The sequence below is a fragment of the Salinimicrobium sediminilitoris genome (genome assembly GCF_020866905.1).
Taxonomy (GTDB): domain Bacteria; phylum Bacteroidota; class Bacteroidia; order Flavobacteriales; family Flavobacteriaceae; genus Salinimicrobium; species Salinimicrobium sediminilitoris.
Genome location: NZ_JAIVCC010000005.1, coordinates 286,983 through 402,325 on the forward strand (window position 1 = coordinate 286,983; position 115,343 = coordinate 402,325).

Genomic DNA, 115,343 nt, shown 5'->3' on the forward strand with positions numbered 1-115,343 from the left:
GCTGCCAAAGAAGATTTTTATCTTTTCCTGGAACACGATGCACATAACAAAGTAATACAGGTAAAGGAAACAGAAAAAGGAGTGAGATTAAACGAAGTTTATAAATTTAATGAAATTTTTTAATAAAAAAATTATGAAGATCCCTATTTACAAGCCCATGTTGGTAGCCGGAATGGCTGCTGTATTGGCATCCTGCGGAAGTTCGGCTCCCGCGATTGTCTCTACACCAATTGAAAATATTGATGAGGCACCCCTAAAAGTAAGTGAACTTACCGAAGTACAGCTTAAAGGCTGGGGAGGCGCCGACCTTGTTTCAGATACAATTCCTGGAATGAGTGTTCAAAAAGCTTACAACCAGATCATCAAGAATAATAAAGGAAAAAAAGTTATCGTAGCCGTTATCGACAGCGGTGTTGACATTGAGCACGAAGATCTTGATGGCGTGATATGGACCAACAGGGATGAAAAGCCCAACAATAACCGTGATGATGACAATAATGGTTATGTTGATGACATGCACGGCTGGAATTTCTTAGGAGATGCAGTTGAAGAAAATCTTGAATACACCAGGATCTACAAAAAACTAAAACCAAAATACAGCAGCATACCTGCCGGTGCGGTAAAACCCGAAAACCGTGAAGAATTTGAACTCTATCAACGTGCAAAGGCGGAGTATGACAAAGAGTATAACGAGGTTCTGGGTATGAAAAATCAATATGAAGGTATTGTACAGCAGTTAAACGTTGCACATAATGCGGTTTCCACAGAACTTGGGAAGGAAGATTATACCCTTGAGGAATTAAAGGATATGTCTGCAAGCACAGAGGAAATGCAACAGTACAAAGGTTTCCTTAGCCAGGTGATGACCAATGTTGAAGGCACTATTCCAGAGGCTATGGTAAAGTTGCAGGAAGCAATAGAATATTTTGACGGTCGTCTTTCCTCACATTTCAATCTTGACCTTGATGGCAGGGCAGTAGTGGGCGATGATGTGGATGACATAACAGATACCGACTATGGAAATGCGAATGTTATGGGTCCAACTCCAGATAAGGAAGACATCAAACATGGTACCCATGTTGCAGGTATTATTGCTGCAGAAAGAGGAAACAATACCGGTATTGACGGAGTTGCCAACAATGTTGAGATCATGGTACTTAGAGCAGTGCCCGATGGTGATGAGTACGACAAGGATATCGCACTTGCCATTCGTTATGCAGTAGATAATGGAGCAAGCATTATTAATACCAGTTTTGGTAAATATTTCTCCACTCATCCTGAATGGGTAAGAGATGCGATTAAATATGCAGATAAAAATGACGTTTTGATCGTTAACGCAGCTGGTAACGAAGGTCTTAATCTGGATACCACTGCCGTTTATCCAAATGATCAGGATCCTGAGAACACAGGTGAGATCTCAGACAACTTCCTAACGGTAGGAGCTCTTAATTACCAATATGGTTCCGGGTTGGTAGCAGGTTTCTCCAACTATGGAAAAACAAATGTTGATGTGTTTGCACCTGGAACCAAGATCTGGTCTACTACTCCAAACAACGAATACGAATACCTGCAAGGTACATCTATGGCAGCACCGGCTGTTGCAGGAGTTGCAGCTATGATACGTTCGTACTTCCCTAATCTTTCAGATGACCAGGTAAAACAGGTGATCATGAATAGTGGACTTACCAGCAGTGCAACTGTTATTATTGGAGGGGATCCTTCAAATACAAGAAAATTCAGTGAATTATCAACTTCAGGAAAAATGGTAAACCTATACAACGCTATGATCCTGGCCGATAAAATGTCTAAATAAAAAAATATGAAGAAAGGAATAATAGCACTGGCATTTTTTACATGCCTGGCAGTAACTGCCCAGAACAATACCTCGTATTGGCAACAGGAAGCCAATTACAAAATGAATGTTGACATGAATGTTGAAAATTTCCAGTACACTGGAGACCAGGAACTGGAATATACCAACAATTCCCCCGACACTTTAAAAAGGGTTTTTTATCATCTTTTTTATAACGCTTTTCAACCGGGAAGTGAAATGGATGTTAGATCCCGCACAATTGCCGATGCAGATCCAAGAGTAGGGGATAGAATTTCTAAACTTACCCCTGCACAACAGGGTTACCTGCGGGTAAACACCCTAACAAAAAATGGGAAATCTCTTGAATTTGAAGAAGTGGGAACTGTCCTTGAAGTAGAGCTGGATGAACCAATCCTGCCGGGAGAAACTGTTAATTTCTCTATGAAGTTTGCCGGACAGGTACCGGAACAAATTCGTCGTGCAGGAAGGAACAGCAGTGAAGGTGTAGCCCTGTCAATGACACAATGGTTTCCAAAGATGGCCGAATATGATTTTGAAGGATGGCATGCAGATCCTTACATAGGCCGGGAATGGCACGGCGTATGGGGTGATTATGATGTAAAACTTACCATAGATAAAGATTACATTTTAGGAGCATCAGGATTACTTCAAAATGCCAATGACATTGGGTATGGTTATGAAGACGAAGGCGTTAAAGTAAACAGAAAGAAAGGGAAAAAGCTCACCTGGCATTTTATTGCTGAAGACGTGCACGACTTCGCCTGGGCGGCAGATCCCGAATACATTCACGACAAAAGAACTGCGCCTGACGGGACAGTGCTTCACTTTCTTTACAAGAACAATCCGGAAATAAAAGAAAACTGGAAAAACCTTCAGCCTAAGACCGAAGATTTACTCCTGTACTTCAATGAACATATTGGGCCTTATCCATGGCCACAATATTCTGTGATCCAGGGCGGTGATGGAGGTATGGAATACGCTATGCTCACCCTAATTACCGGCGAGAGAAACTTTGGAAGCCTTGTAGGAGTAACTGCACATGAATTGGCTCACGCCTGGTTCCAGCACTTAATGGCTACAAATGAGAGCAAGCACGAGTGGATGGATGAAGGTTTTACCAGCTACATTTCAGATCTTGCCATGAATGAAGTAATGGATCTGGGTCAGGAAAACCCATTTACAGGTTCTTACAGAAGCTATGACAGGCTCGCAAAGTCTGGTGTTGAACAGCCTCAGTCCACCCATGCCGACAGGTATACATATAATGCAGCCTATGGTGCTTCTGCCTATTCTAAAGGCTCTGTATTCCTTTCTCAACTGGGATACATCATTGGGGAAGAAAACCTTCAGGAAACGCTTAAGAGATACTATGACGAGTGGAAGTTCAAGCATCCTACTCCAAATGATTTCATTCGAGTAGCCGAAAAAGTATCGGGAGCAGAACTTGACTGGTATTTGACCGATTGGACTCAAACCACAAATACCATAGATTACGGAATCCAGACTGTGGAAGAGACAGGAAATGAAACTCGTGTGATCCTTGAAAGAAATGGTGTTATGCCAATGCCGATAGAACTGAAGGTCACTTATAAGGATGGAACTTCAGAAGAAGTTTATATTCCGTTACAGATGATGCGTTGGGAAAAACCAGGTTTTGAAGAGGACCAAATTAAAGAAGATTGGGCATGGGCTTACCCTACCTATTCTTTTACTCTTAACAAACCCAAATCCCAGGTTTCTTCTATCGAGATCGATCCAGGTAAAATGATGGCCGATATAAATATGGATAACAATGTTTATCCTAAGGAATCACAGGAATAAATATTAAAAAATGACATTTGTGAGCCCCTTCTTTTGGAGGGGCTTTTTTATTTGCTTCAGAATTGATCCACTTGCACTAAATAATTACCAATCCTTATTTATAAATGATAATTTTACCGCATGGATGAAAGCTTCGGAAAGAAAGAAAAGCTCAAGAGCAAGATCATTATCGACAGCCTATTTGCTGAAGGTAATTCTGTGAAGAAATATCCTTTAAGGCTCGTTTACCTTCCGCTGGAAAATTCTTCAGATAATGTGAATAAAGTAGCGGTTTCAGTTCCTAAGAGAAGCTTTAAGCGCGCTGTGGACAGGATCAAATTAAAACGGCTCATGCGGGAGGCTTATAGAAAAAATAAGTATCTTGTTACCAATAATTTAGACAAAAATTATGCGTTGATGTTCATCTATACCGGAAGGGATATCTGGAATTATGCCGAACTTTTCCGCAGCAGCGAAGAACTTCTAAAAAGATTTGTGGAGCAAGAAAAAATGAAGGACCATGAAAAAAACATTCTCTAAAATAGCAATTTTGGCAGCTATTCCCGTGCTGTTCTTTACCACGGTTAGTTATAAGGCAGATTTCTTTGAGATCGCCAAGCAGCTGGAGATCTTCACCACACTTTTCAAGGAACTCAACATGAATTACGTTGATGAAACCAATCCTGCAGGGCTTATGGACACAGCCATTAATGCCATGCTCGAAGATCTCGATCCATACACGCATTACTGGAATGAACAGGAGGTGCAGGCAGCAAGGATAGATAATGCAGGGGAGTACACAGGCATAGGTGCAACCGTTGGAATAATGGCCGATAAAATTGTCATTATAGAACCCTACAAAGATTATCCCGCAGATAAAGCCGGTTTAAAAGCCGGAGATGAAATTATAAAGATCGGGAACATTGCTGTGGCCGATTTTACCGAAGGTGCCGGTGAATTGCTGAAAGGTGCTCCAAATACCAATGTAGAACTTGTTTTTAAGCGGCGTGGTGAGACAAAGACCACAACACTTACCCGTGGGGCCGTGGAGATCAAGGCAGTACCTTATTCCAGGCTGCTTGAAGACAAAACAGGATATATTGTGCTATCCCAGTTTAACCGAAATGCATCGGCCGAAACTGTAAAAGCCTTAAAGGAACTAAAAGAACAAGGCGCTGAAAAGATCATTCTAGACCTTCGCGGAAATCCGGGAGGATTACTTTCTGAAGCTATTAATGTCACTAACATTTTTGTGTCTGAAGGAGAATTGATCACCAGCACAAAATCGGCAGTTGAAAAGTATAATCAGAAGTTTTTAACAACGAGAAAGCCTATAGACACAGAGATCCCATTGACGGTGTTAATAAATGGCCGGAGTGCATCGGCCAGTGAAATTGTTGCAGGATCCCTTCAGGATCTCGACAGGGCAGTGGTCATTGGCGCCCGCAGCTTTGGAAAAGGTCTTGTACAAAGACCTAAAGACCTTACTTACGGCACTCAGCTGAAGGTTACAATTTCCAGGTATTACACTCCCAGTGGACGCTGCATACAGGCACTGGATTACCGCCACCGGGACGAAGAAGGTAACGCTGTGAGGTTTAGCTCAAAGGACTACAATGAATTTAAAACCCGTAACGGCCGAAAGGTTTACGACGGGGGCGGCATCTCTCCCGATGTGAAACTGGAAACTTCAGAATTTAGTGATATCACAAATGCACTGCTTCAGGAAAATGCCATTTTTGACTACGCTACAAATTACTATTACACACATGAATTAGGTTCCCCGGAAGAATTTAGTTTCACAGAAAAAGATTATTCAGATTTTAAGAATTTCCTTGAAACCAGCGGCTTCGATTATAAAACAGCGACAGAAAAAGAACTGGAAGATGTAGTTGCAGCTGCTCAAAAAGAAGGTTATCAACAGGATCTTTCTAAGGATCTCAACGATATACAACAAGTGATTTCAAGTTCCAAAGACAAAGCTCTTACCTCTAAAAAAGCAGAAATTATGAGCCTCCTGTCTGAGGAGATCATTAAGAGATATTTCTACAAGGAAGGACTCTATGATTATTACGTAAAGAATAATCCCGAAATAATTGAGGCCAGGCAGATCTTGAATGATCAGGCGCGTTACCGCAATATCCTGAAAGGCTAATCTTTTACCATACCAATGTGTGGTATGCCATCTTCAAGGTATCCTTCTCCAACTTGTTTAAAGCCATGGCTTTCATAAAATTTCGTGAGATAGGTTTGTGCAGATAATTTGATCTTTTTGGTATCAAATTTCTCTTCTACAGCTTGTATGGACGCTTTTAATATTTCATGTCCGTAACTTTTCTTCCTGTGTCCTTCCTTAACCACAACCCGACCAATAGCTGCCTGACTAAAGTAGATTCCCGGTGGAAAAATACGCGTATAAGCCACTAATTCCTCACCTTCAAAACCGAGTATGTGCAGCGCTTTTTCGTCTTTACCATCTATGTCCTGGTAAACACAATCCTGTTCTACCACAAAGACTTCAGCCCTAAGCTGCAAAACTTTGTATAATTCATGAAGACTTAACTCTTCAAAAGTGAGAATTTTTATCTCCATTTATTTACAGGAAATTTTTTCCACACGGCGATTGTGACGACCACCGGCAAATTCGGTATCAAGAAAAACCTCTACCATTTCTACAGCCTGTTCCTTAGAAGTAAAGCGGGCAGGAATACTTAATATATTAGCATCATTGTGCTCTCTTGCCAGCGAAGCAATCTCTTTGTTCCAGCAAAGTGCAGAACGTATAGCCTGATGCTTATTTGCAGTCATGTTAGCGCCATTACCGCTACCGCAAATAATTATTCCAAGATCGGCTTTTTTGTCTTCCACATCCTGTGCAACGGGATGAACAAAATCTGGATAATCCACACTGTCTTCACTGTCGGTTCCATGATTGACAACTTCGATATTCCTGGATTTCAGATAATCAATAACCGCAAATTTGTATGAGGTTCCTGCGTGATCATTTCCAATAGATATTTTCATGAGATAGGGTTTAATGGGCTACAAAGGTAGAAATTTAGGTTATCAACTTCTATTTTGGCGTTTGTTAATTAAATGTTACAATACCTTTAAAATAAAGGCTTTATAAAAGTTCATAATTTGTTAATAATTGAAAGTGAAAAAAGCAAAAGGAAATTTGGTAATGTGCCGGGAAAACCGAATATGAAAGAATCTGCGACAATAAGAAATTTTAAACCCACAATTTTCCGGTAAGTTTTCAGCACCAATTTTTCAGTTCTACACATTAAATAATCATTAAGTTATTAAAACCCGCTATTCACATTTCATTATGAACAGTTGTTAAGAAAAACTAAACTTACAATAGAAATCAGGAGCTTAGGATCATCTGCTGCTGTTCATAAGTTGTTACCTCAATACTTCTATCCAGTTTTCCAAAAAAGTTTCAGAAAAGTTATTGTACATATCAACAGACTATAATACACCAACATTTTAATTTTTTAAAAAAGAAAGAAAAAGGAATATATAATATAACTGTTGACAACTAAACGATCTTTAAGGGAGCTGGGTTGTCATTAAAACTGTCGAGGATTTCCTGTGCCTTACTTAGATCCAGGTGGTGGACTTTTAGATGTATCCCGCCCAGGGCATTCGAATAAAAGGGAAAGACCCCTACCATTGTTTCATTCTGAAAAAAACACTGAATTCCTTCCCGTTCCAGGATGAGCTTTAAGACCTGGTATTCATGAGGATAAGTAAAAACGGCAAGGGTTATAAATTTTTCCATAGCAAAAGAATTGCTACTAAATATACGACATTCTAATCTTGAAAAGAAGATGTATCGGCCGGGAGTAAGATAGAATGTGAATGGTTAAGAGAGTAATTGATAGAGGCTACAAAACTTAGAACCCCAATGACAAAAATTAGAATATAAAAGATTATTATAATATATAATTTTCTCATTTCAAGAAGGTTATAGAAAACTAAGGGGAACAGTCAAATTTAATACTTTTTTAAGAATTTTGCTCTTTTATGTTAATATTTCATATTAATTAAAGATCATCTTTTAACTAAGAGAAGGTAAAATCCGGAAATTCCTGTAATTTCAGGTAGATGTAAATTATAAGACTTAATTTTATAGCTTAATTTTAGAAATGAGTAAAAAGAATAAAAATAACAAATCAACCAATTCCGAAAGTTTTACACAGAATATCCTTGGTATTATGCGCAAGGAATCGGGAAAGGATTTTAATTATAAACAAATTGCTGCAAAAATGGGAGTGGATGATCCCAGCAGCAGAAACAAGATCATTCGGACTTTATCCCAACTTGCTGCCAAAAAGAAGATTGAAGAGGTTGACAGAGGCAGGTTTCGTCTAAACTCCGGAGTAGATTATTACCACGGAATTTTAGATATGACCGCTAAGGGTAGTGGTTATGTGGTAGTAGAAGAGTTAAATGAAGATGTTTTTATCCCTTCCAATAATATCAACAAAGCCTTTGACGGGGACGAAGTTGAAATTTACGTTTACAAACGGCGTCGCAACAAAAAATCTGAAGGTGAGATCACCAAGATCTTAAACCGAAAGAAAACTCAGTTTGTTGGAGTTTTACAACTTCAGGAGAACTTTGGTTTTGTTGCCATCCAGGATGGAAAAATGTACACCGATATTTTTGTACAGAAGAATAAAATCGGGGAAGCTAAAGATGGCGATAAGGTCATTGTGGAAATGGAAGAATGGCCAGAAAAGGCAGATTCACCTTTTGGCCAAATTATTCAGGTTCTTGGGAAACCCGGAGAACATGATACCGAGATCCATTCCATTTTAGCCCAATACGGGTTGCCGCATGAATTTCCGCAGGAAGTAGAGGATTTTGCCCAGGGAATTGATACCAGCATTCAGGAGGAAGAAATCAAGAACAGGAGAGATATGCGTGATGTATTGACCTTCACGATTGATCCTAAAGATGCCAAGGATTTCGATGATGCTTTAAGTTTTAGGGAACTGGAAAACGGGAATTTCGAAATTGGAATTCACATTGCAGATGTTTCCCATTATGTGAAGCCGGGAACTATTCTTGACGAGGAAGCTTTTAACCGCGCAACTTCGGTTTATCTTGTGGACCGGGTCGTTCCAATGTTACCTGAAATTCTCTCTAACAACGCATGTTCCCTTCGTCCCAACGAAGAGAAATTTACTTTTTCAGCAGTTTTTGAAATGACTTCAAAGGGAATTGTTAAAGATCAATGGTTTGGAAGAACTGTCACCTATTCCGATTCACGTTTTGCTTATGAAGAAGCTCAATACATCATTGAAACTACAGGTGGTGATATTCCTGAAGATATTTCTATTACAGGTGAAAGCTACAGAACAGATGATGCAATTGTCACTGCCATTCTCAAGATGAATGAGATCGCTGAAACAATGCGGAAAAAGAGAATGAAGGAAGGAGCAATTTCCTTTGACAAGGTAGAGGTGAAGTTTGAGCTTGATGAGAAAAATGAACCAATTGGTGTTTTCTTTAAAACCTCGAAGGAAGCCAACAAACTTATTGAAGAATTCATGTTACTGGCTAATAAAAAAGTAGCCGAATTCATTGGAAAACAAAAACCTAAAAAAACATTTGTTTACCGTTGCCACGATGAACCCGATACCGAAAAGCTGAATGCTTTACAGTCTCTTGTGAGCAAATTTGGACATAAGTTGAACCTTAAAGATCAAAAGCAAATCTCTCAATCCCTCAATAGTTTATTGAGTGATGTTCAGGGAAAAAAGGAACAAAATCTTATTGACACCCTTACCATTAGAACAATGAGTAAGGCCTATTACAGCACAGAAAATATTGGTCATTACGGGCTTGCATTTGGTTACTATTCTCATTTTACCTCCCCAATTAGGAGGTATCCCGATGTTATGGTGCACAGGTTACTTCAACACTATCTCGATCAGGGGAAATCTGCTCAGGAGGAAGAATATGAATCTAAATGTCAGCATAGCAGTAACATGGAAGGCCTGGCAACCAGTGCCGAGCGGGATTCCATCAAGTACATGCAAATTAAATTTATGCAGGAGCACAATGATGAACAATTCCTTGGCGTAATTTCTGGTGTTACCGAATGGGGGATCTATGTCGAGATCATTGAAAATAAGTGTGAAGGCATGGTTAGATTGCGTGATATAAGGGAAGATCATTTTGATTTTGACCCCGATCAATACGCGATTATTGGCCGCAAGACCAAGAAGGTCTACCAGTTAGGGGATGAAGTTTATGTCAAAGTTAAAAATGCCGATCTTGTAAAAAGGCATTTGGACTTTAAATTAATTGGAAGCAAAAATGAAGTTGAAAATCAAAATTAGTACAGCTATTTTTTCATGTCTATTGTTCTTTTTTGCCATTTCTGCCACCGCGCAGGATGTAAAGGAGAATCTTGGAAGTTTTTCTGAAGTAAAAACTTTTAATGCTGTTGAAGTTGAAATAATTCCTGCTGAAGAAAACCGGATTGTTATCACAGGGCACAGTAAAAACGATGTTAAGTATGAGATTGTGGGAGACCGCCTTGAAATAAGGCTTTCTCTGGACAATATTTGGTCAAAGAACAATACCCGGATCACCCTTTATACCAGTGATCTCAAAACGATTGATGCTAATGAGGGATCATTAGTTGAGGTTTCAGACGAATTGAGAGGGGAAGAATTGACTTTTAGGGTTCAGGAAGGTGCAGTGATAGAAGGTAAGGTGAAAGGCCGTAAGATCAATTCTAAATCAATTTCTGGCGGAAGAATTACCCTCAAAGGTGAAGCTGAAGAGCAAGAGGTAGAAACCAATACGGGTGGTCAATACCTGGGAAAAAATCTTCGTACGCAAAGAACCGATGTTACTGCCGGTACCGCTGGTAGGGCAGAGATCCATGCAAAAGATTATGTAAAAGCCACTGCCAAACTAGGTGGGACCGTAGAGATCTTTGGAAGACCGGGAGAAGTAGATAAAAAAACCACCCTGGGCGGAAAAATCTTATAAGTAAAGTAAAATCCTATATTTGTGAAACTAAATGAGCTGAATGTTTCAGGATATACTGGCTGCAATACCTTTAGGATTTTTTCTTGCATTTTTACTGGGACCGGTATTCTTCGTGCTCCTGGAAACTGCTGCTATAAAAGGGTTTAGAGCTGCAATTTCCTTCGATCTCGGGGTCATTTTTGCCGACATTATTTTCCTGTTAATTGCTTATTTAAGTACCACAAAACTATTGAACCGGATCAAGGATGATCCGGCTCTTTTTGTTTTTGGAGGAGGCATACTTATGACCTATGGGATCATTCAGTTTGTTCAAAACCGAAAAGTTCTGGAACATGAAGAAGTGCCAGAAATACAAAAATTGAATAAGAGGGACTATCTGGGCCTTGCTGCCAAAGGATTTCTATTAAACTTTATCAACATTGGAGTTTTAGGTTTCTGGTTAGGCCTTATTATCATTTTCGGACCAAAAATGGAAATGGAAACCGACCGTATGACGGTATTTTTTGGTACCATCCTGGGAACTTATTTACTAGTGGACATTTTTAAGATCCTTGCCGCAAAAAAGCTGAATCGTAAATTGACTCCCACCCGAATCTACAATGTCAAAAAGATAATCAGTATTATCCTCGTAATATTTGGAGTCTTTTTAGTCGCCCAGGGCCTTGTTCCCCAGGAATTGAACCAGATCCAGGACCAAATCGATAACATTTCTCCCGAAGCGTCTGCCTATCTTAAGTAATCCATCTAAAAAAGAAGTGTCAAAAAGGGCATTTTTGAAAGGTAATATAAAGGCCAGACATAAATTTCTTTGGAAGATGAGCCTTTTTTAGATTTCGAATTTTCTTTCTGAAACGACATTTCTGAAGGGTATATTTAACCACATTTATAAGAAAATCTCAAGGTCAGGTTGAAGAATCTTGTAATAAATGGCTAAAGCTCTGCATTCACACGAACTGCTGACTCTTCAGTTCTATTTTCATTACCAAAAACAAAAAAGCTCCTTAAAAAAGGAGCTTTTTGGAGGCATCGAGCGGATTCGAACCGCTGTACGAGCTTTTGCAGAGCTCTGCCTAGCCACTCGGCCACGATGCCGTTTTAGTAACGGAAGGCAAATGTAATAAAATTTCTTTTTTTGAAGCCTATGCTTTTTACCTGCTTTGACAAAAAATGCAAAATTACCTGCTTTTGCTTCTTTTTACAGTGACCATTGCCACGTTTCCGCCTATTGGTGGATTAATTTTTGACACATACACGGTTACTTTTTGAACAATCAGCAGTTCCTCGAGAACGCGGTTCAGGATTCTCTCGGCAACTGTTTCCAACAATTTGGACCTAATTGCCATTTCTTCCTTGACAATTTTATTCAAATGCACGTAATCAATAGTATCCTTCAATGCATCGGTCTTTGCAGAAAGTGAAAGATCTCCTTTTACTTTAAGGTCTACTTTGTAATCGCTGCCAATCTGCCCTTCTTCCTCAAGGCATCCGTGATAGGCAAAAACTTTAATATTTCTGAGTTTAATACTTCCCAAAATCTTATTTTTTGCGAAGATATAAACAATTCAGAAGACAATCATGGAGCGGTTGAATTGATGTTTATTTTCTTTAATTTTGCCCTCTCAAAAAGAATTCACAAACTATGGCCGAAGAAAAAAGATCCCTCAATTTTATTGAGCAAATAATCGAAGAAGATCTAAAAAACGATTATAAAAAAGAGGACCTGCAATTCAGGTTTCCACCTGAACCAAACGGATATCTTCATATTGGCCACGCTTCTTCTATTTGTCTGAATTTTGGACTGGGGGAGAAGTATAATGCGCCGGTGAACCTTAGGTTTGACGATACCAATCCCATTAAAGAAGAACAGGAATATGTTGATGCTATTAAGCGGGATGTCGAATGGCTTGGATTTAAATGGGCAAAAGAATGTTATGCTTCAGATTATTTTCAGCAGTTGTATGACTGGGCGGTGATGATGATAAAAAATGGCGATGCTTATGTTGATAGTCAGGCTTCCGAAGTTATTGCTGAACAAAAGGGAACTCCAACTCAGGCCGGTACGAATAGTCCTTACCGAGATCGATCTGTCGAGGACAACCTTGAGCTTTTCAGAAAAATGAAAGATGGGGAGACAAAGGAAGGGGAGCATGTTTTAAGGGCAAAAATTGATATGGCCGCCAAGAACATGTTGATGCGTGACCCTGTAATGTACCGTACGCTGCACCGTAAACACCACCGTACAGGCAATGACTGGATGATCTATCCACTATACGACTGGGCCCATGGGCAAAGTGATTATATAGAATCTGTTTCTCACTCTTTTTGTACGCTCGAATTCCTGCCTCACAGAGAACTTTATAACTGGTTCCTTGAAAAGGTAAGCTCTGCGGAAGATTTTCGCCCAAAACAGCGGGAATTTGCACGCCGTAATCTTAGCCACACTATTGTAAGTAAAAGAAAACTCTTGCATCTGGTGGAAAAAGGAATAGTAAAATCATGGGATGATCCAAGGATGCCTACAATTTCGGGCCTTAGGAGAAGAGGTTTTACACCTGATTCTATCCGGAAGTTCGCCGAGACCATTGGAATCGCGAAGAGAGAAAATATCATTGATGTTTCCCTGTTGGAATTCTGCATTAGGGAAGATCTTAATAAAACTGCGCCAAGGGTAATGGCTGTTCTTGATCCCATAAAACTGGTGATTACTAATTATCCTGAAGACGGGGAGGAATGGCTGGAAGCCGAAAACAATCCTGAAGATGAATCTGCAGGTTCAAGAAAAGTGCCTTTTTCCCGGGAACTATATATTGAGCAGGAGGATTTCAAGGAAGAAGCTAACCGAAAGTTTTTCAGGCTAACCCTCGGAAAAGAAGTAAGACTAAAGAACGCTTATATTATTAAAGGCGAGAAAGTAGTCAGAAATGACGCAGGAGACATTGTAGAGATCCACTGTACTTATGATCCTAAGAGCCAAAGTGGCAGCGGTACCGAAGAATCTATGCGTAAGGTAAAGGGAACCCTGCACTGGGTTTCGGCCAAACATGCAATAGAGGCGGAGGTAAGGCTTTACGACAGGTTGTTTAGTGTAGAGTCACCCGATGCCGACAAGGAGAAGGATTTTCTTGACTTTTTAAATCCTGAATCCCTCAAGGTTATCACTGCATATCTTGAACCGAGCCTCCAAGATGGGGAGCCTTTGGATAAATTTCAGTTTCAAAGATTAGGATATTTTAACGTTGATAAGGAGAGTACTAAAGATCATTTAGTCTTTAATCGCACTGTGACACTGAGAGATTCTTGGGGAGGCAAGAATTAAAGCTATGTAAGCCGAGTTTTCAATTAAGAATAATTTAGCATTGCATTTTAGATATTAACCGGTTATTAACAGCGCCGCAGGACTCATTGAAGTATATTTGGTTGTAGTATTAATCTTAATAACAACGAATATCATGGCAAAATCAGGAAGTACTTTTTTAGCATTGCTAACCGGGGCAGCAATTGGAGCCGGCCTTGGAATGTTATATGCCCCTGAAAGTGGAGAGGAAACCAGGAGAAAACTGGGAGAGAATGCGAAAAAAACTCAGGACGATCTAAATAAACGATACCGCGAAACTTCATCAAATCTCAGTCAAAAGGCTAAGAAAGCTAAATCCGATTTTGAGCAAAGACTGGAAGAAACTTTATCTTCAGCAAGTTTCAAAGCAGATGAGATACTTAGCAGCCTTGAATTAAAATTGGAGGAGCTTAAAAAGCAGAATTCCAAGTTTCAGAAGGATCGCAAAAGCGAATCAGATGATAAGGCAAACGTTGATGAAAGCGTAGCATCCAAAGGAAATAAGAACACAGGTAGTGCTGCAGTCTAAGCGTTTATGGCGTTCGAAAGAATATCTGACAACCTACAGCAGTTAAACGAGAACATTAAAGACTTTGCGCAAAGCAGCGCAGAGTACTATAAACTTGATCTCTTTAGCAAGAGCATGAAAGGAACTACCGCTGCCATTAAAGGGGCGGCAATAGCTTTTTTCATGCTTTTTGCTTTGTTGTTCCTTTCCATAGCTATTGCAGTAGCTCTTAGCAACTGGATCGATTCCCCAAGTTCAGGATTTTTCATAGTAGCTGGATTTTATCTTTTATTAGGTCTTTTCTTCGTCTTCTTTGGCAGTAAAGTACTTATGAAAGCAATCCTACCGGGAGCGTCAAAAAAGTTCTTCCAGGAGCCCGAAAAGAAGCCGAAGGTTGAACATCCCGAATTCACAGAACAGGTGGATTATGAGACAGACGAGATCATTATAAAGAACAACGATAATGAGAGAGTATAAGAATTTCAAAGAAATAGACCGTGATCTTAAACTTCTCAAACTTCAAAAGGAGATAGATAAGGAAAGAGTACTCTTAAGTTATAACCAAACAAAAGAAAGTCTTTCTCCCAAGCGCATTATTAAAAGTGCTGCCGGGAGTATATTTAAAAACGCACTGGTCCTCAAAGGTGCGACCTCTGTACTTGGATTTATAGGAGAAAAGTTCGGTAAATAACTACTTTAGATAATTATTACTGCTGGTTTTCATTATCTCCTTCTTCCTCTTCTCGGGGAAGTTGTGGTGGTAGTTGTTCCCTTTTCTTACGTTCCTCTTTTTCTTTCCGTTTTTTCTCCCTTGCTGCATTTTCCTTTTTCATGGCTTCTCCAATTTGATTGGAGGCAGTAAAGGATGCGATCATGTTATTAAGCATATCGCTTCCTGTTTGAGGGGAATTAGGTAAAAGGATCAGGTTACTCTGTGTTTCTTCACCAAGAGACTGGAGCGTATCATAATGCTGGGTAACTACGATAAGGGCAGAAGCCTCCTGGGAATTAATTCCAACATTATTTAAAACATCAACACTTTCTTCAAGGCCCCGGGCGATCTCACGACGCTGGTCGGCAATTCCCTGACCCTGTAACCGTTTACTTTCGGCTTCGGCACGGGCCTTGGCTACGATTTTGATCCTTTCGGCTTCAGCTTCATATTCTGCTGCTACTTTTTCCCTTTCTGAAGCATTAATACGGTTCATCGCGGCCTTTACCTGTACATCGGGATCAATATCGGTCACAAGGGTTTTTATAATGTCATAGCCATATTCTTCCATGGCTTCATTTAACTCGCGCTTTACTGCAATTGCAATATCATCTTTACGTTCAAATACATCGTCCAGCTTCATTTTTGGAACTTCTGCGCGTACTACATCAAATACATACGATGTTATCTGATCGTGAGAATTCTCCAGTTTATAGAAGGCGTCGTAGATCCTTGTACTAATTACCTGGAACTGTACAGAGATCTTCAGCTTCACAAAAACATCATCTTTGGTCTTGGTTTCAACCAGTACATCTAATTGCTGTACCTTAAGATTGATCCTGCCGGATATCTGATCGAAAACCGGAACTTTAAAATGCAAACCACTGTTACTTATTCGCTGGAATTTTCCGAAGCGCTCAATTACCGCTGCGGTTTGTTGTTTTACGGTAAATATTCCTGAAAAAAGCACAATGAATGCGAAGACTACGAAGATTGCTGTTAAGATTGTGGAGATCATGGTTGTAAGATAATTTTAATGAAAGATATAAAATATTCAACTACATTAGCCCATCATTTTTAAAACGCAGTTATGGATCCTAAGAAAGTACTTCTTTTTGCAGGAATTTTGATGTTTTCTTTCAGTTCCCAGGCACAACGTAAATTATGGGATGGAGAGTATAATAGATTGGGTTTACAGGGAGGTGTAAATCACTTCAATATTATAACAGATGATCTCCAGGTGACCCCAAAAGTGAGCTGGACGGCTGGTTTTACCACGCGTGCTTCTTTCTATAATGATTTCCAATTCGTTTACGGTATCAATTTCTACGACCTAAAAGTGGATGTTGACGGACGTAAAAAACTGGAGGAAACATCTGCAAATTCTCTTATTGAATATAGTATGATTGGCGTGCAGGGAAATTTCTTTGCCAGTTATAAAATAATTGATCATTACCTTAGTGTGGAAGCCGGACCGGTGGTTCAGGTTAATGGAAAACTCGAAGCAAGACAGGATAAGGAGCTCTACTACGTTGGAAATTACGACATCAATGCAACCGATCTTGAAAAAGTTTCTGCTTTCAATTTAAATCTTGCTGTAGGTATTAGCGGGGGAGGGGAAGCCGTCAAAATATGGGCGCAGTACCAGTATGGTGTCAACAACTTTTTCAAGGGACTTCATGATGAAGGCCTGCAGGAAAAGGATGCCTCTGTGCCATCCTTTAAAGGTAATATAAGTATGATCGCCGGTGGTGTCACTTTTTATTTGTAGAAATAACCAACAATAAAAAAAGCCATTTTTGAAACCTTTCAAAAATGGCTTTTTTTATTGAATTTTTTCAGGCTATAATTTTTCCTGAGCTCTTTTTAGCCTGTTAATAGTTTCATCTTTTCCAATTGCAGCGGCGATCTCGAAAACATCTGGCCCCTGCATGGCACCTACCAGCGAAAGCCTGAATGGTTGCATGACCTTCCCAAAGCCTATTCCTTCGGAAGTTATCCAGGATTTTACTTTTTCCTGAACGTTTTCTGCAGTGAAATCTTCGGTCTCCTTCAGGAGTTGGATCACAGCATCCATTAGTTCTGAAGTATCTTCTTTCCAGGCCTTTTTCGCAGCCTTTTCATCGTAGTTTTCGGGTGCGGTGAAGAAGTAGCTCCCCATGTCCCAGAAATCGCTTAAAAACGTTGCTCTTTCTTTTAAAAGAGCAACTACTTTAACGGCGTATTCCTGGGAAGTAGAAATTTCTTTTTCTTCCAGGAGACGAACAAGATCTTTAGCCAGTTCTTCGTCATTGGCTTCCTGCATATAATGATGCTGGAACCACTTTGTCTTATCTGGATCAAACTTGGATCCACCTTTGGAAACATGCTCCAGGGTAAAAGCCTGGGTAAGTTCTTCCAGGGTGTATATTTCCTTTTCTGTCCCACCGCCGGCATTCCAGCCTAGGAGGGCAAGCATATTAACTACTGCTTCGGGGAAATATCCTTCCTCGCGGTATCCCGATGAAGAATCCCCTGATTTTGGGTCTTTCCATTCCAAAGGAAAAACCGGAAAGCCCATTTTGTCTCCATCCCGCTTGCTCAATTTACCTTTGCCCTGTGGTTTAAGGATAAGGGGCAGGTGGGCGAATTTTGGAGCGGTCCAGTCAAATGCTCTGTATAAAAGAACGTGCAGGGCGAGAGAGGGCAACCATTCTTCCCCTCGTATAACGTGCGTGATCTTCATCAAGTGATCATCCACGATGTTTGCCAGGTGATAAGTAGGCATACCGTCGCTTTTAAAAAGCACCTTATCATCCAGGATCTTGGTTTCAATAGTCATATCCCCCCTAATTTCATCTTTTAGAGACAAACTTTCATCTTCGGGAGTTTTAAAACGCACAACATAAGTCTCGCCTGCTTCTATTTTCTGCTTTACTTCAGCTTCCGGTAAAGAAAGAGAATTTTTCAGTTTTTGGCGGTTGTGCCAGTTATAGATAAAGGTTTTTCCTTCGGCCTCGTGGTTTGCACGATGCTGGTCAAGTTCTTCGGAGGTATCAAAGGCATAATAAGCATTCCCGGAGGCTATCAGCTTTTCAACATATTCCCGGTAAAGACCTTTACGCTCACTCTGGCGGTAAGGACCTGCATCTTTTTCTTTACCCGGGCCTTCATCAAAGGGAATGTTGCACCAGTTTAAAGATTCGATAATGTATTCTTCGGCACCTTCAACATAGCGGGCCTGGTCTGTATCTTCAATACGCAGAATAAAATCTCCGCCGTGTTTTTTAGCAAACAGGTAGTTAAAAAGAGCAGTTCTTACTCCTCCTATATGTAATGGCCCGGTGGGGCTTGGTGCAAAACGCACCCTTACTTTTTCTGTAGACATAAGCTGGTTATTTTGGGCAAAGATAAAGGATTCTTTAGGTTCTCGAAATGGTGCTGAAAATGTGGAGGTTGAAATGGAATCTCAAATAAAATTGTAATTTTAGGAGATTAAAAAAGGGGGAGGGAAAAATGGATAATTTCGAGATCTTACGAAAAAAGCTGGAGGCGTTCATAAGGAAGTTTTATCTCAACGAACTTCTTAAGGGTTTCATATTTTTTGTTGCCATTGGGCTGCTGTATTTTATTCTTACCCTTTTTGTGGAGCATTTGCTTTGGCTAAACTCTACCGGCCGCAGTATTCTTTTTTGGAGTTTTGTAGCCGTGGAGGTCTTACTCTTCGGAAGGTTCATTGTTTATCCATTGCTGAAGTTGTTTCGCATCTCCCGCGGAATTGACTACACCGAAGCTTCCCGTATTATAGGTCGTCATTTTCCTGAAGTCAATGATAAACTCCTGAATGTACTGCAACTTGATAAGAACGACCGAAAGACAGATTTGCTGCTCGCTTCCATCGAACAAAAGGCCAATGAACTTCGTCCTGTTCCCTTTACAATGGCCGTGGACTTGCGAAAGAATGTTCCTTACCTAAAATATGCTGCAATTCCTGTAATTATTATTCTCCTCATTGCCATCTCAGGAAGGACGGAAGTTTTTTCCGGTAGTTATGAGCGGGTAGTTAATTACAAAACTGCTTATGAACCACCCGCGCCTTTCTCTTTTCAGCTTCGTGATGAGAATTTACAGATAAGAGAAAATGAGCCGCTCACAATTCAGGTCAATACGAGCGGAAAGATTGTGCCGGAGGATGCCTCGATACATTATAACGGCCAGAGTTATTTTATGAAGCGGGTTTCCCCCGGAACCTTTGAATACACTTTTGAACCGGCGGACAAATCATTTGATTTCAGTCTTTCTGCTAACAAAGTACGGTCGGGCAATTATGAGGTGGAAGTTGTAGAGGTGCCAAAAATGCGGAATTTACGGATGATTCTTGATTACCCTGTGCACACCGGGTTAGGGGAGGAGATAATCGAAGGTACTGGGAGTGCTACCGTGCCGGAAGGAACGCAAATCAATTGGGAACTGGAAACCTCTTCCACCAAATCGGTAGAAATGAAGTTGCCAGATACTCTTCAAAAATTTGAAAAACAAGGGGATCTTTTTAGGTTTCAGAAAAGGATTAATTCAACCGTTGATTACGGGATAAGCACTTCAAATGACAAGGTAAAGAACTTTGAAAACCTTAATTATCAGATAAAGTCCGTTAAAGATGAACATCCCGAACTTGTCCTGGAACATCAAATCGATTCCCTGGATGCCGATGCGCAGTATTTCTTCGGAAAAGTATCTGATGACTACGGAATTTCGGCGGTTAACCTGGTGGTTCAGGCAGTGGAATCTCCTGAAAATGAAAGAGTAGTGGGCCTTCCCTTCGGAAAGAGCAATATTGGGGAGTTCGTTAGTACTTTTCCTGACACCCTTTCCCTTGAAAGGGGTAAAAACTATCAGTTTTATTTTGAAGTTATTGATAATGATAGGATTAACGGGTATAAGAGAGTGAAAAGCAAACTTTTCACGTACCGGGAGAAGACAGTTTCCGAAGAAAAGCAACAAAGACTTCAGGAGCAACAACAGGCTATAGAAGGAATGGATGGCTCCCTGGAAAGGATGAAACTTTCAGAAAAGGAATTGGAGGAATTGTCAAGACTTCAGAAGGAAAAAAAGGAACTGAATTATAATGATCGCAAGAGGCTTGAAAATTTTCTTGAACGCCAAAAACAGCAAAACAAGCTGATGGAAAATTTTACCGAAAAACTAAAACGAAATCTTCAGGAGGAAGCTTCCCCTCAAAATACAGACCTGAAAAAAGATCTTGAAGAGCGACTTTCTAATCGCGAAAAAGAACTGGAAGAAAACGAAAAGCTTCTTGAGGAACTCGAAAAATATTCTGAAAAGATCCAGGAAGAAGGACTACAGGAAAAGTTGGAACAGCTTTCCAAAAACTCCCGAAACCAGGAAAGGAGTCTCGAACAACTTCTTGAACTCACCAAAAAATATTACGTGCAGGAGAAGACTGCCAGAGTAGCCGAAAATCTTGAGGAACTGGGAGAGAAGCAGCAAGATCTTGCAGAAAAGGAAAAAGAGAATTCTAAGGCTGCCCAGGATTCTCTTTCCAAAGAAACTGAAGAAGCCTTTGAAGAACTAGAGGAGCTTCAAAAGGAAAATCAAGGACTTAAGAAGCCTCTGGAAATTCCGGATAGTAAGGAAGAACAGGAGGATGTAAAAGAACGGCAGGAAAAAGCCGGGGAGGAGCTTCAAAAAGAAAATAAAGAGGGCGCCAAAAAAGAACAGAAGAAAGCAGGTGAGAAGCTTAGGGAGATGGGTCAAAAGATGAAGCAACAGATGCAGCAGGGAGGTATGCAACAAATGCAGGAAGATGTAACTATGCTAAGGCAAATTCTCGATAACCTGGTTACTTTCTCTTTTGGGCAGGAAGATCTAATGGAGGACTTTAAAAAGGCCGGAAGGGATAATGCTTCTTTGCCGGAAAAACTTAGAAGACAGGATCTTTTAAGGGAGCATTTTCGACACATTGATGACAGTCTTTATGCCCTTGCTTTACGTAATGGAATGATTAGCGAACCTATTACAAAAAAGCTCATCGATGTGGATTACAGCCTTGATCAAACCCTGGATCGTCTTTCCCAAACCGATATCAGGATGGGAGTAAGTAGTCAGCAATATGTAGTAACAGGAGCTAACGATCTGGCCTATTTATTGAGTGATATCCTGGGCAATATGGAAGAAATGCTCAAATCTTCGTCTTCACAAGGGGAGGGGCAGGGCCAGCAGCTTCAGGATATCATTCAGAAGCAAGGGGAATTGAATGAGGAGATGCAGGAACAAATGAAAAAGGGCCAACAGAAACAGCAGGGCGGAGAATCGGGGGAAGAAGAAAGCGGTGAATTGTTCAGGATCTTTCAGGAGCAGCAAATGTTGAGACGGGCACTTGAGGAAAAGCTTAAGGAAGAAGGACAGAAAGGTGCGGTGAAAGGTATTCAAAAAGAAATGGAACAAATCGAGAAACAACTTTTAGAGAAAGGATTTGATCCCGGGGTACTTCAAAGAATGCAAAAATTGAAACACAGATTGCTGGAGTTGGAAGAGGCAAAATTAAAGCAGGGAAATAAACCCGAAAGAGAATCAACGACGGGTAAGGACGAGTTCTCTAATGAGACCGGCGCGGCAAGAGAACGAGCTAAAGAATATTTCAACACCAATGAAATTTTAAATAGACAAAGCTTACCTTTGCGCCCCATTTATAAGCTTAAAGTAAAAGAGTATTTTGAACGAAGAGATAATTAATTTTTATTCCGAAAATGACTTTGAACTGGAGAGGGTTTCTTCTTATGAAAGTTGGGTGAAAAATGTAATTTCAACGGAAGGTAAAAAGACCGGGGAAATTAGTTTTGTTTTTTGCGATGATGAATACCTGCTGGAGATAAACCAAAAGTATCTCGATCATGACACGTATACAGATATTATTAGTTTTGATGCTTCAGTTGGAAACATCTTAAATGGAGATATCTTTATAAGCACTGAAAGAGTTTCAGAAAATGCCGACTCCTATGAAGTAAAATTTTCAGAAGAGCTTAAGCGGGTGATCATCCACGGCGTACTTCATTTGTGCGGGTATAAGGATAAAACTCCCGAAGAAGAAAAGATAATGAGGGAGAAGGAAGAGGAAAAAATGAAAATGTTCCACGTGGAACAATAGAAAGAATTTTATGTTTCAAAACGAATATGATGTTATAGTTGTAGGAGCCGGTCACGCTGGAAGTGAGGCCGCAGCGGCCGCAGCCAATATGGGTTGCAGTACACTTTTGGTGACCATGAACCTGCAGAATATTGCTCAAATGAGTTGTAATCCTGCCATGGGTGGTATTGCAAAAGGGCAAATCGTAAGAGAGATAGATGCCCTTGGAGGATACAGTGGACTCGTGAGTGATACCAGTGCTATTCAATTTAAGATGCTCAATAAATCTAAAGGGCCTGCGATGTGGAGTCCGAGAGTGCAGAGTGATCGAATGATGTTTGCAGAACATTGGCGTCTACGTCTCGAAGCAACACCAAATCTGGATTTTTATCAGGAAATGGTTTCGGGGTTAATTATAGAAGGAGAAAAGGTAATCGGAGTAAAAACTTCCCTTGGAATTGAGATCAAGACCAAAAGCGTGATTCTTACCAACGGAACTTTTTTGAATGGTTTGATCCATATTGGAGATAAACAATTTGGAGGCGGTAGGGCAGGAGAAAGAGCTGCAACCGGCATCACAGAGGAACTTGTACAAATAGGTTTTGAAGCCGGAAGAATGAAAACCGGAACGCCTCCGAGGGTTGATGGAAGGTCGTTGGATTATTCTAAAATGATTGAACAACCCGGAGATGATGTGCCTTCCAAATTTTCATATCTGGACGAAACAAAACCGCTCACTAAACAGAGATCTTGTTATATGTCTTATACCTCTCCCGAGGTACATGAATTATTAAAAGAAGGTTTTGACAGGTCCCCAATGTTTAACGGCAGGATAAAAAGTGTTGGTCCGCGTTACTGTCCTTCTATTGAAGATAAGATCAATCGTTTTGCAGATAAAGACAGGCACCAGCTTTTTATCGAACCCGAAGGGTGGAACACTGTCGAGATGTATATCAATGGATTTTCAACTTCGTTGCCCGAGGAAGTACAATTTAGAGCCTTGAGTTCGGTAGCGGGATTTGAAAAAGTGAAATTCTTTAGACCCGGTTACGCGATTGAATATGATTATTTCCCGCCAACACAATTAAAACATACGCTTGAAACCAAACTGGTAGAAGGACTTTATTTTGCAGGACAGATCAATGGAACCACAGGTTATGAAGAAGCGGGTTCACAAGGTTTAATGGCAGGTATAAATGCGGCCTTAAAAGTAAGGGAAAAGGAAGAATTTGTGCTGCAAAGAAGTGAGGCTTATATAGGAGTTTTAATTGATGATCTCATTACAAAAGGAACAGAGGAGCCTTACCGAATGTTTACTTCGAGAGCGGAATATAGAACTCTTTTACGGCAGGATAATGCCGATTTCAGGCTTACCGAAAAGTCCTTTGAAATTGGATTAGCTTCAGAAAAAAGGATGCAAAAGATGGAAGAGAAGAAATCCAAATCTTTTGCTTTTGTGGAGTTTCTGAAAGATAAAAGTGTGGCACCCGAAGAGGCTAATGTGGTTTTGGAAGCAAATGATTCTGCTCCAATGAAACAAAGCGACAAGATCTTCAAAGTTTTTTCCAGGCCCAATATTGATATGCAGGATATCCGAACTTTTAGTGGTGTGGAAGATTATATTCAGGGGAATCAACTAGGGGAGGAAGTACTTGAGCAAACCGAAATTCAGGTTAAGTATTCGGGATATATTGAAAAGGAAAAGAACAATGCCGACAAACTTCACAGACTGGAAGGAATTAAAATTCCGGGGGATTTTGATTACTCCAGGATCAAATCCATGTCTTACGAAGCGCGTGAAAAACTGAAAAAAGTTCAGCCAACATCTATTTCGCAGGCCTCCCGGATTAGTGGGGTAAGTCCAAATGATATTTCTGTTTTGTTGGTGTACATGGGAAGATAAAATGTAATAGTTCCACGTGGAACAACGGTAAAAAATTTATATGTTTCCATTAGAATTTTCTAAAAAACCTGTCCTCGTTTGCAAAGATCACACGGTAAGTGGAGAGTATTTCGAATTGAGAAAAGCAAAGGATCTTGATCTTTTAGCAACTTTTCCAAGACCCGATCTTGAGCAGTTACCATCTTATTATAAAAGCGAAAATTACATTTCCCATACCGATTCAAAAAAGGGTTTTTTTGATAAGGTTTATCAGCAGGTAAAAAACCTGATGCTTAAAAATAAGCTCAACTGGATTGAAAAAGAAAGAACGCCTGGAGCAAAAATATTAGATATTGGTGCAGGAACGGGAGACTTTTTGCGTGCGGCAAAAAACCGGAACTGGGAAGTATTTGGTGTCGAACCAAATCCTGATGCCCGGAAGCTTGCTGCAGAAAAAGGGGTGGAGTTGGAAAAAACAACATCTTCTTTTCCCGACCAGAGTTTTGATGTAATTACCATGTGGCATGTTTTAGAACACGTGCCCGATCTTGAGGAGCAGATAAAAGAACTTGACCGGCTTTTAAAACCCAATGGTCTTCTTGTTATCGCGGTGCCAAATTTTAAAAGTGACGACGCCAAGAAATACAAAGATAATTGGGCAGCTTATGATGTGCCCAGGCATCTTTATCATTTCTCTCCTTCAGCTATTAAAAAAATTTTTAATTCCACAGGTTTTTTACTTACCTCTCAAAAAGGGCTTTTTTTTGATTCCTTTTATGTAAGCCTTCTTTCTGAAAAATATTCTTCCGGTTCAGGAAATTTTCTTCGGGCAGGATATAATGGCATAACTTCTAACCTCAAGGCAAGATCCTCCGGAAACTACTCTTCTCTTGCTTACTTTCTAAAGAAAAGTAGTTAAAACGCATTTTTAAGCGTTTTAAGGGGCTTTTAGCTTCTTGATGATGTTATGTATGTTAATTTTCTTTTCTGACGCTTATTTAAGCCTCTAATTCTGTCATTTTTCATAGAATTTTCAAATAAGCTTATTTTTTTTTCATATCAAAACCTTATAGTTGTATAATAGAGGCTTTTTTAGGAGGGAATGAAAATGCTTTCTTACTTTTGCTGCAAATCGAAAAAATTTAAAAATGAGAAAATTATTTATGGTCCTGTCTTTAGGGGCTATTCTTACTGCCTGTAACAACGATAAGACTGCCTATGTCGACACTACTGTTTTACTTCAGGAGTATTCTGAAATGAAAGAAGTCGAAGCAGATTTCAATGTAAGATCTGAAAGTTTGAAAAGGGAACTGGACTCTGCTGCACAGGGATTTCAGCAGGAAGTAATGGAATTTAGAGATAATGCGGCCACAATGTCTGAAGCTGAAAGACAGGCTGCCCAGGAAAATTTGATGCAAAAGCAACAAATGCTTCAGCAACAACAGCAAATGAGAAGTGGTCAATTGAGACAGGAAGGTGACCAGGTGATAGATTCAATTATTACTAAAGTGAAGGATTTCGTAAAGGTCTACGGAGAGGAAAATGATTACACCTATATCTTTGGATCGAATGAATCTGCAAACATTATGTATGCAGAGGAAGGACTGGATATCACTCAGGAGATATTGGCAGAGCTTAATGAAAGCAGGGGAGTTGCCAAAGAAGATGCTGCAGTTACAGAGTAATAACTTACTCTCTCAAAATTTCAAGGGTTCCACATGGAACCCTTTTTTTATGCGGTTACTAAAAAGACCCCAAAGATTATAACGATGAAATATCCCACAATAGTGAAGGCTCCCGCATAATCATTTGCCACCCGTTGTCCAAAAAGCAACATAAGCAGAGTAACTGCGGCAAGAACAAGTGACCTAAGGGCCAGTGTAGGATCTTCATTTGCGTAAAGAGTATAGATGGCTGCTAAAGCCATGAGTCCTGTAATTATTTCCAATACAAGTATAATACCCAGCAGCAGGGATACCATTCCACCCATAAAGGTGCCTTTGAAGTGTCCTGTAAGCCATTCGTAATTTCCCTTCCAGTTCATCATCTTATCAAGACCCGATTGGAGAAAGGTAATTATGGTAAAAACCAAAATGAGGTAAACAGGAATATTAGAAATGAAATTGTCCATGATGAACTAGTTTTTATGAATGAGTCTGGTTAGTTTAATGGAAAGATCTGTGAGAATGATCTTGGCGTTTCCATTTCTTTCAATATGGTAAACGGCATCTTCCAGTTCTTTTGTGATGCCGGTGATATTATTCCCTGTGATAAAAGGAGCAAATTTTTCCAATTTAAATCCTTTTGTCTGCGGTTGCATAAAGACGAGGTTCTTTGCTTTATAATTGTACATGAGAGCCTGCCGGAAAAAATCCATACAAAACAGCAGGAACTTCTTTTGCGGTTCCCTTCCTGTGCCCGCGATCATTTCACTCCAGGCAATTAATTCGGCTAGAGCAGTTTTATCTCCTTTAGCTTTAAAAGCAGTTCTTACCCAGGAAATGAACCACTCCTCAAATTGTTCGTCACCTGAATTGTGTCTAAGAATGTGCAGAGCATTATTGTAATTTCCATTGGCCCGGTGTGCAATAGTAAGTGCTTTGGGACGATCACAATTTTCTTTTTGTTCAAGGGCTTCAGCAATTACTGCCTCATTCAATGGGGGAAAGTGCAGGGTTTGACACCTGGATCTTATAGTTTGAATAATGTTTTCCTCTTCTTCGGTAATTAACAGGAAAAGGGTCTTTTGTGGGGGTTCTTCTATTAGCTTCAGCAATTTGTTGGCGCAGCTGTCGTTCATCTTTTCGGCCATCCAAATGATCATTACCTTATAGCCTCCTTCATAAGATTTCAGCGAAAGGGCTTTGACAATATCCTGTGCCTCATCGACCCCTATTTTTCCCTGCTTATTTTCAATTCCCAGTTTTTGGTACCAGTCAAAAAGGCTTCCGTAGGGCTCCTGTTCCACAAATTGCCGCCATTCCTCGCTAAAATGAGAAGAAATGGCATTCTTCTTTACTTTGTCGTTGTTAGCAACAGGATATGCAAAATGCAGGTCTGGATGAGCGAGTTTGTTCATCTTCAGGTTACAGGCTTCCTTTCCTGTATTGTTCTCTGCACTTGTATTACCACAGAGGACATATTGCGCATAAGCAATTGCCATAGGAAGCGTTCCACTACCCGAGGATCCTACAAATAATTGGGCATGAGGGATCCGGTTATTATCCACCGTAGTGGTGAGGTGATTCTTTATATGCGGAAGGCCTAATACTTCAGAAAATAGCATAAGCAAAGATAAAATTTCTTCACACTTTATTATCTTAGGGGAAAATTTAATTTAGGCTAAAAACAGCTATATGAAAACTATTAATGACTATAATTTTAAAGATAAAAAAGCCCTGATAAGGGTTGATTTTAATGTTCCGCTTAATGAACAACAAGAGGTAGGGGATACCAGCCGAATTGAGGGCGCTAAACCTACAGTGAATAAGATCCTTAAAGATGGTGGTAGCGCTATCCTTATGTCGCACCTTGGTCGCCCAAAGGGAGTTGATAAAAAGAACTCGCTGCAACACATTGTGGCCAAAGTTTCAGAAATTCTTGGGGTTGAGGTGAAATTTGTAGATGAATGTGTTGGGGAAAAAGCGCAACAAGCTGCACTGGATCTAAAACCGGGAGAGGTACTTTTGCTTGAGAACCTGCGTTTTCATGCAGAAGAAGAGAAAGGGGATGAAGAATTCGCTAAAAAACTGGCTTCATTGGGAGACATTTACGTGAATGATGCCTTTGGTACTGCGCACCGTGCCCATGCTTCCACGACCATTGTAGCAAAATATTTTGATGAAAAATGTGTTGGTGCTTTACTTCATAAGGAAATCGATAGTTTGGAAAAAGTGCTTGGAAGTTCAGAAAAACCAGTAACTGCTGTTTTGGGTGGAGCCAAGGTTTCTACCAAGATCACAGTTATTGAAAATATTCTTGATAAAATCGATCACCTTATAATTGGTGGTGGAATGACCTACACTTTTACAAAAGCAAAAGGTGGGAAAATTGGAAATTCCTTAGTGGAAGACGACAAATTGGAACTAGCACTTGAAATTCTTAGAAAAGCTGAAGAAAAGGGAGTGAAGATCCATCTTCCGGTTGATGCCGTGATAGCCGATTCTTTTTCTGAAGAAGCCAGCACAAAAGTGATTCCTGTAGATGAGATCCCCGACGGATGGATGGGATTAGACATAGGACCTGAAACCATAAAGAAATATGGTGATGTTCTTGAAAGTTCTAAAACTATCTTGTGGAACGGACCGATGGGAGTTTTTGAAATGCAGCCTTTTGCAAAAGGAACTATCGCTGTGGGAGAACATATTGCTGCGGCCACAAAGAAAGGTGCTTTTTCTCTGGTAGGAGGAGGAGACTCTGTTGCTGCCGTGAAACAATTTGGACTTGAAGATAAAGTGAGCTATGTTTCCACAGGTGGAGGAGCAATGCTTGAAATGCTTGAAGGAAAAAGTTTACCGGGCATTGAAGCCTTAAAAAAATAAAGAGGTACGATAATTGAAGGAAAAAATATACTGCTTTTGAGAAATGATGTTATGATGAAACAAATTTTGCCTTTTTTGATGCTGCTCATGTCTGTAGCTGCATTTGCCCAGGACGTAAAGTCCGGGGCGAAGAATGTAAAGGGACAGGAGAATGGAGAAACGGGCGATACCATAAGGCTTCCCGAACAGGATTTTTTCCTTTTGCTCGATAGCGATGATGTAGATCTCGCAAATAATGTGCCGGTACATAAGATTCTCAAAGACTCCCTTGTTTTTGCCCTTTTAGACGATCCTGGTGCAGCAACGATAGATTCGTTGTGGCAGCAGGAACTGTTTGAATCCAGTCTTTATATGGATTTAAGGGACTCCCTGCTTAACCAGGAATATAATGAGGTAGTCTTTGATGATCTTCCCACGGATACTTTGAAGGTAAGACTTCAAAAACTTAATGCCAAAACCCCTTTTAATATAGAATACAATCCTCTTCTTGAGAATGTGATCAAATCCTATCTCAAGAGAAATAAGAAGGGGATGGAGAGGTTAATGGCCCTAAGCACCTACTATTTTCCTCTTTTTGAGCAAAAGCTTGACGTGTATAACATTCCGCTGGAGATAAAATATCTTGCCATAGTGGAATCGGCTCTTAATCCTCGTGCAAGGTCACGCGTTGGGGCTACCGGTTTATGGCAGTTTATGTTTGCAACGGGGAAAATGCATGGTCTGGATGTGAGTTCTTATGTAGATGAGCGTATGGATCCTGTTATGGCTACCGAAGCCGCAGCTCAATACCTTTCTACCCTTTACAGGGTTTTTGAGGATTGGGATCTGGTTTTGGCCTCTTATAATTCCGGTCCCGGGAATGTTTCTAAAGCAATTAGGCGAAGCGGAGGTTCCACGAATTACTGGAACTTAAGGCCATATCTTCCACGTGAAACAGCTGGATATGTACCTGCTTTCCTGGCTACAATGTACATTTTTGAATATGCCGAAGAGCATGGTTTTCAACCTCCTCACCCAAGAACAGCTTACTTCGAGACAGATACCATTCATCCAAAGAAGATGCTCACTTTCGAGCAGATTTCACAGGTGACAGGAGTGGAAAAAGAAATGTTGCAGTTCCTTAATCCCAGCTATAAGCTTGATGTTATTCCTTATGTAGAAGATGAAAGCTACAGCCTAAGGTTGCCGCGTAACAGGACCGGCCTTTTTGTGAATAATGAAGAAGCTATTTATGGATATGCCCAGGCTTTGGAAGAAAAGAAGGAGGAAGCCTTACCTAAGTTAGTGCAGCCGGAGTCTACTGTAAGGTACCGCGTGAGACGTGGGGATTACCTCGGAAAAATAGCCGAAAGATATGGAGTAGGGGTAAGCCAGATAAAAAGATGGAACAACATGAGGAGCAATAATCTTAGAATAGGCCAAAGACTTATTATTTATCCGCAGAAAAACTCTGCTACAGCCGAAAGTTCTTCCTCGCCAAGATTCTATACCGTTAAACATGGAGATTCTCTGTGGAGCATTTCTAAAAAATTTCCAGGTGTAACTGTACAGGAGATTAAAAACCTAAATAAAATGAACAGTACCCGGCTCAAACCTGGGATGAAACTTAAACTTTCCGACGGGTAGTCTTCCCGCTTCAAACTTTATCTATGAAAAAACTATTAGCTTTCTTTTCAGTTCTTTTAATTTTAACCGGGTGTGGTGATGGCAAGGATGATCCTGTTGTAGTATCCAGTTCCTCAGGGAAGATCAATAGCGTGACGGTAGTTATGGAAAACGAGCTGTGGACCGGTGAAGTTGGAGAGGCCGTAAGACGTCATTTCGCTGCACCTGTAGACGGGCTACCACAAGAGGAGCCGTTATTCTCCCTTAGCCAAATGCCGCCGGTGGCATTTTCTGGTTTTGCCAGGAAAAACAGGATCTTTCTTAAAGTACAAAAAGGAGAGGAGACTGGAGTTAAACTCGCCGACGATGCTTATGCCCGCCCTCAAAAAGGAGTTTTGATTACCGGGGAGACTAATGAGGAGATCATTTCTCTTATTGATGAAAATGCGGAAAAAATTATTTCCACCTTCAAAAAAACAGAACTAACCGAGCAACAGCGTCGTATTAAGAAATCACTTAAGAACGATGAAAAGCTGGAAGAACAACTTGGCGTGTCTTTAAAATTCCCTACTGCCTACAGGTATGCGAAAGAAAGTGATGACTTCTTTTGGTTACGTAAAGATATCCCCACGGGAAGTATGGAGATCCTGGTGTATGAAGTACCCAGGCATGTAATTGAGAAGGACACAAATATTATTGGAAACATTATTCAAATGCGAGATTCTATTGGAGAAACTCATATTCCCGGTAGGTTGGATAATACTTTTATGATCACAGAAGCTGCCTATGCTCCTTATCTTTTTGAATCTGAAATTGATGGGAAATTTGCATGGGAATCAAAAGGAATGTGGGAAGTAAAAGGGGATTTTATGGCTGGTCCTTTTTTAAATTATGCGGTGCTCGATGAGGAGAACGATCGTTATGTAATACTTGAAGGATTTGCCTTTTCACCCTCGGCAAGGAAAAGGGAGAATATGATGGAACTCGAGGCGATTCTCAAATCGGCAAAAATTAATTAGCAATAAAAAAACCCAACTTTTGTTGGGTTTTTAATTAGTATAAAAAAGAGTTATTACAATCTCTTTTTGTCTTCTTCAGTATTATTGGCAGGAGCATCATCTTTGGAAGCGTCTTTAAATTCTTTAATTCCGCTACCCAATCCTCTCATTAGTTCAGGGATTTTTCTTCCTCCAAACAACAACAACACAATGACCACGATTAATATAATTTGTGGTGCTCCAATCTGTAATGGTATAAAAACTGCACTCATAATGATCAATTTAATGTTGCAAAGTTAGTAATAAAACTTTAATCCGTTTGTTTATGAGAGGATAAAACCTCTCTAAAATATCTTTATTATATCTTTGCCTAAGGCCGTAAATATGACCAAGAACACCGAACATAAAAGAAATTTCAGGCAAAAGCTCCTGCATAAATACAGGCTGGTAATTCTTAACGAAGATACTTTTGAAGAAAAAGTGTCCTTTAAACTTACACGCCTTAATGTTTTTGTGGTAGTAACTCTTTCTGCAATTTTATTGATCGCCGGTACCACGGTACTCATAGCCTTTACAGGATTGAGAGAGTACATCCCCGGCTATTCCTCTACCGAACTGCAGCAAAGAGCTTTGCAGCTGGCTTATAAAACAGATTCCCTGCAAACTGTCGTGGAACTAAACAACCAGTATCTGGGCTCCATTAAACGGGTGCTGTCCGGAGATGTAAAACCGGCAGAATTTAACCGGGATTCCCTTATGGAAGCTCATAGGTCAAGTGCAGATGAAGTAGACCTCAAACCTTCCAAAGAAGATAGTTTACTTAGGGAAACCGTGGTACAGGAGGATAAATATAATTTCCTGGAAACCGCAACTTCCCGCGCCAACTACGCTCTTTTTCCCCCTTTAAAAGGTCCTTTTTCTGAAGGTTACAATATCAAAGACAAGCATTTTGGGGTTGATATTGTCGCTTCGCATAACGCGCCAATAAAATCTGTGGCCGATGGGACGGTGATCTTTTCGGGATGGACGGCAGAAACCGGAAACGTTATTATTTTAGAACACAGTTACGGGCTTATCTCCATTTATAAGCACAATGCATCCCTCACTAAAGAACAGGGGGACAGGGTGCAAAGAGGAGAAGTTATTGCAACGGCTGGGTCTACAGGAGAATATTCGACCGGGCCACACCTGCATTTTGAATTGTGGAGTGAAGGCCGACCGGTGAACCCAACAGATTTTATAGATTTTGAATAGTAAGTATGTCAGTTAAATCATTTGCAGCCAAAATATTCGCGTCATACGTTAGACGTCAGATTGATTCCTGGGCAAACGAGCCGGTTAAGACCCAAAAAAGGGTTTTTGAACAGCTCTTAAAGAAAGCAGCTAACACTGAGTTTGGAAGAGACCACGGATTTCAAAATATCTCCGGATACAGGGAATATGCAGCGCGTGTTCCTGTGCGGGATTATGAGGATCTTAAACCTTATGTTGAAAAGGTGGTAGCAGGTGAGAAAGATATCCTATGGCCCGGGAAACCTCTTTATTTTGCCAAGACATCTGGAACCACCAGTGGTGCCAAATATATTCCGCTTACAAAGGAGTCAATGCCTACTCATATTGATGCTGCACGAAATGCCATTTTGTGCTATATCAATGACACAGGAAAAGCAGATTTTGTAGATGGAAAAATGATCTTCCTTCAAGGCAGTCCCGAACTTGATGAGAAAAACGGGATTAAACTTGGGAGACTCTCTGGGATAGCTGCACATTACGTACCGGGCTACCTGCAACGTAACCGCATGCCTTCCTGGGAGACCAATACCATTGAAGATTGGGAAACGAAAGTAGAAGCTGTGGTTGATGAAACTATTAAGGAGGATATGACCGTAATAAGCGGCATTCCTTCCTGGGTACAGATGTATTTTGAAAGACTGCAGGCAAGGGCCGGAAAGAAAGTGGGAGAGATCTTTCCCAACTTCAACCTTTTCATTTACGGCGGAGTAAATTTCGAACCTTATCGCGCAAAATTTGAAAGCCTAATTGGCAGGAAAGTGGACAGTATTGAACTCTTTCCGGCTTCTGAAGGGTTTTTTGCATTCCAGGACAGGCAGAATGAAAAGGGAATGCTTTTACAGCTTGATTCCGGGATCTTTTATGAGTTCATAAAAGCAGATGAGTTTTATTCTGAAAGCCCCCGACGATACACGATAGGTGAGGTAGAGCTTGATGTAAACTATGTCATGATCATTTCCACTACGGCAGGTCTATGGGCTTATAACCTTGGAGATACAGTACAGTTTACCTCGCTGGCTCCTTACAGAGTTATTGTTTCGGGAAGGATCAAGCATTTTATCTCGGCTTTTGGAGAACATGTGATCGCCAAGGAAGTAGAACAGGCGATGCAGGAAGCTACGGCCGGAACAGGAGTTCAGATCTCCGAATTCACAGTTGCGCCACAAATAACTCCGGAAGGCGATCAATTGCCTTACCACGAATGGTTCATCGAATTTGAGGAAGAACCCGAAGATTTAAATACTTTTGCTTCAGCTTTAGATAAATCCCTTCAGCAGCAAAATTCTTATTACCTGGACTTGATAGAAGGAAAGATCCTTCAGCAATTAAAAATAAGCCGGGTTCCTGCTAACGGTTTTCAGCAGTACATGAAGTCTATTGGAAAACTGGGTGGGCAAAACAAGTTACCAAGGCTTTCAAATGATCGCAAGATCGCAAAAGCATTGGAAAATATACAAAACAGAAAATAATTTATGGGTAATTTAAAATTACAGGGTCGCACAAGAGCACAGGAAAGTTCAAACGCCATTGAACGTATGTATATCACAATGCGACATCTTTTCAACCGTGGGTTCTATAAACCTATGGGAGTATCCGGGGAAACTCTTAGAGAAGCATTATTAATCCTTCGTCCAGAGATTTATGGATCTGTAGCCGAAGAAAAGGTAGAACTCAACGGGCTTCTATACGTGATGGACAGGCTTCCTCTCGGACTGGAGGAGTGTCGTTTTATCAACCTTACCAGTGATGAAGGCTATGGTAATTCTCACTTTAAACCTATAGTTCCTCCCAAAAGGCGCAGAAACTGTTACAGGATCGATGAGGAGCAAATGAACATCGAGATCACCCGAGGGCGGTCAGAGATTTATGATATTCTTACTCACCTCACCTTTCTGTTCATCGAATCTCATAAAATAATGAGACGGGTTCTTATAGACGAGGAAGGAGAAGTATCCCGGGACTGGCAAAAGCTGGAGCTGGCGGTTATGCAAAAGGAACCACTTGACCAGGCACAACGGGAAGTAGCCCTTACCCATACGGCAAATATCTTAGGCCGCACTTTTAGGGAAGTGACTACGATCTATCCTCTTTTTAGTACGCCGTCAAGTCCCGAAAGATTTCTCCACATCATCTATTACCTTGGGAAACTGGCTCTTGATGAAATGCTCAATAACAACAAACGAATTGTGACCTTTAGCCCTGTACTTAGGGAGCGATTAGGTCATCATATTCACGGCGAGATCTGGGCAAATAAGGTGAAAGAGGTGCTACTACAAAAGAACCTTATGAACCGTCCTTTGCACATTATAAGTGCAAACATGCATAGTGTGATGAACACCCTTTATGCTTCGGAAGCTTTAAAACCCGAGCTAAAGAAAAAATCGCTTTTTGGCATATATGAAGATCTTAGCAACGGGGCCAATGGCCAGCTAAGAATGAAGGTTATGAAAAATGCTGTTTCTGAAGGGATGGTGTTTATCGAAGATACCAGTGGTGCTAACATTGATGTACAGGTTTTTGATACTGTTAAGATGTCCTTAGTAAACCCGAAATTCAAACAGAGCAGCAAGAAAAAAGAAGAAGATAAGCCGGTGATCATGGTGATGGATTACGCTTTTGGAGAACAAGCTTACGAGACCATGGATGAAATGCTGAAACCTTACCAGTCTGAGCATGGAAATATCCACCTTAATGTGGCCTCAATTTCCATAATGGGTAAAGCCGGAATTTTAGCAGGCGGTAAAGGGGATATTATGATCCCTACAGCGCACCTTTTTGAAGGTACGGCAGATAATTATCCAATTCATAATGAACTTTCAAAAGAAGATCTTGATGGCCATGGAATTCATGTTTGCGACGGCTCAATGATCACTGTACTGGGAACTTCCCTTCAAAACAAAGATATTTTGAAGTTTTTCCATGAGTCCACATGGAATGTGGTGGGACTGGAAATGGAAGGAGCACATTATCAAAAAGCAGTACAGGCCGCAGCAAGATTAAGAAAAAATATTAGTGAGGATGTCAAGGTGAGGTATGCCTATTATGCTTCAGATAATCCTTTGGAAACAGGAAGCACACTTGCATCAGGTGGATTGGGAACTACAGGAGTAAAACCTACATATCTTATCACTGAAAAGATACTGGAGCAAATTTTTGAAATTCCGAAGGAATCAGATAAAAATGAAAAATCGGAAAAAAGGAAACTGTAGATGGAGAATAAAAAATATACGCTGGTTACCGGCGGCGCAGGCTTTATTGGGTCAAATTATATCAATATTTTCATAGAAGATAATGATACTCATATAGTAAACCTGGATTTGCTCACCTATGCCGGGGATCTTGAAAACCTGGAAGTTGATGGTCATAAGAATTACACTTTTGTAAAAGGTGATATTCGCGATAAGGAGTTGGTGAAAGATCTCTTCCAAAAATACCATTTTTCGAGGGTAATAAATTTTGCAGCCGAATCTCACGTGGATAATTCTATTCTTAATCCTGCTGCTTTTGTGGAAACCAACATTAACGGTACTTTCAACCTGCTGCAAACTGCTTACACGCTGTGGATGAATGGACCTTTTGAGCTGAAGGAAGAGTTTAGCGATGCCAAATTCCTGCATGTTTCAACAGATGAGGTGTATGGAACTTTAGGTGCAGAAGGATTATTTACCGAAGAAACTCCGTACGCGCCCAACAGTCCATATTCGGCTTCAAAAGCGGCTTCAGATTTTCTTGTGCGCAGTTATTTCCACACTTATGGACTTCCTGTGGTGACCACCAATTGTTCCAATAATTACGGCCCGCACCAGCACGATGAAAAACTTATTCCTACTATTATTCGCACTGCATTAAAAAAGGAACCCATCCCTATTTACGGCGACGGAAAAAATGTTCGTGACTGGCTATATGTATCAGACCACTGTAAGGGAATAAAACTGGTTCTCGAAAAGGGTAAATTTGGAGAGACCTATAATATTGGGGGCCGAAACGAGCGGGAGAATATTTATATCGCCCAAAAGATCTCAGAAATTTTAGACAGGTTAGTTCCACGTGAAGACGGGAAGAGCTATAAAGATCTTATATCATTTGTGAAGGACCGGCCCGGGCATGACCAGAGGTACGCTATTGATGCCACAAAACTGGAGTCACAGTTGGGTTGGAAAGCCGATGAAAATTTTGAGTCCGGTATAGAAAAGACGGTACAATGGTACCTTGAAAAATATAAAGCATGAAAGGCATCATCCTGGCAGGAGGATCGGGCACCAGGTTGCACCCGTTAACCCTTGTGGTAAGCAAGCAGTTAATGCCGGTGTATGATAAGCCTATGATCTATTATCCTTTGTCAACGCTAATGATGGCCGGGATAAGAGAGATCCTCATAATCTCTACCCCAAAGGATCTTCCTTTATTCAGGGAATTGCTGGGGGACGGGAGCAGGTATGGTTGTGAATTCCAATTCGCGGTACAGGATAAACCCCGCGGTCTGGCCGAAGCTTTTATCATTGGAGCAGATTTTATAGGAAATGACAAAGTAGCTCTTATCCTGGGGGACAACATTTTTTATGGTTCGGGACTGGACAAGCTGCTTCAAAATAATAGCGACCCAAACGGCGGAATGATCTTCGCTTATCACGTCCATGACCCTAAACGCTATGGCGTAGTAGATTTTGACAAGACAGGAAAAGTGATCTCGATTGAAGAAAAACCTGTTACACCAAAGTCAAATTTTGCGGTTCCCGGGATATATTTTTATGACAATGAAGTAATTGATATTGCCCGTGGCATAAAACCTTCGGTCCGGGAGGAACTGGAGATCACAGATGTGAATAATTCTTACCTTGAAAGAGGAAAATTACAGGTGAGTATTCTCGACAAAGGCACTGCCTGGCTGGATACAGGTACATTTGATTCTCTTATGAAAGCCGCACAATTTGTACAGGTGATCGAAGAGCGGCAGGGCTTGAAAATAGGAGCCATAGAAGAAACAGCCTATAAAATGGGCTATATTGATAAATCTCAGCTTCACCGGCTGGCCCAACCGCTGCTAAAAAGCGGCTACGGCGAATACCTTTTACAACTGGATTAGCATGTTAGAACTGGAAAAGACACCATTAAAAGATTGTTTTTTACTGAAGCCTTCAGTATTTCGGGATCACCGCGGCACCTTTCTGGAAAGCTTCAGCCAAAGGAGATTTGAAGAGGTCACAGGCCTGCAAATGGATTTTGTGCAGGACAACCAGTCATCCTCCATAAAAGGTGTTTTGAGAGGGCTTCATTTTCAGAAAGGAAAATATGCCCAATCAAAACTGGTAAGAACGGTGGTGGGAAGCGTTTTAGATGTTGTGGTAGATCTTCGTCCCAACTCTCCTACGTTCAGGAAATCATTTAAGGTCGTTTTAAGCGACGAAAACCATCATCAGCTCTTTGTACCTGCCGGTTTTGCTCACGGCTTTCTTACGCTTTCAGAAATATCTGTTTTTGCATATAAATGTGACCAGTACTTCCATAAAGAAGCCGATGCCGGAGTTTATTTTAATGATCCGGTATTTAATATTGACTGGGAATACCCACAGGATGAATTTATTCTTTCTGAAAAAGATAAAAATCTTCCCACCTTTGAAGAGTTAGACTTATGAAAATTTTAATCACCGGGGCAGGAGGACAGTTGGGAAAATGCTTTAAACAGGCTTCTCTTAAATATCCCGGTCATGAATTTACTTTCACAACTTCAGATGACCTGGACCTTTCCCAGTTTGCTGTTGTGGGTGCCTTTATGCGTAGAGAAAAATTTGATATCTGCATTAACTGTGCTGCTTACACTAACGTGGAAAAGGCAGAAAAGGAGCAGGAAATGGCCTATCTCATCAATGCCGAAAGCGTAAGGAACCTGGCAAGGGATTGTGACGAAACCGGCTGTACGCTTATTCACATTTCTACAGATTACGTATTCAACGGAAAGAAGGATTCTCCTTACACCGAAGAAGATGCTACAGACCCGTTGAATGTATATGGGGCGTCAAAGTTGCTTGGCGAAGAATATATACAGGAAGCCACCAAAAAACATCTCATTTTTAGAACCTCATGGTTGTATTCTAATATTGGTAAAAATTTTTTTACAACCATAAAAGCCAAAGCTGAAGCGGGAGAAACCCTCAACATCACCACTTCCCAAAAAGGAACGCCTACCAACGCCCATGATCTGGCTGCTTTCGTTCTTGAAATCATAGCAGAGAATAAACTGGAGTATGGTTTATACCACTACAGCAACCTGGGGGAAGGCACCTGGTATGATTTTGCCAAAGAGATCCTCACCTTGATGAACTCAGGTACAGAGCTTAATGAAAACAACGACTATCAAACCCTGGCGGTAAGACCGGAATATAGTGTGTTGAGCAAACAGAAAGTGCAGGATGTTTTTGAATTACCCATTCCACATTGGAAGGAGAGTTTAAAAGAGCTTTATCAAAAGTTGTAGTCCCTTTCAATAAACCATTTAAAGTTCCTTATATCCTCCTCAACCATATCCTCAAAAACAGGATTGAGAAGACGGGCAGCACTTTCACCGGGGATTCCTCCGGGAGCGTGATAAGAGATCACTACATGTAATTCGGTTCCTTCACCGGCATCCCGAAACTCCACTTTTCCGGCATTTTCAATGGATGAACCGGGCAAAGACTGCCAGCCCAGCAATTCATTAGGCCGTTCCTTTACGATCTCGCTTTTCCAACGCAGCGTGCCTACATGTCCCGGCAAATTCGCCTCCCAGACAGATATGCTGTCATTCAAACTTTCTACGCTTTCCAAATGTTCCATGAATAGGGGGAGGTTCTCCAGATTTCGCCAGAAGGAATAAACTTCCTCCCGCGGTTTATCAACTATCATCGTAAGCTGAATATTTACGTTGCGACTGCGGTTATCGGGTTTAGTTTTACCTATGGCATTATACAGAAGGCAATTGCCCGACACACCCCGGTAAAGAAGATATCCTGCAAGAACTGCTTCAAGGCTGCTTTTCTTTTCCTTTCCCAGTGCATCATAAAGAAAATATGCTCCTGCGAGTATAGAGGCGCCTCTTTCGGCGGGACTTACATTGGTATAAAAGTGTTGTAAAAGATTCCTCATAAGTATTTCGTTTTCTGTTATTAAGCCTAAATTAATCATATTGCGACCAAAGCTTAGTTGCAGTTTGCTTAAATAGGGTTAAAATATTCTTAAATACAATTTTAACCCCTGCACCCATTAAATTTGGTAGTGACTGTGAATGTTAATTTTGTTACTTTCGGAAGTAAAACCAACCAATGAAGAAACGTATACTCATCACCGGGGCGGCCGGTTTTCTCGGGTCCCACCTATGTGATAAATTCATCAAGGAAGGATTCCACGTGATTGGAATGGACAACCTTATCACGGGCGACAAAAGAAATATTGAACATCTTTTCAAACTTGAGAATTTTGAATTCTATCATCATGATGTCACCACTTTTGTGCATGTGCCGGGAAAACTTGATTACATCCTGCATTTTGCATCTCCTGCCAGTCCCATTGATTACCTGAAGATCCCTATTCAAACCTTAAAAGTAGGCTCGCTAGGAACTCACAATCTTTTGGGTCTTGCAATGGAAAAGAAGGCGAGGATCCTTATTGCTTCAACTTCCGAGATCTATGGTGATCCACAGGTACACCCTCAAACCGAAGATTACTTTGGAAATGTCAACACCATTGGTCCCCGGGGAGTTTATGATGAAGCTAAGCGTTTTCAGGAATCAATTACTATGGCTTATCACCGATTCCATGGTTTAGAAACCCGTATCGTAAGGATCTTCAATACCTACGGGCCGCGAATGAGATTGAACGATGGTCGTGTTATACCTGCCTTTATTGGTCAGGCTTTGAGGGGAGAGGATCTTACTGTTTTTGGTGACGGTTCTCAAACAAGATCTTTTTGCTATGTTGACGATGAAGTGGAGGGAATATATAGGTTGCTCTTAAGTGATTATTCCTATCCTGTTAATATTGGGAATCCGAATGAGATAACCATTAAGGATTTTGCCGAAGAGATCATTAAATTGACAGGGACAGATCAAAAGATCATCTACAAACCTTTACCCGAAGATGATCCTATGCAGCGGCAGCCGGATATTACCCGTGCAAAGGAATTACTGGGCTGGGAACCTAAAGTAACCCGAAGTGAGGGTATGAAAAAGACCTATGAATACTTTAAAAATTTGGGGGAAGAAGAGCTTTACCGCAGCGAACATAAAGATTTTTCAAAGCACAACAGGAAATAATATTCATTCAAGACGGCGTGCAGGTTTGAGCCTTTATAATTTTGGTGTTTCCAAAGGATTTTTTATAATACCTGAATGAAGCAAAAACCTATGGTATCTGTCATTATGCCGGCATATAATGCTGCCGCTTTTATAGCTGAAAGTATACGGTCTGTTCAGCAGCAATCTCATTTAGAATGGGAGCTGCTTGTGATTGATGATGCTTCAAAAGACGGTACTTCTGAAGTGGTGGAAGCCTTAAAGGAAAAGGACGACCGAATCAAACTTCATATCCTGCCTACCAACCAGGGAGCGGGATTTGCCAGGAATATCGGAATTAAAGCCGCTACGGGGGATTTTATCTCATTTCTTGATGCCGATGACCTCTGGAAACCTTCCAAGCTGGAAAAACAGCTAAAAGTAATGCAGGAGGAGAACATGCAGGTATGCTTCAGCAGTTATGAGCTTATGAACGAAGACGGGCAAAGCCTGAAAAAGCAGATAAAAGCCCTTAAAACACTTTCTTTTGATAAGCTTAAAAAAGCCAATTACATTGGCAATCTAACCGGAATTTATAGTGCGCGGGCACTGGGAAAGATCTATTGCCCACTTATCAGGAAGAGGCAGGATTGGGGGCTTTGGCTTCTTGCCGTTAAAAAAGCCGGTGGTGCAAGAGGAATACAGGAGCCGTTGGCGATCTACAGGGAACGCAAGGGATCTATTTCTCAAAACAAAGTAGAAATGTTGCAGTATAACTACAGGGTTTACAGAAAGGTGCTGAAATATTCCTCTATAAAAAGCCTTTTTTGGATGGTATTATTCCTGTGGGAGCAACTTTTTGTGAAACAGAAGCAGAAAGTCGCCTTATAAAAGTGATTCAAATTGTTTAAGCTTTCCTCTTTTGCTGCGGTTAAGCATAGTTTTATGTTCAAAACTTAAATTAAGACCTGTTTCAAGATAAACCGCCATGGCTTCTTCGATCTTCTTCTTTTGCTCCTGCCTTAGCTCTTCTTCAGAAACATAAATGACGGTAAATGACCCTGGTTCCGTTTGTTGAACAATGAACTCCTTTATCTGCCCGTCGTTTTCTATAATACTTTTAGTTACATAATAGAATGTAAGGCCGGGAACTACTTTTCCGCTGGGCAGCACGGCCACATCATTTGTTCTTCCTAAAAGTTTTTTCAAAATGGGCTTTTTGAAGCTACTGTTTTCCGCAAGAGATCCGGTGTCGCCGATATCGTAGCGAATAAAAGGATGGGCTTTATTATAAAGAGAAGTGATCACTATTCTTCCTTCTTCTCCTGCAGGAACTGCATTTCCCTCTTTATCCAGTACTTCCACAAACATGGTTTCGCTGTTGAGGATCCAATCGTTTCCGAAATTTTGAAATGCCAGCAGTCCAAGCTCGCTTGCACCGTATTCATTGACCACAGGAACTCCAAATGTCTCTTCTAAAAGCACTTTGTCTTCTTCAAAGAACATCTCACTGGTTACGATACAAAGCCGCAGTTTGGGAGAAATATCTTTAAGAATCCGGTTCTTTTTTTTCAGAAACTTGGCAAACAGGACGATGGAACTGGTGTAGCCGTTGATATAATCAAATCTTTTCTTTCCAAATTCCTGTAGGAATTCTTCCATTTTTTCCTCGCTGAGGTCAAAGATGGGAAACCTGTATCTAAAGCCAACGCGATCTTTTATACGTTCTTTATAATATCCAAATCTATCAAGAGGAATCCCATAAAAGCGGGCCTGGATAGATTTATCGAGGTCAATTCCATACCACCGGTATCGATCATTGAACTCGGCCCAGGATAAGGCATGGCAAAACCGGTCTTTGGCGAATATAAAAGGATGTCCGCTGGAACCCGAAGTTTTACCTATATAACAGTTTTTGGAGTTGTAATCTTTGCTAAAACGATCTTCCAGTGGCCGTTGCAGATCCTTCTTTTGCATTACCGGCACCTCCTCCCAGCTGCTAAATTCACGACTTTTAAAGAAATCCCTGTAGAAGGAATTGTTCTCTAAATGGTATTCAACGATCTCCTGTCGTTTCCTTTCCACATAAGCCATGTATTCCCCTTCGGGAATATTCTTGATCATTTCAAGAGCGTTTTTCGCCTTTTTAATGGGGAAACGATTAAGTTGTAATGAGAGGCTAAACCAGTTCAAGAGTTAAATTAAAATTGTTTTTTACGCCAATTAGTTGGTGCTTCAATTTACAAACAATTATTTTTGAGGCAAGAAAGAAAACACACACCTTATGAATATTCTTATCCTTGGCTCTGGCGGCCGCGAGCACACATTCGCACACATGCTATCAAAAAGTTCTCACTGCGACAATCTTTTTGTGGCTCCCGGGAATGCCGGTACAGCAAAAATAGCAACAAATGTCTCCATAAGCGTTACCGATTTTGAAGCTGTAAAGGAGCTGGTGATAAAAGAAAATGTAGAGATGATGGTGGTTGGTCCCGAGGATCCACTCGTAAACGGGATTGTAGATCTCTTTAATCAGGATGAGCAGTTAAAGCAGGTGGCGGTGATTGGTCCTTCGAAACGCGGCGCCCTGCTGGAAGGAAGTAAAGAAAGAGCCAAGGAGTTTATGGCTCTGTACAATATTCCTACTGCGGCATATGAAAGCTTTACTAAAGAAAGCCTGGCTGCCGGTAAGGAATTTCTAACCACCCTTAAACCTCCGTACGTTCTAAAAGCCGATGGCCTTGCTGCCGGAAAAGGTGTTTTGATCTTAAACTCCCTGGAAGAAGCACAAAAGGAGCTGGAAAACATGTTGAGCAACAATAAATTCGGAAGCGCCGGAAATACTGTCGTGATAGAAGAATTTCTCGACGGAATTGAGTTGAGTGTTTTTGTACTTACCGATGGTGAAAATTACAAGATCCTCCCCACAGCAAAAGACTATAAAAGGATAGGAGAAGGAGATACAGGTTTGAATACAGGCGGAATGGGTGCAATTTCACCCGTACCATTTGCCGATGAGGATTTCATGGAAAAGGTGGAAGAAAGAATCGTTAAACCAACCATTAAAGGCCTTAAAACCGAGGATATCGATTACAAAGGCTTTGTCTTTATTGGACTTATCAAGGTGGGAGAGGAGCCATACGTGATCGAATACAACGTGAGGATGGGAGATCCTGAAACCGAAGTAGTGTTGCCACGAATAGAATCTGATCTTGTTGAGGTGTTTCAAAAGGTTGCTGCAGGAAACCTAAGTGAGGTAAAACTAAAGGTGAAAAAAGAGGCTGCTGCTACTTTGATGCTGGTTTCGGGCGGTTATCCTGAAGCCTATGAAAAAGGAAAGGAAATTACAGGACTTAATGAGGTCGAGGATTCAATAGTGTTCCATGCTGGAACTGCTGAAAAAGACGGAAAAGTGTTGAGCAGTGGAGGTCGTGTGCTTGCAATTACCTCCTTTGGAAAAGATTTCCCTGAGGCAATAAAAAAATCTTATCAAAATGCCGAAAAACTTCATTTTGATAAGATGTATTTTAGGAAGGATATAGGTTTTGATCTCTAATCCAGGAAGGAATGTGCGCTGGTTTCACGCTTTTCCTCGTTGCGGTCATTGAATTTCTTTAACTGTAACATCCAGTAAATAAAAGCTGCTGCTGCAATGAGCATAAAGATCCAGTTTAAAGCATTGGCCAACCACCAGCTGTCCAATTCCAAATCGGCAAGGCTGTTAAATGGTGCAAACAGGTAATCCTCAAAAATGGTCTGTATCCCTTCGAAAAAATCCTTCATAGTAGTTATATTTAACTTCACAAAAATATAAAAAACCCTAATGCTAACAAGCTTTTTTAGCAATTCCCGGCCCATTAACTTTATTATAGTGGCCGTTTATATCCTCATTTTTTACCTTTTTGCCAATCTTAGCATCCTGTTTACGTCACCTTTATGGGTGATTATTCAGGAGCTGGGAATGCTGTTAGTGCTGGTGTTAAGCGTTTTTATGCTCAATTTTATTTCGGGAAGAAATGAGTTAACGGGGCGTAATGCCTACAAGAGCATCTTGTTCGCCGGTTTTCTTTGCATGTTCCCGGCAGCCCTGCAAAACAATGATGTTATCCTGGCCAATTTGTTCCTGTTGCTTTCACTGCGGCGCATACTTTCCCTAAGGTCTCAACGGGAGACAGTAAAAAAGATCTTCGACGCTACCTTCTGGGTTGGCGTAGCTTCACTCTTTTATTTTTGGAGTATACTTTTTCTGTTTGTAGTTTTCTTTGGAGTGCTGGTATATGTGGGACATAGATTTAAGAACTGGCTTGTACCTTTCATAGCGCTACTTGCCCTGCTATCAATTGTTACCAGTGCCTCTCTCCTTATTACCGATAGCTTTTACACTCTCACAGACTGGATGCAGGAGGGTTACTTTGATTTTAAAAATTACCAGAACCCCGATCTTCTCATTCCCGCCGCATTTTTATTCGCTCTTACAGTATGGGCTTCTTTCTTCTATATGTTGATCATTCAAAAGGCCAGTGCCAATGCTAAATCTTCGTTGTTCCTTATTCTACTTTGTGCGGGAGTAGCCTTAACGGTTGCAGTTTTAGCACCCACCAAAAATGGCAGCGAATTAATGTTTTTCTTTGCCCCGCTGGCCATTGTGGTTACCAATTACTTTCAAAATATGGATGATAAGTGGTTCAAGGAAATCCTGCTCGTTACCATCGTGCTGCTTCCGGTACTGCTTCTGCTGCTGTTCTAAAGCTTCAGAAGTTTAAGAATCATCCCTTAAAAAAGCTAAAAATCGGTACCTTTGCCAAAGTTGTAAATCGATGGGTTTTCTTCAGAAGAACCTGTTAAAAATGAGTAATATGTTTTCAGATAAAGCCAATAAGATCTTTCAGGAAGTAATAGAAAAATATCACGAGATCAATACCGTGGGCCAGGAATTCCAAAATCCTTATAGTGAAAAGGAACAATTGCTGGAACACCTGTTGTTCCGTAAATGCTGGATCGATACTATACAGTGGCATTATGAGGACATTATTCGTGATCCTAATATTGATCCCGGTGCAGCTCTTAAGCTAAAAAGGCAGATTGATGCTTCCAACCAGGATCGTACAGATATGGTGGAGTATATCGACAGTTATTTCCTTGACAAATACAAGGATGTGGAGCCAAAAGAGAATGCTACCATCAATTCCGAAAGTCCTGCCTGGGCTATCGACAGACTGTCTATTTTGGCCCTTAAGATTTACCACATGAATGAAGAGGCAAACCGTGTGGATGCCGGGCAGGAGCACATGATCAAGTGTCAGGCGAAGCTCGATGTGCTTTTGGAGCAACGTGTTGATCTTTCCACCGCGATTAACCAGCTACTCGAGGATATCGCAAATGGTGATAAATATATGAAGGTGTACAGGCAAATGAAGATGTACAATGATGATGAGCTGAATCCTGTATTAAGAGGGGCTAAAAAATAACATTTTTGAATGGAGAGACCGCGCCACATTCTAGTCATACGCCTCTCGGCCATGGGAGATGTGGCGATGATGGTCCCTGTTTTAAAAGCTTTTACTGAAAAGTATCCCGGGGTTAAACTCACTTTGCTCACCCGCAGATTTTTCGCGCCGCTTTTTAAAGATCTTCCTAATGTCCAGGTTTTCGAAGCTGAAGTTAAAGGCAAACACAAAGGCATCTTCGGACTCAAAAAACTTTCTTCTGAACTTCTCGATCTAAAAATCGACGCCGTAGCCGATCTTCACAATGTGCTACGCTCAAATATTCTGAAGGTTTTCTTTAAGCTGAAGGGCCTGCCGGTTCGGCAGATAAACAAAGGGCGCAAGGAGAAGAAAGCACTCACCAAAAAGAATAACAAGATCTTTAAGCAACTGAAGTCCACTCATCAGCGCTATGCCGGCGTTTTTGAAAAGTTAGGTTATCCGCTAAACCTGGATTTAGTTGAAGTACTTCCTAAACAGGATCTTACCTCCAGGGTAAAGGAGCTCGTGGGGGAACATTCCGGAAAGTGGCTTGGAATTGCCCCTTTTGCCCAACATGCTTCCAAAGCATATCCCGGGGATCTTATGAAAGAGGTGTTACAGGAGCTTCAAAAAGGGCAGAATTTTAAGATATTTTTATTTGGCGGTGGAGCAGTGGAAACCGGGAAACTGGCAGCCTGGGAAAAGGAATTTACCAATACAGTTTCTGTAGCCGGAAAATTATCTTTTGAGGAAGAACTTGCCTTGATCTCGAACCTTGATCTTATGCTGTCTATGGACAGTGGTAACGGGCATCTTGCAGCCAATTTTGGAGTGCCGGTGATCACTCTTTGGGGCCTCACGCACCCCTACACCGGATTCGCACCTTTTCGCCAACCAGAATCAAATTTCCTGCTGCCCGATCTTCAGAAATATCCGGCTATTCCCACTTCTATTTATGGAAAAGACATTCCGCAGGGTTATGAAGATGTGATGAGGAGCATTCCACCGCAGAGGGTGGTTCAAAGAATAAAAAGAGTTCTGGAGCAGAATTGAGATGTTTAATCCAAGCACCAAATTCCAATAATATAAAATTAAAAGAGGCTTCAAAAATGACATTTTTAAAACCTCTTATTGCAAAGATTTAAGATCCCACGTCTCAAATCTCATATCTAATATCTCACTACTCATTACTAAACATCGTCATAATCCACCTTGAGACTATCTGAAGTTGGATGCGCCTGGCAGGTTAGGATAAGTCCTTCTTCGATCTCGCTGTCTACAAGAATAGAATTCTTCTCCATTTCGGCAGTTCCTTCGGTGATGCGTGCTACACAGCTACTGCAAATTCCGCCCTGGCAGGAGTAGGGAACATCGATGTCATTATCAAGAGCCATTTGTAAAACGGTCTTATTCTTTGGCATACTTAAGGTCACCACTTCATCATCAACTTTGATTGTCAGTCGGGTTTCTCCCTCAAGATTAGATTTTACTTCACCTTCTACTTCGGTATTAAAAAGTTCGAAAATAACCTGCTCTTTTTTGATGTTATTCTTCAGGAGAACTTCAGAAACTTTATTGATCATATCTTCCGGGCCACAAAGGTAAAAGCGGGTAAAAGTAGTATCCTTGAACCTGTTTTTCAGCACATAATTTACAGTGCTTTCATCAATCCTTCCGTAGTGACAGTTTTCCTCATTACAACGGCTGTAGACAAATTCAATAAATAACCTGTCGGGATGCTCTGCCTGTAATTTAAGGAGTTCCTTGAAAAATATAGTTTCATCTGGAGTGCGGTTTCCATAGACAAGAACGAAGCGGCTATGCTTTTCTTCCTTCAGCACGGTCTTGAGGATAGAAAGCACGGGAGTGATCCCGCTACCGGCCGCAAAGGCAGCATAGGTGTGGGGGTGACCATCCTGCACCGGTTCAAAGATAAATTTTCCTTCGGGAGGATGCACCTCGAGTACATCGCCCGCTTTTAATTTATTATTGGCTACAACCGAGAAAGTTCCGCCCTTGACCTCCTTGACAGTGACCTTAAAAGTTTCATCTGCCGGAGGGGTACAAAGGGAGTAGGCGCGGCGCACTTCCTTACCTTCTATAGTTGTTCTTAATGTAACGTATTGTCCTGCTTTAAAAGAGAATTCACTCTTTAATTCCTGAGGTATTTCAAATTCGAGACTTACTGCCTCTTCTGTTTCCCTGATTACATTTTTAATCTTTAGCGGAAAGAATTTGCTCATTTTTTGGGTGTTTACCCGCAAAAATACAAAGTAACAACGGCAATTTTTATAACAATTATTTAAAATAATACCTATGACTCAAAGGTATATTTTTTATATTTGAGAATATTTCAATGTAAATGTCTAATTCTAACCTGTTTAAAGGGAGTTTATCCACGATAGTCCTTAAACTATTGAAGGAGGAAGGGCGCATGTACGGCTATGAAATCACTCAGAAAGTTAAGGATGCCACGAAAGGAAAATTCAAAATAACCGAAGGTGCATTATATCCAACGCTCCACAAGCTGGAGGCCGACGGGATCCTGGAAGTAGAGGTGGAAAAGGTGGACAATCGACTAAGAAAATACTACAGACTTACCGAAAAAGGAACTACAGAAACTGCTAAGAAAATCTCTGAACTTGAAGAATATATAAAGACGCTTCAGGAAGTCATTTTCTTAAAACCTAAAATTGGCTAAGATGAAAAATTTGACTCCTGAACAGATTAAGTTTATCGATACCTATTTAAAAAATTCCGGGGTGGAATTTCTTGATGTTCGTGTAGAAATGATTGATCATGTAGCCAGTGCAATTGAAGAAAATCTTGAGGAGGACAGGGCCCGTAACTTCTATGAGGTCTTTAAAGCCTATATGATCAAAAATAAGAAGAGTCTTCTAAAAAGTGCCAACAGCGTAAAATGGTCTGTAGATCGTAAGGTACTTTTAAGTATAAGAAAGGAACTTTACTCAATTCCTGTACTGCTTATTGGTGGTGGAATTATGACCACTCTGGTTACTATAGACATTGCTCAACTTGAAAAAAATCTTTGGTTCCAGATAAGTTGTGCAGCAGGAATCTTTACTGCTTATTTAATACCGGTAGTTCTGTACATCAAACAAAAAATATCCTTTCTTAACAGGTTATCTATGTATTCGTATTTGATCAATTACCTGTTCTTTCTATTATTAAGTAATGTAGAAATACCTGCTGATTGGTTAGAGGTTATCTATGGTCTTTTAATGTGGGCAAATCTGGTAATTTTATTGACTGCTTTTAAAATGTCTGCTTATTACAAAAAACAGTTCGCCCGATTATGAAAAAAGTTTCTAATAATGAGGTAGAAAGATTGTACAGGTTTACCCGGGAGCATTTTGTGGTGTACTACGATGTTCAAACAGAACTGGTAGACCATCTTGCAAATGGGATCGAAAATCAGTGGCAGGATGATCCCGGAATTTCCTTTGAGCAGGCTCTGCAAAAGGAGTTCAAAAAGTTTGGAGTTTATGGATTTTCAGATGTTGTGGAGAAACGGGAGCGGGCAATGGAAAAGAGATATTTCAAGCTTATTTTGAAGGAGATCATAACAGTTCTCACACGTCCCAAAGTATCTGTTGGCCTGCTATTGATCTTTTTGCTATCCAATTTTTTTCTGAGCCTTAATAACGGGAAAGATGCATACCTGATCTTCCTTTTCATTGTTTTTTGTATCGTCCTAATTATTGCCGGGCGAAGAGCGGTCATTAGGAGAAAAGCCAAAGAGGGCAAGAAGGTTTTTCTATTTGAAACTATGATTGAAAATGCCGGAGGATATTTTTCCCTTGTCTGGATCCCGTTTCAGTTTTTAAATTTTATGGATGCCTCGGAAGGTGGCTTTATAAATTGGATGATGTCATTCCTCATCGCATTTTATGCGCTCACCAGTTATGTCTGCTTCTATCGCCTTCCAAAAAACAAAGAGGATATCCTGAAAAAAGTTTATCCCGAAATGAAATATTTCTAAGGGATTTGTAACAAAACCAATATTTTCCCACTAATACTGCTAAAGTCATTACCGCATGTTTAAACATTTCATTTCTCTACAGTGGAAAGCCTTTTTCCGGTCGGCCTCTTTTGGCAAGAGCCTTGGGTTGAAGATTTTTATGGCTTTTATTGCCATTTATTTTGCTTTGGTCTTCTTAATTCTTGGAATTGGTCTTTACCCCTTACTAAAGGAGGCATTTCCGGAAGAGGAGCCGTTACAGATCGTGAACCGGTTTTTGCTGGTCTATCTTGCTCTGGAATTGATGATGCGATCCGCGTTACAATCCCTTCCGGTCATGACGGTCAAGCCACTATTGGCGCTACCTGTTTCTAAAGGAAAAGTGGTGAATTACGTGCTGTTGAGGTCACTATTTTCCTTTTTCAACTTTTTACCACTCTTGCTCTTTGTGCCTTTTGCGGTTTTCACATGGCATAAAACCGGGCTGCCGGTGCTTTCCATAATTGGATGGATTGTTGCTGTTATCGGGCTGATTTTAAGTATCAACTACATTAACTTTTTACTGAAAAAGAAGTTTGCAGATGATATAAAGGCCATACTACCTTATATGGTAATTGCGCTTATTTTTTATGGGCTGGAAAGATTTGAAATCTTTAGTATTACCGAATTTTTTGGCGCCGGATTAAATTACGTCCTCGAAATGCCTTTTTTGGCACTTCTGCCTTTACTTCTTGCTTTCGCCCTCTTCAAGTGGAATCAAGCCATGTTAAAGAGCAGGTTCTATTTGGATGAATCTCTCAAAGGAAAAGTTACCGAAGCTAAATCCCAGGATTTTGAATGGCTGCGAAGATTTGGAGGGATCGCACCCTTTCTTCAGCTCGATCTTAAATTAATATGGCGTAACAAGCGTCCAAAGACCCTTATTTTTCTTTCCCTTTTTTTTATGGCCTATGGGTTTATATTTTATACCAATGATACTTATCAGGAAATGCCTGCAGTTTTGGTTTTTGTAGGAATCTTTATGACCGGCATCTTTATGATTAATTTCGGGCAGTTCATTCCTGCCTGGGATTCATCGTACTACTCGATGATGATGGCGCAGAATATTCCGTTGAAGCAGTACCTTAATTCCAAGGCAGCTTTGGTCACATTTAGCATAGTTATTATCACTATCCTTACTACGCCTTATGTATATTTTGGTTACGATATTCTGCTGATCAACATTGTGTGTGCCTTATACAATATAGGGATCAATGTGCCGGTACTTTTATTTTCCGGTTCATTTAACAGAAAACGGATTGATCTGGAAAAAAGCCCTTTTATGAACTATCAGGGCACAGGAGCAGCACAATGGCTGGTGGGGCTTCCCCTTTTGATCATTCCAATTTTGATCTTCTGGCTGCTCAACAAGTTTTTTTCCTTTGAAGTTGCGGTGACTACCCTAGCTGCTTTAGGCTTTCTCGGAATAATTTTTAGAAACCAGATCTTTAACGCAATAGTCCAGTCCTATAAAAAAAATAAATATGCCATGATCAATGGCTTTAAACAAACAGGAGAATAAGATGATTACAGTTACTAACCTTTCGAAAGTTTATAATGGTACCTCTGTACTAAATATTGAACATCTTGAAATACCCCGCGGTCAGAGTTTTGGTCTTGTGGGAAATAATGGTGCAGGAAAAACGACATTTTTCAGCCTTCTGCTGGACCTCATTCAACCTAGTACTGGCAATGTTTTCAATAATGAAATTACGGTAAGTCAAAGCGAAAACTGGAAACCTTTTACTTCTTCATTTATTGATGAAAGTTTTCTAATTGGATACCTAACCCCCGAAGAATACTTCAATTTTGTAGGAGAACTTCGAAACCGAAACAAGGCCGATGTTTCTACTTTCCTTCAGAATTTTGATGAGTTCTTTAACGGGGAAGTCCTTGGGAGAAAAAAGTATCTGCGGGACCTTTCAAAAGGAAACCAGAAGAAGGTAGGTATAGTAGCTGCATTGATAGGTGATCCTGAAGTCGTGATCCTTGATGAGCCGTTTGCCAATCTTGATCCCAGCACACAAATTAGGCTCAAAGCTTTGATTAAGGAGCTTACTTCAAATTCAGAAATGACTATTTTGATCTCCAGTCATGACCTTATTCATGTAACTGAAGTCTGCGAAAGAATTGTGGTGCTTGATAAAGGACATGTAGTGAATGATATAAAAACTTCTGAAGCTACACTTAAAGAACTGGAGCAGTATTTTGCAGGGGGATACGCTAAAGAGGTAGGCTAAATGATAATAAGGATCTGGCACGGCTATACAACACCTGAAAATGCAGAGGCATACGAGCAGTTGCTGAAATCCAAAATATTTAAAGATATTGAGGCAAAAACGGGTGAGGGGTTCGAAAGCGTGGAGCTCCTAAAAAGGCACCTTAATGAAGGCGAGGTTGAATTTACTACTATGATGAGGTTCAAAGATCTCGATACCATAAGGAAATTTACTGGAGAGGATCATGAAACAGCATATGTACCCGAAGAGGCAAGGAAACTTCTGGTTCGTTTCAACCAAAAAGTGGCACATTTAGAGCTCCGTTATGTCGCCAAAAAATAGTATATTCCTTTAACGTTTTATGGCTTACTGAAAATTTTCGGGTCCTACTATTCTAAATATTTCCACAGCTGTCTCGAGCTAAAGTTGGTGAAGTAAAACAGTCCGGACCGATTTGCAAAGTCTGATTGAAATAAAAATAAGTCTACCTGTCTTGGATGATTAAATCGTTTTTTTAACTGCCATGAATCACCGCCATCACTCGACTTATAAACAGTAGTGTAGGGAAGCTTATCATTTGTCGAAGTGTGAAGGAAAAGGAGAATACTCTGTGCATCCAGTACCTTTATTTGTGCGTTGTAGAAATAACCGTCCGTATAGGGAATGGGAGTGGCAGATTCACTCCAGGTTAGACCTGAGTCTATAGTTTTATATAATTTTTTATTCCTTGGGAGCAAGAAATACCCGGTGCTGCTTTTGAATTGTGGACCTACAGGTTCTGAAAGAAGTCTTTCAGAGATGTTAAACGTGAAATTCTTTGGGTTCATACTTATAAACGCATATTCGTAGTCTGATGAAGAAGCCCCCGGATTCAAAATTACTTTTCCATGAATGTTACCTTGAGAAGTAAGCTTGAGATCAAAAATATTTCTTTCCTGCTTAGGATATGCCTCCAACCCTTCAAAAAGCTCCACGGCTTTTTTTAATTCATTGTTTTGTTTTATAAATATTCCATTTTGGGTGAAAATGAAGATTTGTTTTTCAGGAGTAATTAAAATATTATCAGGGTTCATAGAAAGGTAATCCAGGTCGCGGGTATTAAAACTGTTAAGAAAACTGTAGGAAGGGCTGGAGGAAGATTTGTAGTATATTTCATACAATTTAAAATCAGTACTCTTTGCATACCAGGAATCAGCATTCTCTAGAACGTTAAAAAATTGTACATTACTGCTTATCTTCTGAGTTTCATAAAAACCATTTTTAAACAGATGGAGGTTTCTTGTAGGAAGATCTACTCTAGTTGTCCCAAGTGCTTCCTCATCATTAAGCACCTTCAGACCCATAATTTCTTGTAAGTCAAAGGGGTAATCTTCAAATAAAGGAATGAAGCCTATTAACCGAAGAGGAATTTCCTGTGTGCCTATCTGCATAACATAGGATTCCGCATATAACTGTGGAAGGACAAATTGAATTTCGGTATCGCTGTGAAAGGTAAAAAACTTATGATGTAAAAGTTCACCTGGTTTATTATATATAGTAGCGCCGGAAACATTATATTCAGTGCTAAAGATGCGCACTGTCTCAACCTGTAGAAGATTAGTACCCGTAATTGTTATAAGGTCACCAATTTCTGCCGTGTAGGATTGGGTAATAAGTGATGGAACATTCTTTTCGTCGGGAGAACAGGAAACAATTAAGGAACAGAACAGAATAAAGAAATATTTTTTCATGTGAGAAAAATTTACAACGTGTAATATTAGGATTTAATCTTTATTTAACAAAAAATTAAGACTGAAATATACTTTAATGTAACCGTTGTTCTCTTCATCTGTAGGCTTACAGAAAAATGACTATTTTTACCCACTCACAAAAATATTTAGGGCACATTTAAGTTATTGCTAATAAGAAGGATCTGTTGATTTGAAACTATCTATAAAGGTTATTGCCATTTTGTTCCTGTTGATCTCTATCACAGGTTGCTCGAGGAAAAAGAACACCTTTCTCAACCGCAACTGGCATGCCGTTACAGCCGAATATAACACACTCTACAACGGGAATTTAGCTCTTGATCTGGGAATTGAAGCTCTTAATGAAAGCTACCTTGACAATTATTGGGGAATACTTCCGGTGGAACGTATGGCGATCAAAGAAGAGGTATTGGCTCCCGGTGAAAACATCAACCCTAATTTTCTTGTAGCCGAAGAAAAAGCGGTAAAGGCAATTCAGCGGCACTCCATGTTGATTGAAGGATCCGAAACGAATCCGCAGATTGATGAGGCGTATTTGTTGTTAGGAAAGGCGAGATATTATGATCAGCGTTTTGTTCCTGCCCTGGAAGCTTTTAATTACATCCTTCATAAGTATCCGCTAAGCAATACCATTAACGAGGCCAGGATATGGAGGGAAAAGACCAATATGCGTCTAGAATTTGACCAACTGGCTATCAAAAATCTGAAAAAGATCCTGGAAAGTGAGCGACTGGACGAGGATGACAGGGCAGAGGCTTCGGCCATACTCGCACAGGCTTACCTGAATATTAATGCTCCCGATACTGCTGTGGCACACATCAAACGTGCGGCCGAATTAACAGATGAAAAAAATAAAGAAGGCCGTTACTGGTATATCACCGGCCAACTTTATGATGTTTTGGGAAAACCGGATAGTGCTTCTTATGCTTTTGACCGGGTGATCGATCTTAATAGAAAGATCCCACGCATTTACCTGGTGAATGCAATGATAAGGCAAATAGAATATTTGAATGTCACCGCAAAAGAGAAGGCTCTTGTTCTCGAGCAGCTAAATGCTCTTGCAGAAGACAGGGAAAACAGGCCGTACCTTGATAAAATATATTTTCAGCTTGCTGAGTTCCATTATCAACAGGATTCCTCAGAACTCGCTATAGTTTACTACAATCGTTCACTTCGAACACCTTCCAATAATACTTACCTGCAGTCCCTGGATTATCAAACTCTGGGAAATATCAATTTTGATGCTGCCCGTTACGAAGTAGCCGGGGCATACTTTGACAGCACTCTTTCGAAATTGTCTGAAAATTTACGGGAATACAGGCTCATAAAGAGAAAGCGGGATAATCTGGATGATGTCATCTACTACGAAAAAATGGCCCAAAAAGCCGATAGTATTCTCTACCTCGCGTCTTTGTCTGAAGAGGGGCAACAGGAATTTTTTAATGACTACACTACAAAACTGAGGGAGCAGGCAAAAAGCGAAGCCGAACGTCCTGCACAACAGCAGGAAGCGCAGAATTTCTTTGAAAATAAACGTCCTGCCATGCCCGGGATACCAAATCCCGGTTCCTCTTTCTATTTCTATAATCCCACGGCTGTGGCGTATGGAAAGCAGGAGTTTTTCAGGTTGTGGGGTGACAGGGAACTTGCCGATAACTGGCGTACACGCCGCATTAGTGGAGGCGGCGAAGACCTGGTAACCGAAGGAGTGAATGAACTTATTGATAACGATCCAAAATTTGATCCTCAGTCATATATAAAAACTATTCCTACTGATGTAGCTGTGCTGGACAGTATAAAAGGGGATCTTAACTTTGCGAGTTATCAACTTGGATTGATCTACAGGGAGAAGTTTAATGAAAACGAACTGGCGGCTGAAAGGTTGGAATTTGTAATAGGGAATAAGCCCGAAGAGAGATTATTGCTGCCTGCGAAATACAATCTTTATAAAATTTATTCAGACCTTGGAATGACTGCCCGGGCACAATCTCTCAAAAATGACATTTTAGTGACCTATCCCGATTCCCGATATGCTGCTATTCTTTCAAACCCCGAGAGCTTATTAAGGGATGAGAATAATCCAACGGCTATCTATGAACAGTTGTATAGCAGTTATGAAAATCAGGAATATGAAAATGTTATTGCAGAGGTAGATCAATTAACCGGTCAATTTGCAGGAGATGAGATAGTGCCAAAACTGGAGCTTTTAAAAGCCATGGCAGAAGGAAGGTTATTCGGGTTTGAAGACTATAAAGCGAGCCTTAATTATGTTGCGCTTAATTACCCGCAATCTATTGAAGGTAAAAAAGCCCAGGAAATTATTAATCAGGCTTTACCTGCTATGTCGGGATCTAAATTTGTTCCGGATACTTCCGGCACTTCCTTTAAGTTGATTTTTCCTTTTGAAAAAGAAGAAAAGGAGGAAGCCATGGAGTTACAGGAGACACTTTTGAGTGCCATAGAGGAATTCGGTTATTCTTGGAAAGTTTCGCGGGATGTTTACAATAAGGCGCGGGATTTTGTAGTAGTTCATGGTTTTAATTCCGAAGCAGAGGTAAATACTTTTGCTCAAAGATTGACCGGGGACGATAAATATCCGATTGATAAAAAATCTTTTTATATTTCCACCCCAAACTACAGGATCGTGCAGATTCATAAAAACATTGAAACCTACTTAGATTCATTAAACACCCCCACGCAGTAATGTTTAAACAGGACAAGGCAAAATCAACAACAGAGAACAGCAAAGAACAAAATAAAATATCCCCCGGCACAAAGATCAAAGGAAACATTGAAGCCAAAGGTGGCTTTAGGATAGACGGTTGTGTAGAAGGAACCGTAAAAACCCCCGGAAAGGTGGTTATAGGAAAAGATGGATATGTGAAGGGAGAACTGGAATGCGAAAATGCCGACATCGAAGGGAAATTTTCCGGAAATCTTAAGATACAGGGAACATTGAGTCTTCGAAGTACAGCAGTAATTGAAGGGGAAGCCGTAGTTTCTAAATTGGCGGTAGAGCCTGGAGCAACTTTTAACGCCACCTGCACAATGCGGGGCGGGGTGAAAGCAATTCGCAATGAAAGAGGAGAAAAACAAAGACAAGAACAGTCAGCTTAAGAACTGGGCTGTATTTACCGGGATTGCTTTTCAAATGGGCGCCACGATCTTCATTTGCGCCTGGATTGGAAAAAAACTGGATGAAAGATATCCAATGGAAAAGAACTGGTTTACAATTGGTTTTGTTCTTTTTGGTTTAGTCGCTTCAGTCTACGTTGTTCTAAAACAACTCAAACGCTACAATAATTGAATCCAGTAATTTTTAAAGACCTGTTGAGGTTTACTTTTTTGCTTTTTCTGGTGGCCGGGATAAGTTATGGACTCCATTATGGATTTTTAACTTATTTTCAGAATGACCGCCCCATGGACCTGGTGAACTTTGCCTATAAATTCAATGTGGGCATTACGCTGCTGTTCACCTCCACTATTATTTTGGCCAGTGAACATCTTAAAGAACAGTTAGGATTTATCTTTTTAATTAGCGGGATGGTAAAACTGGGTATCTTCTTTTACCTCATAAAAACATCAGACTTTGTTTTGGACAAATCTGTCTTTTTGCATTTTTTTGTTCCTTACGCACTGTGCATCGTGGTGGAAATTGTCTTCATTGCTAAAATTCTTAATCGCACTAACTTCTCGAATGACAAGTAATTACGCTTCTTTCGCCGGAAAAAAACTAATAGTGTACATAGGCTGCTTTTTTTTATATAATTATGTACATTTGCAGCCGAATTAAAGGACTGTAATTTACCTGAAAATGCAAAAGGAAAACGTTGCGAAGTTTTTATTAGCCTGTCTTTTAATGTTTGTGAGTTTCAATTCACAGGCATTTGGTGTTAAAGAACCTCAGGAAGGAGAGGATGCAAAAGTTAACACCGAGGAAGAAATCGAGGCATACATTGATCATCACCTTGCCGACTCTTATTACGTAAATTTCTTTTCGGATGCGGAGACTGGAGCTCACTACGGCTTTCCACTGCCGGTTATCCTTTGGGATGACGGATTAAAAGTTTTTTCATCTGGTAAATTCCACCATGGTGAAGATATCGTTGAGGTGGACGGGCAGCATTACCGTTTGTACCACTCTCATATATATAAAACTAATGCCGAGGGAACCATTAATTATGATGAAGATGGTTTTCCCGCAAATGAAAGACCATGGGATTTTTCAATCACCAAGAATGTGCTTACAATGATGCTTGTGAGTCTTTTAATGCTCATTCTTTTCACAAGTCTGGCGAATACATATAAGAAGAGAGCAATCCCAAAGAAATTTGGACGTGTTCTTGAACCACTTGTTCTTTACGTGCGTGATGAAATTGCCAAGCCAAACATTGGGAAGAACTATAGAAAATATACCGGATTCCTATTAACAGTTTTCTTTTTTATTTGGATCCTTAACCTTTTAGGTATGACACCACTTGGTGTGAACGTGACAGGAAATATTGCGGTAACCTTCGCATTGGCCCTGGTAACTTTTATTATTGTTCAGTTCAGCGGAAATAAAGATTACTGGAAACACATTTTCTGGATGCCGGGAGTGCCTGTGCCTATGAAGATCATTCTGGCTCCTATTGAAGTGCTTGGAATGTTTACAAAGCCATTTGCACTTATGATACGTCTCTTCGCTAACATTACAGCGGGACACGTTATTATAATGACACTGCTTGGTTTTATTGTGATATTTCAAAATTGGATCGCAGGACCTGCGTTCTTTGGATTTACAATTTTTATTTCAATTATTGAATTACTGGTAGCTTTTCTACAGGCATATATCTTCACCCTGCTTAGTGCCCTTTACATAGGAATGGCGGTTGAGGAGCATGATCATGATCATCCTGCCGATAATGAAGATATTCCCGTATTATAGTATAAACGTTTTTAAGAGTAAGTTTAATTTTTAATAAGTAAGTATGGAAGCCTTAAATTTAGATTTGATTGGAGCTGGTTTAATTATTATTGGAGCCGGTTTTGGTCTTGGTAAGATTGGTAGCGCTGCAATGGAAGGAATTGCACGTCAGCCAGAAGCTGCCGGTAAAATCCAAACTGCAATGATTATCATCGCTGCACTTTTGGAAGGTGTTGCTTTTGCTGCTCTTTTCGCAGTATAATCAATCAGAAAGAACTTCAAGCTTTGCAGCGGTTGGCTGCAAGGCTTGATTTATTAAAAATTAAACATTAGAAGAAATAAATAGAATATGGAAAAGTTAGTCAACGATTTTTCTTTTGGATTGTTTTTCTGGCAGATCATTATCCTGGTCGTGCTTATCGCGTTACTTCGCAAATTTGCATGGAAACCCATTTTAGATGCCCTGAATTCAAGGGAACAGGGAATTCAGGATGCACTTGATTCGGCTGAAAAAGCTCGTAAAGAGATGCAAAACCTGCAGGCAGACAATGAGAAATTGTTACAGGAAGCGCGTTTGGAGCGTGACAACATGATCAAGGAAGCCAGACAGATCAAGGATAAAATGATTTCTGAAGCAAAAGAAGATGCACAGAAAGAAGGAGAGAAAATGATCCAGCAGGCAAAAGCTACTATTCAAACTGAAAAGAATGCCGCTCTTGCCGATATTAAAAATCAGGTAGCTACTTTGTCTGTACAAATAGCCGAGAAAGTGGTAAGAGAAGAGCTTTCAACCAAAGCGAAGCAGGAAAGACTGGTTGAAGATATGCTTGATGATGTTACCTTAAATTAATAAGATGCAGGGAAGCAGAGCAGCCGCAAGATATGCCAAAGCCCTTTTGAGCCTGGCAAAAGATAAGAACGTCGCTAAGGAGGTTAATGATGATATGACCACCATTAGTGAAACCATTGCAAATAGCAGTGATCTCAGGAATTTTCTCAAGAATCCTGTGATTAAAAATAACATGAAGAAAAGTGCCCTTTTAGAGATCTTTAGATCTGTGAATGGAGTTACTTCAGGATTGTTCGCAATTTTGATCGAGAATAACCGTCTTGATATTCTTCCACTGGTAGCAAAGAATTACAATCGTCTTTTTAATGAGATGAACGGGGTTCAGGTAGCCAGGGTAACAACGGCTATTCCTCTTACTCCTGCGTTGGAAGCTAAGATTCAGCAAAAAGTTAAGGAGTTGACAGGGAATGAGGCTAAAATCGAAAATATTATCGATGAGAGTATCATTGGGGGATTCATTTTAAGAGTTGGGGACATCCAGTATAATGGAAGTGTAAGCGCCCAGCTCACCAATTTGAAAAGAGAATTACTGAACAATACATACGTTACAAAAATTTAATGAAAACCGTTGCGCCATGGCGCAGCATTTTATTCTAAATAATTATGGCAGAAATTAATCCGGCTGAAGTATCAGCGATTTTAAAGAAACAGCTTTCCGGGTTTGAGGCTAAGGCTTCACTTGACGAAGTAGGTACTGTACTCAATATTGGGGATGGTATCGCTAACGTTTACGGACTGGCGAATGCGCAATACGGCGAGTTGGTGGAGTTTGAGGGTGGACTTGAAGGAATCGTACTTAACCTTGAAGAAGATAATGTTGGGGTTGTACTTTTAGGCCCTTACAAGCAGGTAAAAGAGGGAGCTACTGTTAAAAGGACCCAGAGAATTGCTTCTATCAATGTAGGTGAAGGAATCGTAGGACGTGTTGTTGATACTCTTGGAGCGCCAATTGATGGAAAAGGTCCTATTGAAGGAGAAACTTTCCAGATGCCACTTGAGCGTAAAGCACCGGGTGTAATTTACCGCCAACCTGTAACCGAGCCTCTTCAAACGGGGATTAAGTCTATCGATGCCATGGTTCCAATTGGACGTGGACAGAGAGAGCTTGTTATTGGTGACCGTCAAACCGGTAAGACTGCCGTGGTTATTGATACCATCCTTAACCAGAAAGAATTTTATGATGCAGGGGAACCTGTTTATTGTATATATGTAGCTATCGGGCAAAAAGCCTCTACAGTTGCTGGTATTGCTAAGACTCTTGAGGACAAGGGAGCTCTTGCCTATACTACTATTGTTGCTGCAAACGCATCTGACCCTGCTCCAATGCAGGTTTATGCACCATTTGCAGGCGCTGCGATAGGTGAGTACTTTAGAGATACTGGTCGTCCTGCATTGATCGTTTATGATGATCTTTCAAAACAGGCTGTTGCTTACCGTGAGGTATCTTTGCTTCTAAGACGTCCACCGGGACGTGAAGCATATCCTGGAGACGTTTTCTTCCTTCACTCAAGACTTCTTGAGCGTGCTGCAAAAATCATTAATGATGATGACATTGCTGCAAGTATGAACGATCTTCCAGACGTTCTTAAAGATAAAGTTAAAGGGGGAGGATCGCTTACAGCACTTCCGCTTATTGAAACTCAGGCGGGTGACGTTTCGGCTTATATCCCAACAAACGTGATCTCGATCACCGATGGTCAGATATTCCTTACTTCTGACTTATTTAACTCTGGTGTGCGTCCTGCAATTAACGTAGGTATCTCGGTATCGCGTGTTGGTGGTGCAGCTCAGATTAAATCCATGAAGAAAGTTGCGGGTACATTAAAACTTGACCAGGCGCAGTATCGTGAACTTGAAGCTTTTGCCAAGTTTGGATCAGATCTTGACCCTGCAACCCTCAACATCATTGAAAAAGGTAAGCGTAACGTGGAGATCCTTAAGCAGGCAGAGAACAACCCTTACCCTGTGGAGAACCAAATCGCCATCATCTATGCAGGTGCAAAGAACCTTTTAAGAAATGTTCCAGTAGACAGGATTAGAGAGTTTGAAAAAGAATACCTGGAATATCTTGATGCCAAGCACAGAGATGTACTTGATCAATTGAAAGCCGGTAAGCTTACAGATGAGATCACAGATACGCTTACACAGGTAGTAAAAGAGCTTTCAGCTAAATATAAAAAGTAGTATTGAGTATGGAGAAATGAGTTTTGAGAAATTCATTTCCTGTTTTCAAATTTGAATTAAAGTATTGAGATATTTAGATCTCACATCTAATATCTCAATACTCAATACTTAACAATAATGGCCAATTTAAAAGAATTACGAAGCAGGATCACCTCGGTTTCTTCAACCATGCAGATCACCAGTGCCATGAAAATGGTATCGGCTGCAAAGTTGAGCAAAGCTCAGGATGCCATTACTGCAATGAGACCTTATTCTGAAAAGCTTTCTGAATTACTACAGTCGCTTAGCGCCACTCTTGACAGTGAACAAAGCAGCAAGTATTCTGAACAGCGGGAGGTGAATAATGTCCTTATAGTATCAATTTCTTCCAATCGTGGATTGGCAGGTGCGTTTAACTCGAACATAGTTAAGGCATCGAAGTATGTTGTGAATCGTGATTACGAAAACAAAAATGTTGAATTCTTTACCATTGGTAAGAAGGCGAACGACATTCTAAAGAAGACTCACAAGATCTTTCGCAATGAAACTGAAATCTATGATGATCTTAGTTTTGAAAATGCAGAAGCTGTTGCGCAGAACCTTATGGAATTGTTTGTTGAGGGTAAATACGACAAAATAATTCTCGTTTACAATCAATTTGTAAATGCGGCTACTCAGAAAGTTCAGGTAGAACAGTTTTTGCCCATTGTGCCGGTTGAAAAAGATGAGAATGTTACTTTAGACTATATATTCGAACCTTCAAAAGAAGAGATCGTACTGGAATTAATTCCTAAATCTCTAAAAATGCAGGTTTATAAAGCGCTAAGAGACTCTTTCGCTTCTGAACACGGTGCGCGTATGACTGCCATGCATAAAGCTACAGATAACGCTACCGAACTTAGGGATTCCCTTAAACTATCCTACAATAAAGCACGACAGGCTTCCATTACCAATGAGATCCTTGAGATCGTAGGTGGAGCTGAAGCTTTAAATAAATAGAATAATTATACAGCTGAATTTCAGCTTTTTACAACTCCATGTCGACAGGCATGGAGTTTTTTGTTTTTAATTGGTACTAAAATTGAAGTACTATTGCCTGAACAGTAAACAATTCGCACCATGAAACCTTTTTACCTTTCCTTTTCAGCCCTTTTAGTCATCTTCAGCTTTAGCAATTGTGCCAACGGGAAACACCTTCAGGAAGAGCCGCCTAAGGATGTTGAACAGGCTTACTACACTACCTGGACAGGAGGTGTAAAAGCGGCAGGATCCGGGTTTAATCTGTTTATTCCTGTATCTGCAGATGCAGAGATCAAGATGGATACGGTTTACTTCCGCGGAAGGAAAGGGATACTTCAAAAAGAGGAAAATACACCCAATCTTTATGTCGCACGGTTTAAAGATCCGGGTGAAAAAAAGGATCTGGTAATGCACAGGGATCCAAAAATGGAATATGGAAATGAAATTCCTGTAAGGATTGAAAAAATTCCCTTTGAACTTGCCGAAGGGGAAGCTGTAGTGCGATATACCAGGAATGGAAAAGAGAAATACTTCAGGATAAAAGATATTGAGAAAATGGATTCGGAAGAAGTGCGGCTAAAAAACCCTAAAAACATTCGGCATTAATAGTACATTTGTGAGGAATTCACAAGCAGGAACTATTGGCGCTTTTTCAGAAGCTATTTAAACAAACCTTTATTTACGGTGTTGCCACAGTGGTGCCAAGGATGTTGTCCTTCCTGTTGCTGCCGCTCTACTCCGCCTATCTGCCGCCCGAAGGGTTTGGGGAAGTTGCTATAGTTTTTTCATGGATGGCGGTTTTTAACGTACTGCTGGCCTATGGGATGGAAACCTCATTTTTCCGCTTTTTTCATCAGGAGAATTTCAGGAAGGAGGTAACCGCAACTTCTGCTGTTTCATTAATAGGTTCCACCATTATTTTTCTTGTCTTAGGCTTGACTTTTATGGATGACATTGCGTCTGCAACATCCATAGCATCACATTACGTGTTATACGTTATCCTAATTCTTGTTTTTGATGCGCTTGCAACCATTCCATTTGCCTGGTTGCGCGCAAAAGAAAAGCCCATGGTCTTCGCTGCCATCAAGATTGGGAATGTCGCAGTTAACCTTGGTCTTAATATATTTTTCATTGTTTATCTTCCGGAATTGGCATCCAAAAATGCTCTTTTTGAGAGCTTATACATACCAAATTTTGAGATTGCCTATATTCTCATAGCTAATCTGGTTGCCAGCGGTCTTACGCTCCTTGTGATGCTGCCATTCTACATTAAGCTTCCTTACACCTTTGACCGGGAACTCTGGAAAAGGATGTTGGTTTATGGTACACCAATCCTAATTGCCGGAATTGGTTTTGTAATAAATGAAGTATTTGATAAGATCCTGTTAGGTTGGCTCCTGCCGCAGGATATTGCAAAATCTGAAGTTGGGGCCTATGCGGCCTGTTATCGTCTGGCGCTGTTTATGACATTATTTGCCACAGCTTTCAGGCTTGGGATCGAACCTTTTTTCTTCAGTCACGCTAAGGAGAAGAATGCCACTGCTACCTATGCAATGATCACGAAATATTTTGTCATCTTTGGTGCCCTTATCCTGGTTCTTGTTACTATTTTTTCCGATTTGCTTAAGCTGCTGCTCATTCGGGACTCTTCTTATTGGGAGGCCATGGTGGTGGTGCCAATGATCCTGATAGCAAATTTTTTCCTGGGCATTTATCATAATCTTTCAGTCTGGTATAAGGTAAGTGACCGCACAAAATTCGCCGGTTACATCTCTCTTTTTGGAGCCGCAGTCACCTTAATACTTAACTTCTGGCTTATCCCTTATTACAGCTATGTGGGCTCGGCTATTGCGACAATGGCCGCTTATGGCAGTATGATGTTGCTTTCCTATTACTTCGGAAGGAAATACTATCCCATTCCCTATGACCTTAAGCGTATAGGAGGCTACCTCCTGGTTTCGATCAGCTTTTCTGTGGTCTATTTCTATGTTTTTAGAAATAATTATTACATCGGGAGTATATTAATTCTTATCTTTTTTGCCCTTATTTATTACGCCGAAAAAGATCAGTTAAAACAGCTTTTGAAGAAGGCATAATCCTGCTTCTTCTGAAGAAAACTAAAAAGAATGAACGTAAAAATAATCAACAAATCAAAGCACGAATTGCCGGCTTATGAGACCGGTTCCTCTGCAGGAATGGATCTGCGGGCAAATATTTCTGAATCTGTTTCGTTAAAACCACTGGAGAGAGTTATTATTAAGACCGGTCTATTCATTGAATTGCCGGTTGGATACGAGGCGCAGGTAAGACCCCGAAGCGGTTTGGCTGCCAAAAAAGGCATTACCGTACTTAATTCTCCCGGTACAATAGATGCCGATTATCGTGGTGAAATCGGGGTGATCCTTGTGAACCTGTCGAACGAAGAATTCACAATTCAGGATGGGGAGCGTATTGCACAAATGGTAATTTCCCGGCATGAACATATCACCTGGAAAGAAGTCGATAATCTTGAAGAGACCTCCCGCGGCACAGGCGGCTTTGGAAGCACGGGTGTATAAGTTGGCAGTATTCAGTGCTCAGTTGGCAGGTTAAAACCACCAATAATTAAAAACGAAAACAAACGAATAACAGAGTGGGAATTTTCAATCTCATGTCTCAAATCTAATATCTCAAATCTAAAAAAATGAAAATCATAGTTCCCATGGCGGGTCGCGGGTCGCGATTACGTCCTCATACTTTAACTGTTCCAAAACCTTTAATTCCCATTGCCGGTAAACCAATTGTACACCGTCTTGTAGAAGATATTGCCAAAGTACTCGACGAGAAGATCGACGAGATCGCTTTTATAATCGGCGAAGATTTTGGCGATAAGGTTGAAAAGGATCTTAAAGAAATTGCCCAGACCTTGGGTGCTAAAGGAACGATCTATTATCAGGATAAGCCTCTTGGAACAGGACATGCGATCATGTGCGCAAAGGATTCTTTAGAAGGTCCGGCTGTGATCGCTTACGCCGATACACTTTTTAAGGCCGATTTTACGTTAGATAAAGAAGCCGATGCGGTTATATGGGTAAAACAGGTAGAAAATCCATCAGCCTATGGCGTAGTGAAGTTAAACGAGAAGCGTGAGATCACCGATCTTGTTGAAAAACCTACAGATTATGTTTCAGACCTTGCCGTGATCGGAATATACTATTTCAAAGATGTAGCTGTTCTCAAAAATGAACTGCAGGGAGTGCTGGACAACAACATAATTCGCGGGGGTGAATACCAGATCAACGACGGGATCGAATCCATGAAGCAAAAAGGTGCAAGGTTCGTTCCAGGAAAGGTAGATGAATGGATGGACTGCGGAAATAAACAGGTAACGGTAGAAACGAATACGCGAATGCTGAATTTTCTTCAGGATGACGGAGAAGAACTTGTGGCTTCCAATGTTGACATGGAAAATTCTGAAATCATTGAACCTTGTTTCATCGGGGAGAACGTGGTTCTCAAAAATGCCAAAATAGGACCCAATGTTTCTATTGGGAACGGAACGAAAATTAGTAATTCAACAATAAAGAACAGCCTGATCCAGACCTTTGCAGAAGTCCAAAATGCCGATTTGAACAATGCCATGATTGGGAACTTTGCTAAATTCAATGGTAAGTTTACCGAAATTAGCATTGGTGATTACTCTGTACTGGAATAGATATCGTGGCAGTAAAAATGCATGAAAAAATGTCTTTACATAATCCCATTTTTGACCCTGCTGCCGGTGGGAAGCTTTTCCTATGCCCAGGAGAAACAGAAGCCGGTGGTGGAAATGGCCCAGGATGACCTGGGAAATGTAACAGATGCTTTTCAGGAACATTTTTTTGAAGCTCTTAAGCAAAAGGCGATTGAGAATCATGAGAAGGCTATAGATGCATTAGTGCAAGCCCTCGCATTAAAACCCGATGAGCCTGTAGTTTATCTTGAGCTGGGCAAAAATTATAATGCTCTTGGTCAATATTCCCAGGCTGCAGTGTATCTGGAAAAAGGCCGGAAAGCAGTTCCTAAAAATGAGGGAATTCTGGAAGAACTTTATACCACATATTTTCAAAGTAAGGAATATGATAGAGCTCTACCTGTGGTAAAGGATTTGGCAAGGCTGAATCCTGCTTTTTCCGAAGATCTGGTAAATCTGTATATTCAGAATGAGCAGTACGAGGCAGCACTTGGTTTGCTGGACTCGCTGGATAATACTAAAGGCTCCAGTACCTACAGGGAAAGTCTGCGGCGACAGGTTTATGCCCGCACCAATAATGTGGAGGCACAGATCAGTGATCTGCAGGAGAATATTGAAGACAATCCACAGGATGAGAAAGACTATCTCAACCTGATCTTTGTCTACAGTGAAAACGGGCAGGTGGAGAAGGCTTTTGAGACGGCAAAAGAGCTGTTGGCTATGAATCCCGATTCTGAGCTTGTCCATCTGGCCCTGTACAAGTTCTACATAGCCGGTGATGAAGCTGAAAAAGCAGTAAAATCTATGAATGTCCTGCTCAACAGTGATCAAATTGACGAGGTTACAAAATATCAGGCGCTCAATGATTTTTTAATATATGTCACCGAAAATCCTTCTTTGGAAGAAGATTTGATACAGCTGGTACAGGTATTCTCAGAAAAAGAAAACAATCTCAAGGTTTATAAGCAGTTGGGAACTTTCTTTATCGAAAAGGGAAATAAGGCAGAAGCCTTAAATTATTACAGGACTGCTCTTGAGCATGAAAAAGATGATTTCGGATTATACCGTGATGTAATAAAACTGGAAGCTGAAGCCGCAAATTTTGAAGAGGTAAAACTACTAAGCCAAGAAGGATTAGAGATCTTCCCGACTCAAGCCTGGCTGTTCCTTATGGAAGGCACAGCACACAACGTGCTTAAAGACTTTAAAAAAGCTGAAGAAGCGTTGCTCACCGGCCTGGATTATCTCATTGAGGATCCCGAAAACGAAAAGGAATTTTACAGGCAGTTAGCTGTGACATATAATGGTCTCAATCAAGCCCAGAAAGCTGAAGAGGCTTTAAAAAAAGCTGAAAAAATAAATTAAAACTGAATGACCTACAAACGGATTATCCCCCTGCTTCTCTTAATTCTAATTCTTTTCTCCTCATGTGGTGGGGCAAGAAAAGCTAAAATGGGCACTGTAGCTCCCGAAGATGCTGCTGTTGCGGCCGTAGTTAACCAACACTATGATAATGAGGTTAAATTTGAAACCTTACAGGGGAAGCTTGGGTTGAATTATCAAACTGAAGAAAGAAGCCAGAGTGTAACTGTGAACTTCAGGATGAAAAAGGATGATACTATCTGGATGAGCGGACAACTACTTGGAATTCCGCTGGCGAAGGTAATGATCACTCCTAATTCGGTTCAGTTTTATGAGAAAATTACAAAAACTTACTTCAATGGAGATTTCAGTTTATTGAGCGATTTGTTGGGGACTCCGCTGGATTACCAAAAGGTTCAGAATCTATTGCTGGGGCAAACCATTTACGACCTTAGAGATGAAAGATATAAGTTGACAGAATCTGCCCGGGGTTATCAACTACAGCCTGTTCAGGAGAATTTTCTTAAGCGTATGTTCCTGCTCGACGCGGGAAATTTCAAAGCCGTCGCACAGCAACTGGGGCAGGAGCGTGAAAACAGGAGTGTAACAGTCACTTATCCCGAATATCAAAAGGTGCAGGGACAAATTTTCCCATCGCAAATCCAGATAATTGCCACTGAAGCTGCCGATAATACAAGAATTGACATGAGCTTTAGAAACATTGAATTCAATGTTCCGGTTTCATTTCCTTTTTCAATACCTTCGGGCTACGAAGAAATTAGCATAGAATGAAGATAAAGGTTCTACTACGACTTGCCTTTTTTGCAGGATTTTTATTGTTGAGTCTCCATGGCTTTGCCCAGGAAAATAAGCGGGAGGAGCTCGAACAGCGTAGGCTGGAGTTACAGCAAGAGATCAAGAGGATTAATTCTCTGCGTACTTCAAATCTTCAAAAGCAAAAGTCCATACTTACCGAGGTAGAAGACCTCGACCAGCAAATTCGTACTACAGAAAACCTTATTCGGGTAACAAATCAACAGGCGAATTTACTCACCCGTGAGATCAATACTAATCAAAATAAAATTGGAGAGCTTCGCAAGGAGCTGGAGCAGCTCAAGGAAGACTACAGCAAAATGATCAGCCGGTCTTATAAAAGTAAATCTCAGCAAAGCAGGATCATGTTCCTTCTTTCCTCGGAAAACTTTTTGCAAGCCTATAAAAGACTTCAGTATATGAAGCAGTATGCCAATTACAGGCATCAACAAGGGGAGGAGATAAAGATTCGTACAGGAGAGCTTCAGGAGCTTAATCAAAGTCTGGCAGAACAGAAGAAGGCTAAGGACAAACTTATTGCTGAAAACCGTCAAACCCGGGCACAACTTGATAAGAGCAGAAAACAGCAGCAGGGACTAATTGCCGAAGTTCGTAAGAAGGAGGGTCAGTTTGCCTCGCAGTTGCGTAAAAAGCAGCAGGAAATAAATGCTATTGACCGTGAGATTGAAAGAATAATTGAGGAAGCCATTGCGGCAAACAATAAAGCCGAGGGTTCTACTTCCAGGAGCGTCTTCAAACTAACCCCGGAGGCAAAAGCCCTTGCCGCCGATTTTGAAAAGAATAAAGGACAATTGCCGTGGCCCGTGCGGACCGGAACCGTTGTTTTACGATTTGGAACTCAGCCTCACCCCATTGTGAAAACGGCTACTATGAACAGCAACGGAGTAAGGATCGCTACAGATCCGAATACAAAAGCCAGGGCCGTTTTTGGAGGTACTGTGAGTGAGATCATTGCGGTAAAGGGATCCAGTCTTATGGTCATGGTTAGACATGGTGACTACATTACAATTTATAACCACTTGGAATCTGTTGATGTTCGCAAAGGACAGCAGGTTGCTCTGGGCCAGGATCTTGGGGACATTGCGATAAACAAGACCGACGGGAGAACCACCCTGTACTTCGTGATGTACAAAAACAATCAAAAGTTAAATCCTGAGGAATGGATCTATCAGATGTAATTTTTGAAAGAGTCAAGAATCAAGACATGAGAGCCAAGACTCATAGGAGTGAAGGAAGACTTTACAACACGTTTAGAACATAAAAAAATCCGGTAGGTTCTGTATTTTAGCTCCGGAGAAGCGACATATTTCTGGAAACGGAATCAAAGGAAACCAGGGGCTCCGGAGGAGCGGTATAAAAATTTCTTGAGGTTTAAGATTATAGCCCTACCTAATGTGATTTAATAATCATCTAAGAATTTACAAACAACGCCTTAAGCTCAGTTGCATCAGCCGGCTTCATTTTCCCAGCTAATACAAGACTAAGTTGTTTGCGGCGCAAAGCTGCATCGTAACGTTGCTTTTCCAGTTCAGTTTCGGGTTCCAGGGGAGGAATACTTACAGGAGTTCCAGTCTCATCAACAGCAACGAAAGTATAAATGGCTTCGTTGGCTTTGCTGCGTCGCCCACTCTCACGATCCTCTACCCAAACATCAATATAGATTTCCATTGAAGATTTAAAGGCCCTTGAAACTTTGGCTTCCACGGTTACCACACTTCCCAGAGGTACTGCTTTATTAAAAGCTACATGATTGACCGAGGCGGTAACTACAATTCGGCGGCTGTGCCTACGGGCAGCAATACTGGCTGCGCGATCCATGCGGGCGAGTAGTTCCCCTCCAAAAAGGTTGTTTAAAGGATTGGTTTCGCTTGGGAGAACAAGGTCTGTAAGGGTAGTTTTAGATTCTTCGGGAGTTCTGGCTTGCATTTCTGAATTTTCGGCAAAGGTAAGCCGCTTAGGATTAAAAAAGACTTAAGAGCTTATTAAAAAGTAAGTAGGGGATTATTTATTGGGTAATAATGACTCTAAAGGCTAAGTCATTTAACCTGGAGTACAAAAAAGCAAAGGAATAAAACATTGTTTACAGCCGAAATGAGTTAACCTGAATTTCTTTTACTGCTAATTAATAAAATAAGAAAGGTAAATTGATTTACAGTTTTTCCACAAGTAGCCAGGCTCCGGGATTTGTCTTTTTCACCCTGTAAAGCTCATTTATAGCATCTCTGCGGCTTTCGTGGCTGCTTGATAAAACCTGGTGAAGACCGAATCTGTTTTCACCAATCTGTCTGGCTTTAAAGCCCTGTGCTTTTAATTCCTCAACTGCTTTTGCAGCGTTCTCGGATTCTCTAAAGGCACCTGCAACAATATGGAAATCTCCTGTTTGTTTTGAAACCTTTAATGTAACGGCAGGAAGAGGGTTGTCTATGACAAAAGTAGCTTGCTGGATTTGACTTTCAAGTTTGGAAACAGCTTTTTGTTGTTCAGCAATATTGTGTTCGCTAACCTGATCGGTATAAATATTAAATCCGGCAGCACCGCTAAGTCCGATAGCAAGAAGGCCCACAGCTGCGTACTTCAACCAGCGTCCCGATCTTCTTTCGGGAGTAAAGGCAACCGGAGCTTTTTCTTCCAGTTCTTCAGCCTGTTGTTTGTATACTTCTCTGGAAACAGTAGTTCTTGTAAAGGAACTCAGTCCAAATGCTTCTTTAAGGAAATTTGTTTGTGCAGCAGGTTCAAATTGTAGTTTCTCACCTTCATTCAAGGTAAAAGAACCTACATTTTCAAAACTCACTGTTCTGTTCTTTTCCAGTACAAGCTCGAGTTCGTGAACAAAGTGATTGATCTGTTCAATAGCAGCATCATAAGAAACTTTTTCAGCCTCCATGATGTAGTTCGCCAAAAGACCGTCGTTCTTAACCAATTGACGGTTAAAAGAAACTGTTTTTTTGGGAGGGTAAAACTCCTGAGTCGATTGATGGATGCCTGCCGAATGCTGTTGAGTGATAAAAGCTCCAAATCCCGGAAGGATCACGCATTCGTAACGGTATAATAGATCGTGGATGTAATTTGCTACTGCCATTGAAACAAATGTAGAAATTTTTATTTTCTCAAAAAACAGGCTTTGCATATTTTATTAACAAATTTTTGCTCTATTTTTCAGGCTTTAATTTTGACATGGAAGTTTCTGATTTACAGTTTGTTTTAGCCCTTCAGCACGTCCCGAATCTAGGGGATGCTTCAGCTAAAAAACTTATCCGTCACACGGGTTCTGCCGAGGCAGTTTTCAAGGAAAAAAAATCTGCCTTACTTAAAATAGATGGTATAGGCAGTACAAAGCTCACCGATCTTTTTTCGTCTAAAAATCTTGAAGCTTCCGAAAAGGAGTTGGAGTATATCTTCAAAAATGACATTAAAACATTGTACTTTCAGGATAAAGATTATCCCGAAAAATTAAAACATTGTTTGGATGGTCCAATTCTGCTTTTCCAACGAGGAAACATAGATCTTATCAACAAAAAAATCTTAAGCATTGTCGGCACCCGTAGGGCAACCACACACGGAGTGGCCTTTGTTGAGAAATTCATAGAAGAGCTTGCACCGCTGGACCCTGTAATAGTATCGGGTTTTGCTTATGGAATTGATATTGCTGCACAAAAGGCAGCCATGAAATACAATTTGCAAACAATTGGTTGCCTTGCTCATGGCCTAAACCAGATCTATCCCGGGGTGCATCAAAAATATATTGCAGGAGTAGAAGAAAACGGAGGGTTTCTCACCGATTTTTGGAGTACAGATATTTTTGACCGCAACAATTTTTTAAAACGGAACCGAATAATTGCCGGGCTTAGTGAGGCTACTGTCGTTATAGAAAGTGCCGAAAAAGGAGGTTCCCTGGTAACTGCCGATATTGCAAATTCCTATAACCGGGAAGTTTTTGCAGTGCCCGGTCGTCCTACAGACCTGCAGAGCAAAGGCTGCAACATGCTTATTAAATCCCAGCAGGCTCATGTGTTAACCTCTGCTGCAGATGTTGCCTATATACTTAATTGGTTACCGGATTCTAAATCCAAACCTGTCCAAAAACAGCTTTTTGTAGAGCTTGAGGAGGAGGAAGAGGAGCTTTATGACTATTTAAAAGACAGAGGCAGGGAACAGCTCGATCTCATTGCCCTCAATTGTAGTATTCCCACCTTCAAGGCCGCAAGCCTTTTGCTCAACATGGAACTTAAAGGAGTAGTGCGGCCTTTGCCGGGAAAATTATTTGAAGCAGTCTAATATCCTAACTTCTTTCTAACTCTGTTTAATACCTCATGGGCTACTTTTCGTGCCTTTTCTGCTCCTACCTCAAGTGCCTCTTCAATTTTTTCAGGATTTTCCATATAATAATTGTACTGGGCACGTTCTTTTTCAAAGCGGGTGATCAAGAGCTCGTATAATGCCTGTTTGGCGTGACCATAACCAAAACCGCCTGCTTCATACTTTTGTCGCATCTCCGCAGTTTGCTCTTTGGTAGCTACCAATTTGTAAATATTGAAAACATTATCTGTATCTGGATCCTTTGGGTCCTCCAGGGCAGTACTATCTGTTTGAATACCCATGATCTGCTTTCTAAGCTGCTTGTCGGGCAGGAAGAGGTTGATGATATTGCCTTTAGACTTGCTCATCTTTTCGCCGTCTGTTCCCGGTACATACATAGTTTCTTCAGAAACACGGGCATCGGGCATTACAAATGTTTCTCCCATTTTTGCATGGAAGCGGGAAGCCACATCCCTTGTCATTTCCAGGTGTTGTAATTGATCTTTCCCTACCGGCACAATTTCGGCATCATACAAAAGAATATCTGCAGCCATTAAAATAGGATAGTCGAAAAGCCCTGCATTCACGTCTTCAAGTCTGTCGGCTTTATCTTTAAAAGAATGGGCCAGGGTCAACCTTTGATATGGAAAAAAACAATTGAGGTACCAGGTAAGCTCTGTCACCTGTGCAATATCGCTTTGTCTGTAGAATACCGTTTTGTCAACATCAAGACCAAAAGCCAGCCAGGTTGCTGCCGTAGAGAGTGTATTTTCCCTTAGGATTTTGGGATCTTTTATTTGGGTGAGGGTATGGAGATTTGCTATAAATAAGAATGAATCGTTCTTTGGGTTGTTTGCCATTTCCACGGCTGGAATAATAGCTCCTAAAATGTTTCCAAGGTGAGGAGTACCGGTACTTTGTACTCCCGTAAGTATTCTTGACATTGGCTTTTTGTATTTTTCTACAAAGGTATCTTTTTTAAGGAATACCTTCAATTCAATTCCTTACTTTTGGCCACATGCTCATACTTAGGTCTTTCCTGGTTGTCTTGTGGAGAATATGGTTCTACATCTTGATGGCCATTCCCATAATTGTATTTTTTCCGTTTTTACTGTTGTTTACTTCCCGCACGAAGTTCTATCCGCAATTTTTTATGATCGCCCGCTGGTGGGCCTTGTTTATTCTTTATGGAATGGGATTTTATCCGAAGATCAAACGGGAACAGAAACTGGTAAAAGGTGAGAGCTACATGCTTGTAGCCAATCATACGTCGATGACCGATATTATGCTCATGCTTGCGGTTGTGAAGAGTCCCTTTGTTTTTGTCGGAAAAAAAGAGCTGGTTAAAATTCCCCTTTTTGGATACTTTTATAAACGCACCTGTATTTTAGTTGACCGCGGAAATCAAAGAAGCCGGAAAGAAGTTTTTGATAGCGCTCAACGCAGACTAAACAATGGTACCAGTATTTGCATTTTTCCTGAAGGTGGCGTGCCCGCAGATACGTCGCTCCTTCTCGATACTTTCAAAGACGGAGCTTTTAGATTAGCCATTGCGCATCAAATCCCTATTGTACCTCTGGTATTCTATGATAATAAAAAGCGGTTTCCATATATTTTCACAAAAGGAAGTCCCGGAAGAATGAGAGTGAAAATCAAAGAATTTTTACCTACACAAGGCCTGGGGCAAGAGAATAAAAAGGAAATCAGAGAAAAGACCTGGAATATTATCCAACAGGAATTATTAGATGATCAACGGGCTTAAAATTTGAAACTAAACCCGGTATACACTCCAAAAAAGTAGGGTTGCACGTCTCCCGTGGGTCTATCAAAGGTATTAATTTGATACTTTAAAATAGGCTCCAGATTGAGTTTAAATTTTTCTGAAAGATTATAATCCAGTCCAAGCCCAAGGTTTGCACTAAAACTCACATCATTGAGGTTTTCAGCCTTTCCTGCTGCAGAAATGTTCCCGGTGTTAAGGGTAACTTCATTTTCATCCAGGAAAAGTGTACTTCCCCCTCCAATAAGATTTAGTTCGAGCTTCTTCTCTACAATATTAATTTCAAATTCTACCGGAACTTCAATATATCCCATCTTCTGGTTTAAATTCCCCTGAGTAATTACTCCTGAAGGAGTACGGTTTGTGCTACTTCGGGTCCTGCCATCCACACCGCCTGTGACCATTTTCACATCGGTGTCATTAACTCTAACCAAAGAAGCATTTCTCACAGAATAAATTCCTGTAGCCGTCCGGTAGCCCAGGCCGCTGGAACTGTAGCTAAGGTCCACCCGGCTTATTCCAGATCTTATTTTTACCTTTTCGCTAATGTTCATGGCCAGTCTCACCCCATAAGAATAAGTGACTTCTGCCTCGCGGCTGTCATTGTAACCCACGTCAAGAGGATTTGCTTTTCCCATTTTCCCATAATAAATAGGTGTAGCGTGAGTGGAGACCTCAAAATTACTTTTGCGTTCGCTGCTTGCGATCTCTATATCTTCGGAAGGTTTAAGAGCATCGAAGATCGAAGGCTTAAGCTCTTCAGGAATGGAATTCTTTTTTTCTTGCTGAAGCGGAACCTCTGCTACCGGGACAGGGGTGTCAAAAATAGCATTTCTCACAGCCATTTTTGAAGCAGCTTCTTCAGTGTTTCTTTGGTCTTTTCCGGAAGTATTTAGAGCAATTACAGGAGTTGAATTTAAGTCAGATTCTTCCTGCGAGTTGTCATAATCAACAATAGCCCTCGTTGCTCCTGAAGGAGCCATAATTTCCTGAGAACCAGCCGGGGAAATGGACGGCGAGGTAGGAAGGAGGGTTGTTTCTTCTATTTCTTCGTTCGCTACCGCTGCAGAAGGAGGCACAGGAAGGATCCAGTCTCCCAACATAAGGATAAAAGCCAGTAGTGCAGCAACACCCGCATACCTGTACCAGAGAGGAACAGCTGCCCGCCGCTTTTGCTTTTCCTGAAGCCTGGCTTCTAAAGATTTCCAAACAGCCTCGCGCGGTGCCGCTTCAAAATCCCGAAACTTCTCCTGATAGAGCCGGTCTATGTATTTCTTTTCCTTCATTATTATACAGAGCGGGCGGCGGTTTTAAAAAGGCTGGTTTCTATTTTTTCTTTCAGGATCACCCTGGCCCTTGCCAGGTTTGATTTTGAGGTTCCGGTTGAAATATTCAGCATATCGGCAATTTCTTTATGAGAAAATCCGTCGAGTACGTACAGGTTAAAAACCTGCCTGTACCTGTCGGGCAACTGTTGTATGATCTCGAGTAAATAATCGACAGAAACTTCATCTTCTTCTACTTCAATTTCGGGCTCTTTATGGTAATCATCTTTAATGATTTCAAAAACTGTTTGTTTACGGTATTTTTGAAGGGCAGTGTTGATTACGATCCTTTTCATCCATCCTTCAAAGGAACCTTTGTTTTTATATTGAGACATATTTTTAAAGATCATCAAAAATGCGTCCTGGAGGTTGTCTTCTGCCTGTTGATAACTGGAAGAATACTTAAGGCAAACAGGGAACAATTTATGCGCAAACATCTTGTAAAGCTGCTCCTGCGCCTTAATGTCCTGCTTCTTGCATTTTCGTATGAGTTGTTTGATGCTCAATATCCCAATCTTTAAGTGCTGTTGAAAAATGGCAGCATAGCGGCCGCTCTTTTATGGCTCTCCTTTGGTCGCACAGGGCCAGGAGGAAACCTAAATATAGGAATTTCAGCTGGTTCTGCAACACAAATTAAAACCGGCAGGCGGCTAATTGAACTTCTTAAATGTCGTGGGGGGGGAGATTTCTTAAAAAAGGAAGAGCGGGAATCGTGAGAGGTTCCCGGTCTTCCGGAGGAATTAGCCTTTAAAATTTCCCTCTTTATTATGCCGTTTTCACAGTAGGGGTCGCAGTCATTAGTCTCTGGTCGATCTTTCATAACGGCAATGGCAAATTGGGGTCTGTATTACAGAGATGCAGAAAAGTGCAAATGGTTGCGCCCGAAAAAGAAAAAATCCCGAAAATTTCGGGATTTTAAGTGTTTTTTATGCTTTTGCGACTTTCATCGCCGCCACAATTTTTGTTTCAAGCTCCTCCATAAGATCTGGATTGTCCTTCAACAAAATTTTCACCGCATCACGGCCCTGGCCAAGTTTGGTGTCTTCATAGCTAAACCATGAACCACTCTTTTTAATGATCTCGTAATCCACACCTATGTCGATGATCTCTCCAATCTTAGAAACCCCTTCCCCATACATGATGTCAAATTCGGCAGTTTTGAAGGGGGGAGCAACTTTGTTCTTTACAACTTTCACTCTGGTCTTGTTCCCCTGAACTTCGCTATTGCTGTCCTTGATCTGGGTTGATCTTCTAATGTCCAGACGAATGGAAGCATAGAATTTCAAGGCGTTACCACCTGTAGTAGTTTCAGGATTTCCAAACATAACCCCGATCTTCTCTCTCAACTGGTTGATGAAAATAACGGTACAGTGGGTTTTGCTAATGGAAGCAGTTAACTTCCGAAGTGCCTGAGACATAAGACGGGCGTGTAATCCCATTTTTGAATCCCCCATCTCACCTTCGATCTCTGATTTTGGTGTTAAAGCAGCAACAGAATCAATTACGATAATGTCAATAGCTCCTGAACGGATCAGGTTATCGGTAATTTCAAGTGCCTGCTCCCCGTTGTCGGGCTGTGAAATGATCAGGTTTTCAAGATCGATTCCGAGTTTTTCAGCATAAAAACGATCAAAGGCATGTTCTGCATCAATAAATGCAGCAATTCCTCCTGCTTTTTGTGCCTCGGCAATAGCGTGTAAGGTAAGGGTGGTTTTACCTGAAGATTCAGGTCCATATATTTCGATAACTCTACCGCGGGGATATCCTCCAACTCCAAGTGCAAGATCAAGACCTAAAGATCCACTCGGGATCACGTCAACATCAAGGACACTCTGGTCACTCATCTTCATTACTGTCCCTTTTCCATAGGTTTTATCCATCTTGTCAAGGGTGAGCTTTAGGGCTTTTAACTTTGCTTCTTTTTCTTTCTCGTTACTCATCTAATTCGGCTTCTTTTATATGATATTGCTGCTAAAATACTATAAGTTTTTAATAGTGCATAAAATTAATACGCAACCTTTTCTGCTTTTGTGCATCTATTAGGTAAACCAACTATTAACTGTATATGAAATTTTTAAAACGGAATATTATTCTAAGTATTTCCGGCAGTTCTGCAGTAGTTAATCTTAGCTGCACCTGCCGAATGGACGGTGGCTAACGTTATTCTTATTTTTAGTTGAAGAATTAAAAGTATTAATAACGAATTAGCCGTTCGAAAAAAATGCCCCGATATCACATCCGGGCATTTTTTCATTTAAAGCCTTATCTTTGCGCAAAATTCTTTAACCTTAAATCATTGGTATAGCATGCAACTGTACAATAAATTAAGCGCTAAAGAAAGGGAATCTCTACTTGAGGAGGCCGGGGAAGACCGGCTTACGCTCTCTTTCTATCAGTATGCAAAAATTGGAAATCCAGAACTTTTCCGAAATCATCTTTTTATCGCCTGGGACGAAATGGAAGTCCTCGGAAGGATCTACGTGGCTCACGAAGGTATCAACGCTCAACTTTCTGTTCCCGCCAAAAACTTCGGAAAATTCAAAGAATTCCTTGACGGAATTTATTTCCTCGAGAACGTTCGGCTTAACATCGCCATTGAACACGATATAAAATCTTTCCTGAAGCTGAAGGTAAAAGTTCGCGATAAGATCCTTGCCGACGGTCTTAATGATGAGACATTTGATGTGACCAACAAAGGGGTACACGTGGATGCAAAATCATTTAATGAACTTTTGGACGATCCAAATACCATCCTGGTAGATATGCGTAATCACTACGAGAGTGAAATTGGGCACTTTAAAGGGGCAATGACACCCGATGTTGATACGTTTAGAGACAGTCTTGATCTTATTGAAGAAGATATTAAAGATCACAAGGAAGATAAGAACCTCGTCATGTACTGTACCGGCGGAATTCGCTGTGAAAAAGCCAGCGCCTATTACAAGCACAAAGGTTTTCAAAAGGTTTATCAACTTGAGGGAGGGATCATTGAATATGCACGCCAGGTACAAAACCTGAACCTTGAGAATAAATTCCTCGGGAAAAATTTCGTTTTTGATCATCGCCGGGGGGAACGCATAAGTGAAGATGTGATTTCAAATTGTCACCAGTGTGGAAAACCCTGTGATGTACACGTTAATTGTGCCAACGAGGCTTGTCACCTGTTGTTCATCCAGTGTGAAGATTGTTCGGAGCAAATGAACACCTGCTGTTCAGCCGAATGTAAGGACATTGCAGCACTGCCTTATGAAGAGCAGAAAGCCTTGAGAAAAGGCAAGGGAAACAGCAACAAGATCTTTAAAAAAGGGCGTTCTGAGGTTCTTAAATTTAAGAACTGACAATTAGTTCCTCAAGAACACGTTCCATAAATAATGGTATATTTACCTCAATAGTTTTTAATAACGTCACAATTCGGGAACAGGATATTCTGTGCCCAGAATTTCAATATATAAAATATGGGATGTAGTAGTTGTGCTACCGGCAAAGACGGTCAGCCAAAAGGATGTAAGAATAATGGGACCTGCGGGACCGATGGTTGTAATAAGCTTTCGGTGTTCGACTGGTTATCAAATATGGAGCTTCCGCAGGGTATGGAAGCCTTTAATATAGTGGAAATACGTTTTAAGAACGGCCGGAAACACTTTTTTAAGAATACAGAAAATTTAAGTTTAAGTATAGGTGACGTGGTAGCTACAGAGGCTTCACCGGGACACGATGTGGGCGTAATATCTTTGGTGGGAGAATTGGTGCGCGTGCAAATGAAGAAGAAAAAGGTGCGACAGGACAGTCCTGAAGTGCTAAAAATATATCGTAAAGCCACCCAGCGTGATATAGACATTTGGCAGGAAGCGCGTGAGCGGGAGGAGAAAATGAAAGTCCGCGCCCGTGAGATCGCTATTCGCCTTAATCTTCAAATGAAGATAAGCGACATTGAATTCCAGGGAGATGCTTCAAAAGCCACTTTTTACTACACTGCTGAAGAAAGAGTAGATTTTAGGCAGCTCATCAAGGAATTTGCGAGAGAATTCAATACGCGAATTGAAATGCGGCAGATCGGCTTCAGGCAGGAAGCTTCCCGTCTTGGGGGAATTGGTTCCTGCGGAAGGGAATTGTGCTGCTCTACCTGGCTTACCGACTTCCGAAGCGTAAATACTTCCGCAGCAAGATATCAGCAACTTTCTCTTAACCCTCAGAAGCTGGCAGGACAGTGCGGAAAGCTGAAATGTTGTCTCAACTATGAACTGGATACTTACCTGGATGCCCTAAAGAATTTCCCAAAGACAGAAGTAAAGCTGTACACAAAGAAGGGTACTGCAGTGTGTCAAAAAATTGATATTTTCAAAGGATTTTTGTGGTATGCCTATGAGGGCGACTGGAGTAACTGGCATACGCTTACCGTAGAACAGGCGAATACCATCATTAAGGCTAACCAAAAGAAGGAGCCTGTAAACAGCCTGGAAGAATTTGCCGTAGAGGTGCAGCAGGAAGAAAAACCAGACTATCACAATGTAGTAGGGCAGGACAGTCTTACCCGTTTTGATTCTAAAGGAACCGGGAAGAAAAAGAGAAAGAACAAACGCAAAAAGAGAAAACCTCAAAAGGATGGATAGGGTATCTTTTTTCTTTCTCTTTGTGGGAGTTTTATTTTTTGCGTCCTGTGACAAAACCCGGGTTTATGATGAATACGAGTCTATCCAGGGAGAATGGCATCGGGATTCGATGGTGAAATTGAATTTTGAGGCACCAGATACGCTCAATAATTATAACCTGTTTATCAATCTCAGGAATAATTCAGATTACGACTTCAGCAACATTTATTTAATTACCGAACTTAACTTTCCAAATGGCAAAGTGATAAGCGATACCCTTCAATATGAGATGGCTGCGCCTACGGGAGAATGGCTTGGCACGGGCTTTGGTGATGTAAAAGAAAGTAAGCTTTGGTATAAAGAGAATATGAAGTTTACAGAGCCCGGGGAATACAGTGTAACCATACAACAGGCAATGCGTAGGCGGGACAGTGTACAGGGGATTGAAAACCTTGAAGGTATTACCGAAGTGGGTTTTAGAATAGAAGACATTAAACAACAACAATAATAGATGGCAAAAACATCTGGAAAAGCAAAAAAAGAGACTGATAAAAAAAGAAATTACAGTCGCTATAAGTCCTGGTTCTGGACAATTTTTGCAATAGGAATTTCATCAATTGTACTCCTTTTCTTGCTGGCAAGCTGGGGAGTTTTCGGTACAATGCCCACTTTTGAAGAACTTGAAAACCCTGAAACGAATCTGGCAACAGAAATTTTCTCTTCAGATGGAGAGACCCTTGGAAAGTACTACAATGAAAACCGTACTCCGGTTAAATACGACGATCTGCCTCAACATTTAGTAGAAGCCCTTGTGGCAACCGAAGATGAGCGTTTTTACGAACACTCGGGAATAGACGCACGGGGAACTTTGCGTGCTGCTGTGTTTCTGGGAGAAAGAGGTGGTGCAAGTACTATTTCTCAACAGCTCGCTAAACAATTGTTTACCCAGGATGTATCTCAAAGCTTCGTGGGACGGGTTTTGCAAAAATTCAAAGAATGGATTATTGCGACCAGGTTGGAACGACAGTATACTAAAGAAGAGATCATCACTATGTATCTCAATAAGTATGACTTTATTTATCAGGCGGTAGGAGTAAGATCGGCTGCGAAAATTTATTTCGATAAAGAGCCAAAAGACCTAAGACCCGAAGAATCTGCTGTTCTGGTGGGAATGTTGGTTAACTCGGCATATTACAATCCGGTAAGGCGTCCCGAATTAGTTGAGCAGAGAAGAAACACTGTTCTGGGGCAAATGGAGAAGAACGACTACATCACCGAAGAGGAAAAAGATTCCCTTCAGCAAATCCCAATGAAGATTACATTCACACCACAAGGGCATGATGAGGGTATTGCTACATACTTTAGGGTGTACCTTCAGGGCTTCATGAAAGACTGGATCGAAAAGAACCCAAAGCCCGATGGAAGTGAATACAATATTTACCGTGACGGACTAAAAATATATACCAGTATCGACAGCCGTATGCAGGAGTATGCCGAGGAAGCTGTGCAAATGCATATAGCAAATCTTCAGAAGGAATTTAATAAGCAGAACAAGAACAATAAAACAGCTCCTTTTAGAGATATTTCAGAAGAGGAGATCGATAAACTTATTACAGATGCAATGCGTCGCAGTGAACGATGGAGAATTTTAAAAGATAAGGGATTATCGAATGATGAGATCAGGAAGTCTTTTGATACCCCTACTAAAATGGAGATCTTCTCCTGGAAAGGAAATATAGATACGACCATGACTCCCCGTGATTCCATCTATTATTACAAATCTTTCTTCCAGGCCGGGATGATGTCTATGACACCGCAAACCGGAGAAGTTAAAGCCTGGGTGGGAGGAACCAACTTTAAACACTTTAAATACGACCACGTAAAACAGGGAAAAAGACAGGTAGGATCAACCTTTAAGCCTTTTGTTTATGCTACTGCCATAGATCAACTACACCTTTCTCCTTGCGACACTTTACCAAAGAGCCTTCATACCATAGAAGCTGGTAAGCATGGGAATCAAAACGACTGGACTCCTAAAAACAGCGGGGGCAAGGATGATGATTACGTAGGAATGGTTAGTCTTAAGAGAGGTTTGGCAGAATCTATCAACACTGTAACTGCCAGGCTCATTGATCGTACTGGACCCAAGCCTGTAATTGATCTTGTAGGAAAACTAGGTATTGACACTAAAAACATTCCTGAAGTTCCTTCAATTGCACTTGGTACGGCAGACCTTAGCGTATTCGAGATGGTTTCGGCTTACAGTACTTTTGTAAATGAAGGAGTTTATGTGAAGCCGGTAATTGTGACCAGGATCGAAGACAAGAATGGAACTATTCTCTACCAGCATGTGCCCGAGACCCGGGATGTTTTGAGCAAAGAAGCTGCTTACGTGACTCTCAACCTTCTTGAAGGTGTTACACAGTACGGTTCGGGAACAAGGTTGAGAGGCGACTGGGCTGTCAATGACTCATACTATAAAAGTGTGGTAACTGGTTATCCTTATAATTTCCATAGAGAAGAAATTCCTATTGCAGGAAAAACCGGTACAACCCAAAATCAAAGTGATGGGTGGTTCATTGGAATGGTGCCAAATCTGAGTACCGGAGTGTGGGTAGGAGCCGAAGACAGGGCTGTGCATTTTGGTTCGATCAGGTACGGACAGGGAGCCGCAATGGCTCTGCCAATCTGGGGAATCTACATGAAGAAAGTTTATAACGATAAAGATCTAAATATTGCCAAAGGAGCTTTTCCGCGGCCAGAAGTAGTGACAATCCAGACCGATTGCCAGGAGTTTGGGCGTAGCGATGAGGATGATGTTGATCGACTTCCGGACGAACTGGATTTCTAAAAAGGAAATAAAATTCTTCCGAATTATTTAGTAAAGGGTCCTTTGTATTGCAAAGGACCCTTAATTTTTTATATATTTCGGAATAAAACTACCAACAATGATCAATAAAACTGTAAAGGATGTTTCTGAAGCCCTTGACGGCGTTCATGATGGAATGACCTTCATGCTTGGAGGTTTTGGCCTTAGCGGGATACCCGAAAATGCCATTTCTGAACTTGTTCGTCTCAACCTGAAAAATCTAACCTGTATATCTAATAACGCCGGAGTTGACGATTTTGGACTCGGGCTGTTACTCCAGAAGAAACAGATCGATAAAATGGTGTCTTCCTATGTAGGGGAGAATGCCGAATTTGAGCGCCAAATGCTTAGCGGGGAACTAGAGGTAGAACTTACTCCCCAGGGAACTCTCGCAGCCAAGTGCCAGGCAGCACAGCAGGGATTTCCTGCGATCTATACTCCGGCCGGTTACGGTACCGAAGTAGCTGTTGGAAAAGAAACTCGCGAATTCGACGGAAAGATGTACGTTCTCGAGGAAGCCTATAAAGCCGATTTTGCCTTTGTAAAAGCGTGGAAAGGAGACAAGGCCGGAAACCTTATTTTTAAGGGGACAGCAAGAAACTTTAATCCGGTAATGTGCGGTGCGGCGACAATTACAGTAGCCGAAGTGGAAGAATTGGTAGAACCGGGGGAACTCGACCCAAATCAAATCCACATTCCGGGAATTTTTGTGCAAAGGATCTTTCAGGGGAAGGATTATGAGAAACGAATCGAACAAAGAACTGTTAGAAAGAAGGAAAGCGTTTAAGCCTCTTCAGGAGTTTTGGAGAAAAATTTCATCTTCAAATATTCAAATTCACCAATCTTCAAATTAAAAAAATGTTAGATAAAAACGGAATCGCAAAACGCATTGCACAAGAGGTAAAGGACGGTTACTACGTCAACCTGGGAATAGGAATTCCAACTTTGGTTGCCAATTTCGTGCGGGATGATATTGAGGTAGAATTCCAGAGTGAAAACGGAATTCTTGGAATGGGGCCTTTTCCATTTGAAGGAGAAGAGGATCCCGACCTTATTAACGCAGGGAAACAAACGATCACAGCTTTACCCGGAGCCAGCTTTTTTGATTCGGCTATGAGCTTTGGAATGATTAGAGGTCAGCATGTAGATCTTACCATCCTGGGGGCTATGGAAGTGGCCGAAAATGGTGACATCGCCAACTGGAAAATTCCGGGGAAAATGGTGAAAGGTATGGGCGGTGCAATGGACCTTGTTGCCAGCGCCGAAAATATTATCGTCGCAATGATGCACACCAATCGGGAAGGAGAATCCAAACTTCTTAAAAAATGTACTCTGCCACTTACAGGAGTAGGTTGTGTGACCAAGATCGTAACCAATCTTGCTGTGCTCGAAGTGACCGATAAAGGTTTTAAGCTTCTGGAAAGAGCACCGGGAGTAAGTGTAGAGGAAATTAAAGAAGCCACTGAAGGAACTTTAATTGTGGAAGGGGAAATCCCGGAAATGAATCTATAATAAAAGACCTGCAGGATTTAAAAAAATCTTGCAGGTCCTTTCATTTACCTGAACAATATCAAAATTAACCTTCAGGATTTCGAAGAATTCCTTGCAGGTCAACAGGTATATTTCAGGATTAATCTAATATAGAAGTCGAATGTTTTTCAAGATTCACAAGAAAATCCATGGCTTCGTTCAGGGGTAACAACTTTCCGCGGGAATTGACCTGTGAAAAATATTTGTGCCAGCCTGCCTCTTCAATTCCGTGTTCAAATTTTTTTACTGCTTCCTCATTTGGTAATTTCCATAAAGCCATGTAGCGGTAATCGCTTCGGTATGGCGTGTGCTCATCATTCATGGCCCAACCAAGATTCTCTACTCCGCCGCGGCTCATGTCATTTATAGCATCACTTACTTTGTTCATATATGCACGACGATCTTCTTTAGAAAGATCCATCCATTCCTTAGTTACATTCCATTGTTCCACATATAAATACATAATTGGCTGTTTTAATTATACAAAATTCAAGAACCTCAAAAATGTCATTTTTGAACTCTCTCTCTTAAATATACTAAAAGTTTGTAACGCAGCAGGATAAATAACAGTTCCTTAAGGAATCTCTACGTGCATGATCTCACTCTCCTCAAGAAGCGGCTCCTGTCTTAACCTGAGGATCACCTGGGCAATGGCTACCACATCCCTTTCACAATAAGACACTATTCTATCCATGTCATCTTCCTCATAAAAAACTTTGCACACCTGGCTGCCGTCAATGTCTTCTTTGGGAGAAGGGATCCCCAGAACATTGCACAACAGCTTGAGGGAAGTAAAATGTTTGTAATCCCCGAATTTCCACAGCTCCAATGTGTCAAGATGAGGTACTTCCCAAGGCCTTTTTCCAAAAAGATTCAGTTTGTTGGGGAGCTCGATGTTATGTATGAGCATTCTTCTGGCGATGTAAGGAAAATCGAATTCCTTCCCATTATGAGCGCAAAGCAGGTGCTGGGGTTTACCAAAGTGACTCTCCAGGAGATCTTTAAAAGATTTAAGTAGTTCCTTTTCTTCCCCGCAAAACGTGGTGGTCCTAAATGTCCTCTTCTCTCCCTGAAGAGCAAAATACCCTACAGAAATACATACGATCTTCCCAAATTCTGCCCAAATTCCTGCACGGTCGTAGAATTCTTCGGGAGTGAATTCCTCTTTACGCTGATATTTTGATTTGGATTCCCATAGCTTCTGTTTTTCTTCAGAAAGTTCGGCAAAAGTGGCATTTTCGGGAACTGTTTCAATATCCAGGAACAGCAGATTGCGGAGTGAGATTTTCTTGATCATGTACTTGAAGTGTATTTAACACCTCCTCAAGATAAAAATAAAAATCATTCGGGTGTTCTTTGTCTTCGGGAACTTCTCCACCTTCATGCCCCAGGCGCACAATTATTAGATCTTTCTGCGGAAGCACAATTACATATTGTCCTAAGATTCCGCGGAGGTAAAATACTTCCTGTCCCATATATTCCTCCAGCCAGATTCCCAACCCGTAATGCGGATAATCTTCCAGCTGCGGCCGAATTGATGCTGCCACATAAGCTGAATCCAAAAGCTGTTCCCCCTGCCATTTTCCGAAGTCATTATAGAGCTTTCCAAAGCGGGCAAAATCCCGTGCGTTGGAGGATATGCAGCAAAATGCTTTTTCCATACCGCTTTCCTCACTGTCCAGCTGCCAAAGCGCGTAATTTTCCATGCCCATTGGTTTCCAGTAGCTATTGCTCAAATATTCGGAGACATTTTTACCTGTGGCTTTTTCCAGGACCATTGCCAGCAACTGTGTGTTTCCACTCAAATATTTAAATTCTTCCCCCGGCTCATCTACTACTTTTAAATCCAGGATCATTTCCCTAATATCGTCATCAAGATAGGCCTGGATGGTCATAGAGAAAGGATTATAATAGCTTTCATCCCAGTTTAGACCCGAGGACATGGAGACGAGGTGGTGCAGGGTAAGTCTTTCATCAAACTGCGGAAAAAAATCTGCCACAGGCTGATCCAGGCTTTTCACATGCCCTTCAAAAATGGCTTTCCCCAGTAGGGCTGCTACCAGGCTTTTTGCCATTGAAAAGGAATTGGTATGCGAATATGGGCCATATTCTTTAGAATAACTTTCATGCAGGATGCTGTCATTTTTTATTATGAGGAAAGCTACTGTTCCTGCTTCCTCATTCTTTTTCTGTAATTCTTCTGAAAGGGAGAATGTGTTGTAGTTCTTATGCCGCGGCCAGGGCTGTGGATTTCCTGCTTCGATCTTTCGGTTGTCGAAGAACTTGTAGTCGTCTATATGAGCGCTAAGATGGCCTTGCAGATAGCTGGATTGGATTCCTTTAAAAATATAATCGAATTCAAACAAAAAAGCAGCTCCTACAAAAAGTACCAAAAACAAAAGGATGGAAAAAATGCCCTTTTTTAAACCTCTCATATGAACAGACTTTGTTGTTTTGAGGGTTGCTCATGTTCCAGCAGCCACTTTTTTCGCCATAAACCTCCTGCGTAACCGGTAAGGGAACCATCACTTCCAATTACTCTGTGACAGGGAATAAATATCCACAGTGGATTCTTTCCGTTGGCAGCAGCCACTGCACGTATTGCAAGGGGGTCTCCCAGCTCCTTTGCCAGGTCCATATAGGAAGTTGTTCGACCGTAAGGAATTTTGAGCAGTGCCTGCCAAACTTTTTTCTGAAAATCGGTACCCTGCGGATTCAGCTTTAGGCTGAATTCCTTCAGCTTTCCCGAAAAATATTGCTGTAATTGATCTATTGCCTCCTGAAGTTCGGGCGCCTGCGATTCAAGGTGTTCAGAAGCTTCTTCAGTTAAAGTAAGTTTAGAAATCCCTTTAGAATCACCTTCCAAAATGGCATTTCCAAGGGGTGTTTTAAGATGTGCTTTGTTCATCTTTACTTTCTGTATCTTTAGGCTGGTCCTGTTTGAGGAGACCCAGCTTTTTCGCCCTTTTTTCCCAGTTTTGACGTGCCAGCACCTGCATGTCTTCAACGCTGTCGCTTTCATCCATGATCTCCAGCCCCATAAGGGTTTCGATGATGTCTTCCATGGTAACAAGACCTATTGTGTTACCATAGTGGTCAACAACCATGGCCAGATGGGTTCTTTCGCGAATAAAACGTTCAAAAAGTTGCGGAATCGGAGTTTCTTCAGCAGTCATTGGGATTTCCCTCTTAAGAATCTTGAGGGGTTCGGGGCCTTTTTGATCGAGCATTTCTTCAAGGATATCATCCTTTAGAACAAATCCTGTAATGTTATTATGCTTCTTGTGGTAAACCGGTATCCGGGAAAATTTAAGATTACGGTGCTCGCGATGAAATTGTTCTATACTGGTGTCTTCGTCCTCGGTCACCGCCACAGAAAATGGAGTCATCACATCTTTGGCCTTGACCTTTTTGAAGAGCAGCATATTTCTAATCACCGTCGTTTCCTGTTCCTCAAAAACTCCTTCTTCTTCAGCAACATCAGTTATTGCCATGAATTCTTCCCGGCTCATGGAACTCACATGGGCCGATTTCCCAATCAGCTTTGTTGTAAGCATCATTAGCCATAACATCCCTGTATACTTCAGCGGAAAAACAAATGCTTTTAATGAAGTAGCCGTAAAGCCCCCGAGAGATTTCCAGTAAGTGGCTCCTATTGTCTTCGGAATTATTTCAGAAATAATTAAAATTGCCATGGTCATAATTGCTGAAACGATTCCAACGGCATTCCCACCGTCACCGTAAACTTTTTCGGCCTGTACTCCTACTAAAATGGCACCTACGGTATGGGCAATAGTGTTGATTGTAAGGATCGCGATCAAAGGCTTGTCCACATCCTGCTTAAATTTAGTAAGGGTGTGGGCGTAAGTTTTACCTTCTCTAAGCTTGATCTTTAGGTAAGAAGGGGTAAAACTAAGAAATGCAGCCTCCATGATGGAGCACATAAAAGAAAAGAAAATGGCCAGTACGGCGTATAAAATGAGTAATTCCATTCAAAATTTTTAAGTTAATAATAGAAGCTAGAACATGATAGCTACCAGGTCATCCTTGGTGATCTTGCTAAAATATTCATCGAAATTAAACTGAGATAATTTGTTTCTAATTTCATCTTCTTGGTGTTTGGTATCCTTCAGCGCCTGCTCGATAGGGCCAATATCCCTAATGTGAAAAAAATCCCCTGTGATCTTCACCTCCTGGATGATGCCGTGAATGACGTTCATATTCATTTCCAAAGTTCCGCCGGGAGTGCGGGCACCCTGGGTAAAATTATAGTCTGGTGAATAGCCAAAATTCCATTCCCAGGTACTGTACTTTTCATCCCTTATTTTTTGGATTGCAGCAAGGTCCTCGTCTGTGAATTCATATGGACGCGCATCCTCAAATTTATTAATAACATAATCCATGATCTTATTGGTGAATTCATCAAGGGTTATCTTTTCGGGGAGATGGTCGCTTATATTCGTCACCCGGTTAGGCACAGATTTTACACCGCGATCCTTGTATTTTAAAGGATTTATCTTAAGTGCGCCGCTAACATCTTTCATTTCTGAAGAAAATAAAAGCGTGCCGTGATGAAGCACCTTGTTCTTAAATACGTGTTCTGCATTTCCCGAAAATTTCTTTCCCTCGATGGTCAGATCATTGCGGCCTTCAAATTTTGCATCCACCCCAAGTTCTTTCAACACTTCAATAATAGGTTTGGTATAGCGTTGAAAGTCGATCATTTCATAGTTTTCTCCTGTGCGGGTAAAAGAAAAGTTGAGGTTTCCCAGGTCGTGGTAAACAGCACCACCGCCAGATAATCGCCTTACAACCTTAATTCCCCTTTCCTTCACGTATTCGTAGTTGATCTCGGCCTGCGTATTTTGATGTTTGCCTACAATGATCGCATTATCATTACGCCACAGCATGAAACAGTCTTCTTTCATGTGCTTAAAGATATATTCATCTGTAGCAATATTAAAGTAAGGGTCTGTCGAATGATGTTTAATGCAAAGCATGATATAGTTCTATTTCTCTCAAAAATAATAAAGCTAGAACGGAAACTTCACAAAAGAGAATTAATTCTGCATTTTTCGAACAGTAAACTCTAAAAAACTCTAAAAAAGGATCCTGTTTAACAGGAGGCAAGATAATAAAGGGAAATCAACAGAGGCGCGATTCACTGCGCCTCCGATTCTTACTTTGAAAATTGTGCAACCAAAAAAATGGCTTTATTCTTTTCGGGTCTTTTTCTCAACCTCTTCTTTCCAGTCTTTTCCAACTGCAGAGAGATATTCGGAGTAGTTCCAGGTGTCCAGGCTGGAGTGAAGATTTGTGTCTTTTTGGGCGACGTAGGTTTCATCTTCTGGCATTGCAGTGACATTGAGTCCGCAGCTGCGCAACATTGAGATGATTCCATGATGATTCGGAGCCCACCAATTGGTAGGGTCGCCTGCCAGTTTATGCTCAATAAAAGCCATTTTTGGCCAGGCATCTTCTTTCATGATCTCCCGTTTGTGAAACTCCACATCTTCCGGAATGGGCATTTCCTCCTGTCCGGGTAAGGAAAGCGTTTGGAAGACCATCATTTTCTTCACTTTTTGAGACAATATATCCATGGCCAGCATTGGATACCGCAGGTGGTAGAAAACTCCCATGAACCACACGAGGTCAAACTTTTCTTCGGTGTGGGCGAGATCGTAAACCTGCATCTGTTCAAATCTAATTTTGTCATCAAGACCAAATTCTTTTGCTACCCATTTTGCCTGTTTCAGGTAATGTTCATCAAGGTCGATCGCCAGCACCTCGGCACCGCGTTTTGCAAGTTCCAGGGAGTAATAACCGGCGTTGCAGCCTATGTCCAGCACTTTCCATCCCTCAAGGTTTTCGGGAATAGAGTTTTTGATCTTTTCCCATTTAAATTTTGGAAAATCCCCCAAAAAGTGATTGGGTGCGGTTTGAGTACCGTCGGGAAGTTGAATATTGTGGAACCAGGGTGCCAGTTCTTTTACTTCTTGTTGAGTGGACATATATTAAACTTTTTCTGAAGGCTTAAGCACCTCCTTTACGTAATTGACTAATTCTTTCGCTCTTGCTTGTGCTGTGTGGGATTTAAGGACTTTTTGCCGTGCATTTTCCCCTATTTGTTTTCGCTCTTCTTCAGATATGCTTCGGAAGTATTCTTCTACTTCCTCGCTGCTGCGGGCGATCAAAATTTCTTTTTCCTGTTCAAAAATGCTGTGGATCCCGTCCCAGTAATCTGAAATTATCGGGACGCCGCAGGCAGCGGCTTCAAAGAGCCTTACGCTTGGAGAATAACCGGCTTTGATCATATCTTCCCGGGTAACATTAAGAGTGAACTCCTGGGAATTATAAAAATCCCGATGCTCTGCCGGGGGAAGATGATCTATACGTTCTACATTTTTTGACCACGGAAAGTCTTCTGGATATTGGGGTCCTGCAACTACAAATTCCTCTGAAGGGAATTGTGCGGCAGGTTTATTAAGTAGTTCCTGCACCGTTGGCTGCCTGTCATCACTATAAGTCCCAAGATATCCCATTTTCCATTTTTTTAGACGGTCTTCAGGATAATATAAATCGGGGTCTACAGAGCAGTAGAGGGCTTTGGCCATGGGTGAACCATAATGTTCTTCCAGGTGCCGAAGGATAGGACCTCCCGAAAATGACAAATACAGGTCGTATTTAGAAATGATCTCCCGGTCCAGGTACTCGTAATCTTTTCTTTCCAGTTTTGCCAGGGTTACGGGAGTATCAATGTCGTAAAAAGCAGTAACGCCTGTAGCTGTTTCTATCGCCCAGTTTCCTACTTCCACTCCCTGCTGCACGTAAGAACCAACTATGACCACATCGGCCTTTTCGATCTCTTCTTTGTAATTGGTTTTTAGTTCTTCATTGGTCTTGTAGAGCCCAATCTGGCAAAAATTGGGATTTGGCATATCGCGATGAGGGGAGTACCAGGGCACATCTTTTTCCAGGAACAGGATATCATGTCCCAGCGCTTTAAGTTCCTTAAGAAGCGCCCGGTACGTTGTGGCGTGACCGTTGCCCCAGGACGAAGTGACCGAAAGTCCTATGATTACAAATTTCATGGGCTATTGTTTTTGTTCTACAGGTTGTATCTTTTCAGAAATTACCGACTCCAGCAATTCTGCGCGGTGATTATAGGTGTGTTTGGCCAGTACTTTCTCATAGGCTGCTTTTCCAATTTCTTTGGCTCTTTCCGAAGTAAGCCCAGTCAATATCATCTCCACTTCTTCGCCACTATTGGCTACCAGGATCTCTTTTCCCGGAACAAAAAAGGTATCGATGCCTTTCCAGTAATCTGTAATTATACAGGCACCGGCTCCGGCAGCTTCAAAAACACGGGTTGCAGGCGAGAAGCCATACTTGGCCATGCTGTCGCGACTAATATTAAGTACTGCTTTTGGAGTACAATTAAAAGCATTGTGATCTTTGGTATAGACGTGGCCAACGTAATCGATGTTTTTTGGCATCTTTTTATCGCCCCAGCCGCTACCTCCCAGCAGAAACTTATCATCTGAAAGTCGCTTTGCAGGCCTTATAAAAAATTCTTCCACACGTTTTTCCCGGTCGGGGAGACGGTTGCCTAAAAAGGCTAAAGTACCTTCGAATTTTGGATTAGGATCTACAGGGAAATGTGTATCTGTATCCAGCGCATTATAAATTGGCACACATCTTTTTGCGCCGTTACGTTCATAGGCGTCTATAACCGGTTGGCCGCCACCATAGGTGAGCACAAGATCATATTTAGGGATTAGGGAATTAAAAGGATCCAAAGGATCAGATTCTATTCTATCAAGCGTCGCAGGAGCATCGACATCCCAAAATATGATGAGATTATCCTCTTTTTTGAGCTGTACTACCGCGTCTTCAAGGAAATCATCAAAGGCGCCAACCCCGCTGGCTTTTATGATGACATCTGCTTCCGAAGCTTCCCGTAACAGCCCCTGTAAAGTCACCTTATCTTTAGGGTAAACTTTTACAGTACACCATTCGGGGTCTTCTATGTCCCTATGCTTTTGTCGTTCATAAATATCGGGTTCATAAAAGGTTACTTCATGCCCCATTTTATGGAGGGCCTTTACAATTCCGCGGTAATAGGTGGCCGCGCCGTTCCAATAAGCCGATACTATACTTGAGCCAAAAAAGGCAATTTTCAGGTTTCTTTTCATGCTTCCTGTGTTTTGTGTTGGATTGGAAAGATCTTGTCTTTTGGGAGGCCCAGTTCTTCAAATATGCCTTCAAGGGCATTCACCCTGTGAGCACAGGTGTGTTTTTCCAGGATCGTTTTTCGGCCATTTTCTGAGAGACTTTGCGCAAGCTGGGCACTTTTAAGAACCTCGGCAAGTTTATAGCCCATGTCATTTCCATCTTTTGCAATAAGGTAATCTTCCCCGGGAGTGAAGAGGTTCTCTGCATCATTCCAGGGAGAACAAATCAATGGGATGCCGCAGGATAAAGCTTCGAAAGGCCGGATAGTAGGGATTCCCGGCAACATTTCAACATAAGGCCGCCGTGGTACATGCACGGTTACTTTATATTTTGCAAAAATTTCGGGCACCTTGTAATTAGGCAACCATCCTCCATATTCAATCCCTGCATCTGCAAGGGCCTTTTTTGCTTTTTCGGGATAGCGTACGCCGTAGACCTTTGCTTTAATTCCTAATTCCTTCACAGGACGTATAAGGAACTCCATGAGCTCTTCGGTTCTTTCGCCGTCGCCCCAGTTACCTATCCATACCAGGTCACCTTCTTTTTCTTCATCTCTGTTGGGGCTGAAGAATTCGGCATCGGCAGCTTCATGCCAGGTCCAGACTTTCTCTACCCATTTTTTCTCCTTGTAGATCTTCCTGATCACCTCTCCAAAAACGAGCGCGCCGTCAAAGTGAGAAAAATCAAATTTATTCATCTCTTTTTCAGCTGAAACAGCCCGGTGATGGGTATCGTGAAATAGTAATTTGAAGCCGAATTTTTCTTTTTGTTCTCCTATTTCAGAAATAAGGTTGGGCTCATTCCATTCGTGAAGGATCACAAGGTCGGCATCTCCCAGTATATTTTTATAGTTCAGCTTTTTTTCTGGATTGTAGAACTGTGGATTCAATGACGGATAATACTGCCGAAATTCATCCAGTCGCTCGGCACCGTGATCTTTTAGCAGGTTCTGTAAACTCCAGCCCCCTTCGGACTCATAGACATCCACTTCGTGTCCCCGTTTTTGAAGTTCTTTTACAATTCCCCTTAAAAAATGCGCATTCCCATGATTCCAGTCGGAATATAAAGAATGATAAAACATCACTATTTTCATATACTGATCAATTTTTGTTCTTTTTCCAGGATTTCCCGATAAAGATCATGATATGCCGCACCCATTTTCTCTGCGGAATATTCCTTTGCCCGGATTCTGGCTTTTGCTGAAAGTTCTTCCAGAAACTCGGGACTTTCAAGAAGGTGGATTATGGTTTTCTCTGCTTCGGCTTCATCTTCGGGATCGAAAAACAGCGCCGCGCCATCCCATAATTCTTTTAGTGTTTCCAGCTGGCTAAGGACTAAAGCACAACCATTGCCCGCAGCCTCCAGAATTGCAAGGCCAAAAGGTTCGTAGCGGGTGGGACTAACAAAAATGCTGGCCCGCTGCATCCATTCCTCAACTTCTTCGGGAGATAATTTCCCAAGAAATTTGACATTTTTGACACTACATTCTTTTCCCGTATTGGGATTAACAGCGTCTCCGGCGACATATACAGGCCACGGCAAGCGTTCTGCCATATTTGAAAGCAGGGGAAGATTCTTCGCTTCATCCCACATCCTGCCCATAGAAAGAATAAATTTCTCTTTTGGTTCTTTTACTTCCGAAGGAAATACGCGGCCGTTGTGGATTAGCTTGGTTTCCGAAGAAAATTGATGGATATCCTGCGCACTCTTCAAAATAGCTTCCGTAGGCGCCACTACCATATGAGATTCTTCAAGAGATTCTTTCACGATTTGGGAATAACGATCCCAATCCTGTGGTGCATTTTTACCTTTTACAGCCTGCCACCAGGTTTGTACACAGGAGTGGAAAACAGTGATCACTGGTGTAGTCCACTCTTCCTCTACGTGAGCGTAGTTGTTAAGGTGCACCAAATCTGGTTGTACAGTTTGATAAATACTATTGATCCATTTCCTTGACTGCTCTACATCCTCCCATGGGTCTTCCATCCACTCGAGCTTGTAATCGCTTTTGTAGAAGGTGACATTAGGAATTGTCTCGGCTTCTATCTGCTGTGCAGGTGAAGGCCATCCTCCAAGGGCGACGAGGTGCACCTGCACATTATACTGCGCCAGGGCCCTGCAGAGTTCTAGTGAATAAACCCATACTCCTCCTACCGTATCGGTAGTCATCAACACCTTCATCTTTTTATCTTCCATATATGCGGTCTATTACTTCGGCTGTTTTTATAAATTCGGTGGCCGATTTTTCATCGAACCGGTTATTTTCTAATAAATTTTCTACCCACACAACTCCGGCGCGGCCACTCCATTCATCTGGAGGATTTACCAGGGTTTCAGTTTGGGTGCCATGATATTTTTCGGCTTTAAAATCGTAAAATGAGCCATTGATATTTTTAAAGGATGCTCCACCTTGAGTTCCGTAAAATGTGGCTTCAATAATAGCGTCTTTTCCTGCGGAAACATGCCAGGAACATTCAAGATTGATCACCTGGTCTTTTTCTGAAGTGAGATTCACACTTGCGAAATCCTCCACGTGCTCCTCAAAAGAAGTCAGTTTTTGGCCTTTGTGAAAAAGATGGCTTCGTACATCTTTTATTTCCGGAAAATCCAGGCTCCAAAGGGCCAGATCTACCAGGTGGATTCCCAGATCCATTACACAGCCACCTCCAGATCTTTTTATGTCGTAGAACCATTCTTTATCGGGCCCATAGGCGTTGTGAAAAGTGAGATCTACGGCAAAGATGTCGCCGATTTCCCCTTTTTGGATGGTGTCGTAAACCGCCTTGAAAGCACTTGTGTAGCGATAGGAAAGATCTACGGCCAATAATTTATCTGCATTCCGGGAGGCTTCCACCACCTGCTTAACTTCTTCGGCAGTTCTCCCTAGAGGTTTCTGGCAAAAGACGGCCTTTCCGCTTTTCAATGCGTCCATACTTTGTTTCGCATGCATGGCGCTGGGAGTTGCAATGACAATTCCGTCAAGATCTTCTTCAGCAAAAAGGGCTTCGGGAGAGGACTTCAAAATGGCATTTTTGGCGCTCTTTTTAGCAGCGTCTGAATTTTCAGAATTTGGTTCGGTAATCGCAGCTGCTGAGGCTTTGGTATTGTTAAGGATAGCCTCCATACGGTTTCGGCCAATCCAGCCTACGCCCAGGAAACCAAGGGATAATTCTTTATTGGTTGGTTGAGTTGGTACCATTCTTAGTTAATGATTAATGCTTTTACAAAGCCTTCAGGCCTTTCGGTTAGATGTTTATATGCCTTGTCCATTTCTTCCAGGGGAAAGCTATGTGTGAAGAGGGGGAAAGGATCCATTTTTCCTTCTTCCACTGCTTTTACAGCCGCCTTAATTCCATTTATATACTTCTGGGGATCCCTCTCATGGGCACTTATCATGTCAATTCCCCTCCAGTTGAGCATTTGCACGTTAAGACTGCGCATGCCGTCCTGGTGGAAGCCGGCAACTATGAGTTTTCCTCTTGTACCCGTGAGTTCAATAGAGAGGTTAAGCGGCCATTCTTTTCCTGTGCATTCTATGACACGTTCGCAGAAATTCCCTCCTGTGAGTTCTTTTACCTTTTCAATGATCTTGTAGTGATCATCCATTTGAATAAGATGATCTGCTCCTGCCTTTTTTGCAGTGTCTAAAGAAAATTCTCTTCTGGAGACAGCAATAACTTCGGCACCGGCAGATTTCGCCAGCTGAACCAGGAGTGTCCCTAAAAAACCGCTGCCAACTATGGCTACTTTTTGCCCTTTTTGAATGTCACTGCGGTTAAAGATGTTCATCGCACAACCCAAAGGTTCCCCGGGAAACGGTTTTCCCTGAAGAGCATCGGGTAATTTCACCACACTATCTTCTTTTGCGATATCATGGGTTGCATAGGCTTTATAGGTAAGGGCAGTAACTCTGTCGCCTTCTTTCAATTCTGTAACACCTTCTCCCACTGCGTCAATGATGCCCCAGCCTTCATGGCCTGGTTCTCCCGGAGTGACCGGATAATCAAACCATTCGCGGCCTTCCCACACAGGAATATTGGATGCGCAAACTCCAGAACCTTCCAGCTTGATTCGTACCTCTCCTTTCTTGGGTTCCGGAAGTTCTATTTCTACAAGACTTACTTTTTGCGGAGCTTCTAAAACTGCTGCTTTTGCCATAGTATTTTTTGATGTGTCAGGTGCTTTTTCCTGTACTGCTTCGGAAGTTCTCATATTGCGACTTTCTTTGGAGGATTCAGGTTTTCAGGAAGTTGGATATTTCGATTTTCACATAGCCACTTCACCAGATTTTCAACACCTTCCTGTACCGTATATTTAGGCTCCCAACCTGTAGCTTCTTTAAATTTGTTGGTATTGGAGACGTAATAGAATTGATCCCCTGTGCGCCAGTCTTCAAAACTCACATCCATCTCTTTCCCGGCTTTCTCTTTGATTGTATCCAGGATTTCCAGGAGACTCACCGTATTTTCGGGTCCTCCACCAATGTTGAAAGCTTCTCCTGCCAGTTTATCAATATTCTTAGAGGCCAGCATAAATGCATCTATAAGATCTTCTACAAATAGAATATCCCTAACCTGCTTTCCGTTCCCGTAAATGGTTATGGGTTGATTCTCCAGGGCGCTGATGAGAAAATGTGCCACCCAACCCTGATCTTCGGTGCCAAACTGGTGTGGACCGTAAATGCAGCTCATTCTAAAAACCGCCGTTTTAAGGCCATAGGTTCTTGAGTAGTCCAGAATGTATTGATCTGCAGCCCCTTTTGAACAACCGTAAGGGCTGTGGAAATCAAGCGGAATTTTCTCATTGATCCCATGCTTCTTCATAATGGCGTCTTCAGGATAAAACCTGGTTTCATTTTCAATCATTTTCACATCCTGTAGATTTCCATATACCTTGTTCGTGGAAGTGAAGATCAAAGACGGCTGATGCTCACTTTTTCTTATTGCTTCAAGTAAATTAAAAGTACCTTTAAGATTCACATTAAAATCATGAACAGGGTTTGTCACCGATGAGGTTACGGCAACCTGTGCACAGAGGTGAAAAACTTCGGAAGCATTATTCACACACTCCTGCAATATCCTTTCCTCATTAATGTCGGCGATCTGGATGATCAATTTATCTCCATATTCCTTTTGAAGCCATTGCAGATTTTCTTCTACTCCGTCTCTAAAAAGACTGTCGTAGATCATCACTCTTTTTCCTTCAGAAAGGAAACGGGAAGCGAGATTAGTTCCAATGAATCCCGCACCTCCTGTTATTAATGTATATTTCTCTCTTTCTGAAATTTTATATTGCTTCTTAATATAATTTTGTTCTTTAATCTCCTCTACTCCATGTTTCTCAAGAAGCTTGTACAGCAGCTTTTCCGTGCCATCGGTTTTCTTGAGGCCAAAGTGATATTCCCGCTCATCGAGGTGGAATCCACCCACTGTGGAGTTTTTTGGATCAAGGTCTTTTAATGAATACCAGTAGATTCTGTCGGCATTGGCATTGAGAACATTCTTAAATTCCTGATATTGCTTGACCTCGTCATCCTGCCAGGTGGAGAATCCCACCTCCGAGATCCAGATCTCTTTGTCATACCCAAATTTCTCCATCACATCGCGAACGCTCTTAATATTGATGTCCCAGCCTTTCCATTGTTGATCGAACACGTGCGGGAAACCATGTATTCCCACTGCATCAATGTAATCCAGCACTTTTTGTTCGGCCATCATTTGCAGCCAGTTGGGATCTATGGGACTCATCCCCCCAAGCAGCGTCTTTTTTCCTCTTTTTTGAGCCCAATGAGCAGCCATGCCTATCATCGTGGAAAACTTGTTCCAGGAATAATCAAGAGTAAAATCGTACTCCACTTTATTGTTTGGTTCATTCCATAATTCCACCCATTCAAAATAGTCCCCATACCGGGTGATCATTTCATCTATAAAATCGGCATATGATTTTAGATCTTTAGGTGGAGCTGAGGTTTTAGGCATTTCTCCTATAGATGGAGGAGTATACAGGAAACAGGGTAAGATCTCGACATGCGGAGCAAGTTCTGCAAAAAGCCAGTCATACCATTCTGGGGTACCTTCAACGTACCAGTCGGCCCAGGAAATACCTGTTCGTAAATGTTTTATACCGAGTTTCTTGAAATCTTCAATTGCAGCTTTTACCTGCTCGTGTTCCCCCGGTCTAAACCATTCAAGAATGCCGAGTTGAGGAGTATTTGGATCTATATTTTTCGTTCCTTTCATAGCTGTTCTTTTATACGGTTAGACCTCTGGAAGATAATTCGTCGCTTGCCTGACTCACATTATCGGTAGCTATCTGAGTTTTCAGCCATTCGGCCAGTTCGAATAAACCGTCTTCAAATTTTACTTCAGGTTTAAAACCTAATTTATTTTCTGTTTTAGTGGTGTCGGCAAAACAATGTCTTATGTCCCCAACCCTGTATTTTCCTGTTACTTCGGCTTTAAGATCTTCTTTCCCCATTACTTCTGCCAGTTTATCGGCGATTTCAAGAATAGTGTATTTGTTGCCGCTGCCCACGTTGAAAACTTCACCATCGGCTTCGGGCTTTTCCATTGCCAGTCTAATGGCACGGGCTACATCTTTTACATGGATGAAATCGCGTTTCTGTTTTCCATCTTCGAAAATCAATGGGGGGTTATTATTCAGCAGGCGCGAGGCAAAGATTGCCAGGACCCCGGTATAGGGATTGGAAAGTGCCTGCCGGGTGCCATAAACATTAAAGAACCTCAAGGCCGTGGCCGGGAAATTATATGCTTTTCCTGTAATTAAACTCAACCTTTCCTGGTCATATTTGGAAAGGGCGTAAACTGAAGAAAGATTGGGAATTTTTGTTTCTGGAGTGGGAACCGGCTCCAGCTCTTTTCCATTGCTGTCATACATCTCCCATTTCCCCTTTTTAAGATCGGACAGTTTTCTTTCGCAGTCCATGCGTTTTTCGCCTTCCTCATTTAGGTACAGGCCTTCACCATAAATACTCATGCTGGAAGCGGTGACCAGTTTTTCTACCGGTTTATCCATGAGCGCTTCCATTAACACTGCAGTTCCTACGTTGTTGACATCTGTATAATCTTTTATTTGATACATACTTTGTCCTACGCCCACCATTGCCGCCAGGTGAATTACAGCATCTATGCCTTCGAGGGCCTTTTCTACGGCCGCTTTATCACGAACGTCTCCAATTTGCAGCTCCGCATCGGGATTAAGATATTCGGGACGGGAAGCATTCTTCCCGTGAACCTGTTCAGAAAGGTTATCCAGTGCCCGCACCTTGTATCCTTTGTTTAAAAGTTCATCTGCGAGATGCGACCCAATAAATCCTGCTCCTCCTGTTATAAGTATTTTCTTCTGCATCTAATTAGTTTTGGTTGGTTAAAAGTTTTGTAAAGTTGGTCTGGTTATGATCTTATTGATGCTGGTTCCTTTTTTCTTGTTGAGTGCATACCATACGTCTTCTGCAATCTCTTCGGGATTTATCGCCCCCATGGCCATTTGGTCCACCGAATTATTTCCAGAGATCTGGTGCTTGTAAAAAGCCGTGTCTACAATCCCGGGACTTACAATCGTAACATTTATGTGGGGAAGGGCCTCCAGTCTCAATGTTTCGGCAATTACCTCCAGGGCAGATTTTGAAGCCGCGTAGATTCCTCCGTATGGGTGAGGTTGATTGGCTGAGACCGATGAAATAAAAACAACATTTCCTTTTTGTTGAGAGATCATGTGGGGAGTAAAAGCCCTTATACATCTCAAAGGGCCCAGTAGATTTGTTTCCAGTACCATTTTCCATTTCTCAGGATCTCCTTCTGTAAGTTTTTCCTGAATACCCCGGCCGGCATTGAGGATAAGATAATCGGGGTGACCAAAATTTTCTGTGGTCCAGGAGTAGAGATCATCGATTTCTTCTGCCTTACTCACATCACATTTTCGATACTTTATATTTTCATGCTGTTCCCCAGATTTATTAAGATCGGCTACTACAACTGTTACGCCTTCACTGCTGAGTTTTCTGGCTATTGCTTTTCCAATACCGCTACTACCACCGGTCACCAGGGCAATCTTTGTAGAAGCATTTTTAGTCATTCGGTTCAGATCTTTTTTAAGTTATTGAAATAACCTTAAGCGAATTTTTTCCACCAGGACAATTAATGGGGGGATGAGCGAACGTCCCGGAAAAAATGGCTGAATTATCTCCATCGCTCATTTTCAAAGGTACAAGAGAAGCCTGTGAAATTGTACTAAAGCAAACTTAAAACAATCTTAAACCCCGCTATTTTACTGGGAGTTCGGGGCTGGATCAGCAGCCGGTTATCCGGGAAAAAATCGTGCGAGAATTCTTGTTAAGTCAGTTGTCATAGGGGTTGAAGAAGCTGCAAAAAAATAACAGGAGCGATTATGCTCCTGTTATTTATATTTAATTTGGGAAAAGTTTAGGACCGGGTATATTTCTGAAGTGTCTTTTGCCACTTTATAGCCCTGTCCAAACGTTCAGCTTTTTGGGTAACCGGATCTTCTTCCTCTGCGTAAAAAACCAGCTTTTTTTCTGAATTATTTTTGGTCTTTACCAGAAGCATGATTTCTCTCATTTCATCCAGTGAAGATGTATTTTTTCCATCTTCGTTGTTTTTGTGTAACTCTATTTTTGAAATATCATCAAGATCAATAACCTGCAATTTCGCTTCCTCACCAGATTTTAAAAGGAGGAATTTCTTGGCTGTTTTGTCCAGTGCCAGTGATAACCCATGTACATTTTCAGTTTCGTCAAGGTTGTAACCTTTCTCACCTGCCAAAAAAGACAATTTCTTTGCGCGTTTTTTTTCTTTTTGAGATTGGTTGTAAACGAGAAAACCAACGGGAGCTATAAACAAGAGTAGTAGTCCCAGACCCATAAGGGTGGATGCTGTATCCATTTTGTAAATTATTTAATGTGAACTTTATATAAAATATGATATCGTGTACTGCAAAAGAGTGCAGAACGTGTTCACAAGAAAAAATGCTTCGGAAAAAGATGGATTTCAAGATCTTTTCGAAGATCTCTTTTATAGCTGAAGTAAGATCCTTCCGAACAGCCAGTAATCTCCGTATTAAAGGAATTGGGAACTACTGAAGAATTGCCGAAATGGAGATTTTTCAGTAGCTCCGGGATCTCCTGATAAAGGTTTTCGCGATAGGCTACAGAAAGAGGATTCGCAGCGGCAAATTTTTCCGTAGAAAATGGTTGCTCTCTCCGGATCTCAGGAACACCGGAAGCATAAGTAGAAACCCCGCCAATGCTCAAAAGGGCCAGCAAAAGGACGAGGTGATTCAACAATATTTTTATCTGCTGCTGCACAAGCTAAAAGTAATCAAAAAGCACACCGATTAGAGCAATTTAACAGCGTCTTTTGCAAAATAACTGGCGATCATTTGCGCACCTGCCCGTTTGATTGCAGTAAGCTGTTCCAGCATCACCGCATCATGATCCAGCCAGCCTTTTTCGGCTGCAGCTTTGAGCATGGAATATTCGCCGCTTACCTGGTAAACTGCCACCGGCACGTTTACGGCATTTTTGATCTCCCGAACAATGTCCAGGTAACAAAGTCCCGGTTTTACCATTACGATATCGGCGCCTTCAGCGATGTCCTGCAGAGTTTCTTTGATCGCCTCTTCGCGGTTTGCGGGATCCATTTGATAAGTTTTCTTATCACCAAAGCCGGGTGCCGAATCCAGTGCATCCCTAAAAGGGCCGTAAAATGCCGAAGCATATTTCGCACTGTAACTCATTATTCCGGCATTTGGAAAATTCTCCTGCTCGAGCAGTTCCCTAATTGCCTGGATCCTTCCGTCCATCATATCACTGGGAGCTACAAAATCAGCCCCTGCCTGCACGTGTGAAAGCGACATTTGGGCCAGTACTTTCCTGGTGGCATCATTAACTATATATCCGTCTTCTACAATACCATCATGGCCGTAGGAAGAGTATGGATCAAGAGCGACGTCGGTCATTACCAGCATTTCGGGCACAGCGTCTTTGATCGTCTTTACCGCCCGCTGCATAAGGCCTTCGGCGTTAAGAGCTTCAGTTCCCTTGTTGTCTTTTAGATTATCGGGTACTTTTACAAATACCAGAACAGATCTTAGTCCCAGGTCCCAAAGTTCCTTAACCTCTTTTTTCAACAGATCCAGGCTATATCTGTAGTAATTAGGCATGGAAGCGATCTCTTCCTTCACGTTTTGCCCTTCCACTACAAACAGTGGTACGATAAAATCATTAGGAGAAATAATGGTTTCCCTTACCAGGCTTCGAATAACTTCGTTTGTTCTTAGTCGTCGGTTTCTTATTAGCATAATCTTAGGTTCAAAGTTTAATGTTTAAAGTTCAAGGTCAAAATTTGGCCTTTCGAAAATTTTACTGACCACTGACCACTGATGACTAATTTAGACCCATTCCCGAGGATTCTCCAACACCTCCACCAACTTCTCTTCTTCACTTCCCGGTTCGGGATGATGGTCATATACCCACTGCACATGTGGAGGCAGACTCATGAGGATGCTTTCAATCCTACCATTGGTCTTCAATCCAAACAAAGTGCCTTTATCGTGCACCAAATTAAATTCCACATAGCGACCCCGCCTTATCTCCTGCCAGTCACGTTGGTCGGAAGAAAAAGCAAGTTCTTTCCTTCTTTCCACAATGGGAAGGTAAGCCTCAAGAAAACTGTCCCCTATATCGGTAACAAAATTGTACCAGGCCTCTTGCGGTTTTTCATTGGAGGGCTTTAAATAATCAAAAAATAAACCTCCTATTCCTCGGGCCTCATCACGATGGGAATTCCAGAAATACTCGTCACACTTTTTTTTGAAATCGGGATAAAAAGAAGGGTCATGACGGTCACAGGCACCCTTACAAACTTTGTGAAAATGCTCCGCATCCTCCTCAAAAAGGTAGTAGGGAGTAAGATCCTGTCCTCCGCCAAACCAGCTGTCTACTGTGTTTCCACTCTTGTCGTACATTTCGAAATACCTCCAGTTGGCATGAACCGTAGGCACCATAGGGTTTGAAGGATGTAAAACCAGGCTGAGCCCGCAGGCAAAGAAATCAACATCTCCCACACCAAAATGCTGCTGCATTGCCGGTGCAAGAGGTCCATGTACTTTGGAGATATTTACCCCGCCTTTTTCAAACACGGCACCGTCTTCTATTACCCTTGTACGACCGCCGCCGCCTTCCTCTCTTTGCCAAAGATCTTCCTTGAAAATGGCTTTTCCATCAATGGCTTCAAGATTTGCAGTGATCCTGTCCTGAAGATTTTGAATGTATGCGTAGAACTTTTCTTTCATTTCTGAGTTTTAAGTTTTTCAAGAAAAACTAATTTATTATTCTCTTTTTCAATTTCTTCTACACTCTCGACTTTTATTGCTTCCCCCGTTTTTTGCTGAAGAATGGATACAACCTCTTCCTTTTCTTTATCTAGCGAATCAATGAATAATTCCCTTCCTATCCTGTTATTATGAAGATCCATTTTTTTTGCAAGGCCCTCATTTGGCGATAGCCGCTCATGAAGATCGGTTATCCTTTTGCTCCAGCTCATTGCGTTTCCGGGGGAACCGGCCGCCGGTAAACAGGATCTACAGATCAAATAGTTCCAAAGGGCATGACGAAAAGCGTTTGTCCTGTTGTCCTTATGATGTAAATCGCCATACAGGCGGTCGCTTATGGCTACAGCTTCACGGGTAGCCTTATAACTAGGGAGGAGGTATGAAGGATGTCTTAAAAAGACGCCGCAAAGAACAGCGAGTTCCTTAAAGTTAAGGGTCGCTATTCTTTTACCTACTACCACTATTAATGAGCCTTATATTCTTTTACGGCTTCCACGAAAGCAATGGCATTTTCTACAGGAATATCGGGTAGTATCCCGTGGCCAAGGTTGACTATATACCTGTCTTTTCCAAATTCATCAATCATTTGTTTCACCATTTTCTTAATTTCTGAAGGCGGTGAATATAATCTGCTTGGATCAAAATTCCCCTGAAGGGTGATTTCTCCCCCAGTTAGTTTTCTTGCCATTTGGGGAGAACAGGTCCAATCAACCCCAAGGGCAGAAGCTCCCGAAACTGCCATTTTATCGAGGGCAAACCAACATCCTTTTCCAAAAGCAATTACTGGAATTTCAGGTTTTAGAGCATCAATGATCTGCTGAATGTATTTCCAGGAGAATTCCTGGTAATCCTCAGGAGAAAGCATCCCTCCCCATGAATCAAATACCTGAACCGCATCAACTCCTGCTTCAACTTTGGCTTTTAAGTAAGCAATTGTAGTATCGGTGATCTTTTGAAGCAGGGTATGTGCTGCCTGTGGATTTGTAAAACAGAATTTCTTCGCAATATCAAAGTTTTTGGAACCCTGTCCCTGTACTGCATAACACAAAATCGTCCAAGGAGAGCCGGCAAAACCTATCAAAGGTACCTCATTGTTGAGTTCCTTTTTGGTCATTTTGACGGCGTCCATTACATATCCTAAAGTTTCGTGCACATTGGGTACTATAACTTTATCCACGTCGGCAGAAGATCTTACGGGATGTGGAAGCCAGGGGCCAAGGCCCGGTTTCATCTCCACTTCAATATTCATCGCTTGAGGAACCACTAAAATATCGCTGAAAAGTATAGCTGCATCTGTTCCTACCTGGTGAATAGGCATCACAGTGATTTCTGTAGCTAACTCTGGAGTGCGACAACGCGTAAAGAAGTCGTACTTCTCTTTAAGCTTCATAAAATCGGGCAGGTATCTTCCTGCCTGTCTCATCATCCATACCGGTGGGCGTTCCACCGTTTCCCCTTTTAAAGCTCTTAGAAAAAGATCGTTTTTTATCATGGTCATTGTTTTATTCTAATGTTAATTCTTCAGAAAGAGAGACACTTCGATTCTCATGTGCTTTCTGAAAATTTTCTTTACCTCCAAAAAGTGCAGAAATTTCTTCATTTTTTACAATTTTCGGATCATCGCTTACAGTTTCCCGAAACGAAGAAAAGGTATAGGTTTTGAAGGCTTTCCCAAAATGGATTTCAGGGTTTAAATTTACATAGATTATCAGTTGTTTCAGGTACTTTTCATTATCTACTTTAATTCTTTTGAAATGCTTCTCAAATAAACTGCCTGTCCTATTCTCTGCCTTGTTAAAGGCCTTGGCATAAGAATTAAAGAAATTTGAAAAGCTTTGAGTTACTTGCTTCGTATCTGTCTCCACTCTAATCACCATGTGAAAATGATTCTGAAGTAGACAGTAGGCGAACGTTGAAACTTCTGGGCTTAAATATTTGTGGTACAGCTGAAGGAAGTAGCGCTTATTTTCATCATTAGAAAAAATGTTTGATCTATTTATACCCCTGTTGTAGATGTGGTAAAAATGATCTTTTTCTAATGTTTCTAATTTCATATTTTTATATCTCCCAGACCTGTAAGGTCTTTTTTTCGACCTTGTAGGTCTTAGTTTATTAGTTTAAAAGAGACCTACAAGGTTTTGGAAACCTTGCAGGTCTACCACCTATTCGCTACGTAAATTTTTTCACCACCTGTACAATCACATTTTCAATTGACGGAGTCGTGGCAATAACTATTTCATTTGTAAATTTTCTGGCTTCGGCTGCAGTTGTCGTTCCAATGCAAAAAGCCGTGCTGTCTTTAAGGTCGTTCTGGGAACAATAGCTTCGCACTGCACTGGGACTAAAAAACAACACTCCATCAAAGGTACGATCTATTTTTTTGGACACTTCATGAGTGTCATATACTTCTACTTCAGAAAAGTTTACCCCGGCAGATTTTAGTCGCTCCGGTAGATCTGCATTTCTTTTTTTTCCGCAGAAGAACAAAAACTCTTCTTTCTTGTAATTGTTGATTATTTCTGAAGCCAGGTTTCCTCCGTAATTTGCCACTTTTGAAACCCTGAAGCCATTTTGTTTCAAAAAAACGGCAGTTTTCTCCCCAACACAAAAAATATTTTTTTCCTGCAGCTGGTTTCTAAGCAGATGTTTCAGAATTGCCCTAACAGAATTTTTGCTGGTGAAGATCAGGTTGTCCGGAATATTTTTTATTTCAAAATCCATTGGAACAATAGAAATAAAATCCATTTCTACCAGGCCAATTCCACGATTTAGAAGGAGTCCCCGCTGTCCGGTAGTAAGTTTTTTTGTTGAAAGTACAGAGGCGATCCTGCTCCGGGTTGAGAGCTGTTTTGGAAAACCGTCGCCATCTTCTGTTTTTGACAAATCCCGGTAGCGTTTGTGTCTAAATATTAACCTTTGGTGTTGTTAACCGCTTCTTTTATCTCCCGCATAAGTTCTCTTCCCCCGGCTTGCAGCACTTCCTCGGCACAGGCACGTCCAAAATCTTTGTGATCTAATACCGGAATTTCCTTTTCTACACCAATTCTTTGCTGCCCGTCAAGACTAAAAAGTGCCGCCCTAAAGTGGATTTTATCTCCTTCAATAGTTGCCAGAGCACCTATAGGAGCTGTACATCCCCCTTCCAGGACGCGTAGGAATTCTCTTTCAATATGAACACAGGTTTGACTTTTCTCATGATTTAAAGCTGAGAGGGTCTTTCTGCAAAATTCATCGTCTTCTTTGGCAACTACCAGCATAGCGCCCTGTGCGGGTGCCGGGATCATCCATTTTAGATCAATAAAAGAATCGGGTTTTAGGTTGATGCGTTCAAGACCTGCCGCCGCAAAAATGGCCCCATTCCAGTCGCTGTCTTCAAGCTTCTGCAGGCGGGTATTTACGTTCCCGCGAAGATCTACGATCTCATGGTTTGGGTACTTATGCAGCCACTGGGCCTGTCGTCGCAGACTTCCTGTGGCAACTATGCCTTCCTCGTTGAGGAAGTTGGTGCCTTTATGAATTAAAATGTCCTGGGTATTTGCTCTTTTTAACACCGCAGCTTCCACAATTCCTTTCGGCAGGGCAGTGGGCACATCTTTCATGGAGTGTACCGCGATGTCAATTTCATCTGTGATCATGGCTACATCCAGGGTCTTGGTAAAGATCCCTGTGATACCAAATTCATAGAGAGGCTTGTCAAGCACCAGGTCACCCTGTGATTTTACAGGTATTAATTTCGTCTTATGACCCAGTTTTTCAAGTGCATTTTTTACAGCATTTGCCTGCCAAAGCGCTAGTTCACTGTCCCGGGTGCCTATACGAATTACCCTGCTCATTTCTTAAACGTTTCTTCCAGTTGAAATACCTTCTGGATCAACTCCAGGCTTTCATCTGTAGAATTCGAATCGCCTTTGAGATGGTTGGCAAACTGGTTCATTATCTTTTGGATGATGCGATCTCCAAGAACTTCGGCCTGCCTGTCGTTAAAGTTTTCAATTTTTCGGCGTTGAAAATCCACTTCAGCATCTTTCATGGTCTTCAGTTTCTTTTTCAAAGCTTTTATGGTAGGTGCGAACTTTCGGGTTTCGAGCCAGGAATTGAAATCGGCTTCCATTTCGGCAATGATCTTATGTGCATCTGGAATTGCAGATTTTCTGCGTTCCAAAGTCTCATCGGTCATTTGGGAAAGGTGATCCAGGTGAATTACCGACACTCCCGGAAGTTCTGCCACTTCATCTGAAACATTTTTTGGAATAGAAAGATCAAGGATCAAGAGGTCTTTCTTATTATAGATCAATTCTTTTGTAATAGTAGGATTTTGAGCTCCTGTCGCCACGATAAGGATATCGGCCTGTCTTATCTCTGCCTGCAAGTCGGCATAATCCCTAACGGTGAGGTCGAATTTACCGGCAATTTTTTCTGCTTTATCTTTCGTCCTGTTGATTAGGGTAATTTGATGTTTCTTGGTGTGTTTTACCAGGTTCTCACAGGTATTGCGACCTATTTTTCCTGTTCCGAAAAGTAAGATATTCTGGTCTGCCGGGTTTTCAAAATTCTTAAGAATATATTGAACCGAAGCGAAACTTACAGAAGTAGCTCCCGAGGATATCCCGGTTTCATTTTTAATGCGCTTACTTGCCTGGATCACGGCATTCACCAGTCTTTCTAAAAATGGATTTGAGACTCCTATATCCTTTGACTGTATAAATGCAATCTTTAATTGGCTAATGATCTCGAAATCTCCAAGAATTTGGCTGTCAAGACCGGTGCCAACTCTAAACATATGAGAAATCGCCTCTTTATTTTTATATACATAAGCGACCTTTTCAAACTCCTCAACGGTGCCATGGGTATGCTCACACAGCAATTTGATCAATTGGAAAGGGTGCTGGGCAAAACCGTAAATTTCGGTTCTGTTGCAGGTAGAGGTTACAATAATGCCGTCGATACCTTCGATCTTTGCCTGCTCAAGCAAATTTTTCTTTCTAATATCGTCCAGGCTAAAATGTCCTCTTACTTCTGCATCGGCCTTTTTATAACTTAGGCCTATTGTATAAAAATGTTTTCCTCTAGAAATATTATAATCTTCCATGTACCTGAATAGGATTCTAACGAGCAAATGTAAGACAAGGTTAAAGTAAAAAACAACGCTCAAAGTACATTTTTTGTCGCTTCACGTGATTTTGACTAAAAAACTGATCAAAATCATATTTTTGAGCTATTTTTACCTATGAACTATGGAAATGCAGCAACTTTGTTTAGAACGCTTCTAAATAAAAGCCACCAATAAATTCATTTTGCCATGCAGGAAAATGTCGCTCAAAGTACCTTTGAAAAAACCCGGTTGGAAGAGGGATTTTATTTGCTCCGGTTTCAGAATACCACCAGGGAGCGGGTGAAGATTAACCGTAATATCAACAGCAACTTCATCCAGTTTCATTTTTCGGGGAAAGGAGAAGGCAGGTTTTTCTTCAACAATGGGAGCTATAAAATTCCACTAATGGAAGAAAATGCACTATTGCTGTACAATCCAAAACGAGACCTTCCCATTGATCTAGAGCTCCAGCCGGGCAGCTGGGTGATCTCCATTGTGATCTCGATAAAAAAGTTTCATGGCCTTTTTTCTGAAGAGGCAGGTTATGTGAGTTTTCTTAGTCTTGAGAACCGCGATAAGCACTATTATAAGGACAGTCCTTTAACGCCGGGAATGGTGATCGTCCTAAACCAGGTAGTGAATTATAATGTGGTTCCAAGTATTAAAAATCTTTACTTTAAAGCTAAGGCATATGAATTGCTAAGCCTTTATTTTAATCGTTCCGGTGAACCCGATGTTGAGCAATGTCCTTTCCTGAGTGATGAGGAGAACGTGCTAAAAATAAGAAAGGCCAAGGAAATTGTGATTGCCAATATGGCCGAACCTCCTTCCCTGCAGGAACTTTCCAGGGAAATTGGCCTTAGCCTTAAAAAACTTAAGGAAGGGTTTAAGCAGATTTATGGAGATTCGGTCTTCAGCTTTTTATTTGATTATAAAATGGAATATGCACGAAAGCTACTGGATTCCGGAGAATATAATGTGAATGAAGTTGGACTTAAAGTGGGTTACAGCACTTCCAGTCATTTTATTGCGGCCTTTAAAAAGAAGTTTGGAACTACTCCAAAGAAGTATCTAATGTCACTTTCTTCGGAAGCCTGATCCATAAATTTCTTCAATGCAACCATTTTTCTAAAGATTTCCTGAAGCTTTTTAGCTAGAATTTAATAATCGTATTTTTACAGCAAATTCAAAAGATGAGTAAAGGAGTATTACTGGTCAACCTTGGTTCGCCCGACAGCACAGACCCAAAAGACGTAAAAAAGTACCTCGATGAATTCCTTATGGATGAAAGGGTTATTGACGTGCCTTATTGGGCACGTACTCTTTTGGTGCGTGGAATAATTCTAAATACCCGCCCGAAAAAATCGGCAGAGGCTTATGAAAAGATCTGGTGGGAAGAAGGTTCTCCTTTAATTGTTCTTTCTGAAAGGCTTCAGGAAAAGGTGGATTCTTTAACTTCAGTTCCTATTGCATTGGCCATGCGTTACGGCAAGCCCTCGATTAAAAGCGGACTTCAGGAACTGCATGACAAAGGAGTGGACGAGGTATTGATCTTTCCACTGTATCCCCAGTTTGCCATGGCAACTACCGAAACAATTTTGGTTCTGGCTGAAGAACTTCGGAAAAAACATTTTCCGCAGATGCAGTTTACTTCGGTTCCCGCTTTCTATAATCATGCAGATTATATTCGGGTGCTGGGCACGAGTATTTCAGAATCATTAAAAGGGGTGGATTTTGATCATCTTTTGTTTTCTTACCACGGGGTTCCGAAAAGGCATATCAGGAAAAGTGATATTACCCAATCTCATTGCAAAATAGATGGCAGTTGTTGTCAAACGCCTTCTCCTGCACACCAATTTTGTTACCGTCACCAGTGTTATGAAACTACCAAACTGGTAGCTGAATACCTGGGGCTCGAAAAAGGGAAATTTTCGGTGTCCTTCCAGTCCAGATTAGGATTTGACCCATGGTTGCAACCCTATACAGATCGTACAATTGAAAGAAAAGGCCTGGAAGGAGTAAAGAATCTTGCAATTGTGACTCCGGCGTTTGTTTCAGACTGTTTGGAGACGCTTGAGGAGATCGCAATGGAAGGAAAGGAGATCTTTGAGGAAGCAGGCGGTGAAAAATTCACTGTTGTGCCCTGTCTTAACGATCGGGAAGACTGGGTGAAGGTACTGGCGCGTTGGGTTGATGAGTGGGCGCAGCAAAATGTAGCTGTATAATACCTTTTTTGACACCTTGGCAAAATTCGTTTTAAATTATCTTTGTTAAGATATGAAAATTGACAAGCTGAAATTAGAACTTTTAGAGGAGATCATTAATTGTAATGATGCTTCCACGTTGAAGAAAGTGGAGGAGATCTTTCGCTCATATCCTTCTATAGCTTCGGAAACTGAAGAGGAGTATAATTTACATAAAGAAGTAGAATTTTCAGAAGCTTTAAATATTTCTCCTGAGCAAGAGGAAGAGCTCATGAGACGTTATGACGACCACTTGAAAAATGGTGGTGAATCCATTCCCAGGGAAGTGGTCAAACGAAATCTTCGGGACCTGGATGACTTCTAAGATCTCCTTTCATATCTCATGGATCCTCATTCGGATCGTAGATAATGTGAATATTTTTTCAGTATTCAATACCCGCCTAAACCCCATCACAAAACCTTCAGCATAGAGTGGAATATTACAACTACATCAAAGCCCTGCATCTTATTTTTGTGATCACATGGTTTGCGGGACTTTTTTATATCCCCCGGCTTTTCATCTACCACATTGAAGCTTCAGAGAAACCTGAACCTGAAAAGAGCATTTTAAGCGAACAATTAAAGATCATGACAAAGAGGCTGTGGTTTATCATTACCTGGCCTTCAGCAATTCTTGCAACTCTTTTTGCTGTCTGGCTCCTTGTGCTTATGCCGGCATGGTTGCAAATGCCCTGGATGCACGTGAAACTTGCTTTTGTGCTGCTTCTTTTCTTTTACCATGGTAAAACTCATCATATCTTTAATCAGCTTCAAAATGATAAGATCACCTGGACCTCAAACCAAATGAGGCTTTGGAATGAAGTGTCCACGCTTATTCTTTTTGCAGTAGTATTCCTGGTGATCCTTAGAGATGCGCTAAACTGGATCTATGGTGTAGTCGGAATTTTCCTTTTGGCCGCGATGTTGATGCTGGGAATAAAAATTTACAAGCGTTTACGTTCCAAAAACCCCGATATTTAGAATGGTTTAATAATTGTTAGTTATTTTGCCACCTTAAAAATTACTTTTTGAAATTTTCTTTAAGAACCCGAATATTCCTTTCCATGATCGTGCTGGTGTTACTGGCATCAATTTTAATTGGAGGAATTACGGTATTGCAATATAAGAAGGAAGCCCAGGAATATCATCGGGAACGACTCGAACGCAAGGAAGAGGCGATAAGGGAACACATCAAATTTGTAGTGGAAAGCACCACCTATGAGATAAGGGAGGAGATGGTTTACCTTATTCTTAAACAGGACGACAAGATCCACGAGATCTCACAAGTGCATAACATGCCCATTAATGTCTATAGCCTTGAAGGCGATCTTATTTTAAAGTCGAACCAGTCCTTTTTCCCAGACACGACCGATCTTAGACTTGACAGGACGATTGTTGAAAAGCTGCAGGCTTCTTCCCGAAAAAGGGTGATAGAACAAACTATCAAGAACGACAAAAGATTTCAGTCTTCCTATACCTATATCACAGACAATAAATTCCGGCCACTGGCAATCCTGAACCTTCCTTACCTCGAAGACGACTACTTTATTACCCGGGATTTAAGGAATTTTCTCATTAAGCTTACCGAAGTTTATTTGTTCATGCTGGTCCTTGCGATCCTGCTGGCTTATTTCCTTTCAAAATATATCACCCGAAGCTTAAAAACAGTTTCAGAAAGGATTCATCAAACGCGCCTTGATAAAAAGAACCAGAAGATCGAGATTGGTAATGTAAGTGAGGAGATCTTTACGCTCGTGGCGGCATATAACTCAATGATCGATGAGCTTGAAGAAAGTGCGGCTAAACTCGCCACCAGCGAGCGGGAACAGGCCTGGCGGGAAATGGCCAAGCAAGTGGCCCATGAAATTAAAAATCCGCTAACGCCAATGCGCCTCAGCGTTCAGAGTTTTCAAAGGAAATTCGATCCCAATGATCCTCAAATTCAGCACAAGGTCGATGAATTTAGCGATACGCTCATTACCCAAATAGATACTATGAGCTCAATTGCTTCGGCTTTCTCCAATTTTGCAAAAATGCCGGCGCAACAAAATGAAACTCTAAATGTTCCAAAAATAGTAAAGCTGGCCCTCGATATTTTTAATGAAGATTACATCCTGTTCTCTTCAGAAAAAGAGGAGATCGTCGCCAAGTTTGATCGTACACAACTTATTAGGGTGGTGACGAACCTGGTAAAAAATGCCGTACAGGCCGTGGAGAAGGAAGAAAATCCTGCAGTCCTGGTTTCGGTGATGGAGGAGGAGAACCGCGCCTGTCTAGTAGTATCAGACAATGGCGTTGGAATTTCTGAAGAAAATAAGGACAAGATCTTCGAGCCTAAATTTACCACCAAATCCAGCGGAATGGGCCTTGGTCTTGCTATGGTGAAAAATATTGTAGAGAGTTGTGGTGGAAGCATACAGTTTACCTCTAAATTAAATAAAGGCACTATCTTTAAGGTTCACTTTCCAAAATAAAAAGGTATGAATTTCGAAAATATTCTGTTCGAAGAGAACGAAAATATTGGTTACATAACGATTAACCGACCGAAGAAACTCAATGCTCTAAACAAGGCTACCATTGCCGAGCTTAACGAAGCATTTGAATCTGCCCGTGAAGATCACGATATCAAAGTGGTGATCCTTTCCGGAAGTGGAGAAAAGGCCTTTGTGGCCGGAGCCGATATTAGTGAATTTGCTGATTTTTCGGCTGAAGAAGGGAGACGACTTGCTGCCGAAGGACAGGAAAAGCTATTTGACGTAGTGGCCAACTTTCCAAAGCCGGTAATCGCAGCAGTTAACGGATTTGCCCTCGGCGGCGG

The 115,343-nt window shown here is 41.3% G+C and carries 117 protein-coding genes and 1 tRNA gene (2 of these 118 cut by a window edge); 71 read left to right on the forward strand and 47 right to left on the reverse strand.

Annotated elements, in window-relative coordinates:
- From LA313_RS06370 to LA313_RS06390, 5 genes are all read left to right on the forward strand, one after another.
- Positions 1–123 carry the 3' portion of an MBL fold metallo-hydrolase gene (locus LA313_RS06370; RefSeq protein ID WP_228913843.1) on the forward strand. 735 nt of this gene lie to the left of the window's left edge, so the window shows 123 of its 858 coding nt (coding positions 736–858); its start codon lies beyond the left edge, outside the window; it ends in the stop codon at positions 121–123.
- Positions 124–133: 10 nt separating this feature from the next.
- Positions 134–1,813, forward strand: a complete 1,680-nt coding sequence (locus LA313_RS06375) for a S8 family serine peptidase (RefSeq protein WP_228913844.1) — start codon at positions 134–136, stop codon at positions 1,811–1,813.
- Positions 1,814–1,819: 6 nt separating this feature from the next.
- Positions 1,820–3,655: a M1 family metallopeptidase gene (locus LA313_RS06380; RefSeq protein WP_228913845.1), complete on the forward strand. Its 1,836-nt coding sequence runs from the start codon at positions 1,820–1,822 to the stop codon at positions 3,653–3,655.
- Positions 3,656–3,775: 120 nt separating this feature from the next.
- The gene (locus LA313_RS06385; RefSeq protein WP_228913846.1) at positions 3,776–4,174 is read left to right on the forward strand and encodes a ribonuclease P protein component; all 399 of its coding nucleotides are present in this window, start codon (positions 3,776–3,778) and stop codon (positions 4,172–4,174) included.
- On the forward strand, positions 4,155–5,789 hold the full coding sequence (locus LA313_RS06390; protein WP_228913847.1) for a S41 family peptidase: 1,635 nt from the start codon (positions 4,155–4,157) through the stop codon (positions 5,787–5,789). Before LA313_RS06385 ends, LA313_RS06390 begins: the two co-directional genes overlap by 20 nt.
- Here LA313_RS06390 and LA313_RS06395 read toward each other — a convergent pair.
- From LA313_RS06395 to LA313_RS06405, 3 genes are all read right to left on the reverse strand, one after another.
- Positions 5,786–6,226 (reverse strand): GNAT family N-acetyltransferase, encoded by a 441-nt coding sequence (locus LA313_RS06395; RefSeq protein ID WP_228913848.1) that lies wholly within the window; start codon positions 6,224–6,226, stop codon positions 5,786–5,788. The genes LA313_RS06390 and LA313_RS06395 overlap by 4 nt on opposite strands.
- A complete protein-coding gene (gene rpiB / locus LA313_RS06400; protein ID WP_228913849.1) occupies positions 6,227–6,658 on the reverse strand; it encodes a ribose 5-phosphate isomerase B in 432 nt (143 codons plus the stop codon). It abuts the gene before it with no gap.
- A gap of 520 nt (positions 6,659–7,178) precedes the next feature.
- Entirely contained in the window at positions 7,179–7,421 is a 243-nt protein-coding gene (locus LA313_RS06405) for a putative signal transducing protein (protein WP_228913850.1), read from the reverse strand.
- 367 nt (positions 7,422–7,788) lie between these two features.
- Here LA313_RS06405 and rnr point away from each other — a divergent pair, with 367 nt between their 5' ends.
- From rnr to LA313_RS06420, 3 genes are read left to right on the forward strand one after another with little or no spacing between them, the layout of a single operon-like run.
- Positions 7,789–9,993: a ribonuclease R gene (gene rnr / locus LA313_RS06410; protein WP_228913851.1), complete on the forward strand. Its 2,205-nt coding sequence runs from the start codon at positions 7,789–7,791 to the stop codon at positions 9,991–9,993.
- On the forward strand, positions 9,971–10,654 hold the full coding sequence (locus LA313_RS06415; protein WP_228913852.1) for a head GIN domain-containing protein: 684 nt from the start codon (positions 9,971–9,973) through the stop codon (positions 10,652–10,654). Before rnr ends, LA313_RS06415 begins: the two co-directional genes overlap by 23 nt.
- Positions 10,655–10,694: 40 nt before the next feature.
- Positions 10,695–11,393 carry a LysE family translocator gene (locus LA313_RS06420; protein WP_228913853.1) on the forward strand — a complete coding sequence of 233 codons (699 nt, stop codon included), beginning with the start codon at positions 10,695–10,697 and terminating at the stop codon, positions 11,391–11,393.
- A 279-nt stretch (positions 11,394–11,672) separates the two neighbouring features.
- Here the strand turns inward: LA313_RS06420 and LA313_RS06425 are convergent.
- Both LA313_RS06425 and folB read right to left on the reverse strand, forming a co-directional pair.
- Positions 11,673–11,746, reverse strand: a tRNA-Cys gene (locus LA313_RS06425).
- Between the two features lie 83 nt (positions 11,747–11,829).
- Entirely contained in the window at positions 11,830–12,186 is a 357-nt protein-coding gene (gene folB / locus LA313_RS06430; RefSeq protein ID WP_228913854.1) for a dihydroneopterin aldolase, read from the reverse strand.
- A 107-nt stretch (positions 12,187–12,293) separates the two neighbouring features.
- On the opposite strand from folB, the gene LA313_RS06435 reads away from it, so the two are divergent.
- From LA313_RS06435 to LA313_RS06450, 4 genes are all read left to right on the forward strand, one after another.
- Positions 12,294–13,970: a glutamine--tRNA ligase/YqeY domain fusion protein gene (locus LA313_RS06435; RefSeq protein WP_228913855.1), complete on the forward strand. Its 1,677-nt coding sequence runs from the start codon at positions 12,294–12,296 to the stop codon at positions 13,968–13,970.
- A 133-nt stretch (positions 13,971–14,103) separates the two neighbouring features.
- On the forward strand, positions 14,104–14,517 hold the full coding sequence (locus LA313_RS06440) for a YtxH domain-containing protein (RefSeq protein ID WP_228913856.1): 414 nt from the start codon (positions 14,104–14,106) through the stop codon (positions 14,515–14,517).
- Positions 14,518–14,523: 6 nt separating this feature from the next.
- On the forward strand, positions 14,524–14,973 hold the full coding sequence (locus LA313_RS06445) for a phage holin family protein (RefSeq protein WP_228913857.1): 450 nt from the start codon (positions 14,524–14,526) through the stop codon (positions 14,971–14,973).
- Complete coding sequence (locus tag LA313_RS06450) at positions 14,960–15,187, forward strand: DUF6327 family protein (protein WP_228913858.1); 228 nt, start codon at positions 14,960–14,962, stop codon at positions 15,185–15,187. The genes LA313_RS06445 and LA313_RS06450 overlap by 14 nt, the downstream gene beginning before the upstream one ends.
- A gap of 16 nt (positions 15,188–15,203) precedes the next feature.
- Here LA313_RS06450 and LA313_RS06455 read toward each other — a convergent pair whose 3' ends face one another.
- Entirely contained in the window at positions 15,204–16,226 is a 1,023-nt protein-coding gene (locus LA313_RS06455; protein ID WP_228913859.1) for an SPFH domain-containing protein, read from the reverse strand.
- Between the two features lie 72 nt (positions 16,227–16,298).
- Here LA313_RS06455 and LA313_RS06460 point away from each other — a divergent pair, with 72 nt between their 5' ends.
- Entirely contained in the window at positions 16,299–16,979 is a 681-nt protein-coding gene (locus LA313_RS06460) for an outer membrane beta-barrel protein (RefSeq protein ID WP_228913860.1), read from the forward strand.
- A 72-nt stretch (positions 16,980–17,051) separates the two neighbouring features.
- Here LA313_RS06460 and gltX read toward each other — a convergent pair whose 3' ends face one another.
- Positions 17,052–18,575: a glutamate--tRNA ligase gene (gltX, locus tag LA313_RS06465; RefSeq protein WP_228913861.1), complete on the reverse strand. Its 1,524-nt coding sequence runs from the start codon at positions 18,573–18,575 to the stop codon at positions 17,052–17,054.
- A gap of 128 nt (positions 18,576–18,703) precedes the next feature.
- Here gltX and LA313_RS06470 point away from each other — a divergent pair, with 128 nt between their 5' ends.
- The 5 genes from LA313_RS06470 to LA313_RS06490 all read left to right on the forward strand — a co-directional run bounded on the left by LA313_RS06470 (position 18,704) and on the right by LA313_RS06490 (position 25,898).
- Positions 18,704–21,940: a coiled-coil domain-containing protein gene (locus LA313_RS06470; protein ID WP_228913862.1), complete on the forward strand. Its 3,237-nt coding sequence runs from the start codon at positions 18,704–18,706 to the stop codon at positions 21,938–21,940.
- A complete protein-coding gene (gene ybeY / locus LA313_RS06475) occupies positions 21,921–22,352 on the forward strand; it encodes an rRNA maturation RNase YbeY (protein ID WP_228913863.1) in 432 nt (143 codons plus the stop codon). The genes LA313_RS06470 and ybeY overlap by 20 nt, the downstream gene beginning before the upstream one ends.
- A 10-nt stretch (positions 22,353–22,362) precedes the next feature.
- The gene (gene mnmG / locus LA313_RS06480; protein WP_228913864.1) at positions 22,363–24,234 is read left to right on the forward strand and encodes a tRNA uridine-5-carboxymethylaminomethyl(34) synthesis enzyme MnmG; all 1,872 of its coding nucleotides are present in this window, start codon (positions 22,363–22,365) and stop codon (positions 24,232–24,234) included.
- A 40-nt stretch (positions 24,235–24,274) separates the two neighbouring features.
- Complete coding sequence (locus LA313_RS06485; RefSeq protein WP_228913865.1) at positions 24,275–25,132, forward strand: class I SAM-dependent methyltransferase; 858 nt, start codon at positions 24,275–24,277, stop codon at positions 25,130–25,132.
- A gap of 229 nt (positions 25,133–25,361) precedes the next feature.
- Positions 25,362–25,898: an OmpH family outer membrane protein gene (locus tag LA313_RS06490; RefSeq protein ID WP_228913866.1), complete on the forward strand. Its 537-nt coding sequence runs from the start codon at positions 25,362–25,364 to the stop codon at positions 25,896–25,898.
- 47 nt (positions 25,899–25,945) lie between these two features.
- On the opposite strand, the gene LA313_RS06495 is transcribed toward LA313_RS06490, so the two are convergent.
- Together LA313_RS06495 and LA313_RS06500 are read right to left on the reverse strand one after the other, a co-directional pair.
- The gene (locus LA313_RS06495) at positions 25,946–26,344 is read right to left on the reverse strand and encodes a DoxX family protein (RefSeq protein ID WP_228913867.1); all 399 of its coding nucleotides are present in this window, start codon (positions 26,342–26,344) and stop codon (positions 25,946–25,948) included.
- A 6-nt stretch (positions 26,345–26,350) separates the two neighbouring features.
- A complete protein-coding gene (locus LA313_RS06500; RefSeq protein ID WP_228913868.1) occupies positions 26,351–27,499 on the reverse strand; it encodes a DNA polymerase III subunit in 1,149 nt (382 codons plus the stop codon).
- A 70-nt stretch (positions 27,500–27,569) separates the two neighbouring features.
- Here LA313_RS06500 and LA313_RS06505 point away from each other — a divergent pair, with 70 nt between their 5' ends.
- Genes LA313_RS06505 through LA313_RS06515 form a run of 3 tightly spaced genes read left to right on the forward strand, consistent with a single transcriptional unit; the run spans position 27,570 to position 31,378 of the window.
- Positions 27,570–28,754: a phosphoglycerate kinase gene (locus LA313_RS06505; RefSeq protein ID WP_228913869.1), complete on the forward strand. Its 1,185-nt coding sequence runs from the start codon at positions 27,570–27,572 to the stop codon at positions 28,752–28,754.
- 54 nt (positions 28,755–28,808) lie between these two features.
- Complete coding sequence (locus LA313_RS06510; RefSeq protein ID WP_408641369.1) at positions 28,809–30,380, forward strand: lytic transglycosylase domain-containing protein; 1,572 nt, start codon at positions 28,809–28,811, stop codon at positions 30,378–30,380.
- Positions 30,381–30,403: 23 nt separating this feature from the next.
- Positions 30,404–31,378, forward strand: a complete 975-nt coding sequence (locus LA313_RS06515) for a DUF4837 family protein (protein ID WP_228913871.1) — start codon at positions 30,404–30,406, stop codon at positions 31,376–31,378.
- Between the two features lie 53 nt (positions 31,379–31,431).
- On the opposite strand, the gene tatA is transcribed toward LA313_RS06515, so the two are convergent.
- Entirely contained in the window at positions 31,432–31,629 is a 198-nt protein-coding gene (tatA, locus tag LA313_RS06520; protein WP_228913872.1) for a twin-arginine translocase TatA/TatE family subunit, read from the reverse strand.
- Between the two features lie 112 nt (positions 31,630–31,741).
- On the opposite strand from tatA, the gene LA313_RS06525 reads away from it, so the two are divergent.
- The 7 genes from LA313_RS06525 to rfbD are packed head-to-tail and all read left to right on the forward strand — an operon-like array spanning position 31,742 to position 39,122.
- Positions 31,742–32,611, forward strand: a complete 870-nt coding sequence (locus tag LA313_RS06525; RefSeq protein ID WP_228913873.1) for a M23 family metallopeptidase — start codon at positions 31,742–31,744, stop codon at positions 32,609–32,611.
- Positions 32,612–32,616: 5 nt separating this feature from the next.
- On the forward strand, positions 32,617–34,119 hold the full coding sequence (locus tag LA313_RS06530) for a GH3 auxin-responsive promoter family protein (RefSeq protein ID WP_228913874.1): 1,503 nt from the start codon (positions 32,617–32,619) through the stop codon (positions 34,117–34,119).
- A gap of 3 nt (positions 34,120–34,122) precedes the next feature.
- A complete protein-coding gene (locus LA313_RS06535) occupies positions 34,123–35,859 on the forward strand; it encodes a DUF6909 family protein (protein WP_228913875.1) in 1,737 nt (578 codons plus the stop codon).
- The gene (gene rfbB / locus LA313_RS06540) at positions 35,860–36,879 is read left to right on the forward strand and encodes a dTDP-glucose 4,6-dehydratase (protein ID WP_228913876.1); all 1,020 of its coding nucleotides are present in this window, start codon (positions 35,860–35,862) and stop codon (positions 36,877–36,879) included.
- Positions 36,876–37,733, forward strand: a complete 858-nt coding sequence (gene rfbA / locus LA313_RS06545; RefSeq protein WP_228913877.1) for a glucose-1-phosphate thymidylyltransferase RfbA — start codon at positions 36,876–36,878, stop codon at positions 37,731–37,733. Before rfbB ends, rfbA begins: the two co-directional genes overlap by 4 nt.
- A 1-nt stretch (position 37,734) precedes the next feature.
- On the forward strand, positions 37,735–38,283 hold the full coding sequence (gene rfbC, locus LA313_RS06550; protein WP_228913878.1) for a dTDP-4-dehydrorhamnose 3,5-epimerase: 549 nt from the start codon (positions 37,735–37,737) through the stop codon (positions 38,281–38,283).
- On the forward strand, positions 38,280–39,122 hold the full coding sequence (gene rfbD, locus LA313_RS06555; RefSeq protein ID WP_228913879.1) for a dTDP-4-dehydrorhamnose reductase: 843 nt from the start codon (positions 38,280–38,282) through the stop codon (positions 39,120–39,122). The genes rfbC and rfbD overlap by 4 nt, the downstream gene beginning before the upstream one ends.
- On the opposite strand, the gene LA313_RS06560 is transcribed toward rfbD, so the two are convergent.
- Positions 39,110–39,769 carry an SRPBCC family protein gene (locus LA313_RS06560; RefSeq protein WP_228913880.1) on the reverse strand — a complete coding sequence of 220 codons (660 nt, stop codon included), beginning with the start codon at positions 39,767–39,769 and terminating at the stop codon, positions 39,110–39,112. The genes rfbD and LA313_RS06560 overlap by 13 nt on opposite strands.
- Positions 39,770–39,945: 176 nt before the next feature.
- Between LA313_RS06560 and LA313_RS06565 the strand changes: the two genes are divergently transcribed.
- The gene (locus LA313_RS06565) at positions 39,946–40,935 is read left to right on the forward strand and encodes a UDP-glucuronic acid decarboxylase family protein (RefSeq protein WP_228913881.1); all 990 of its coding nucleotides are present in this window, start codon (positions 39,946–39,948) and stop codon (positions 40,933–40,935) included.
- A 75-nt stretch (positions 40,936–41,010) separates the two neighbouring features.
- Positions 41,011–41,784, forward strand: a complete 774-nt coding sequence (locus tag LA313_RS06570; RefSeq protein WP_228913882.1) for a glycosyltransferase family 2 protein — start codon at positions 41,011–41,013, stop codon at positions 41,782–41,784.
- Here the strand turns inward: LA313_RS06570 and LA313_RS06575 are convergent.
- Positions 41,779–43,017 (reverse strand): phenylacetate--CoA ligase family protein, encoded by a 1,239-nt coding sequence (locus LA313_RS06575; RefSeq protein ID WP_333473550.1) that lies wholly within the window; start codon positions 43,015–43,017, stop codon positions 41,779–41,781. The two genes, LA313_RS06570 and LA313_RS06575, sit on opposite strands and share 6 nt — an antisense overlap.
- Positions 43,018–43,177: 160 nt before the next feature.
- Here LA313_RS06575 and purD point away from each other — a divergent pair, with 160 nt between their 5' ends.
- Complete coding sequence (gene purD, locus LA313_RS06580) at positions 43,178–44,449, forward strand: phosphoribosylamine--glycine ligase (protein WP_228913884.1); 1,272 nt, start codon at positions 43,178–43,180, stop codon at positions 44,447–44,449.
- Here purD and LA313_RS06585 read toward each other — a convergent pair.
- Positions 44,446–44,676: a DUF6341 family protein gene (locus LA313_RS06585; RefSeq protein WP_228913885.1), complete on the reverse strand. Its 231-nt coding sequence runs from the start codon at positions 44,674–44,676 to the stop codon at positions 44,446–44,448. The two genes, purD and LA313_RS06585, sit on opposite strands and share 4 nt — an antisense overlap.
- Positions 44,677–44,716: 40 nt before the next feature.
- On the opposite strand from LA313_RS06585, the gene LA313_RS06590 reads away from it, so the two are divergent.
- The 3 genes from LA313_RS06590 (at position 44,717) to LA313_RS06600 (ending at position 47,414) form a co-directional block, all read left to right on the forward strand.
- Positions 44,717–45,640, forward strand: a complete 924-nt coding sequence (locus LA313_RS06590) for a DUF6427 family protein (RefSeq protein WP_228913886.1) — start codon at positions 44,717–44,719, stop codon at positions 45,638–45,640.
- A 109-nt stretch (positions 45,641–45,749) separates the two neighbouring features.
- Positions 45,750–46,361, forward strand: coding sequence for a DUF4254 domain-containing protein (locus LA313_RS06595; RefSeq protein ID WP_228913887.1), 612 nt, complete (start codon positions 45,750–45,752; stop codon positions 46,359–46,361).
- Between the two features lie 9 nt (positions 46,362–46,370).
- The gene (locus LA313_RS06600) at positions 46,371–47,414 is read left to right on the forward strand and encodes a glycosyltransferase family 9 protein (protein ID WP_228913888.1); all 1,044 of its coding nucleotides are present in this window, start codon (positions 46,371–46,373) and stop codon (positions 47,412–47,414) included.
- A 137-nt stretch (positions 47,415–47,551) separates the two neighbouring features.
- Here LA313_RS06600 and LA313_RS06605 read toward each other — a convergent pair whose 3' ends face one another.
- A complete protein-coding gene (locus LA313_RS06605; RefSeq protein ID WP_228913889.1) occupies positions 47,552–48,604 on the reverse strand; it encodes a 2Fe-2S iron-sulfur cluster-binding protein in 1,053 nt (350 codons plus the stop codon).
- Positions 48,605–48,723: 119 nt separating this feature from the next.
- Between LA313_RS06605 and LA313_RS06610 the strand changes: the two genes are divergently transcribed.
- Genes LA313_RS06610 through LA313_RS06635 form a run of 6 tightly spaced genes read left to right on the forward strand, consistent with a single transcriptional unit; the run spans position 48,724 to position 52,943 of the window.
- Complete coding sequence (locus LA313_RS06610; RefSeq protein ID WP_228913890.1) at positions 48,724–49,062, forward strand: PadR family transcriptional regulator; 339 nt, start codon at positions 48,724–48,726, stop codon at positions 49,060–49,062.
- A 1-nt stretch (position 49,063) separates the two neighbouring features.
- Positions 49,064–49,681, forward strand: coding sequence for a hypothetical protein (locus tag LA313_RS06615; RefSeq protein ID WP_228913891.1), 618 nt, complete (start codon positions 49,064–49,066; stop codon positions 49,679–49,681).
- On the forward strand, positions 49,678–50,364 hold the full coding sequence (locus LA313_RS06620) for a hypothetical protein (RefSeq protein WP_228913892.1): 687 nt from the start codon (positions 49,678–49,680) through the stop codon (positions 50,362–50,364). Before LA313_RS06615 ends, LA313_RS06620 begins: the two co-directional genes overlap by 4 nt.
- A 55-nt stretch (positions 50,365–50,419) precedes the next feature.
- Positions 50,420–51,904 (forward strand): DUF5687 family protein, encoded by a 1,485-nt coding sequence (locus tag LA313_RS06625; RefSeq protein WP_228913893.1) that lies wholly within the window; start codon positions 50,420–50,422, stop codon positions 51,902–51,904.
- A 1-nt stretch (position 51,905) separates the two neighbouring features.
- Positions 51,906–52,622: an ABC transporter ATP-binding protein gene (locus tag LA313_RS06630; protein ID WP_228914451.1), complete on the forward strand. Its 717-nt coding sequence runs from the start codon at positions 51,906–51,908 to the stop codon at positions 52,620–52,622.
- Positions 52,623–52,943, forward strand: coding sequence for a hypothetical protein (locus LA313_RS06635; protein WP_228913894.1), 321 nt, complete (start codon positions 52,623–52,625; stop codon positions 52,941–52,943). It begins immediately after the preceding gene.
- A gap of 47 nt (positions 52,944–52,990) precedes the next feature.
- Here the strand turns inward: LA313_RS06635 and LA313_RS06640 are convergent, their stop codons facing one another.
- The gene (locus LA313_RS06640) at positions 52,991–54,331 is read right to left on the reverse strand and encodes an IPT/TIG domain-containing protein (protein WP_228913895.1); all 1,341 of its coding nucleotides are present in this window, start codon (positions 54,329–54,331) and stop codon (positions 52,991–52,993) included.
- Between the two features lie 190 nt (positions 54,332–54,521).
- Between LA313_RS06640 and porW the strand changes: the two genes are divergently transcribed.
- From porW to LA313_RS06725, 17 genes are all read left to right on the forward strand, one after another.
- A complete protein-coding gene (porW, locus tag LA313_RS06645) occupies positions 54,522–57,053 on the forward strand; it encodes a type IX secretion system periplasmic lipoprotein PorW/SprE (protein WP_228913896.1) in 2,532 nt (843 codons plus the stop codon).
- Entirely contained in the window at positions 57,053–57,466 is a 414-nt protein-coding gene (locus tag LA313_RS06650) for a bactofilin family protein (protein WP_228913897.1), read from the forward strand. The genes porW and LA313_RS06650 overlap by 1 nt, the downstream gene beginning before the upstream one ends.
- Positions 57,426–57,656 carry an AtpZ/AtpI family protein gene (locus LA313_RS06655; RefSeq protein ID WP_228913898.1) on the forward strand — a complete coding sequence of 77 codons (231 nt, stop codon included), beginning with the start codon at positions 57,426–57,428 and terminating at the stop codon, positions 57,654–57,656. The genes LA313_RS06650 and LA313_RS06655 overlap by 41 nt, the downstream gene beginning before the upstream one ends.
- Entirely contained in the window at positions 57,653–58,057 is a 405-nt protein-coding gene (locus LA313_RS06660) for a DUF6168 family protein (RefSeq protein WP_228913899.1), read from the forward strand. The genes LA313_RS06655 and LA313_RS06660 overlap by 4 nt, the downstream gene beginning before the upstream one ends.
- 106 nt (positions 58,058–58,163) lie before the next feature.
- Complete coding sequence (atpB, locus tag LA313_RS06665) at positions 58,164–59,276, forward strand: F0F1 ATP synthase subunit A (protein WP_228913900.1); 1,113 nt, start codon at positions 58,164–58,166, stop codon at positions 59,274–59,276.
- Between the two features lie 43 nt (positions 59,277–59,319).
- Entirely contained in the window at positions 59,320–59,517 is a 198-nt protein-coding gene (atpE, locus tag LA313_RS06670; RefSeq protein WP_029036344.1) for an ATP synthase F0 subunit C, read from the forward strand.
- An 87-nt stretch (positions 59,518–59,604) separates the two neighbouring features.
- Positions 59,605–60,105, forward strand: a complete 501-nt coding sequence (locus LA313_RS06675; protein ID WP_228913901.1) for a F0F1 ATP synthase subunit B — start codon at positions 59,605–59,607, stop codon at positions 60,103–60,105.
- A 4-nt stretch (positions 60,106–60,109) separates the two neighbouring features.
- Positions 60,110–60,664 carry an ATP synthase F1 subunit delta gene (gene atpH, locus LA313_RS06680; RefSeq protein ID WP_228913902.1) on the forward strand — a complete coding sequence of 185 codons (555 nt, stop codon included), beginning with the start codon at positions 60,110–60,112 and terminating at the stop codon, positions 60,662–60,664.
- A gap of 44 nt (positions 60,665–60,708) precedes the next feature.
- Positions 60,709–62,289 (forward strand): F0F1 ATP synthase subunit alpha, encoded by a 1,581-nt coding sequence (gene atpA / locus LA313_RS06685; protein WP_228913903.1) that lies wholly within the window; start codon positions 60,709–60,711, stop codon positions 62,287–62,289.
- Positions 62,290–62,406: 117 nt separating this feature from the next.
- Entirely contained in the window at positions 62,407–63,267 is an 861-nt protein-coding gene (gene atpG, locus LA313_RS06690) for an ATP synthase F1 subunit gamma (RefSeq protein WP_228913904.1), read from the forward strand.
- Between the two features lie 120 nt (positions 63,268–63,387).
- Positions 63,388–63,894: a hypothetical protein gene (locus LA313_RS06695; RefSeq protein ID WP_228913905.1), complete on the forward strand. Its 507-nt coding sequence runs from the start codon at positions 63,388–63,390 to the stop codon at positions 63,892–63,894.
- 35 nt (positions 63,895–63,929) lie between these two features.
- Complete coding sequence (locus LA313_RS06700; protein WP_228913906.1) at positions 63,930–65,384, forward strand: oligosaccharide flippase family protein; 1,455 nt, start codon at positions 63,930–63,932, stop codon at positions 65,382–65,384.
- A 30-nt stretch (positions 65,385–65,414) separates the two neighbouring features.
- Positions 65,415–65,846, forward strand: coding sequence for a dUTP diphosphatase (dut, locus tag LA313_RS06705; protein ID WP_228913907.1), 432 nt, complete (start codon positions 65,415–65,417; stop codon positions 65,844–65,846).
- A 125-nt stretch (positions 65,847–65,971) separates the two neighbouring features.
- A complete protein-coding gene (locus LA313_RS06710; RefSeq protein ID WP_228913908.1) occupies positions 65,972–66,982 on the forward strand; it encodes a sugar phosphate nucleotidyltransferase in 1,011 nt (336 codons plus the stop codon).
- A gap of 21 nt (positions 66,983–67,003) precedes the next feature.
- Positions 67,004–68,365, forward strand: coding sequence for a tetratricopeptide repeat protein (locus tag LA313_RS06715; protein WP_228913909.1), 1,362 nt, complete (start codon positions 67,004–67,006; stop codon positions 68,363–68,365).
- A gap of 6 nt (positions 68,366–68,371) precedes the next feature.
- A complete protein-coding gene (locus LA313_RS06720) occupies positions 68,372–69,154 on the forward strand; it encodes a DUF4292 domain-containing protein (protein WP_228913910.1) in 783 nt (260 codons plus the stop codon).
- The gene (locus tag LA313_RS06725; RefSeq protein WP_228913911.1) at positions 69,151–70,374 is read left to right on the forward strand and encodes a murein hydrolase activator EnvC family protein; all 1,224 of its coding nucleotides are present in this window, start codon (positions 69,151–69,153) and stop codon (positions 70,372–70,374) included. The genes LA313_RS06720 and LA313_RS06725 overlap by 4 nt, the downstream gene beginning before the upstream one ends.
- A 232-nt stretch (positions 70,375–70,606) precedes the next feature.
- Here the strand turns inward: LA313_RS06725 and LA313_RS06730 are convergent, their stop codons facing one another.
- Both LA313_RS06730 and LA313_RS06735 read right to left on the reverse strand, forming a co-directional pair.
- Positions 70,607–71,122, reverse strand: a complete 516-nt coding sequence (locus LA313_RS06730; protein WP_228913912.1) for an acyl-CoA thioesterase — start codon at positions 71,120–71,122, stop codon at positions 70,607–70,609.
- Positions 71,123–71,345: 223 nt separating this feature from the next.
- Positions 71,346–72,275 (reverse strand): HU domain-containing protein, encoded by a 930-nt coding sequence (locus tag LA313_RS06735; protein ID WP_228913913.1) that lies wholly within the window; start codon positions 72,273–72,275, stop codon positions 71,346–71,348.
- A 95-nt stretch (positions 72,276–72,370) separates the two neighbouring features.
- On the opposite strand from LA313_RS06735, the gene dprA reads away from it, so the two are divergent.
- Positions 72,371–73,471, forward strand: coding sequence for a DNA-processing protein DprA (gene dprA, locus LA313_RS06740; protein ID WP_228913914.1), 1,101 nt, complete (start codon positions 72,371–72,373; stop codon positions 73,469–73,471).
- Here the strand turns inward: dprA and trpS are convergent.
- Positions 73,468–74,436 carry a tryptophan--tRNA ligase gene (trpS, locus tag LA313_RS06745; protein WP_228913915.1) on the reverse strand — a complete coding sequence of 323 codons (969 nt, stop codon included), beginning with the start codon at positions 74,434–74,436 and terminating at the stop codon, positions 73,468–73,470. The two genes, dprA and trpS, sit on opposite strands and share 4 nt — an antisense overlap.
- Before the next feature lie 74 nt (positions 74,437–74,510).
- Here trpS and LA313_RS06750 point away from each other — a divergent pair, with 74 nt between their 5' ends.
- The gene (locus tag LA313_RS06750; RefSeq protein ID WP_228913916.1) at positions 74,511–75,254 is read left to right on the forward strand and encodes a lysophospholipid acyltransferase family protein; all 744 of its coding nucleotides are present in this window, start codon (positions 74,511–74,513) and stop codon (positions 75,252–75,254) included.
- On the opposite strand, the gene LA313_RS06755 is transcribed toward LA313_RS06750, so the two are convergent.
- The 3 genes from LA313_RS06755 to recA all read right to left on the reverse strand — a co-directional run bounded on the left by LA313_RS06755 (position 75,251) and on the right by recA (position 78,537).
- Positions 75,251–76,558 (reverse strand): hypothetical protein, encoded by a 1,308-nt coding sequence (locus tag LA313_RS06755; protein WP_228913917.1) that lies wholly within the window; start codon positions 76,556–76,558, stop codon positions 75,251–75,253. The genes LA313_RS06750 and LA313_RS06755 overlap by 4 nt on opposite strands.
- Positions 76,559–76,560: 2 nt before the next feature.
- Positions 76,561–77,103 carry an RNA polymerase sigma factor gene (locus tag LA313_RS06760; protein ID WP_228913918.1) on the reverse strand — a complete coding sequence of 181 codons (543 nt, stop codon included), beginning with the start codon at positions 77,101–77,103 and terminating at the stop codon, positions 76,561–76,563.
- Positions 77,104–77,523: 420 nt separating this feature from the next.
- Positions 77,524–78,537, reverse strand: a complete 1,014-nt coding sequence (recA, locus tag LA313_RS06765; protein WP_228913919.1) for a recombinase RecA — start codon at positions 78,535–78,537, stop codon at positions 77,524–77,526.
- Positions 78,538–78,903: 366 nt separating this feature from the next.
- On the opposite strand from recA, the gene trhO reads away from it, so the two are divergent.
- The 6 genes from trhO to LA313_RS06795 all read left to right on the forward strand — a co-directional run bounded on the left by trhO (position 78,904) and on the right by LA313_RS06795 (position 85,567).
- A complete protein-coding gene (gene trhO / locus LA313_RS06770; protein WP_228913920.1) occupies positions 78,904–79,935 on the forward strand; it encodes an oxygen-dependent tRNA uridine(34) hydroxylase TrhO in 1,032 nt (343 codons plus the stop codon).
- A 117-nt stretch (positions 79,936–80,052) separates the two neighbouring features.
- Positions 80,053–81,207, forward strand: a complete 1,155-nt coding sequence (locus LA313_RS06775; RefSeq protein ID WP_228913921.1) for a PSP1 domain-containing protein — start codon at positions 80,053–80,055, stop codon at positions 81,205–81,207.
- Positions 81,200–81,694 carry a gliding motility lipoprotein GldH gene (locus tag LA313_RS06780; protein ID WP_228913922.1) on the forward strand — a complete coding sequence of 165 codons (495 nt, stop codon included), beginning with the start codon at positions 81,200–81,202 and terminating at the stop codon, positions 81,692–81,694. The genes LA313_RS06775 and LA313_RS06780 overlap by 8 nt, the downstream gene beginning before the upstream one ends.
- A 3-nt stretch (positions 81,695–81,697) precedes the next feature.
- Positions 81,698–84,037 carry a penicillin-binding protein 1A gene (locus tag LA313_RS06785; protein WP_228913923.1) on the forward strand — a complete coding sequence of 780 codons (2,340 nt, stop codon included), beginning with the start codon at positions 81,698–81,700 and terminating at the stop codon, positions 84,035–84,037.
- A gap of 97 nt (positions 84,038–84,134) precedes the next feature.
- The gene (locus tag LA313_RS06790; RefSeq protein ID WP_228913924.1) at positions 84,135–84,842 is read left to right on the forward strand and encodes a CoA transferase subunit A; all 708 of its coding nucleotides are present in this window, start codon (positions 84,135–84,137) and stop codon (positions 84,840–84,842) included.
- A gap of 71 nt (positions 84,843–84,913) precedes the next feature.
- Positions 84,914–85,567, forward strand: coding sequence for a CoA transferase subunit B (locus LA313_RS06795; RefSeq protein ID WP_228913925.1), 654 nt, complete (start codon positions 84,914–84,916; stop codon positions 85,565–85,567).
- A gap of 118 nt (positions 85,568–85,685) precedes the next feature.
- Here the strand turns inward: LA313_RS06795 and LA313_RS06800 are convergent, their stop codons facing one another.
- From LA313_RS06800 to hemA, 26 genes are all read right to left on the reverse strand, one after another.
- A complete protein-coding gene (locus LA313_RS06800) occupies positions 85,686–86,048 on the reverse strand; it encodes a DUF6616 family protein (RefSeq protein ID WP_228913926.1) in 363 nt (120 codons plus the stop codon).
- A gap of 111 nt (positions 86,049–86,159) precedes the next feature.
- Positions 86,160–86,882 (reverse strand): 3'-5' exonuclease, encoded by a 723-nt coding sequence (locus LA313_RS06805; protein WP_228913927.1) that lies wholly within the window; start codon positions 86,880–86,882, stop codon positions 86,160–86,162.
- Positions 86,836–88,020 (reverse strand): serine hydrolase domain-containing protein, encoded by a 1,185-nt coding sequence (locus LA313_RS06810; RefSeq protein WP_228913928.1) that lies wholly within the window; start codon positions 88,018–88,020, stop codon positions 86,836–86,838. The genes LA313_RS06805 and LA313_RS06810 overlap by 47 nt, the downstream gene beginning before the upstream one ends.
- The gene (locus LA313_RS06815) at positions 88,017–88,493 is read right to left on the reverse strand and encodes a methylated-DNA--[protein]-cysteine S-methyltransferase (protein WP_228913929.1); all 477 of its coding nucleotides are present in this window, start codon (positions 88,491–88,493) and stop codon (positions 88,017–88,019) included. Before LA313_RS06815 ends, LA313_RS06810 begins: the two co-directional genes overlap by 4 nt.
- On the reverse strand, positions 88,474–89,577 hold the full coding sequence (locus LA313_RS06820; RefSeq protein ID WP_228913930.1) for a CNNM domain-containing protein: 1,104 nt from the start codon (positions 89,575–89,577) through the stop codon (positions 88,474–88,476). The genes LA313_RS06815 and LA313_RS06820 overlap by 20 nt, the downstream gene beginning before the upstream one ends.
- Positions 89,578–89,604: 27 nt before the next feature.
- Positions 89,605–90,585, reverse strand: coding sequence for a lipoate--protein ligase (locus LA313_RS06825; RefSeq protein WP_228913931.1), 981 nt, complete (start codon positions 90,583–90,585; stop codon positions 89,605–89,607).
- A 213-nt stretch (positions 90,586–90,798) separates the two neighbouring features.
- The gene (locus LA313_RS06830) at positions 90,799–91,596 is read right to left on the reverse strand and encodes a TIGR04290 family methyltransferase (protein WP_228913932.1); all 798 of its coding nucleotides are present in this window, start codon (positions 91,594–91,596) and stop codon (positions 90,799–90,801) included.
- Between the two features lie 3 nt (positions 91,597–91,599).
- Positions 91,600–92,676, reverse strand: a complete 1,077-nt coding sequence (locus tag LA313_RS06835) for a CgeB family protein (RefSeq protein ID WP_228913933.1) — start codon at positions 92,674–92,676, stop codon at positions 91,600–91,602.
- Positions 92,677–92,679: 3 nt separating this feature from the next.
- Positions 92,680–93,780 carry a CgeB family protein gene (locus LA313_RS06840; RefSeq protein ID WP_228913934.1) on the reverse strand — a complete coding sequence of 367 codons (1,101 nt, stop codon included), beginning with the start codon at positions 93,778–93,780 and terminating at the stop codon, positions 92,680–92,682.
- Positions 93,777–94,913: a CgeB family protein gene (locus LA313_RS06845; RefSeq protein WP_228913935.1), complete on the reverse strand. Its 1,137-nt coding sequence runs from the start codon at positions 94,911–94,913 to the stop codon at positions 93,777–93,779. Before LA313_RS06845 ends, LA313_RS06840 begins: the two co-directional genes overlap by 4 nt.
- On the reverse strand, positions 94,910–96,016 hold the full coding sequence (locus LA313_RS06850; protein WP_228913936.1) for a glycosyltransferase family 4 protein: 1,107 nt from the start codon (positions 96,014–96,016) through the stop codon (positions 94,910–94,912). Before LA313_RS06850 ends, LA313_RS06845 begins: the two co-directional genes overlap by 4 nt.
- Positions 96,006–97,019 carry a Gfo/Idh/MocA family protein gene (locus LA313_RS06855; RefSeq protein ID WP_228913937.1) on the reverse strand — a complete coding sequence of 338 codons (1,014 nt, stop codon included), beginning with the start codon at positions 97,017–97,019 and terminating at the stop codon, positions 96,006–96,008. Before LA313_RS06855 ends, LA313_RS06850 begins: the two co-directional genes overlap by 11 nt.
- 2 nt (positions 97,020–97,021) lie before the next feature.
- Positions 97,022–98,032: an MDR/zinc-dependent alcohol dehydrogenase-like family protein gene (locus LA313_RS06860; RefSeq protein ID WP_228913938.1), complete on the reverse strand. Its 1,011-nt coding sequence runs from the start codon at positions 98,030–98,032 to the stop codon at positions 97,022–97,024.
- Positions 98,029–100,059 (reverse strand): GDP-mannose 4,6-dehydratase, encoded by a 2,031-nt coding sequence (locus LA313_RS06865; RefSeq protein ID WP_228913939.1) that lies wholly within the window; start codon positions 100,057–100,059, stop codon positions 98,029–98,031. Before LA313_RS06865 ends, LA313_RS06860 begins: the two co-directional genes overlap by 4 nt.
- Before the next feature lie 10 nt (positions 100,060–100,069).
- Complete coding sequence (locus tag LA313_RS06870; RefSeq protein WP_228913940.1) at positions 100,070–101,188, reverse strand: SDR family NAD(P)-dependent oxidoreductase; 1,119 nt, start codon at positions 101,186–101,188, stop codon at positions 100,070–100,072.
- Between the two features lie 18 nt (positions 101,189–101,206).
- Positions 101,207–101,914, reverse strand: a complete 708-nt coding sequence (locus tag LA313_RS06875) for an SDR family oxidoreductase (RefSeq protein WP_228913941.1) — start codon at positions 101,912–101,914, stop codon at positions 101,207–101,209.
- A gap of 347 nt (positions 101,915–102,261) precedes the next feature.
- Positions 102,262–102,741 (reverse strand): hypothetical protein, encoded by a 480-nt coding sequence (locus LA313_RS06880; protein WP_228913942.1) that lies wholly within the window; start codon positions 102,739–102,741, stop codon positions 102,262–102,264.
- 71 nt (positions 102,742–102,812) lie between these two features.
- Positions 102,813–103,139, reverse strand: coding sequence for a hypothetical protein (locus tag LA313_RS06885; RefSeq protein WP_228913943.1), 327 nt, complete (start codon positions 103,137–103,139; stop codon positions 102,813–102,815).
- A gap of 53 nt (positions 103,140–103,192) precedes the next feature.
- The gene (gene hemB, locus LA313_RS06890; protein ID WP_228913944.1) at positions 103,193–104,158 is read right to left on the reverse strand and encodes a porphobilinogen synthase; all 966 of its coding nucleotides are present in this window, start codon (positions 104,156–104,158) and stop codon (positions 103,193–103,195) included.
- 90 nt (positions 104,159–104,248) lie between these two features.
- Positions 104,249–105,151, reverse strand: a complete 903-nt coding sequence (hemF, locus tag LA313_RS06895) for an oxygen-dependent coproporphyrinogen oxidase (RefSeq protein ID WP_228913945.1) — start codon at positions 105,149–105,151, stop codon at positions 104,249–104,251.
- The gene (locus tag LA313_RS06900) at positions 105,148–105,651 is read right to left on the reverse strand and encodes a DUF6973 domain-containing protein (protein WP_228913946.1); all 504 of its coding nucleotides are present in this window, start codon (positions 105,649–105,651) and stop codon (positions 105,148–105,150) included. Before LA313_RS06900 ends, hemF begins: the two co-directional genes overlap by 4 nt.
- A 2-nt stretch (positions 105,652–105,653) precedes the next feature.
- A complete protein-coding gene (gene hemE, locus LA313_RS06905; protein WP_228913947.1) occupies positions 105,654–106,682 on the reverse strand; it encodes a uroporphyrinogen decarboxylase in 1,029 nt (342 codons plus the stop codon).
- Between the two features lie 10 nt (positions 106,683–106,692).
- Positions 106,693–107,244 (reverse strand): transposase, encoded by a 552-nt coding sequence (locus LA313_RS06910; protein ID WP_228913948.1) that lies wholly within the window; start codon positions 107,242–107,244, stop codon positions 106,693–106,695.
- Positions 107,245–107,359: 115 nt separating this feature from the next.
- The gene (locus LA313_RS06915) at positions 107,360–108,073 is read right to left on the reverse strand and encodes a uroporphyrinogen-III synthase (RefSeq protein ID WP_228913949.1); all 714 of its coding nucleotides are present in this window, start codon (positions 108,071–108,073) and stop codon (positions 107,360–107,362) included.
- Between the two features lie 26 nt (positions 108,074–108,099).
- Positions 108,100–109,023, reverse strand: coding sequence for a hydroxymethylbilane synthase (hemC, locus tag LA313_RS06920; RefSeq protein ID WP_228913950.1), 924 nt, complete (start codon positions 109,021–109,023; stop codon positions 108,100–108,102).
- Entirely contained in the window at positions 109,020–110,279 is a 1,260-nt protein-coding gene (gene hemA / locus LA313_RS06925) for a glutamyl-tRNA reductase (protein ID WP_228913951.1), read from the reverse strand. Before hemA ends, hemC begins: the two co-directional genes overlap by 4 nt.
- Before the next feature lie 210 nt (positions 110,280–110,489).
- Here hemA and LA313_RS06930 point away from each other — a divergent pair, with 210 nt between their 5' ends.
- The 6 genes from LA313_RS06930 to LA313_RS06955 all read left to right on the forward strand — a co-directional run.
- A complete protein-coding gene (locus LA313_RS06930; protein ID WP_228913952.1) occupies positions 110,490–111,380 on the forward strand; it encodes an AraC family transcriptional regulator in 891 nt (296 codons plus the stop codon).
- Between the two features lie 95 nt (positions 111,381–111,475).
- The gene (gene hemH, locus LA313_RS06935) at positions 111,476–112,507 is read left to right on the forward strand and encodes a ferrochelatase (protein WP_228913953.1); all 1,032 of its coding nucleotides are present in this window, start codon (positions 111,476–111,478) and stop codon (positions 112,505–112,507) included.
- A 52-nt stretch (positions 112,508–112,559) separates the two neighbouring features.
- Entirely contained in the window at positions 112,560–112,850 is a 291-nt protein-coding gene (locus LA313_RS06940) for a hypothetical protein (RefSeq protein WP_228913954.1), read from the forward strand.
- Between the two features lie 107 nt (positions 112,851–112,957).
- A complete protein-coding gene (locus LA313_RS06945; RefSeq protein WP_228913955.1) occupies positions 112,958–113,506 on the forward strand; it encodes a CopD family protein in 549 nt (182 codons plus the stop codon).
- An 83-nt stretch (positions 113,507–113,589) separates the two neighbouring features.
- Positions 113,590–114,999, forward strand: a complete 1,410-nt coding sequence (locus tag LA313_RS06950; protein ID WP_228914452.1) for a sensor histidine kinase — start codon at positions 113,590–113,592, stop codon at positions 114,997–114,999.
- Between the two features lie 6 nt (positions 115,000–115,005).
- Positions 115,006–115,343 carry the start of an enoyl-CoA hydratase/isomerase family protein gene (locus tag LA313_RS06955; RefSeq protein WP_228913956.1) on the forward strand. The gene runs 445 nt beyond the window's last position, so the window shows 338 of its 783 coding nt (coding positions 1–338); the start codon lies at positions 115,006–115,008; its stop codon lies off the right edge, out of view.

Bases quoted from the DNA above. Each gene is read 5' to 3' on its own strand.
- LA313_RS06375 (WP_228913844.1), top strand. From the start codon at position 134: ATGAAGATCCCTATTTACAAGCCCATGTTGGTAGCCGGAATGGCTGCT.
- LA313_RS06380 (WP_228913845.1), top strand. From the start codon at position 1,820: ATGAAGAAAGGAATAATAGCACTGGCATTTTTTACATGCCTGGCAGTA.
- LA313_RS06385 (WP_228913846.1), top strand. From the start codon at position 3,776: ATGGATGAAAGCTTCGGAAAGAAAGAAAAGCTCAAGAGCAAGATCATT.
- LA313_RS06390 (WP_228913847.1), top strand. From the start codon at position 4,155: ATGAAAAAAACATTCTCTAAAATAGCAATTTTGGCAGCTATTCCCGTG.
- LA313_RS06395 (WP_228913848.1), bottom strand. From the start codon at position 6,226: ATGGAGATAAAAATTCTCACTTTTGAAGAGTTAAGTCTTCATGAATTA.
- rpiB (WP_228913849.1), bottom strand. From the start codon at position 6,658: ATGAAAATATCTATTGGAAATGATCACGCAGGAACCTCATACAAATTT.
- LA313_RS06405 (WP_228913850.1), bottom strand. From the start codon at position 7,421: ATGGAAAAATTTATAACCCTTGCCGTTTTTACTTATCCTCATGAATAC.
- rnr (WP_228913851.1), top strand. From the start codon at position 7,789: ATGAGTAAAAAGAATAAAAATAACAAATCAACCAATTCCGAAAGTTTT.
- LA313_RS06415 (WP_228913852.1), top strand. From the start codon at position 9,971: ATGAAGTTGAAAATCAAAATTAGTACAGCTATTTTTTCATGTCTATTG.
- LA313_RS06420 (WP_228913853.1), top strand. From the start codon at position 10,695: ATGTTTCAGGATATACTGGCTGCAATACCTTTAGGATTTTTTCTTGCA.
- LA313_RS06435 (WP_228913855.1), top strand. From the start codon at position 12,294: ATGGCCGAAGAAAAAAGATCCCTCAATTTTATTGAGCAAATAATCGAA.
- LA313_RS06440 (WP_228913856.1), top strand. From the start codon at position 14,104: ATGGCAAAATCAGGAAGTACTTTTTTAGCATTGCTAACCGGGGCAGCA.
- LA313_RS06445 (WP_228913857.1), top strand. From the start codon at position 14,524: ATGGCGTTCGAAAGAATATCTGACAACCTACAGCAGTTAAACGAGAAC.
- LA313_RS06450 (WP_228913858.1), top strand. From the start codon at position 14,960: ATGAGAGAGTATAAGAATTTCAAAGAAATAGACCGTGATCTTAAACTT.
- LA313_RS06455 (WP_228913859.1), bottom strand. From the start codon at position 16,226: ATGATCTCCACAATCTTAACAGCAATCTTCGTAGTCTTCGCATTCATT.
- LA313_RS06460 (WP_228913860.1), top strand. From the start codon at position 16,299: ATGGATCCTAAGAAAGTACTTCTTTTTGCAGGAATTTTGATGTTTTCT.
- gltX (WP_228913861.1), bottom strand. From the start codon at position 18,575: ATGTCTACAGAAAAAGTAAGGGTGCGTTTTGCACCAAGCCCCACCGGG.
- LA313_RS06470 (WP_228913862.1), top strand. From the start codon at position 18,704: ATGGATAATTTCGAGATCTTACGAAAAAAGCTGGAGGCGTTCATAAGG.
- mnmG (WP_228913864.1), top strand. From the start codon at position 22,363: ATGTTTCAAAACGAATATGATGTTATAGTTGTAGGAGCCGGTCACGCT.
- LA313_RS06485 (WP_228913865.1), top strand. From the start codon at position 24,275: ATGTTTCCATTAGAATTTTCTAAAAAACCTGTCCTCGTTTGCAAAGAT.
- LA313_RS06490 (WP_228913866.1), top strand. From the start codon at position 25,362: ATGAGAAAATTATTTATGGTCCTGTCTTTAGGGGCTATTCTTACTGCC.
- LA313_RS06495 (WP_228913867.1), bottom strand. From the start codon at position 26,344: ATGGACAATTTCATTTCTAATATTCCTGTTTACCTCATTTTGGTTTTT.
- LA313_RS06500 (WP_228913868.1), bottom strand. From the start codon at position 27,499: ATGCTATTTTCTGAAGTATTAGGCCTTCCGCATATAAAGAATCACCTC.
- LA313_RS06505 (WP_228913869.1), top strand. From the start codon at position 27,570: ATGAAAACTATTAATGACTATAATTTTAAAGATAAAAAAGCCCTGATA.
- LA313_RS06510 (WP_408641369.1), top strand. From the start codon at position 28,809: ATGAAACAAATTTTGCCTTTTTTGATGCTGCTCATGTCTGTAGCTGCA.
- LA313_RS06515 (WP_228913871.1), top strand. From the start codon at position 30,404: ATGAAAAAACTATTAGCTTTCTTTTCAGTTCTTTTAATTTTAACCGGG.
- tatA (WP_228913872.1), bottom strand. From the start codon at position 31,629: ATGAGTGCAGTTTTTATACCATTACAGATTGGAGCACCACAAATTATA.
- LA313_RS06525 (WP_228913873.1), top strand. From the start codon at position 31,742: ATGACCAAGAACACCGAACATAAAAGAAATTTCAGGCAAAAGCTCCTG.
- LA313_RS06530 (WP_228913874.1), top strand. From the start codon at position 32,617: ATGTCAGTTAAATCATTTGCAGCCAAAATATTCGCGTCATACGTTAGA.
- LA313_RS06535 (WP_228913875.1), top strand. From the start codon at position 34,123: ATGGGTAATTTAAAATTACAGGGTCGCACAAGAGCACAGGAAAGTTCA.
- rfbB (WP_228913876.1), top strand. From the start codon at position 35,860: ATGGAGAATAAAAAATATACGCTGGTTACCGGCGGCGCAGGCTTTATT.
- rfbA (WP_228913877.1), top strand. From the start codon at position 36,876: ATGAAAGGCATCATCCTGGCAGGAGGATCGGGCACCAGGTTGCACCCG.
- rfbC (WP_228913878.1), top strand. From the start codon at position 37,735: ATGTTAGAACTGGAAAAGACACCATTAAAAGATTGTTTTTTACTGAAG.
- rfbD (WP_228913879.1), top strand. From the start codon at position 38,280: ATGAAAATTTTAATCACCGGGGCAGGAGGACAGTTGGGAAAATGCTTT.
- LA313_RS06560 (WP_228913880.1), bottom strand. From the start codon at position 39,769: ATGAGGAATCTTTTACAACACTTTTATACCAATGTAAGTCCCGCCGAA.
- LA313_RS06565 (WP_228913881.1), top strand. From the start codon at position 39,946: ATGAAGAAACGTATACTCATCACCGGGGCGGCCGGTTTTCTCGGGTCC.
- LA313_RS06570 (WP_228913882.1), top strand. From the start codon at position 41,011: ATGAAGCAAAAACCTATGGTATCTGTCATTATGCCGGCATATAATGCT.
- LA313_RS06575 (WP_333473550.1), bottom strand. From the start codon at position 43,017: ATGATCAAGAATATTCCCGAAGGGGAATACATGGCTTATGTGGAAAGG.
- purD (WP_228913884.1), top strand. From the start codon at position 43,178: ATGAATATTCTTATCCTTGGCTCTGGCGGCCGCGAGCACACATTCGCA.
- LA313_RS06585 (WP_228913885.1), bottom strand. From the start codon at position 44,676: ATGAAGGATTTTTTCGAAGGGATACAGACCATTTTTGAGGATTACCTG.
- LA313_RS06590 (WP_228913886.1), top strand. From the start codon at position 44,717: ATGCTAACAAGCTTTTTTAGCAATTCCCGGCCCATTAACTTTATTATA.
- LA313_RS06595 (WP_228913887.1), top strand. From the start codon at position 45,750: ATGTTTTCAGATAAAGCCAATAAGATCTTTCAGGAAGTAATAGAAAAA.
- LA313_RS06600 (WP_228913888.1), top strand. From the start codon at position 46,371: ATGGAGAGACCGCGCCACATTCTAGTCATACGCCTCTCGGCCATGGGA.
- LA313_RS06605 (WP_228913889.1), bottom strand. From the start codon at position 48,604: ATGAGCAAATTCTTTCCGCTAAAGATTAAAAATGTAATCAGGGAAACA.
- LA313_RS06610 (WP_228913890.1), top strand. From the start codon at position 48,724: ATGTCTAATTCTAACCTGTTTAAAGGGAGTTTATCCACGATAGTCCTT.
- LA313_RS06615 (WP_228913891.1), top strand. From the start codon at position 49,064: ATGAAAAATTTGACTCCTGAACAGATTAAGTTTATCGATACCTATTTA.
- LA313_RS06620 (WP_228913892.1), top strand. From the start codon at position 49,678: ATGAAAAAAGTTTCTAATAATGAGGTAGAAAGATTGTACAGGTTTACC.
- LA313_RS06625 (WP_228913893.1), top strand. From the start codon at position 50,420: ATGTTTAAACATTTCATTTCTCTACAGTGGAAAGCCTTTTTCCGGTCG.
- LA313_RS06630 (WP_228914451.1), top strand. From the start codon at position 51,906: ATGATTACAGTTACTAACCTTTCGAAAGTTTATAATGGTACCTCTGTA.
- LA313_RS06635 (WP_228913894.1), top strand. From the start codon at position 52,623: ATGATAATAAGGATCTGGCACGGCTATACAACACCTGAAAATGCAGAG.
- LA313_RS06640 (WP_228913895.1), bottom strand. From the start codon at position 54,331: ATGAAAAAATATTTCTTTATTCTGTTCTGTTCCTTAATTGTTTCCTGT.
- LA313_RS06650 (WP_228913897.1), top strand. From the start codon at position 57,053: ATGTTTAAACAGGACAAGGCAAAATCAACAACAGAGAACAGCAAAGAA.
- LA313_RS06655 (WP_228913898.1), top strand. From the start codon at position 57,426: ATGAAAGAGGAGAAAAACAAAGACAAGAACAGTCAGCTTAAGAACTGG.
- atpB (WP_228913900.1), top strand. From the start codon at position 58,164: ATGCAAAAGGAAAACGTTGCGAAGTTTTTATTAGCCTGTCTTTTAATG.
- atpE (WP_029036344.1), top strand. From the start codon at position 59,320: ATGGAAGCCTTAAATTTAGATTTGATTGGAGCTGGTTTAATTATTATT.
- LA313_RS06675 (WP_228913901.1), top strand. From the start codon at position 59,605: ATGGAAAAGTTAGTCAACGATTTTTCTTTTGGATTGTTTTTCTGGCAG.
- atpH (WP_228913902.1), top strand. From the start codon at position 60,110: ATGCAGGGAAGCAGAGCAGCCGCAAGATATGCCAAAGCCCTTTTGAGC.
- atpA (WP_228913903.1), top strand. From the start codon at position 60,709: ATGGCAGAAATTAATCCGGCTGAAGTATCAGCGATTTTAAAGAAACAG.
- atpG (WP_228913904.1), top strand. From the start codon at position 62,407: ATGGCCAATTTAAAAGAATTACGAAGCAGGATCACCTCGGTTTCTTCA.
- LA313_RS06695 (WP_228913905.1), top strand. From the start codon at position 63,388: ATGAAACCTTTTTACCTTTCCTTTTCAGCCCTTTTAGTCATCTTCAGC.
- dut (WP_228913907.1), top strand. From the start codon at position 65,415: ATGAACGTAAAAATAATCAACAAATCAAAGCACGAATTGCCGGCTTAT.
- LA313_RS06710 (WP_228913908.1), top strand. From the start codon at position 65,972: ATGAAAATCATAGTTCCCATGGCGGGTCGCGGGTCGCGATTACGTCCT.
- LA313_RS06715 (WP_228913909.1), top strand. From the start codon at position 67,004: ATGAAAAAATGTCTTTACATAATCCCATTTTTGACCCTGCTGCCGGTG.
- LA313_RS06720 (WP_228913910.1), top strand. From the start codon at position 68,372: ATGACCTACAAACGGATTATCCCCCTGCTTCTCTTAATTCTAATTCTT.
- LA313_RS06725 (WP_228913911.1), top strand. From the start codon at position 69,151: ATGAAGATAAAGGTTCTACTACGACTTGCCTTTTTTGCAGGATTTTTA.
- LA313_RS06730 (WP_228913912.1), bottom strand. From the start codon at position 71,122: ATGCAAGCCAGAACTCCCGAAGAATCTAAAACTACCCTTACAGACCTT.
- LA313_RS06735 (WP_228913913.1), bottom strand. From the start codon at position 72,275: ATGGCAGTAGCAAATTACATCCACGATCTATTATACCGTTACGAATGC.
- dprA (WP_228913914.1), top strand. From the start codon at position 72,371: ATGGAAGTTTCTGATTTACAGTTTGTTTTAGCCCTTCAGCACGTCCCG.
- trpS (WP_228913915.1), bottom strand. From the start codon at position 74,436: ATGTCAAGAATACTTACGGGAGTACAAAGTACCGGTACTCCTCACCTT.
- LA313_RS06750 (WP_228913916.1), top strand. From the start codon at position 74,511: ATGCTCATACTTAGGTCTTTCCTGGTTGTCTTGTGGAGAATATGGTTC.
- LA313_RS06755 (WP_228913917.1), bottom strand. From the start codon at position 76,558: ATGAAGGAAAAGAAATACATAGACCGGCTCTATCAGGAGAAGTTTCGG.
- recA (WP_228913919.1), bottom strand. From the start codon at position 78,537: ATGAGTAACGAGAAAGAAAAAGAAGCAAAGTTAAAAGCCCTAAAGCTC.
- trhO (WP_228913920.1), top strand. From the start codon at position 78,904: ATGCAACTGTACAATAAATTAAGCGCTAAAGAAAGGGAATCTCTACTT.
- LA313_RS06775 (WP_228913921.1), top strand. From the start codon at position 80,053: ATGGGATGTAGTAGTTGTGCTACCGGCAAAGACGGTCAGCCAAAAGGA.
- LA313_RS06780 (WP_228913922.1), top strand. From the start codon at position 81,200: ATGGATAGGGTATCTTTTTTCTTTCTCTTTGTGGGAGTTTTATTTTTT.
- LA313_RS06785 (WP_228913923.1), top strand. From the start codon at position 81,698: ATGGCAAAAACATCTGGAAAAGCAAAAAAAGAGACTGATAAAAAAAGA.
- LA313_RS06790 (WP_228913924.1), top strand. From the start codon at position 84,135: ATGATCAATAAAACTGTAAAGGATGTTTCTGAAGCCCTTGACGGCGTT.
- LA313_RS06795 (WP_228913925.1), top strand. From the start codon at position 84,914: ATGTTAGATAAAAACGGAATCGCAAAACGCATTGCACAAGAGGTAAAG.
- LA313_RS06800 (WP_228913926.1), bottom strand. From the start codon at position 86,048: ATGTATTTATATGTGGAACAATGGAATGTAACTAAGGAATGGATGGAT.
- LA313_RS06805 (WP_228913927.1), bottom strand. From the start codon at position 86,882: ATGATCAAGAAAATCTCACTCCGCAATCTGCTGTTCCTGGATATTGAA.
- LA313_RS06810 (WP_228913928.1), bottom strand. From the start codon at position 88,020: ATGAGAGGTTTAAAAAAGGGCATTTTTTCCATCCTTTTGTTTTTGGTA.
- LA313_RS06815 (WP_228913929.1), bottom strand. From the start codon at position 88,493: ATGAACAAAGCACATCTTAAAACACCCCTTGGAAATGCCATTTTGGAA.
- LA313_RS06820 (WP_228913930.1), bottom strand. From the start codon at position 89,577: ATGGAATTACTCATTTTATACGCCGTACTGGCCATTTTCTTTTCTTTT.
- LA313_RS06825 (WP_228913931.1), bottom strand. From the start codon at position 90,585: ATGCTTTGCATTAAACATCATTCGACAGACCCTTACTTTAATATTGCT.
- LA313_RS06830 (WP_228913932.1), bottom strand. From the start codon at position 91,596: ATGTCCACTCAACAAGAAGTAAAAGAACTGGCACCCTGGTTCCACAAT.
- LA313_RS06835 (WP_228913933.1), bottom strand. From the start codon at position 92,676: ATGAAATTTGTAATCATAGGACTTTCGGTCACTTCGTCCTGGGGCAAC.
- LA313_RS06840 (WP_228913934.1), bottom strand. From the start codon at position 93,780: ATGAAAAGAAACCTGAAAATTGCCTTTTTTGGCTCAAGTATAGTATCG.
- LA313_RS06845 (WP_228913935.1), bottom strand. From the start codon at position 94,913: ATGAAAATAGTGATGTTTTATCATTCTTTATATTCCGACTGGAATCAT.
- LA313_RS06850 (WP_228913936.1), bottom strand. From the start codon at position 96,016: ATGGAAGATAAAAAGATGAAGGTGTTGATGACTACCGATACGGTAGGA.
- LA313_RS06855 (WP_228913937.1), bottom strand. From the start codon at position 97,019: ATGGTACCAACTCAACCAACCAATAAAGAATTATCCCTTGGTTTCCTG.
- LA313_RS06860 (WP_228913938.1), bottom strand. From the start codon at position 98,032: ATGAGAACTTCCGAAGCAGTACAGGAAAAAGCACCTGACACATCAAAA.
- LA313_RS06865 (WP_228913939.1), bottom strand. From the start codon at position 100,059: ATGAAAGGAACGAAAAATATAGATCCAAATACTCCTCAACTCGGCATT.
- LA313_RS06870 (WP_228913940.1), bottom strand. From the start codon at position 101,188: ATGCAGAAGAAAATACTTATAACAGGAGGAGCAGGATTTATTGGGTCG.
- LA313_RS06875 (WP_228913941.1), bottom strand. From the start codon at position 101,914: ATGACTAAAAATGCTTCTACAAAGATTGCCCTGGTGACCGGTGGTAGT.
- LA313_RS06880 (WP_228913942.1), bottom strand. From the start codon at position 102,741: ATGGATACAGCATCCACCCTTATGGGTCTGGGACTACTACTCTTGTTT.
- hemB (WP_228913944.1), bottom strand. From the start codon at position 104,158: ATGCTAATAAGAAACCGACGACTAAGAACAAACGAAGTTATTCGAAGC.
- hemF (WP_228913945.1), bottom strand. From the start codon at position 105,151: ATGAAAGAAAAGTTCTACGCATACATTCAAAATCTTCAGGACAGGATC.
- hemE (WP_228913947.1), bottom strand. From the start codon at position 106,682: ATGATAAAAAACGATCTTTTTCTAAGAGCTTTAAAAGGGGAAACGGTG.
- LA313_RS06910 (WP_228913948.1), bottom strand. From the start codon at position 107,244: ATGAAATTAGAAACATTAGAAAAAGATCATTTTTACCACATCTACAAC.
- hemC (WP_228913950.1), bottom strand. From the start codon at position 109,023: ATGAGCAGGGTAATTCGTATAGGCACCCGGGACAGTGAACTAGCGCTT.
- hemA (WP_228913951.1), bottom strand. From the start codon at position 110,279: ATGGAAGATTATAATATTTCTAGAGGAAAACATTTTTATACAATAGGC.
- LA313_RS06930 (WP_228913952.1), top strand. From the start codon at position 110,490: ATGCAGGAAAATGTCGCTCAAAGTACCTTTGAAAAAACCCGGTTGGAA.
- hemH (WP_228913953.1), top strand. From the start codon at position 111,476: ATGAGTAAAGGAGTATTACTGGTCAACCTTGGTTCGCCCGACAGCACA.
- LA313_RS06940 (WP_228913954.1), top strand. From the start codon at position 112,560: ATGAAAATTGACAAGCTGAAATTAGAACTTTTAGAGGAGATCATTAAT.
- LA313_RS06950 (WP_228914452.1), top strand. From the start codon at position 113,590: ATGATCGTGCTGGTGTTACTGGCATCAATTTTAATTGGAGGAATTACG.